A 110,626-nucleotide genomic window follows, 5' to 3' on the forward strand; every position below is an offset into this window, starting at 1 on the left:
GTTGCCGGGGAAGCCGACTAGGACGCAGGCATCCGCGCCGTGGCCCACGGTTGGTGCGCCTGCCCTACAATTGCGAGCGATTCCCGGTCAGGTATTACGTCGATGAAAATATCACCCGCGGCCGACGTCGCCGCGCCCCTCTGCGACGCCCTTGGTACCGAACACCGGCCAGCCATCGGTGAGGTGCGCATCGTGTCGCTCGTGCCTTCGCTGACCGAACTGGTGTGCGCGCTCGGGCTCGCCGATCGTCTGGTGGGGCGCACGGGCTTCTGCGTGCATCCGCGCGCCCTCCTGAAACCCATCCCCAAGGTCGGCGGCACGAAGGACGTGAAGATGGACGTCGTGCGCGCGCTCGCGCCGACCCATCTGATCGTCAATATCGACGAGAACCGGCGTGAAATGGTCGAGGAACTGGCCGCCTTCGTGCCGAACGTGATCGTTACCCATCCCTGCGCGCCGGCGGACAATCTCGAGCTGTATCGCCTGTTCGGCGGCGTGTTCCACTGCGCAGGCCGGGCCGAACGGCTTGCGGCGGACCTGGAGGCGGCGCTGGCGCAGGCGCAGGCGGTCGCACGGGAGCTGCCGCGCGAGGACGTCCTGTACCTCATCTGGCGCGAGCCGTGGATGAGCGTCGCGCGCGACACCTACATCTCGGCGACGCTCGCGGCCGTGGGGTGGGACACGCTGCCCGCCGATGCGGGCGCGCGCTATCCGGAGATCGACTGGCAGGCGCCGTGGATGGCCGGTGTCGCGCGCGTGTTCCTGTCGAGCGAACCCTACCGCTTCCGCGAGCGGCATCTCGCCGAAGTCGCAGCGCTGTCGGGGCGGCCGGCAGCGATGATCGACGGCGAGATGGCGTCCTGGTACGGCAGCCGCGCGGCCGCGGGCCTGCGCTACCTGGCGGCATTGCGCCGCGCCCTGGCCGAAGCGACCTGAGGCTCGCCGCCGCGTGGAACCTCAGGCGCCGGACTCGGTGCGCAGCGCGGCGTCCAGCGCCTCGGGCGTCATGATCGCGAACAGCGGCCGCACCAGCCGGTGGCGGTTGAGCTTCAGCAGCAGCTTGTCGCGGCTGACGAGATGGCTCGCACTGCCGTCGCGCGCGGCTTCGAGGAATTTCTGGTCGTCGCGGTCGCCGCAGGCGGGCAGGGGAGGCGGGTCCCCGGCAGCGTCGGGCGCCGGTACCGCACTCGTGCGGCCGGTGTAGGTCGCGAGGATGGCCGCCTGACGCTCCGGAGGAATCGCGAACTGGCGATACGCGAGCACGCGCCGCAACTCCTCCAGCGTTGCCGCATTGGCCAACAGCACCGCGCGGTCGTGCTCGATCCACTGCCGCAGGTGCTGCAGCCGAGGATCCTCGAACGCCCACAGCGCCATCACGGTATTCGTGTCGAGCACGAGACGCAGGGGGGACGGGGCGGGCGAGGGGGAATGGAGGGCGGCGGGCATCGCTGGGGTCGAAAGGCGGGTTGGCGGGGGGGCGTAAAGGGGGGGGCGGTAAACGACAGCGAGGGGGCCGGGCCCCCTCGCGTTCATTGACGCCGGATACGGCTCAGACGGGAATCAGGCGGCCTGTTTCGCGTCGAGACGGATCTTGACGTAGGAGCCCGGCGCGTCTTCCAGTACCTTCAGCTTGCCCTTGGCCGGATCGCGCACGTCGACCTGCTCCGAGTCGTGCGCGGTGACCCAAGCCTGCCAGTCGGTCCACCACGAGCCCTGCTGGTGCTCGGCGCCCTCGAACCACTTGTCGGCGGTGTCGGCAAGCTTCGCGGCCGGGTTCAGCCAGTAGCCGTACTTGTTCGCGACGGGCGGATTGACGATGCCGGCGATGTGGCCCGAGCCGCCCAGCACGAAGCGCACGGGGCCGCCGAAGTGGGTGGCGCCGGCGTAGGTGCTCTTCCACGGCGCGATATGGTCTTCCAGCGTCGAGATGAAGTAGCAGGGAACCTTGATTTTGCCGAGGTCGATCGGCACGCCGTCGATCTCGATGCCGCCGGCCTGGACCAGGCGGTTTTCCATGTACAGCGCGCGCAGGTAGAAACTGTGCATCTTCGCCGGCATGCGCGTCGAGTCGGAGTTCCAGTAGAGCAGGTCGAACGGGAACGGATCTTTGCCCATCAGGTAGTTATTCACGACGAAGGACCAGATCAGGTCGTTGGCGCGCATCATGTTGAAGGTGCCCGCCATCTCCGCGCCTTCGAGGTAGCCGCGCTCGAACATCTTCTTCTCGAGGCTGGACACCTGCTGCTCGTCGATGAACACGCCCAGTTCGCCCGGCTCGGTGAAGTCGGTCATGGTCGTGAAGAAGGTCGCCGCGGCGATGCGCTTCTGCTTCTTGCCCGCAAGGTAGGCGAGCGTGGTCGCCAGCAGCGTGCCGCCCAGGCAGTAGCCGCAGGCATTCACTTCCTTCTCGCCGGTCTGCTTCTCGATCGCATCGAGAGCCGCGATGATGCCTTCGAGCACGTAGGACTCGAAAGTCTTCTCGGACTGGCGCTCATCCGGGTTCACCCACGAGATCACGAACACCGTGTGGCCCTGGTCCAAGCACCACTTCACGTACGAGTTCTTCTCGCGCAGGTCGAGGATGTAGAACTTGTTGATCCACGGCGGCACGATCAGCAGCGGCCGCTTGTACGCCTTCTGCGTCGTCGGCGTGTACTGGATCAGCTGCATCATGTCGGTCTGGAACACGACCTTGCCCGGCGTCGTGCCGACGTTCTTGCCCAGCTCGAAGGCGCTGGTGTCGGTCATGCGCACGCGCAGCTGGCCGCCGCCGTCTTCCATGTCGCGCAGCAGGTTGTTCAGGCCCTTGATCAGGTTCTGCCCGTTGTTCTTGACCGTCTCGCGGAACACTTCCGGGTTGGTCAGCGCGAAGTTCGACGGCGACAGTGCGTCGATGTACTGGCGCGTGTAGAAATTGACCTTTTTCTGCGTCTGCTCGTCGAGGCCGTCTACGCAGCACACGGTGTCATGCACGTGGCGCGCGGCGATCAGGTAGGACTGCTTGATGAAGTCGAACAGGAAGTGCTCTTCCCACTGCTCGTCCTTGAAGCGCTTGTCGGACTTTTCCGGCTCGGCGATCGGCGCGCCGTGCATGCCCATCACGCGCAGCATCGAGTGCTGCCACAGCGAGAAGTAGTCCCACACCAGGTTCATCTGCGACTGCGCCAGCTTGTACGGGTTGGCCAGCAGCTTGGCCATCATGTCCATGAAGGCCTGCGCGATGCCCAGCTCGTCGCTCGGGGTGCTGACGCCCCGCTTGAGTTGACGCTGGACGTGTTCGCTGATGAGGTGCGAGGCGCGCTGGGCGACCTCGGCATAGGTTTTCGCGACTTCCTTCGGGTCGGGCAGGTCGGCGAACACTGTCTCGGGGGTTGGTGCGGCCATCTCTTGTCGTGCTCCTGTCTTCATGCTGATTTTTCGAATCGGATGATGCCTGTCCGGTCGCTCACCTTGCGGACCTCGCCGCGCGCGACGAGGTAGTTGAGGTGCGCAATCGCCTCTCCCATGGCGAACATGACCTGATGGGTATCCAGCTCTCGGGGGAACAGCGTCGATAGCAGTTCCCCAGCGCTGTGGGGGGTCTTGATTTCGTCCAGTAGTGCATCGCAGCGTTCACGGTGGTGCACATTGAGTTGTTCGATGCGCGCACGGATACCGCGGAACGGATGCCCGTGTGATGGTAGCACGAGCGTATCGTCGGGCAAGTCCTTGAACCGGTTTAATGATTCGAGAAACCAGCCGAGCAGGTCGTCGTCCGGCGTGAGGGCGTAAACGCTGACGTTTGTCGAGATGCGCGGTAGCAGCATATCGCCCGAAATGAGCACTCCGAGCGACTCGCAATACAGGCTCGCATGCTCGGGGGAGTGGCCGTAGCCGACGATCACGCGCCAGTCGTGCGCACCGATGCGCAGCACGTCGCCGTCGAAGATGCGCTGGTAGGATGTCGGCAGCGCGGGGACGCCGTGGCGGTACGAGTTGCCGCGGTCGCGCAGCGCCCCTTGGCGCGCGGGGTCGAGGCCGTGGGCGGCGAAGTGGGCGACCATCTCGTCGACGGCGTTGCCCGCGATCTGGTTCCAGATCGTGTGGCCGTTGAGGAATTCGCCCTGCGTCATCTGCACCGGCGCGCCGTCGCGCTCGGCGAGCCAGCTCGCGAGGCCGAGGTGGTCGGGGTGGCTGTGGGTGACGACAATGCGCGACAGCGGGCGCCGGTCGCGGTCGAGGATGGCGTTCCAGCTGTCGCGTACCGGGTCGATGCCGAAGCCGGTGTCGACGACGGCGAGCGCGTCGCCGTCGTCCAGCGCCCACAGGTTGATGTGGTTGAGCACGAAGGGCAGCGGCATGCGCACCCAGCCCACGCCGGGTGCGACCTGCTTCACTTCGCCCGCGCCGGGGGTGTGGTCGAAGGGGTACTGCAGTTCTCCGCTTGCCGTCATTGCACTGTCTCCGCTGGAGGGGGAGCAATCGAGCATTGCCCAAACCCCTGAATTCTGATTAACTTTTTCGCCCTGTCCGGGCTGGTGGGCTCGCAACGCGCCCGCTCCGGACTGGTTTTACTTCGATCGGTCGGCCAATGGCAAGCGAACAAACCTACACCATCACGGAACTCGCACGGGAATTCGACGTGACCCCGCGGGCGATCCGCTTCTACGAAGACCAGGGGCTGCTGAAGCCTTCGCGTGTCGGCCGTAGCCGCGTTTACACGAAATCCGACCGCACCCGCCTCAAGCTGACGCTGCGCGGTAAACGCCTGGGCCTGTCGCTCGCAGAGATCAAGGAGCTGATCGAGATGCACGGTGGCGTGCGCAACGCGGCGCCCCAGTTGCTGCGTTTTCTCGTCGTGCTCGCCGACCGGCGTGCCGCGCTCGAACAGCAGCGCGAGGACATCGAGGCCGTGCTGGGCGAGATCGATTCGCTGGAGCGGCAGTGCTCGGAACTGCTCGGCCACGAGACGTCCAGCGCCGCCGAAGAACGCGCGGAAGTCGTTCGCCGCATGCGCGCCGGGACTTGATTTTTTTGATGGTTAGTTTACGTTGACGTAAACGTAACTACAGCGGGAACGGCAGGGCGGGTGAAAGGACGCCCGAGGTCTGGGAGAGCATGAGGCTGGCGGGATGAGACTGCAGAAAAGCGCCGCCCGTGTGGCGCGGGGCCGGCCCGGACTGTGGCAGCATGGCGGGTTGGTGACGGGGCATGGCTCCGTCGTGCAACGATAATCCCGCGCGAGCCGGAAACGGCTTCCGTCTGCGACTGTTCCTGGGAGTGAGGATGGCAGCGAAGCTTCGTATATTGAGTGCTGACGACACCGTCGAACTGGATCACGTACGCCAGTTCTTCCGCAATTACGCGGCGTGGCTGGGTGTGGACCTGTGCTTCCAGGGCTTCGGCGACGAGATGGCCGCGCTGCCCGGAGCCTATGCGGCGCCCGAGGGGCGTCTGTTCTATGCCGAGAAGGACGGTCAGCCGGCCGGCTGCGTGGGCCTGCGTCCGACTACCGGCGGCATGTGCGAGATGAAGCGCCTGTACGTCGAGCCCGCACACCGTGGGCTGGGCATCGGCCGTGATCTCGTGCTCGCGGCGATCCGCAGCGCGAAGGACCTCGGCTACCGCCGCATCATGCTCGACACCATGCCGGCGATGCGCATCGCGCTGAAGCTGTACCGCGAGATGGGCTTCACGGAAGCGCCGGCCTACTACCCGACGCCGGTCGAGGGCGCGATCCTGCTTTCGCTGGACCTTGAGAACTGGTCCGAGGAAGAGGTCGCGAACGAGAACCTGTTCCACCTGTTCGACTACAACCGCGCCTGGGCGCAGCAGATGCGCCAGGTGGATGCGGAGTTCTTCGAGAAGCTGTCCAAGCTGCAGTCGCCCGAGTACCTGTGGATCGGCTGCTCGGACTCGCGCGTGCCGGCGAACCAGATCATCGGCCTGCTGCCGGGCGAGGTCTTCGTGCATCGCAACGTCGCGAACGTCGTCGTGCATACCGACCTCAACTGCCTGTCGGTGATCCAGTTCGCCGTCGACGTGCTGAAGGTCAAGCACATCATGGTCGTCGGCCACTACGGCTGTGGCGGTGTGAAATCGGCCCTGATGAGCGAGCGCATCGGGCTGGTCGACTTGTGGCTGCGCCATGTGCAAGACGTGCATGTGAAGCACCAGAAGTCCGTCGACGCGCTTGCGCCCGAACTCGCCCACGACCGCCTGTGCGAGCTGAACGCGCTGGAGCAGGTCGTGAACGTATGTCAGACGGTGGTGGTGCAGGACGCATGGCGCCGCGGCCAGCCGCTGACGGTGCATGCATGGATCTATGGATTGAAGGACGGACTGGTGCGCGACCTGGGGCTCAACGTGCGCCGTCCGGAAGACCTGATGCCGCGCTATGTCGCGGCGCTCGAATCACTGGCCTGAGAGCCGGAAAACCAAGACGCTTTATCAAGGAGAGAAGCATGAGCGATCCCGTCGTTATCGTTTCCGCCGCCCGCACGCCGCTGGGCGGCTTCCAGGGCGAACTGTCCGGCCTGACCGGCCCGCAGCTGGGCGCTGTCGCGATCAAGGCCGCTGTCGAGCGCGCCGGGATCGCTGCCGAGCAGGTGCAGGAAGTGCTGATGGGCTGCGTGCTGCCGGCCGGCGTCGGCCCAGGCGCCGGCCCGTCAGGCCGCGCTCGGCGCCGGCCTGCCGCTGTCGGCCGGCTGCACGACGGTGAGCAAGGTGTGCGGTTCGGGCATGAAGGCGACGATGCTCGCGCACGACCTGCTCGTGGCTGGCACCAACGACGTGATGGTCGCGGGCGGCATGGAGTCGATGTCGAACGCCCCCTACATGTTGCCGAAGGCACGCAGCGGCTACCGCCTCGGCCACGGCCAGCTCGTCGACCACATGTTCTACGACGGCCTCGAGGACAGCTACAAGAAAGAAACCAAGGGCCGCCTGATGGGCACCTTCGCCGAGGATTGTGCGAGCCACTTCAGCTTCACGCGCGCCGCCCAGGACGAGTTCGCGATCGCCTCGACGACGCGTGCGCAGGCAGCGATCAAGGACGGCAGCTTCGCGTGGGAAGTCGCGCCGGTGACGGTGTCGGGCCGCAAGGGTGACGTCGTCGTCGACAAGGACGAGCAGCCGCCGAAGGCGCAGATCGACAAGATCGCCGGCCTGAAGCCCGCATTCAGCAAGGACGGCACGGTCACCGCCGCGAACTCCAGCTCGATCTCGGACGGTGCCGCGGCACTGGTGATGATGCGCCGCTCGACCGCCGACAAGCTGGGCCTGAAGCCGCTCGCGACCATCGTCGGCCATGCGACGCACGCGCAGGAACCGGCGTGGTTCACGACCGCCCCGGTCGGCGCGATGCAGAAAGTGCTGGCCAAGGCCGGCTGGACGAAGGATCAGGTCGACCTGTGGGAGATCAACGAAGCCTTTGCGGTCGTCACGATGGCGGCGATGAAGGAGCTCGACCTGCCGCACGACAAGGTGAACGTGCATGGCGGCGCCTGCGCGCTGGGGCATCCGATCGGCGCTTCGGGCGCGCGCATCCTCGTCACGCTGCTCGGCGCGCTGAAGAAGTACGGCAAGAAGCGCGGCGTCGCCAGCCTGTGTATCGGCGGCGGCGAAGCGACGGCGGTTGCGGTGGAGCTCGCATAAATGATCCTCACGCAAGAACAGGAAATGATCCGTGACTCCCTGCGCGCCTTCGCGCAGGAGCGCCTGGCCCCCTTCGCCGCCGAATGGGACCGCAACCACACCTTCCCGCGCGCGGCGCTCAAGGAACTCGCCGAGCTCGGCGCGCTGGGCATGGTCGTGCCCGAGCAGTGGGGCGGCGCGGGCATGGACTACGTGAGTCTCGTACTCGCGCTGGAAGAGATCGCCGCCGGCGACGGCGCGACCTCGACCATCGTCAGTGTGCAGAACTCGCTCGCCTGCGGCATCCCGAACCGCTACGGCTCGGATGCGCAGAAGGAAGAGTGGCTGAAGCCGCTCGCGCGCGGCGAGAAGCTGGGCTGCTTCTGCCTGACCGAGCCGCACGTGGGCTCGGACGCGTCGGCACTGAAGACCACCGCTGTTCGTGATGGTGACGCCTGGGTCATCAACGGCGTGAAGCAGTTCATCACGACCGGCCGCGAGGCCGACGTCGCGATCGTGTTCGCGGTGACCGACAAGACGGCCGGCAAGAAGGGCATCTCGTGCTTCCTCGTGCCGACGAACACGCCGGGCTACATCGTCGCGCGCATCGAGGAGAAGATGGGCCAGAAGGCCTCCGACACCGCGCAGATTCTCTTCGAGAACTGCCGCGTGCCGGCCGACGCGCTGCTCGGCGCCGAAGGCGAAGGCTACAAGATCGCGCTGTCCAACCTCGAAGCGGGCCGCATCGGCATCGCTGCGCAGTGCCTGGGCATGGCGCGCGCGGCGCTGGAAGCGGCGGTGAAGTACGCGCACGAGCGCGAGACTTTCGGCAAGCCGATTTTCGAGCACCAGGCGGTGAACTTCCGTCTCGCGGACATGGCGACGCAACTCGAAGCCGCACGCCAGCTCGTGTGGCACGCCGCAACGCTGAAGGACGCCGGCCGGCCGTGCCTTAAGGAAGCCTCGATGGCGAAGCTCTTCGCTTCCGAGATGGCCGAGAAGGTGTGCTCGGACGCGATCCAGATCCACGGCGGCTACGGCTACGTCAGCGACTTCCCGGTCGAGCGCATCTACCGCGACGTGCGGGTGTGCCAGATCTACGAAGGCGCGAGCGACATCCAGCGTCTCGTGATCGGCCGTTCGCTGGCGCTCTGATCGCTCAATCGTTTTACGGTCCTGCGGGAGCAGTCGCGGCGGGCATCTCCCTGCAGCCTCCCTCTCGATCTCTGCCGTGTTCCGCAGGACTTCTTTATCGCGGCAAGGGGCCGCCAGAGCCCCACGCCTTGAAAACTGAATCAGGAGACAAGATTGACATACGAAACCCTCGAAATCGCGCTCGAACAGGGTGTCGCGACAATCTGGATGAACCGTCCGGACGTCCATAACGCCTTCAACGCACAACTCATCGCCGACATTACGGCGGCCTGCCGCCAGCTCGACGCCGACGACGCGGTGCGTGTCGTCGTGCTCGCCGGGCGCGGCAAGAGCTTCTCGGCCGGCGCCGACCTCAACTGGATGAAGGCTGCGGGCGAGGCGAGCGTCGAGGCGAATCTCGCCGACGCACGCAAGCTCGCCGGCATGCTGCGCACGCTGTCCGAAATGCGCAAACCCACGATCGCGCGCGTGCAGGGCGCGGCGCTGGGCGGCGGCATGGGGCTCGCGTCCGCGTGTGACATCTGTGTCGCGTCCGACAAGGCCGTGTTCGCGACCTCCGAAGTCAAGTTCGGCATCATCCCGTCGGCGATCAGCCCCTACGTGATCCGCGCGATCGGTGAGCGCCAGTCCTACCGCTACTTCCAGTCGGCCGAGCGCATCTCGGCGCAGCGTGCCGGCGAGATCGGCCTCGCGCACGAGGTCGTCGCAGCCGACGAACTGGACGCGAAGGTGAGTGAAGTCGTCCTCGCGCTGCTGCAGGGCGGCCCGAAATCGCAGGCTGCGGCGAAGGACCTGATCCGCGCGGTCGCGAACCGCCCGGTTTCGGACGAGGTGGTCGAGGACACCGCGCAACGCATCGCCGGCCTGCGCGCGACGCCCGAGGCGAAGGAGGGGCTGGACGCCTTCCTGTCGAAGCGCCCCGCAGCCTGGGTTCCGGCGCCATAAGCTCAGGACGGGAGAAGATCATGCAACTGCCGCAAAAAGTGCGCATCGTCGACGTCGGTCCGCGCGACGGGCTGCAGAACGAGAAGCAGACCGTGTCGACCGAAACCAAGGTCGAACTCATCGCGCGTCTCGCCGACGCCGGCCTGACCGCGATCGAGGCGACCTCCTTCGTGTCGCCGAAATGGGTGCCGCAGATGGGCGACAACGCCGAGGTGATGGCGCGCATCGCCCGCCGGCCGGGCGTCGCCTACCCGGTGCTGACGCCGAACCTCAAAGGTTTTGAAGCGGCGCTCGCAGCCGGCGCCGAGGAAGTCGCGGTGTTCGGCGCGGCGTCCGAGTCCTTCAGCCAGAAGAACATCAACTGCTCGATCGCCGAATCGCTGGAGCGCTTCCTCCCGGTCACCGAGGCGGCGCACGCCGCGGGCGTGAAAGTGCGTGGCTACGTGTCCTGCGTCGCGGGCTGCCCCTACGAGGGGCCGGTCGCGCCGGAGAAGGTCGCCGAGGTGGCCGAAACGCTGATCGCGATGGGTTGCTATGAAGTGTCGCTGGGCGACACGATCGGCAGCGGCAATCCCGCGAACATCTCGCGCATGCTCGAAGCGGTGATCAAGCGCGTGCCGGTCGAGCGTCTCGCCGGCCATTATCACGACACCTACGGCATGGCCGCGGCGAACATCTACGCGTCGCTGCAGATGGGCGTGTCGGTGTACGACGCCTCCGTCGGCGGCCTGGGCGGCTGCCCGTATGCGGCCGGTGCGTCGGGCAACGTCGCGACCGAGGATGTCGTGTGGCTGCTGAACGGGCTGGGCATAGCCACCGGCATCGATGTGGAGCGCCTGGTCGACATCGCCGCTTGGATCAGCGGGGTGCTCGGCCGCGAGCCGGCCTCGCGCGTGGCCCGTGCGGTGCTCGCGAAGCGGGCGAAGGCGGCCTGTTCGGGCTGACTTCGTGCTGCAACAATGAACTCGATCGGGCTGCGGCGGACCAAATACCACAACAAGCCGCACCCGATACCTACAACACCCCCGACCCCGACATGAGCATCGCATCCCCCTGCATCAACATCTGTCGCATGAGTGCGACGACCGGCCTGTGCGAAGGCTGTTTCCGCAGCCTCGACGAGATCGCGCGCTGGAGCCGCAGCGAGGACGCCGACAAGCTGCGCGTCCTCGAACTCGTCGCCCAGCGCCGCGCCGCCTCCGGTACCGCGCCACGCCTTGCGTCGACGGAGGGCGCATGAGCGAGGCGCTGTGCGTCGGCGTGTGCATGATCGACTGGGACTCCGGCGTGTGTCTCGGTTGCGGGCGCACGCCCGAGGAAATCAACGGTGTGCCAGTGCCGCCGGCCCCGGCCGAACCGCCGAAGCCCGCGCCGCTACCCGACAACGTCGCCGCGCAGGTCGGCGAAGGCTCCGAATGAGCGTCGCAGCCACCTTGCCCGACACGATCCGCGTGCTCGAACGCGGCTGGCTGTCGGCCAACAACGTCGTGCTGTTCGATGGCGGCGACGCGACGGTCGTCGATAGCGGCTACGTCAGCCACGGCGCGCAGACCGTCGCGCTGTTGCGCGAGGTGCTGGCGGGGCGGCGGCTCTCGGATCTCGTCAACACGCATTCGCACTCCGACCACATCGGAGGGAATGCCTTGGTGCAGCGCACCTTCGGCTGCGCGATCACGGTGCCCGCGGGCATGTTGCCGACGGTTGCCGCCTGGGACGAGGACGCGCTGCTGCTGACCACTGCGGCGCAGTCGGGTGAACGCTTCCATGCCGACCGCGCGCTGCACCCCGGCGACACGCTGGAGATGGGCGAGCTCGTATGGCGGGCGATCGCCGCGCCCGGCCACGACATGGATGCGCTGGTGTTCCACAACCTGGATCGACGCATCCTGATCTCGGGCGACGCGTTGTGGCGCGACGGCTTCGGCATCCTGTTCGCCGAGGTGCTGGGCCTGGGCGACGGCATCGGCGCCGCGCGGCGCACACTGGAATCGATCGCGCGCCTACCGGTGGACATCGTGATCCCCGGCCACGGCGCACCCTTCGTCGAATTCGACGACGCGCTCGCGCGCGCCTTCGCCCGCCTGCGCGCCTTCGAGGAGGACGGCTCGCGCATGGCGCGCAATGCGATCCGCGCCTGCATGACCTTCTCGCTGCTCGACGTGCGCAGCATGGCGATCGACGCGCTGCCGCAGCATCTCGCCAGCGTGCCGCTGTACCGCGAGGCCAATGCGCGTTTCCTCGGCCTGACGCCCGAGGCGCTGGCGGACTGGCTGGTCGGCGAACTCACGCGGGCCGGGGTCGTCCGGCGCGAAGGCGAGCTGCTGGTCGCCGCCTGATCCGACTTTAGTCATAGTTGTCATCGTCCCGCGCTGGCCGTGGAGCCTCGCTTTGGCGATAATCGACGCTCCACGCGGAGTTTCGGGTCATGCAGATCGTTCTGATTAGTGGCTTGTCGGGTTCGGGCAAGAGCGTCGCGCTCAAGGTGCTCGAAGACGCCGGCTATTACGCCGTCGACAACCTCCCGGCGAGCCTGCTGGCCAAGCTCGCGGCCGAACTGCGGCGATTGGGCTACGAGCGCGTCGCGGTCGCCGTCGATGTGCGCTCCGGCGTCAACATCGAGGCGCTGCCGCAGAAGGTCGAGCATCTGCGCAAGACGGTCGGCGACCTGCGCGTGATCTTCCTCGAAGCGCGCGACGACACGCTGATCGCGCGCTTCTCCGAGACACGCCGCAGGCATCCGTTGGCGAGCGACGAGGTCTCGCTCGAGGAGGCGATCCAGAAGGAGCGCGACGCGCTCGAATCGATCGCCGCGCTCGGCCACCGCATCGACACCAGCGACCTGCAGGCCAACACGCTGCGCGCGTGGATCAAGGACTTCATGCAGATCGAGGCGACGGCCGGGCTCACGCTGATGTTCCAGTCCTTCGGCTTCAAGTACGGCATTCCGCTCGACGCCGATCTCGTGTTCGACGTGCGCTGCCTGCCGAACCCGCATTACGACCCGCTGCTGCGCCCCTTCACCGGCAAGGACCAGCCGGTGATCGACTTCCTCGAGAACCTGCCGGAGGTCGACCAGATGTACGAGGACATCCGCCGCTTCATCGCGACCTGGCTGCCGAGCTATGCGCGCGACAACCGCAGCTACCTCACCGTCGCGATCGGCTGCACCGGCGGTCAGCACCGTTCGGTGTACCTTGCCGAGAAGCTGGGGCAGCATTTCGCCGGATCGGTCCGCGTACTGGTCCGCCACCGTTCGGCCGCCCGCCGCCAGGTCGACCACGGGGCGCGGCCGGCGGACCAGTGAAAGCGCGTCTGGCCGAATGGATCGTCCTGCTGCGGCCGGGCGACTGGCTGGTGCTCGCCGGCGCGCTTGCGCTGTGCGTCCTGTCGGCGCTGACGCTGTGGCGCGGCGGGGCGCCGGACAAGGCGGTCGTGCGCGCCGGCGGCAAGGTGTTCGCCGAAGTGGGGCTTGCGCGCGCGCAGGTCGTCGAAGTGCCCGGCCCGCTGGGCGTCACGCGCATCGAGATCGAGCCGGGCCGCGCGCGCGTCGCATCCGATCCCGGTCCGCGCCAGTACTGCGTGCGTCAGGGCTGGCTCACGCGCTCGGGTGCGGTGGCGATCTGCGCCCCCAATCAGGTGTCCCTGAGCCTCGCTGGCGGTGCCGCGGACTATGATTCCCTCAACTATTGAGATCGTGCCGACCCCGGACGACCAGCGCATCGCGCGGCTGGCCGCTGCCGCGATCGTGCTGACCGTCGCCGAGGCTGCGATTCCCTTGCCGCTTCCCGGCGTGAAACCGGGGCTGGCGAACATCGTCACGCTGATCGTGCTCGCGCGCTGGGGCTGGCGCGACGCCGTGTGGGTCGCGCTGCTGCGCGTGTTCGCCGGCAGCCTGCTGCTCGGCCAGCTGTTCGCGCCGGGCTTCTTCCTCAGCCTCTCGGGCTCGCTCGCCAGCCTCGCCACGCTCGGTCTCGCGATGCACCTGCCGCGACGCTGGTTCGGTCCCGTGAGCCTCAGCGTGTTTGCCGCCTTCGCGCACATCGGCGGCCAGCTCGTGCTCGCGCGACTGTGGCTCGTGCCGCATGACGGCGTGTTCTATCTCGTGCCGGTCTTCGCCCTCGCCGCGACGGTGTTCGGCCTGGTCAACGGACTGGTGGCCGCGAAGCTGATGCAGGGTCGGGTCTCGAGGAAGATTTGATCGCGGCATAAAAAATAATAATATGCTGATACTTATCGAGAGAGGAGAGATGACGTGAGCGAACAAGCGATCAGCCGTTTTCCGGTCCCCGAACTGAAGGATCTGCCCGTCGACATCCGCGAGAAGATCCTCGCGGTGCAGGAGAAGGCGGGCTTCGTGCCCAACGTCTTCCTCACGCTCGCCCACCGTCCGGATGAGTTCCGCGCCTTCTTCGCCTACCACGACGCGCTGATGGAGAAGAACGAGGGGCTGACCAAGGCGGAGCGCGAGATGATCGTCGTTGCGACCTCGGGCGCGAACGAGTGCCTCTACTGCGTCGTCGCGCACGGCGCGATCCTGCGCATCCGCGCGAAGAACCCGCGCGTCGCCGACCAGGTCGCGACCAACTACCGCAAGGCGGAGATCACGCCGCGCCAGCGCGCGATGCTGGATTTCGCGATGACGGTCGCCCTCGACGCTGCAACTGTCGACGAGGCCGACTTCGCTGTCCTGCGCGAACACGGCTTCAGCGAGGGCGACATCTGGGACATCGGCGCGATCGCCGCCTTCTTCGCGATGAGCAACCGCCTCGCGAACCTCTCCAGCATGCGGCCGAACGACGAGTTCTACCTGATGGGGCGCCTGCCCAAGGTCTGAGGCTGTCCGGACAGGCGCCCCATCAGCGCTGCTCCGGCATGACGAGGATGCGCCCCGCGCGCCGCCGCCCGCTGGGCACGCCGGCGAAGCCCTCGCCGCCATGTGCGTGGCAGATCGCGCACGCGAGCGCGTCCGCCGCGTCCGGGCCGGGGCTGCCGTCGAGCGCGAGCAGGCGCTGCACCATGTGCTGCACCTGCTCCTTGTTCGCCTTGCCGTAGCCGACCACCGCCTGCTTGACCTGCAATGCCGTGTATTCGTGCACCGGCAGGTCGCACGCCACGGCGCCGCAGATCACCGCGCCGCGCGCCTGCCCGAGCAGCAGCGTGGATTGCGGGTTCACGTTCACGAACACCTTCTCGACCGCGGCCTGATCCGGGGTATAGGTCGCGACGACTTCGCGCACGCCGTCGAGCAGCGTCTTCAGTCGCCCGGGCAACTCGCCGTCGCGCGTCCTGATGCAGCCGCTCGCGACGTAGCGCAGCTGGCTGCCGAGCTTGTCGATGACGCCGAAGCCCGTGATGCGCAGCCCGGGGTCGAGGCCCAGGATGCGGGTGGCGACGATGCGCGATGCGGAGATTTCCTTCATCCGCACATTCTACGGGATGGCCGCGACTCTCCATTGCGCCGACTTCGTCGTGCAATTCCTTACATGACGATCGGATTGACCGCATCCGATGCCGGTACGATACTCGCACCCCGCTGCCATTCACCGCATTGCGATAACAAACAGGAGACCCCCAATGATCAGACCCTCACTGCTCGGCATCGCCGTCGCGGCGGCATTCAGCGCGAGCGCGACCGCTGCCGATTTCAGCAACACGTATTTCTTTGGCGACAGTCTGAGCGATGCCGGCAGCTTTTCGGCCTTCGTGCCGCCCGGCACCGGCCGCTTCACGACCAATCCGGGCCCGGTGTGGAGCGAGAATCTCGCCGCCGCGCTCGGCACCGACGCCACCCCGGCCGTGGCCGGCGGCACCAACTACGCGATGGGCGGCGCGCGCGTGACGTCCCTGCCGGGATATCCCGACGCCGATCCGACCCGCTTCGCCACGCCGATCCAGAGCCAGATCGCCACCTACCTCGCGTCCACCGGCGGCCGGGCCGACCCGGGTGCGCTGTACTCGGTGTGGGGCGGCGCCAACGATCTGTTCCTCGCGCTCGATACCTCCACCAACCCGCTCGGCGACATCGTCACGGCCGCATCCGATCAGGTCGCGGCGATCGGCACGCTAAAGGCCGCGGGTGCGCGTTACATCCTCGTGTCGACGCTGCCCGACGTCGGCGCAACCCCTTTCGGCGCCTCCGTCGGTCCCGCCAATGCCGCTGGCATCACAGCGCTGTCGAGCGCCTATAACCAGGTGCTGTATGGCGGTCTGGCCGCAGCCCGGATCCAGGTCATCCCGCTCGACACCTTTTCCCTGTTGCGCGAAGTAGGGGCCGATCCGGCCCGCTACGGCTTCGCGAACGCGACGGTGCCAGCATGTGGTGCAACGCCCTCCTTGCTGTGCACGGCCGCCGACTTTGTTGTGCCCGGTGCCGACCAGAGCTTCCTGTTCGCCGATGGCGTGCATCCGACGACCGCCGGCCATCGTGTGATCGCCGACTACGCACTGGGCGTGCTGCGCGCGCCGGGTGCGGTATCGCTGCTGGCCGAGTCGCCGCTCTACACCCGCGAAGCCCTGTTCTCCACCGTGCAGGACCAACTCGCGCTCGGGGCCTGGGCGCGCGGGCAAAGCGGCCGCAACCTGTGGGCCAGCCTCGGCGGCGGACGCCTCAAATACTCGTCGAGCGAAGCGACGCCCGGCGCCAGCGGCAATCCCTACGACCTCGCGGTGGGCGTCGACGCTTGGCTCACGCCTGCGCTCAGCGTCGGCGCGGCGGTCGGCCTGGCGACGCTGGATGCGGACTTCTCCGCCGACGCCGGCGACTACGAACAGCGCGAGCAGACCGTCGCACTGTATGCCGGCTATCGTAGCGGGCCCTTGCATGCGACGGCGGTCGGCGCCTTCGGCAGCATCGACTACGACACCCGGCGCGACGTCACCCTCGGCGCGGCGCAGCGCACGATGAAGGGCTCCACCTCCGGCTCCAACCTCTCGCTGGGCGTGCTCGCCGGCTACGACTTCAGTGCGGGCGCGCTGCGCCACGGCCCTACGCTTGGCGTGCATCTGCAGCAGGTCGAGGTCGACGGTTTCACCGAGAAGGGGCAGTCGTCGACGACGATGTCCTTCCGCAGCCAGGATCGCGATTCGCTGCTCGGCAGCATCGGCTACCAGGCGAGCTGGGACCTCGGGCGCTACCTGCCGTACGCGCGCGTCGCCCTCAACCATGACTTCGAGGACGACGACCGTACGGTGCGCGCGAACCTCGCCAGCCTGCCGGCCAACGGCTTCGCGCTCGCTGCCTTCGCCCCCGAACGCACGTGGGGCACGGCCGTGGTGGGCGTCGGCGCGAAGTTCTCGCCGACGCTGAGCGGCAACCTCGCGCTGTCGACCCGCGTCGCGCAGGACGACGTGCGCACCTATGCGCTGCAGGCCGGGCTCAGTCTCGGCTTCTGACGCTTCTCCGGCGGCGGGCGACGCTCACATGCCCGTCGCCGCGAACCATGACCCGGTCGGACTCGTCACGAAGATGATCGGCGCGATGCACGGTTCCGGCAGACCGACATTGGTTTCGATGTAGGAGTCGCCTGTCGGCGTGGCGGGGAAGGGGGCGGTCATCACGTTGATCGTCGACGGATTGCCCGCCGCATCCTTGCTCATGCAGCTGACGATTGCGCGGAAGGTGGCGGCCGGATTGAGGCCCGTTTCGGTGAGCACGAGGCCGGTGACGCGGATCTCCAGCTTGCCGTCGAACCTGAGTTCCCCTTCCGCCGTGCTGATCGACCATGGCCGGCCCCCACCGCCGACTCCACGGATCGGATTGGTGGTGCCCGTATAGGGCGCTGCCACCCCCACCATTGAATCGAACTCGAGGATCTTGTCCTGCGGCCCCGCGGCCATCGCCGCAGCGCTCATGAGTCCGCTTGCGGCCAGCGCGCAGATGCCCGTCAGTGCGAGTCGTTTCATTTTCGTCTCCTGGTTGGGATTACGCCGTCAGGCGACGTTCGTCTGTCGGCACGTAGTCAACGCGACTCGTACGCGCAATATTCCACCGTCGGGAGCATTGGCCGAAAGTACCGCCGATTTGACCAAACCCATGATTGCGCTATGGCTAATGCGCTAGACTTCTGTCATGGGCGGCGCGGCCGTCCCGTCCCGTTTCCGGATTGAAGCCACGGGAGGCTGGAAGCGGGGAAGGCTATGCACCGGAATACGCAAAACAAGGGGAAATGCATGAAGAACGGATCGAAATTCGCCCTCGGGGCCGCGCTGATCGCGGGCGCGGGCTTTCTCGGAACGGCCGACGTGTTCGCGGACGTGCAGTCGGCCCGCGTGGTGGCCGCCGAGGAAGCGCGGATGAAAAGCGACTTCGCGAGCAAGCTCGAAAGCACCAGGGAGCTCAACAAGGCGCTCAAGCGTGTTGGCGAGCAGCGCAAGGTGGACAATTCGCGTGTCGTGCAGGACAACGAAGCGAAGATCAAGCAGGCCGAAGCCGCTGCGGCCGAGGGCAAGCTCCTCGATGCACGCCTGCTGCTCGAAGACGCCTACCTCGGCGCCAAGCTGTCCATCGCCGAGCTCGTGAAGCCCGCGGCTGCGGCTGCCAAGCCTGCCGCACCGGCGGCGGCGGCGGACCCGCGCGAGCTGAAGGAGTACGCGGCGCGCAAGGAATCCACCAAGGCGCTGCGCGACGCGCTGGCGCGCATCGCGGAGGAAAAGAGCGACGACAAGGCGCGGAGCGAGGTGAAGCTCGTCGACAAGCTGATGGCGGACGCCGATGCCGAGGTCGCCGACAACGCGCGCCGCGGCCGTGCGATCCTCGACCACGCCTATCTGCGCACCAAGGTCCAGATCGAGCGCCTGCGCGGCGGCGAGACGCTGGTGCGTACGCTGCAGTTCGACAGCAAGGGCGACGAATACCGTTACGAGCAGGATCGCAACGAGACCTACCGCATGCTGATCCCGATGCTGGTGCCGAACGGCAGTGCCCGCGAGGCGCAGCTCAAGGGAACGCTCGACCGCGCCACGAAGCTGCGCGCCGATGCCGACGCCCAGGCGAAGCGCAACGAACTCGACAATGCACTGAAGACGATCGACGAATCGACCGCGGAGTACCAGAAGGCGATCCGCAACGCCGGCGTGTTGCTGCCCGGCTGACGCAGACCGGGGGTGGCAGGCGCCAGCCCCGCGCGGCAAAAAAATCGGCCCGCCAGCAGATGCTGGCGGGCCGATTTGCTTCCTGCTGCCGAAGGCGGCGCGCTTACGCGCGAGCGGGCACTGCCCGCTGGGGCATCTCGGCCGCCTCTTCCACCCGGGCGACCGCCGGGCGCACGTCCATGTGCGCGTCCTGCAGGTCGAGTACGGCTTCGGGGTCGTTGGCCTCCTCGATCGTCTCGTTGTTGAGGTGGCTGTTGAGCACCTTCATGTCGACGTCCTTGCACCACTTCGCGACGACCACGGTCGCCACGCTGTTGCCGATCAGGTTGGTCAGCGCACGCGCTTCCGACATGAAGCGGTCGATGCCGAGGATCAGCGCCAGGCCCGCCACCGGCACGCCGCCCACGGCGGACAATGTCGCCGCGAGCACGATGAAGCCGCTGCCGGTGATGCCGGCCGCGCCCTTCGAGGTCAGGAGCAGCACCGCCAGCAGCGTGAGCTGCTGAGTCAGGTCGAGGGGCGTGTTCGTCGCCTGGGCGATGAAGACTGCAGCCATCGTGAGATAGATCGATGTGCCGTCGAGGTTGAATGAGTAGCCGGTGGGGATCACCAGGCCGACCGTCGACTTCTTGCAGCCGAGGTTTTCCATCTTCGCCATGATGCGCGGCAGCGCCGACTCGGACGACGAGGTGCCGAGCACGATCAGTAGCTCTTCCTTGATGTACACGATCAGCTTAACGACCGAGAAGCCGTGGATGCGGGCGATCAGGCCGAGCACGCCGAAGATGAAGACCAGGCAGGTGGCGTAGAAGGTGCCCATCAGCATGCCGAGTTGCGCCAGCGCGCCGACACCGTGCTTGCCGATCGTGAAGGCCATCGCGCCGAACGCGCCGATCGGGGCAACCTTCATGATGTAGCCGACGATGCCGAACAGCACGTGGGAGAACTTCTCGATGAAATCGAACACGAGCGTGCCGCGGCCGCCGAACTTGTGCAGCGCGAAGCCGAACATCACCGCGAACAGCAGCACCTGCAGGATCTCGCCCTTCGCGAAGGCGTCGACGATCGTGGTGGGGATGATCGCGAGCAGGAATTGCACCGTCGACTGCATCTTGCTCGGATCGGTGTAGGCAGCGATCGCCTTCGTGTCGAGCGTCGAGACGTCGATGTTCATGCCTGCCCCGGGCTGCACGACGTTGACGATCACGAGGCCGATCACCAGCGCGATCGTGCTGACGACTTCGAAATACAGCAGCGCGAGGCCGCCGGTCTTGCCGACCTTCTTCATGTCCTCCATGCCGGCGATGCCGACGACGACGGTGCAGAAGATGATCGGAGCGATGATCATCTTGATCAGTTTGATGAAGCCGTCACCCAGCGGCTTCATCGCGGCGCCCGTCTCGGGATAGAAATGCCCGAGCAGGATGCCGATGACGATGGCGACGATCACCTGGAAATACAGCGACGTATAAAACGGTTTCTTGGCCAAACCCATCTCCTCGGTTATTTACTGCGTGGCCGCGATTATTTCGACCGAGGGCGATCATGTGCAGTGTGAACTTCCGCATTGTGGATATCACCTAGGCGGCGCAGGGGCGTGCGGCCGAAGGCGAATGCGCGAGAAACGTGGCGCGGGTCGGAGGCCTCAGGCCTTGCGTGCGAGCCATACCCCCAGCACGGCGACGACCATGCCGGCGAGCGCGAGGCCGGAGAGGGTCTCGCCGAACAGCAGCCAGGCCATCAGCGCCGTCGTCGGCGGCGTCAGGTAGAACAGGCTGGCCACGTTCACCGCGCTGCCGCTGCGGATCAGCAGGTTGAGCAGGCTGATCGCGCCGAGCGAGAGCACGAGCACGAGCCACAGCAGGGCGAAGACGAATTGCCCGCTCCAGTCGACGTGCATCGTTTCGGTTCCGCTCGCGAGGAGGCTGGTGACGATGAGACTGGGGATGAACTGCACGACCGAACCGGTGCGCAGGTCGAAGCTCGGGCAGAAACGCTTCTGGTACAGCGTGCCGACGGTGATGCCGGCCAGCGCCGCAAGGGCCGGCGCAAGCTTCCAGCCCAGCTCCGCCGCCGAGACGCCCACCGCGACTTTATTGCTCACCACCAGCGTGACGCCGACGAAGCCCAGCACGAGCCCGCCCCATTGGCGTCGCGTGACCCGCTCGCCCAGCAGCCAGCCGGCCCCAAGGGCGGTCAGCAGCGGCTGCATCCCGACCACCAGGGCGGACACCCCTGCGGGCAGGCCGCGGTCGATCGACATGAACACCCCGCCGAGATAGGTCGCCTGCACCAGCAGGCCGGCCACCCCGATGTGCATGACCTGGCGCCAGTCGCGCGGCCACGGAGCGCGCATGGCGAACGCCAGTGCGCCCATCAGCGTGATGACCAGCACGTAGCGGGTGCTCAGGAAGGTCAGCGGCTGGGCGAAAGGCAGGCCGAATTTTGCCCCGATGAAGCCGGTGCTCCACAGCAGGACGAAGAGGAGGGGGGCTGCGGCGGTCAGGCGGGGATGGAGGAAGGCCATGGCGTGTCGGGAGCGTGCGTGTGCGGGCCCGGCAGGGCGAAAGTCGCCCATCTTACCTGCACGTTGATGCGTGCGCGTCGTCGCTGAATCGCCGTCCGATGAATTTTCTCGCATGTCGGGCGTTTCGAGACCATGTCCGCATTGTAGGCATGTGGGGTGGGAGTTACACTGGATTGCAACAACGTCATAGTTCGATTGGTGACGTTGGTATATAAGAAGAATATTGTGGTTTCCGCGCCCGAAAGGCGGGTCGATTTCCTTTCGGTCGCAGGAGCCGGTCTTCCGGAGCCCGCGGCATTGCCGGGCCCGCCGAAAGGGGGAAAGCGTCATGGATGCCTGGAAGGCAGACGTCGCCATCGTCGGTGCAGGCGGAGCCGGCCTGCGGGCCGCGATCGCAGTCGCCGAGTCCGACCCGTCGCTGAAGATCGCGCTGGTCTCCAAGGTCTACCCGATGCGCAGCCACACGGTGGCGGCCGAGGGCGGATCGGCCGGCGTCGTGCAGGCTCACGACAGCCTAGAGCACCACTTCCACGACACCGTCGCCGGGGGCGACTGGCTGTGCGAGCAGGACGTGGTCGAGGACTTCGTCGCGCGCTGCACCGAGGAGATGGTGCAGCTCGAGCACTGGGGCTGTCCGTGGAGCCGCAAGGCCGACGGCCATATCAACGTGCGCGCCTTCGGCGGCATGAAGATCGAACGCACGTGGTTCGCCGCCGACAAGACCGGCTTCCACATGTTGCACACCCTGTTCCAGACCTCGATCAAGTACCCGTCGATCCGGCGCTTCGACGAGCATTTCTGCCTCGACCTGGTCGTCGAGGACGGCCGCGTGCAGGGCGTCGTGGTCGTCGACATCGCCTCGCGCCGCTTCACGCTGATCCAGGCCAATGCGGTGATCCTCGCCACCGGCGGTGCCGGGCGCGTGTTCCGCGAGAACACCAACGGCGGCATCGTCACCGGCGACGGCATGGCGCTCGCCTACCGCCACGGCGTGCCGCTGCGCGACATGGAGTTCGTCCAGTACCACCCCACCTGCATGCCCGGCACCGGCCTGTTGTTCACCGAGGCCTGTCGCGGCGAGGGCGGCTTCCTGCTGAACCGGGACGGCTACCGCTACCTGCAGGACTACGGCCTCGGGCCGGCCGAGCCGACGCCGCGCAACAAGGCGATGGAACTGGGGCCCCGCGACCGCCTGAGTCAGGCCTTCTGGTACGAGCAGAAGAATGGCCGCACGATAGACGGCCCGCACGGGCCGGTCGTGCACCTCGACCTGCGCCATCTCGGCGAAGCCAAACTGCGCGAGCGCCTGCCGCAGATCTACGAGCTCGCCGAGGAGTTCCTCGGCGTCGATCCGGCGCAGACGCCGATCCCGGTGCGGCCCGCGGTGCATTACACGATGGGCGGCATCCTCGTCGATGGGCGGTGTGCCGCGCCGCTGCCCGGCCTGTACGCGGCCGGCGAATGTTCGAGCGTGGGCATCCACGGCGCCAACCGCCTCGGCTCCAATTCGCTTGCGGAACTGTGCGTGTTCGGCAAGACGGCCGGCGTCGCGGCCGCCGCCTTCGCGCAGTCGATGGCGCACGGTCCCGCAGACGTGCTGCTGAAACAGGCCGCGGCGTCGCAGCAGCGCGCGCTCGACCTCGTGACCAACACATCCGGCACAGAGCGCATCGCCACTCTGCGCAAGGAGATGGCGCAGAGCATGGAGGACGGGTGCGGCATCTACCGCGAGGCGCGCAGCATGCAGGCGACCTGTGACAAGCTCGCCGAACTGCGCGAGCGCTATCGCAAGGTCAGGGTCGAGGACACGTCGAGCGTGTGGAACACCGAATGGCTGCTCGCGATCGAGCTCGGCTATCAGCTCGAAGTCGCACAGGCGATGGCGTGGTCCGCCCTCGAGCGCCGCGAGTCGCGCGGCGCGCATCAGCGTCTCGATGGCTATGGCGAGCGCGACGACGTCAATTTCCTCAGGCATTCGCTGGCGTTTCACACCGGCGCCGACGCGCCGCGCATCGGCTACGGCGACGTGAAGATCACCCGCTCTGCGCCGGGTACGCGCGCCTACGGCGCCGCCGGCGAGAAGGCCGAGAAGGCGGAACAGGAGCGGGCCGCACAGCCCGGTCCGGCAGGGGAGGCGCACCGTGGCTGATACGAGCGATACCGGCAAGCGCATCCGCATCGAAGTCCTGCGCTATCGCCCCGAGCAGGACGAGCAGCCCTTCCTGCAAGGCTACGACGTGCCCTTCACCGACGACATGTCGGTGCTGCAGGGCCTGCAGTACATCAAGGACTGGCTCGACGGCACGCTGAGCTTCCGCTGGTCGTGCCGCATGGCGATCTGCGGCAGCTGCGGGATGATGATAGATGGCGAGCCTCGCCTCGCGTGCAAGACCTTCCTGCGCGATTTTCCTGCCGGCAGCGTGCGCGTCGAGGCGCTCGCGCACTTCCCGATCGAGCGCGACCTCGTGATCCGGATGGACGATTTCCTCGCCAAGCTCGAAAGCATCAAGCCCTACATCATCCCGAAGGAAGCGCGAAGCCTCGCGCAAGGCGAGTACCTGCAGACGCCCGCCCAGCTCGATGTGTACGAGCAGTTCAGTTCCTGCATCAACTGCCTGCTGTGCTACGCCGCGTGTCCCCAGTACGGTTTGAATCCGGACTTCGTGGGGCCGGGCATCATGGCCCTGCTGCACCGCTACAACGCTGATTCGCGCGACGGCGGCGCAGCAGCGCGCATGGAAGTGGCCGGATCGGAAGCGGGGGTCTTCAACTGCACCGCGGTCGGCTACTGCTCCGAGGTGTGTCCGAAGCACGTCGATCCCGCCAACGCGGTCAACCAGAACAAGACGCGCGCGGCAGGGGACTATTTCCTGAGATTCATCACCCCGAAGGGAGGCGCGAAATGAGCACGTCCGATCCGCGCCGTCCCTACGTGCGCCCAATGGCCGGCTGGTGGCGCCGCAATCCCTTCTTCGTCGAATACATGGTGCATGAGGCGACCGCACTCTTCGTCGCAGCCTATGCCCTCGTGCTGCTGGTCGGGCTGCTGCGGCTCGCGCAGGGCGAAGCGGCATGGAACGGGTGGCTGGAGGCGCTGCGCAGCCCCGTGGCGCTCGTATTCCACGTCGCGCTGCTGGCCGCCTTCGCGTACCACTGCTGGACCTGGTTCCGCATCATGCCCAAGACCATGCCGCCCCTCGTCATCCGCGGCAAGCGCGTCGCCCCGGGCGTGATCACGGCCTGCGGCGTGGCAGCGACGGTGGTCTGCAGTCTCGTCGTGTTGATCGCGGCGTGGGGGGCGACGCGATGAAACCAATCACCAGACGCTCCAACGCGCCCGTCTTCTGGGGGCTTTTTGGTGCCGGCGGCATGCTTGCCGCGCTCTTCGGCCCGGTGCTCGTGTTCATCACCGGGATCGCGGTGCCGCTGGGCGTCATCCTTCCCACGGACGCGATGAGCTGGGCGCACATGCAGGCCTTCGCGCAGCATTGGGCAGGCAAGGGTCTGCTGTTCGTCGTGGTCGCGCTGTTCATGTGGCACGCCATGCACCGCATCCTCCACAGCCTGCACGACCTGGGTGTGCATGCGGGCACGGCGATGAAATTTGCATGCTACGGCCTTGCTCTGCTTGTAACCATGATTACGGCGTGGATATTGGTGGCAGTAGGATTCTGAATGGAACCTCCAATAAGAGAGGCTTGGTGCCGGTTTTCGCACTGCGCGGGCCGCATCCCGCTATTACATTGGATCCAATTCATCGGGTCTTCTTGTCATCTTGACAATCAGGGGAACACAAAATGAAAAAAACGGCATTGTTCGTGAGCCTGGCGCTTCTGGGCATCGGTGCGGCGCAGGCCGCCGACCCGGCAAAGATCAACTGGGGCAAGGTTCCTGCGGTGACCGTGCCGCTGTTCTTTCCCGGCCAGTCGTCCTACGAATGGCTGCGCAGTGACGCGCACGAAGGGGCCGTCAAGGAGGTCGTGCGCGGCGATTCCTGTACCTCGTGTCACGACGAGGAAGACGCCGAGAAGGACATCGGCGAGGAGATCGTCAAGGGCGGCCGCCTCGAGCCCCGCCCGGTCAAGGGCAAGTCCGGCTACAAGGCCCTGAAGGTGCAGGCCGCGTACGACGCGAAGAACGCCTACCTGCGATTCCAGTGGAAGACCGACAATGCCTATCCCGGCGCGGAGCACCAGTACCTGCGTTTCGACGGCAAGGAATGGAAGGTGTTCGGCTACCCGAAGCTCGACAAGCCGGTGCAGGACGGCCAGGAAATGGGCATCTATGAAGACCGCATGTCGGTCATGATCGACGACGGCAAGGTGCCGGGTTTCGCGAACCAGGGCTGCTGGCTCACCTGCCACGACGGCCAGCGCGACATGGCGAAGCAGTTCACCAAGGACGAGGTCGCCAATAACGCGTTGCTGCAGGCGATCAAGAAGCGCGACGTGCGCAAGTACCTGCCCGACACGCGCACCGACCCGTCCGACTGGAAGACCGGCAAGAGTGTCGAGGACATCGCCAAGATCAAGGCAGCCGGCGGCTTCGTCGACCTGATCCAGTGGCGTGCGCATCGCAGCAATCCGGTCGGCATGACCGACGACGGCTACGTGCTGGAATTCCGCCTCAGCGATTCGGGTAAGGAAATGTTCGGCGGCAACGCGGATGCGAAGACGCATCAGCCGAAGTTCATGTGGGACGCCAGCAAGGTCGGCTACAAGTCGATCACCGTCGACCAGCTGCACAAGGGCGACCACTTCCTCATCCGTGAGCAGAACGCCGTGCCCTTCGATCCGAACGCCGGCTGGAAGGAAGGCGACATGATCCCGGACTACGTCGTCAGCCGCGCCGACGCCAAGGGGTCGGCCGCCGACAATAACGCCATCTCGAGCTGGAAGGACGGCGTGTGGACGGTGGTCATGGTCCGTCCGCTCGGTCTCGCCAATGACGACGACAAAGCCCTGAAGGCCGGAGGTGTATACAATGTCGGCTTCGCCGTGCATGATGACAACATCACCACGCGCGGCCACCAGGTGTCCTTCGTCAAGACGATCGGTTTCGGGGCGAAGGCCGACATCAAGGCCGTGAAGCTGCCGTAAGGCGGCCCCGGGCGCGGGGCCGGCAAGTCCGGAGTCCGCGTCGCCCGCTATACAACGCCGCGCTCGTCGCGGCGTTTTCATGGACCCTTGCGGAAGCTCGACCATGCGACTGAAACGTTTCGATCTACGCGCGGCCGCGGCCGCCATTCTGGTTTGTCTGTTCGGCGGTGTTGCCGGAACATCGCTGGCTGCACCGCCCGGGCTCGACAACGAAAAATGCCTGAGCTGTCATGCTGCCGGCAAGACCGCGATCGAGGTGCCCGGCGCCGACGGCGAATCCCGCGAACTCCATGCTGTGCCGGCCGAGGCGTTCGCGGGCGGCGCGCACGCGAAGATGGACTGTGTAGCGTGTCACACCGAGATCAGCGACAACGCCGAGACGGACAATGCCCACCGCAGGGATCCGGCGCAGAAGGTGAAGGATTGCGCGTCCTGCCACGAAGAGTTGTGGGAGCGTGCCAAGCAGGACGGGACGGCGAAGGACAGGCCGCGCTTGGGCGTGGTCTCCGACAACATCGTCGCGTACAAGGAGTCCTTCCACGCACGCAAGAACGCCGACGACCCCACGCGGCCGAACGCGAGCTGTGACGAATGTCACAGCAGCCATAGTTTCAATGTCCCGCCCAAGGACTCGCCGCAGTATGCCGAGTGGCGCCTGGGGGTGCCCGAGACCTGCGGCAAGAGCTGCCACGAGGAATCGCTCGAAACTTTCACCGAATCGATCCACGGCGAGGCGATCTTCGAGAAGAAGGACGCCAAAGCCGCCGTGTGCAGCGACTGCCACAGCGCCCACGCCGTCGGTAACACCTCGCTCGCCCCGTTCAAGCTTGCGGTGACCGCCGAATGCGGAAACTGCCACGAGGAAAACTTCAAGTCCTACAAGGCGACCTACCACGGCCAGGTCAACACGCTGGGCTACGCCTACACGGCCAAGTGCTTCGACTGTCACGGCAGCCACGACGTGCTGGCGGTGAAGAACCCGGACTCCAAAGTGCATCCGGACAAGCGGATGAAGACCTGCAAGGAATGCCACAACGGCAAGAAGGACCTGCCCGAGGCGCCGCCGGGCTTCGCCAGCTACCAGCCGCATGGCCACGCGGGCGACTTCGAGCGCTACCCGCAGATGTGGCTCGCGAACCAGCTGATGGTGCAGCTGCTGGTCGGCACCTTCGGCTTCTTCTGGCTGCACACGCTGCTATGGTTCTGGCGCGAACTGCGCGACCGCCAGCAGGGCAAGGTGCGCCCGCACGTGCGCGCCGACGCACCGGGCCTGGCCGGCGACAGGCATGCGGGCAGGCACTTCCGCCGTTTCAGCGCGACCTGGCGCGCCGCGCACCTCACCTTCGCGCTAAGCCTGATGATCCTGACGCTGACGGGCATCCCGCTCTTCTATCCGGACGCTCCTTGGGCCGTGCCGCTCATGCAGGCGTTGGGCGGACCGCAGATCGCCGGGCTGATCCACCGCGTCAATGCGGTGATCTTCGCGGCCGTGTTCTTCTGGCATCTCGCCTACGTCGCGGTGAAGCTCGCGCGCAATTGGAAGGAATTCCGCATCTTCGGGCCCACCTCGCTGGTGCCGGGGCTGCAGGACGGCAAGGACTTCCTCGCGATGCTGAAGTGGTTCTTCGGCAAGGGTGAGCGCCCCGTGTTCGACCGCTGGACCTACTGGGAGAAGTTCGACTACTGGGCGCCGTTCTGGGGGGTGACCATCATCGGCGTGAGCGGACTGATGATGTGGGCGTCGACCATCACCGCCACCTACCTGCCGGGCTGGGTGTTTAACGTCGCGGCGATCTTCCACAGCGAGGAAGCCTTCCTGGCGGTGGTGTTCCTGTTCACCGTGCATTTCTTCAACAACCACTTCCGTCCGGACAAGTTCCCGCTGGAAGTCGTGATGTTCACGGGCTCGATGCCGGTCGAGGAGTACCGCCGCGAGCACGCGCTGGAGTACGAGCGCCTGCTGAAGAGTGGGGAACTGGAGAAGTACATCGTGGATGAGCCCTCGCGTCCGATGGCGCTGGGGTCGAAGATCCTTGGCTTCACGCTGATCGCCGCCGGCCTGACGCTGCTGACGCTGGTTGCTATCGGTTTCTTCGGCTCGCACTGACGCCAGCCGGGGGCCGTAAAGAACAGGGCCGGATGTCCGGCCCTGTTCGTTCTGATGCGTCGCGGTGGCGCGTGTTGCGTTGCCGCCAGCCGTGGGGCTTATTCCTCGTCGATCACCGCCGAGGTATAGACGTTCTGCACGTCGTCGAGCGCGTCGAGCGCGTCGAGCAGCTTCTGCATGCGCGCCGCCTCGTCGCCTTCGAGTTCGGTTTCGTTCAGCGGCTTCATCGTGACTTCGCCGAATTCGGCCTTGAAGCCGGCTTTCTCGAGCGCGTCCTTCACGGTGGAGAACTCGTACGGCGCCGTGACGACTTCGATCGAGCCGTCGTCGTTGGGGATGACGTCCTCGGCGCCGGCCTCGAGCGCGGCTTCCATCAGCGCGTCCTCGTTCGTGCCCGGGGCGAACATCAACTGGCCGCAGTGCTTGAACTGGAACGCGACGCAGCCGTCGGTGCCCATGTTGCCGCCGTACTTGGAGAAGGCGTGGCGCACGTCGGCGACGGTGCGGGTCTTGTTGTCGGTGAGGCAGTCGACCATCACCGCGGCGCCGGCGATGCCGTAGCCTTCGTAGCGCGCTTCCTCGTAGCTCACGCCGTCGAGTTCGCCGGTGCCGCGCTTGATCGCGCGGTCGATGTTCTCGCCTGGCATATTCTGCGTCTTCGCGTTATCGACGGCGAGGCGCAGGCGCGGGTTGAAGTTCGGGTCGCCCCCGCCCATGCGCGCAGCGACGGTGATTTCCTTGATCAGCTTGGTGAAGACCTTGCCCCGCTTCGCGTCCTGACGGCCCTTGCGGTGCTGGATGTTGGCCCATTTGGAATGACCAGCCATAAAAAACCTCGAATCCTGCCGGGTGGCGTTGAAAGAACAGAACCGCGCGCATTATACAGGGGTGCCGCACCCATCTTCACGGCGGCGATCTGTCCCGAAGCCCGCCGGCTCTGGTAGATTCCTGTCATTATTTTTTGACTGCGCATGCCGCAATGCCGGCTTGACGCGAATGGGAGAGACGATGCGGCGCTGGGTCTTGCTGGGCGCGGTACTCGCGCAGTTGTGCGCGGGCGGAGGGGCACATGCCCAGGAGCGGACGAGCTACCACGGCTGCACCGACGCCGACGGCCGTACCGTGGCCGCAGTGAGCGATTCCGCGCTCGATCGCGTGGTCGCGAGCCGTGCGGGGGGCGCGCCCGAGATCCGTTACAACGAGGCGGTCCTGCCGCACCTGACGCCGGAATCGCGCCTGTTCCTGTTCGCACACGAATGCGCCCGCCACAACCTCGGCCTGCCGGTCGAGGGCGCACGCACGGCGGCCGATGCGCGGCGCGCGGACTGCCACGGGCTGGAGTCGCTGCAGCGTTCGGGGCTGCTCGATGCGGCGCGCATCGACGCGCTCGAGCGCGACCTGCAGTTTTCCGCCGACGAGTGGGAGCGCATCCCGGGTCCGCCGCGGACCTTCGCGCTGCGCGCCTGCACCGCAGAAAGCGCGGCTCCGCGCCTGCTCACGCGGCCGACGCCGGCGCAGCCCGAATGGAACGCTTGCGTGCGCGGCTGCGGCGAGCGGCTGCGTTCATGCACACCGAAGACTGCCGCGTGCGACGACGCCTACGAGCGCTGCGTGGCCTTGTGCGATTTCCGCTCGCCGCCGTGACGGCCGCCTGCCGCGCCGCTGCTACACTGCATCCGACATAAACGAACGAGAGAGGCATCCCGACATGGCCGAGCCGCTGCTGATTGCAAAGACCGCCCACAAGGACATCACCCTGCTGCCCCGCCTCGCCAACCGCCACGGGCTGATCACCGGCGCGACCGGCACCGGCAAGACCGTGACGCTGCAGAAGATGGCCGAGGCCTTCGCGTCGATCGGCGTGCCGGTGTTCATGGCCGACGTGAAGGGCGACCTGTCGGGCGCCGGCGCGGCCGGTGTCGCGTCCGACAAGCTCATGCAGCGCCTCGCCGCACTGGGCATCACCGAATACACGCCGCGCGCCAACCCGGTAGTGTTCTGGGACGTCTTCGGCGAACTGGGCCATCCCGTGCGCGCGACGATCTCCGACATGGGGCCGCTCCTCCTCGCCCGCCTGCTGAACCTCAACGAGACGCAGGCCGGCGTGCTGCAGCTGGTGTTCAAGATTGCCGACGACAACGGCCTGCTGCTCCTCGACCTGAAAGACCTGCGGGCGATGATCCAGTACGTGGGCGACAACGCCAAGTCGTTCACGACCGAGTACGGCAACGTCTCGGCCGCGTCGATCGGCGCGATCCAGCGCGGCCTGCTCGCGCTCCAGCAGGAAGGCGGCGACAGCTTCTTCGGCGAGCCGATGCTGGACCTCGCCGATCTGATCCAGACCGACAACGAGGGCCGCGGCGTGATCAACATCCTCGCCGCGGAAAAGCTCTACCACTCGCCCAAGCTGTATTCGACCTTCCTGCTGTGGATGCTGGCGGAGCTGTTCGAACAACTCCCCGAAGTCGGCGACCTGGACAAGCCCAAGCTGGTGTTCTTCTTCGACGAGGCGCACCTGCTGTTCAACGAGGCGCCCAAGGCGCTGGTCGAGAAGGTTGAGCAGGTCGTGCGCTTGATCCGCTCGAAGGGTGTCGGCGTGTATTTCGTGACGCAGAACCCGCTCGACGTGCCCGAGACAGTGCTCGGCCAGCTCGGCAACCGCGTGCAGCACGCGCTGCGCGCCTTCACGCCGCGCGACCAGAAGGCGGTGAAGACTGCGGCCGAGACGATGCGCGCGAACCCGGCCTTCGACGCGGCGACCGCGATCACCGAACTGGGCGTGGGCGAGGCGCTGGTGTCCTTCCTCGACGACAAGGGCCGCCCCGAGGTCGTCGAGCGCGCCTTCGTGATCGCGCCCGCGTCGCGCCTCGGCCCGATGACGGCGGACGAGCGCAAGGCCGCGATCGAGGGCTCGGTGTTGTACGGCCACTACGAGAAGTTGCTCGATCGCGAGTCGGCCTACGAGATGCTGCGCGCGCAGGCGGGAGGCGCCTCGGCCGGTGCTTCCGGCGGTGCTTCTGCCGGTGCGCCCGCGGGGCAGGGGGCTGGCGCGGCGCAGGACGGCGGCGGCGCCCTGGGCGGCATGGGCAACATCCTGTTCGGTACAACCGGGCCGCGCGGCGGCAAGCGCGAGGGGCTGGTCGAGATCGCCGCGAAGACCGTCGTGCGCACGATCGGCAGTTCGGTCGGGCGCGAGATCGTGCGCGGGCTGCTCGGTTCGCTGCTGGGCGGCCGCCGCCGATGAGGCGCCGAAACTGACCGGATGAGCCTCGCCTCGAATCGCACCGGGCTGCTGTTTGCGACGCTCGGTGCGATCGGATTCTCGTTCAAGGCGATCTTCGTCAAGCTCGCGTACCGTTACGGCGTGGACGCTGAGACTCTGCTCGCGCTGCGCATGGGGCTGTCGCTGCCGTTCTTCGTCGTGATGGGGCTGGTCGCCGACGCGCGCGCGGTGCACCGCATGGACGGGCGCGACTGGCTGTGGATGTTCGCGCTGGGCTTTTCCGGCTACTACCTGTCGAGCTACCTCGACTTCCTCGGCCTGCGGTATATCACCGCCTCGCTCGAGCGCCTGATTCTGTTCCTGTATCCGACGCTCGTGATCGTCCTGTCGGCGCTCTTCCTCGCAAAGCCGATCGGCCGGCGCACGCTGGCGGCGCTGGCGCTGTGTTACTGCGGCATCGGCCTTGCGGTGGGGCACGATCTGCACGTCGCCGGCGAGGCAGGCGATGTCGTGCTGGGCGGCGCATTGGTGTTCGCCAGCGCGCTGTCCTACGCGTTGTATCTCATGGGTAACGGCCAGGTCGTCGGCCGGCTCGGCGCAATGCGCGTGACGGCCTTCGCGACGAGCATCGCCTGCGTGCTCTGCATCGGCCAGTTCTTCGTGCTGCGTCCGGTTTCCGCGCTCGATCTGCCGTGGCAGGTGTATGCGCTGGGCGCCGCGATGGCGCTGCTGTCCACGGTCGCGCCGGTGTGGCTCGTGTCGGAGGCGATCCGCCGTCTGGGCGCCGGGCCAGTGTCGCTGATGGGCACGCTGGGCCCGGTCGTGACGATCTTCCTCGGCTGGTTGCTGCTCGACGAGGCCCTCGGCATCTTCCAGCTGGGCGGGGCCGTGCTTGTGATCGCCGGCGTGCTGGTGATGGCGCGGCGCTGACGGCAGGTTCGAGGCAACTCGCAGCCAACAGGGGCGGTCCAACCGGATGCCAACATTCGCGCGAGGTTCCGCCATGACGCCAGAATCCGTCGAGTCACTGATCGCCGAGATCGAAGCCGAGGATCACATCGATTTCGGCGACCTCGCCATCGGCGAGCGCGAGGCGCGCAGCCTGATGGCGCGCCATTTCTGCGATATCGACCACAAGCTGGCCGAACACGGCATGGGCGCCGAGGAGCGACTGGAGGTCATGGCCGCGATCGCGGCGCACACGATGGTCGAGAATCTGGTGCTGCATCTGGGACGCCTGCGCGGCGCGGCGGCGAAGGCGGACTTCCGCACATGGATGCGCCGTCACGGCATGGGGTGAGCGGCCGTCCGACGGTCAGGCCAGGAGCTGCGGGAGGGCGATCGCACCACCCCATAGCAGCAGCGCGACACCCAGCGGCGCGCTGAGGCGGCGACCCCAGCTGAGGTTCTTCTCGATCGCCATCACGGCGCCGAGCGCGAGCATCCAGCCGATGCTGCCGGTGCCGAGCGCGAACATCAGCAGCATCAGCGCCCAGCAGCAGCCGACGCAGAACAGGCCGTGATGTGCGCCGATCGCCAGCGACTGGAGTGCGGGGCTGCCGCCGCGCCAATGCTGGATGACGAAACCGACCGGCGCACGACAACGCTCGAGGCAGCGGTGCTTGAGGTCCGAAAACTGAAAGGCGCCGGCGAGCAGCAGCGGCGCGGCGCCGAATACCCACGGGTTGGCCTGCAGCCAGGCGAGGTGTTCGAAGGCCTCGTGCAGGCCGAAATCGAAGAGATGCATCGCGGCGCCGGCGACGAGCCAAACGCCCAGGTAGCTGGCGATCACGAGGGCGAGCAGGCGGCGGCGGTCGTCGCGCAGCGCGGTCATGCGGCGGAAGGCGTCGAGCAGCGGTAGCGTCGTCGGTAGCATCATCGCGATCGTCATCAGCAGCCAGCCGCCGACGTACAGGGCCGACTGCGCCAGCACCGCATCGACCGTCGCGGCGTGCGCGAGGCCGCCGAGTTCGGCATGGTTGAGGTAGCGGCCGTAGGGCGAACGCTCCCACAGCCACAAGGCAACCCACGCTGCGAGCGCCAGCGCTCCCAGCGCGACGGCGAACGTGTCGCGCCGGGAGATCGCGCGCAACGGAGCTTGCGCCGCGGCCATGGACTCTGTCAGGTGGGTGGTTACGGGGGGCTAGGCCTGGAAGCAGAACGCGCCCTGCACCGAGTTGTAGCCGCTCAGGTTGACGTTGATGCCGAGCGGCTCCGATTGCGCGCGGTAGAGCGGCGCGCGGCCGATGTAGGCGGGCGAGCCGGGGATCGTCGAAAAGATCGTGTCGCTCATCACGGTCGGGCGCTGATCGGGCCCGCGCGCGCATTCGAGATCGGCTGCGACGGTGTTGCCGATGCGCAGCCGTCCGGAGCCTTCCTTGACGTCGAACTCGATCCCGACGCGTTCCACCCCGACCACCTCCCCGACCAGTTGTGCCAGGTCAGCGACCGGTCCGCCGAGCTTGCCGGTGAACACCGACAGCAGCGCTTCTTCCTGAGCCGGGCTGGCGCGCTCGTCGACGAAGGCGAGGGCGCGCCAGTTGCCCTTCAGCACGTTGCCGGGAATGTGCGCCAGCATGCCAAAGGTGAGCCCCGACACGTCGGTGCCGTCAACCTCGCCGTTGTCGATGTGCCACGCGAGCGTGCCGTCGCAGGTGCCGCCATCGGGATCGTCGCCGATCCAGCACGGACAGATCGCCTTGCAGGTGCAGACTTCCAGCAGTCGTCCTTCGATCCGGTAGGCCATGGTTGTTCTCCTCGTTGCTGATTGGCCAGGGGGCGGTCGGGGGCAAGCGGACGCGTCAATCGGAAAGCCGAGCCGCGAAGGGTGCAGATGCCGCCCTGTCGGGGTAAGTGAGATTGCGTCTCACTCTACATATATAGTCGTAGCTGACGCCCCGTCAATGACATCCGGCCGCCTCGCCGGGGCGCTTTTGTGCTTTGCCCGGAGCGCTCCGGCGGGCGGATACCGGAATGTGTATAAGAAAATCGATTTAGACTAAATGGCATACGTTTCTTGCCGATATTTCGACTGGAAGGGATCTCCTGCGCCGGCCCGGCGCCGGGTTCCTGATGAATGATGCGTTGGGAGAGGAAAAATGGGATGGTTTGGCAGCGGTGCCGAGCTCGCGGCCTTGAGGCAGGAGCTCGCAGCGAGCAAGGAGGCGCTGGAACGGGAGCGCGCGCGTTCGGCCGGGCTCGAGGAGCAGCTTGCGCGTCAGCGCAGCGAGTTGGAGGCGGCGGCGCTGCGCACGGAGACGCTCGACGCGCTGTTCGGAAACCTGAAAACCTACGGCGAGTCGCTGGTTTCGGTGCAGGGCACGTTCAGCCTGCTGGCCGACGGGCTCAAGCAGCAGCGTGATGTCGCCCAGCGCTCGACGCAGTCGGCGAGCGACAGCGCAGCGGCCATCGAGCGCATCTCGACGAGCCTCGACGGCCTGGCGGAGGAAACGCGCGGCACGGTCCATTCCGTGCATCAGCTCAATCAGCGTGCGGGACAGATCGACGGGATCGTGCGCCTGATCCGCGAGATCGCGGACCAGACCAACCTGCTCGCGCTCAATGCGGCCATCGAGGCCGCCCGCGCAGGCGAGCAGGGGCGCGGCTTCGCGGTGGTGGCCGACGAGGTGCGCAAGCTTGCAGAGCGTACCGCGGCGGCGACGAACGAAATTTCGGAGCTGGTCGGCGCCATCCAGGGCGAGACGGGGCAAACGCAGGCGATGATCCAGACGCTCGCCGGCAAAGCCTCGGAAGCGGCCGAAGACGGGCGCAGCGCGCGTGGGAGCATGACCGAACTGTTCGGGCTGTCGCGCGAGATGGGAGACATGATGGAAGGGGCCGCGGTGCGCAGCTTCGTCGAACTGGCCAAGCTCGACCACCTGATCTTCAAGATGGAGGTCTACAAGGCCGCGTCGGGCAATTCTGCCAAGCGCCCGGAAGAGTTCTCCAGCCATCACAAGTGCAGGCTCGGGCAGTGGTATTACGAGGGACCGGGCAAGCACTTTGCATCATTGCCGGGCTATCGCCGGCTGGAGACGCCGCACGCGCGCGTGCATGAGAGCGGTCGGCGCGGCCTCGAACGGCTGCTGTCGGGCGACAGTCAGTCCGGGCTGCAGGACATCGCGGCGATGGAGGCCGCGAGCATGGAAGTGCTGGACTGCCTGCAGGACATCGCGAACGCTGTAGGCACACGCTCGAGCTGAGGCTCTCCGCGCGAACACGGGCACCCCCGCCCAAGCAGGGGTGCCCGTCGTTTCAGACGAGTTTGAGGCGCTCGCAGATGGCCGTCGTGAGGCTGGCCTGGTTCATGCTGTAGAAGTGCAGGCCGGGGGCGCCGTTCGCGAGCAGGCGCTCGCACAGCGCAGTCACCGCGTCGAGGCCGAAGGCGCGGATCGATTCCGTGTCGTCGCCGTAGGACTCGAATTTCCGCCGCATCCAGCGTGGGATCTCGGCGCCGCACGCGTCGGAAAAACGCGCGAGCTTGTGGAAGCTCACGATCGGCATGATCCCGGGCACGATGGGCGTGTCCAGACCCATTGCGCGCACCGCATCGACGTAGTGCAGGTAGGCCTCCGCGTTGTAGAAATACTGCGTGATCGCGGAGTCCGCGCCGGCCTCGACCTTGCGCTTGAAGGCCAGCAGATCGTCCTGCGGGCTCCGTGCCTGCGGGTGCCATTCCGGATAGGCCGCGACCTCGATGCGGAAGCGGTCGCCGGTCTCGGCACGGATGAATTCCACCAGCTCGTTCGCGTAGCGGAACTCGCCGGGGTCGCCCACGCCGGAAGGCAGGTCGCCGCGCAGCGCGACGATGCGGCGGATGCCCGCGGCCGTGTAGTCGGCGAGGATCTCGCGGATGCCGGCGCGCGTCGAACCGATGCACGACAGGTGCGGTGCGGCCTCGAAGCCCTGCGCGGCGATCTCCTTGACCGTCGAGAAGGTGCGCTCGCGCGTCGAACCGCCTGCGCCGTAGGTCACCGAGAAGAAGGCGGGCTTCAGGCGCGCGAGCTTGTCGCGCGTCGCGCGCAGCTTGTCGTCGCCCTCGGGTGTCTGGGGCGGGAAGAACTCGATCGAAACTTCAGGTTTGGCCATGGCTCGCTCCGATCAGTAGCGGTAGTGGGTGGCCTTGTACGGGCCCTGCTTGGACACGCCGATGTAGGCGGCCTGCGCGTCGGTGAGCTCGGTGAGCTGCGCGTTGAGCTTCTTCAGCTGCAGGCGCGCGACCTTCTCGTCGAGGTGCTTGGGCAGCGTGTAGACACCGACCGGGTAATCCGCTGTGCGCGTGTACAGCTCGATCTGCGCGATCGTCTGGTTCGCGAACGAGCTCGACATCACGTAGGAGGGGTGGCCGGTGGCACACCCGAGGTTCACGAGGCGGCCCTTGGCGAGCAGGATGATGCGCTTGCCGTCCGGGAAGATCACATGGTCGACCTGCGGCTTGATCTCTTCCCACTGGTACTTCTCGATCGAGGCGACGTCGATCTCGTTGTCGAAGTGGCCGATGTTGCACACAATGGCCTGGTCCTTCATCTTCGCCATGTGGTCGTGCGTGATCACGTGGTAGTTGCCGGTGGCGGTCACGAAGATGTCGGCGTGTTCGACGGCGTAGTCCATCGTCACGACGCGGTAGCCTTCCATCGCGGCCTGCAGCGCGCAGATCGGGTCGATCTCGGTGACCCACACCTGCGCGGAGAGCGCACGCAGCGCCTGCGCCGAGCCCTTGCCGACGTCGCCGTAGCCGGCGACCACCGCGACCTTGCCCGCGATCATGACGTCGGTCGCGCGCTTGATGCCGTCGACGAGCGACTCGCGGCAGCCGTACAGGTTGTCGAACTTGGACTTGGTCACCGAATCGTTGACGTTGATCGCCGGGAATTTCAGTTCGCCGCGCTCGTGCATCTGGTACAGGCGATGCACGCCGGTCGTGGTCTCCTCGGTGACGCCCTTCACCTGCGCGAGCCGGGTCGAGTACCAGGTCGGATTCTGCGCGAGCTTGGCCCTGATCGCGGCGAAGAGGATGGTCTCCTCTTCCGAACCGGGCTTCGCCAGCACCGAGAGATCCTTCTCGGCGCGCGCCCCGAGGTGCAGCAGCAGCGTCGCGTCGCCGCCGTCGTCGAGGATCATGTTCGAATAGACTTTTTCACCCTGGTCGCCGTCATTCCATTCGAAGATGCGGTGGGTGTAGTCCCAGTAGTCGGCGAGCGATTCGCCCTTCACGGCGAACACGGGGATGCCTTCGGCCGCGATCGCCGCGGCTGCGTGATCCTGCGTCGAGAAGATGTTGCACGAGGCCCAGCGCACCTCGGCGCCGAGCGCCGTCAGCGTCTCGATCAGCACCGCGGTCTGGATCGTCATGTGCAGCGAGCCGGTGATGCGCGCGCCCTTCAGCGGCTGCGCGGCGGCGAATTCCTCGCGGATCGCCATCAGGCCGGGCATCTCGGTCTCCGCGATGCGGATTTCCTTGCGGCCCCAGTCGGCGAGCTTGAGGTCGGCGACGACGTAATCGGTGAAGGTATCAGCCACAGTGTTCATGTGAACTCCTGAACGTGTGGCCGGGAAGGGGTGTTGCGGGTGGGCTCACCTCGTCACCCCGTGCCCGGCACGGGTTAAGGTGAGCGCAGTTCCGGAAGCCGAGCCTGGGACGAAAGTCTCGCAGCGCTCCTCGGCAAGCCGGGATTATAGCGTAGGTGTCGCCGGATGCCGCAAGGCGCCGGCGGCAACGCGGATCAGCTGCCCTGCAGCGAGTCGATCAGGCCGAAGAGGCGCTTGTAGAAGTCCGGGTCGGAAATCGTTTCCTCGCCGACCTTGACCAGCGCCTCCTTGTCGGCGGTCCACGGCAGGGAGATCGAGCCGATGCCCGCGACGCCGACGCCGGCGCTGGTCGCGGCAGACTTCAGCTCGTAGCGCGTCTGCAGCGCGTTCGCGTAGATCGCGGTGCCGACGTTGCTCGGCAGGCACACCAGAGTGATATTGAGCGTCATCCCGTAGTCGGTTTTCGGCAGGAAGAACTTCTCGCCGCGGATGCGCGTCGCGTTCGATGCATCGACCTGGTAGCCCTGGCTCAATAGCGCGCGCTTGCCGACCTCGCAGGCCGCATCGGGGTCGCGCGTGCTCCACGTGACGAAGGGCGATTCGGCGGCGAAGGTCTCGCTGCGATAGGCGGGAGCCGGCGCCGACGCGCAGCCGGCGAGCATCAGCCCGGACAGCAACAGCACATGGGCGCGACGCGCGAGATGCAACATGGGGGTAAATCCGGAGTGGAGGTGCAAGACCGGATATTAGAACATCCGTTGGCGTTGCGGTTCAGGGCTCCGGTCTTGCCGAGGCTTTGCGCTCGGCCGTCGGTCGCGAGTGACCGCACGCGTCGTATCGATCCTCGTCCGCACGCAGGCGACGTTTTCCGTGGTGCCGCGCAGATGTAAAGAATTTTTTGAAATTTTTTAGTTGCAATGTGGGCTAAAGCAGTCCACAGTGCGCAGCAGCGATTTTCAAGTAGCACAGTTGTTGTTTGGTCCGGTATCTGCTGTATTGCGGCATTCCTCACCTCTTCACCCTGCCGTCTTGACATTCGCCCTCGCCTTAGGGCAATTCAATTTATTTTCAGGAAGTTCAAGACATGGCAAATGGTACCGTGAAGTGGTTCAACGACTCGAAGGGCTTCGGCTTCATCACCCCGGAAAATGGCGGCGACGACCTCTTCGCCCATTTCTCCGCGATTCAGGGTAACGGCTTCAAGACCCTGGCCGAAGGTCAGCGCGTCACTTTCGACATCACGACCGGCCCGAAGGGTCAGCAGGCGTCGAACATCCGCGCGGCTGACTAAGTCCGCGCCGGCGCGGCAGCAGTGCCGCGCCTCCGGTCCCTGGCGGGACCGGTAACCGGAATCCGTTCCGGAACGCATCCCCGAAAGGCCTGGCACAAGCCCGGCCTTTTCTTTTTTCGCCTTTCCCAGGAGAAAACGTCATCGCCAAGGAAGAACTGATCGAAATGGGTGGAGTGGTGGTCGAAGTGCTGCCTGATGCCCGATTCCGTGTGACACTGGACAATGGTCACAATCTCGTTGCGTACTCTGCCGGCAAGATGCGCAAGCACCACATCCGCATCCTCTGCGGAGACAAGGTTTCGCTGGAACTGTCGCCCTACGACCTGAGCAAGGGGCGCATCACCTTCCGCCACATCGAAGGCCGTGGTCCGGTGAGCCCGCAGCAGCGGCGCCGCCGCTGAGTTTCTTTCGCAATTCAGGGAACAATTCGACTAGGTCGGCTGTTTGATCAGGACGTGACTCGCGCTGGCGGGCACGACCACCGACACGGAGGATGTTCCATGAACAGACGATTTTCCACGCTGGCGGGTGTCCTGCTGTGCGCCGCGGCCTCTGCTTCCGCGGCTGATCCCGCCCCAAACGGCATTGCCCTGCCGGAAGGCTACCGCCAGTGGCAGGTGCTGTCGGTGCACCAGCGCTCCGACAACAACACGCTGCGCGCGGTACTCGGCAACGAGGCGGCCGCGAAAGCGGCGCGTGAGGGGCGAACCAACCCGTGGCCCGATGGCGCGATTCTCGGCAAGCTGGTGTGGAAGGCGGTGAAGCACGACCGCTGGGATACGGCGCTCGCGCCCGGCGATTTCGTCCATGCCGAATTCATGGTCAAGGACAGCGCGAAATACGCCGCGACCGGCGGCTGGGGTTTTGCGCGCTGGCTCGGCAAGGCACAAAAGCCCTACGGCGCGGACGCGAACTTCGTGCAGGAGTGCTTTGGCTGCCATCAGCCGGTGAAGGACAGGGACTTCGTGTTCACCAAGCCGGCGGAGCTGCCGTAAACGCGGCACGCACTGTGGCTTGACGCCCCCGGCGATGGGGCCGGGAGGCAGGGCGGAATCGTGTGACCCCGCCCCGTGCCTGCTTACAGCCCGGCGTCGGCGCGCAGCGCGGCGGCCTTGTCGGTGTTCTCCCACGTGAATTCCGGCTCGTCGCGGCCGAAGTGGCCATAGGCCGCGGTCTTGCTGTAGATCGGGCGCAGCAGGTTCAGCTCCTGGATGATCGCCTTCGGGCGCAGGTCGAAGTGACGCTGCACCAGTTCGACGATCTTCTCGTCGGCGACCTTGCCCGTGCCGAAGGTCTCGATCATCATCGACACCGGCTTCGCGACACCGATCGCGTAGGCGACTTGTACCTCGCAGCGGTCGGCGAGGCCGGCCGCGACGATGTTCTTCGCGACCCAGCGGCCGGCATAGGCAGCCGAGCGGTCGACCTTCGACGGATCCTTGCCCGAGAACGCGCCGCCGCCGTGGTGGGCCGCGCCGCCGTATGTATCGACGATGATCTTGCGCCCGGTGAGACCGCAGTCGCCGTGCGGGCCGCCGATGACGAAGCGGCCGGTCGGGTTGATCAGGTAGCGCACCTCGCCCCGCATCAGTTCCTTCGGCAGCACCGGCTTGATGATCTCCTCGATGACGGCCTCGGCGATCTGTGCGTGCGAGACCTCCGGGCTGTGCTGCGTCGACACCACGACGGTGTCGATCGCGACCGGCTTGCCGTCGACGTACTTCACCGTCAGCTGGCTCTTTGCGTCCGGGCGCAGCCAGGGCAGGCGTCCGTCCTTGCGCAGCTCGGCCTGGCGCTGCATGACGCGGTGCGCGTAGTAGATCGGCAGCGGCATCAGGCTGGGCGTCTCGTTGCAGGCGTAGCCGAACATCAGGCCCTGGTCGCCGGCGCCCTGGTCGAGATCGAGGCCTTCGCCTTCATTCACGCCCTGCGCGATGTCCGCGGACTGGCGGTTGATCGCGGCGAGCACCGCGCAGCTCTTGTAGTCGAAGCCGATGTCCGAGTTGTCGTAGCCGATGCGGCGGATGACTTCCTGCGCGATTTCGCGGTAGTTCGGGTGCGCGCTGGTGGTGATCTCGCCCGAGATCACGACGAGGCCGGTGGACACCAGCGTCTCGCAGGCGACGCGCGCCTTCGGGTCTTCGGCGAGGATCGCGTCGAGGACGCCGTCGGAGACCTGGTCGGCGACCTTGTCCGGATGGCCTTCCGAGACCGATTCCGAGGTGAAGAGGAATTCCCTGCTCATGCACTGCTCCTGAAAACAAAAATCCCCAGAGATTTCCGGCGTCGTGGCCGGCTCCGGGGATTTCGTCGAGCAGGCGACGCTTTAGCAGTATTTGTTTGCCTCGACCGCTCAGGTACGTTCGGGCGCCGCCCTGCAAGTTGTCGTATTAACTCGGCGGCTAGGGGATAATTATAGTCTTTGGACCCGGCCGGTCAATCGCGGACTTCCTGCCCGCGATCCGGCCCTTTGCCCGTGATCGTCAATCTACTCTTCCGGATTCTTGCGCGACTGCCGCTCGCATGGCTGCACCGCCTCGGCGGCTGGGCCGGCTGGCTCGCGTGGCGCTTCTCGCCGTCCTACGCGCGCAGGCTCGAGGCCAATCTCTCGAACGCGGTCGGGCGCACCGATCCGGCGCTGCTGAAGGCGGCCATTGCCGAGGCCGGCCGTCAGGCGCTCGAATTGCCCTTCGTGTGGCTGCGTCCGCAGGACGAGGTGCTGGCGCGCGTCGTGCGCATCGAAGGTCGCGAGCTGATCGAGCGCGCACGCGCCGAGGGGGCTAGCGTTCTGTTCCTGACGCCGCATCTGGGCTGCTTCGAGATGTGCGCGCAGTACTGTTCCACGCACGGCCCGATCACGGTGCTGTTCCGCCCGCCGCGCAAGGCGGCGCTCGGTCCGCTGATGGAAGCGGGGCGCGCGCGCGGCGAGATCCGCGTCGCGCCGGCCGACGTGTCGGGCGTGCGGCGTCTCGTGAAGGCGCTGCGCAGCGGCGAGATGGTCGGCATGTTGCCCGACCAGGCGCCGGGGCAAGGCGAGGGCGTGTGGGCGCCCTTCTTCGGCAAGCCGGCGTGGACGATGACGCTCGCGGCGCGTCTGTCCGAGGTCAAGGGCGTGAAGGCGCTGATGATCTGGACCGAGCGCCTGCCGCGCGGCGAGGGCTACGTCGTGCGCGTTTCCGAGCCGGTCGAGCCGATCGCCGGCACGCTGGAGGAGCGCTGCGTCGCGATCAACCGCGAGATCGAGCGCCTGATCCTCGCCGGTCCGGCGCAGTACCTGTGGGGCTACAACCGCTACAAGCGTCCGTCGGGCGTGCCGGCGCCGGAGGGCGAACGATGATGGCGCGCATCGCGAGCTGGATCGCGGTCGCGCTCTTCTGGCTGCTGCACTGGTTGCCGCTGGGCGTGCAGGCGCGCATCGGCGCGGCGGTCGGCGAGCTGCTGTACCGCTTCGCGGGCCGGCGCCGCCATATCGTGAACGTGAACCTGCGCCTGTGCTTTCCGGCGATGGACGAGGCAGAGCGCGCGCGCATCGCGCGGGCGCACTTTCGCGCGCTGGGTCGCAGCATGCTCGAGCGCGGGCTGTTGTGGTGGGCGAGCGAGGCGCGCCTGAAGGGCCTGATCCGGCTCGAAGGGCGCGAGCACGTCGACGCCCTGATCGCCGCGGGGCGCCCGGTGCTGTTGCTGGCGCCGCACTTCCTCGGCCTCGATATGGGCGGCGCGCGCTTCGCGATGGAGTTCGACAGCGTGAGCGTCTACGCGCGCCAGAACAACCCGGTGTTCGATCGCTGGCTGTTCCACGGGCGCAGCCGCTTCGGCGACCAGCTGCTGCTGTCGCGCCAGGACGGCGTGCGCGGCACCGTGAAGGCGATGAAGGCGGGGCGGCCGTTCTATTACCTGCCGGACATGGACTACGGGCGCGAGGATTCGATCTTCGTACCCTTCTTCGGTGTGCCCGCGGCGACGATCACCGGCCTGTCGCGCCTGTCGCGCCTTGCGCGCGCGGCCGTCGTGCCCTGTGTGACCGAGATGCTGCCCGGCGGCGAGGGTTACGTGACGCGGCTGGGCGAGCCCTGGGCGGACTTCCCGACCGCGGACGTCGAGGCCGACACGCTGCGCATGAACCAGTGGATCGAGTCGGTCGTGCGCACGATGCCCGAGCAGTATTATTGGGTGCATCGGCGCTTCAAGACGCGTCCGCCAGGCGAAAAGCGCCCGTACTGAGCGGCGCGGCCGCGCTGGACTCCCCCCGGACGCTGCGCGAAAATCCCATAGTTCGGCTCGCGCCGATTCGAACCTTCTGAGCGGAACACTTTCCATGCATCTGCGCTTCGCCAAAATGCACGGCCTCGGTAACGATTTCGTCGTCATCGATGCCGTGCGCCAGCACGTCGAACTCACGCCCGAGCGCGTCCGCTTCCTCGCCGACCGCCATTTCGGCGTCGGCTGCGACCAGCTGCTGGTCGTCGAGCCGGCCGGGCAGGCGGACGTGGATTTCCGCTATCGCATCTTCAACGCCGACGGCGGCGAGGTCGAGCAGTGCGGCAATGGCGCGCGCTGCTTCGTGCGTTTCGTGCATGAGCAGGGGCTCACCGCGAAGCGCGAGATCCGCGTCGAGACGAAATCCGGCGTGATCGCGCCGCGCCTCGCGGACAGCGGCCTCGTCACCGTCGACATGGGCGTGCCGGTATTCGAGCCGGCGCGCGTGCCGTTCGTGTCGGATTCGGACGCCGTCGTGCAGTCGCTCGATGTCGCCGGCACGCCGGTCGCGATCACCGCCGTGTCGATGGGCAACCCGCACGCGGTGCAGGTCGTTGCCGACATCGATGCCGCGCCGGTGGCTGAGCAGGGCCCGTCGATCGAGAACCACGTGCGCTTCCCCGCCCGTGTCAACGCCGGCTTCATGCAGGTGGTGGATGAGCACCGCATCCGCCTGCGCGTATACGAGCGCGGCGCCGGCGAAACGCTCGCCTGCGGCACGGGCGCGTGCGCGGCGGTGGTTGCGGGCATCCGGCGCGAGCTGCTGGTGTCGCCGGTGCGCGTGGAGACGCGCGGCGGCGAACTGGAGATCGAATGGGCGGGCGTCGGTGCGCCGGTGCTGATGACCGGTCCGGCCGTGACGGTATTTGCAGGCGAGATCGAACTCGCATGATCGAGCCGGGCGGTGCCGTGCAATCCACGCGCCCGCCCGGTTGCCAATGAACACGCGCGGACGCGAACCGTCCGCAGGGAGTGGTCTTTCCATGAATGCAGCCGACGTCGCACGATATCTCAAGGAACATCCGGACTTCCTCGCCGAGCACGGCGACCTTTTCACCCTGCTGACGGTGCCGCATCCGCACGGCGGACAGGCGATCTCGCTCGCCGAGCGCCAGCTGCACGCGTTGCGCGACAAGATCCGGCTCCTCGAAGGCAAGCTCGCCGAGCTGATCCGCTTCGGCGAGGAGAACGACGAGATCGGCGAGAAAGTGCATCGCCTCACGCTCGCGCTGCTCGAGGCCGAGGACTACGAAACCCTGCGTCACGCGCTGTTCGAGAACCTGCGCGACGACTTCGCGGTGCCCAACATCGTGCTGCGCATCTGGAACTCGGTGCTGACCCGCGAGGGCGATGACTTCGCTCCGGTCAGCGAGGCGGTACGCTTCTTCGCCGGCGACATGCGCCATCCCCTCTGCGGCGCGCCGGCCAATCTCGAAGTGCTCGAATGGTTTGGCGACGCCTCGGCGCACGTGCGGTCGGTCGCGTTGATCCCGCTGCGCCGCGACGCGCAGACTTTCGGCCTGCTCGCCCTCGGCAGCCAGGAGAGCGAGCGCTTCTACCCCGAGATGGGCACGCTCTACGTCTCGCGCATCGGCGACATCGTCGCTTCGGCGCTGCGCCGGCAGTTGGGCTGAGGATGACCGGCCGCGACGATCCGGCCGTTGTCGCGGAGCCGTCGCCCGAGTGGCTGGCGGCCTATCTCGGCTATCTCGCGACCCAGCGGCGTGCCGCCGCGCTGACGCTGGAGAACTATCGTCGCGATCTCGAACGCCTGCATCGGCTTGCCGACGGACGTGCTCCGCAGGCCCTGTCTTCCCACGACATCCGCCGCTTTGTCGCGCGCATGCACGGCGAAGGGCTGGGCGGGCGTTCGATCGCGCGCGCGCTGTCGGCCTGGCGCGGGCTGTTCCGCTGGTTCATACGTCAGCGCGGGGAGATCGGCGTGAATCCCGCCGATGGGGTGCGCCCGCCCAGATCGCCGCAGCCGCTGCCGAAGGCCCTTTCGCCCGACCAGGCGCAGGCGCTGCTCGACGCCGAGACCGGGGACGGACTGGAGGTGCGCGATCATGCGATGTTCGAGCTGCTGTATTCGTCCGGGCTGCGGCTCGCGGAACTGGCGGCGCTCGACGTCGGACCCGCACTCGATCTCGCCGAACGCATGGTCACCGTGCGGGGAAAGCGTAACAAGATGCGTTCCGTGCCGGTCGGCACGCAGGCCGTCGCCGCCCTCGCGGCGTGGCTCGCGCAGCGCGACGATCTGGCCCGGAACGGCGAGCCTGCGCTCTTCGTCACGCGCAGCGGCACGCGCATGAGTTCGGGAGCGATACGCTCGCGCCTGGCGCGCTGGGCGCAGATGCGCGGACTCGGCGTGCATGTGCATCCGCACATGCTGCGCCACAGTTTTGCGAGCCATGTACTGCAGTCGAGCGGCGATCTCCGGGCGGTGCAGGAATTGCTCGGCCATGCGAGCATCCGCAGCACGCAGGTCTATACCCATCTTGACTTTCAGCATCTCGCAAAAGTCTATGATGCCGCGCATCCGCGCGCGCGTCGCCGTTGACTCGCCTCTCGTCGGAAATATTTGGTTAAAAATTCCGGGTTGTGAAATCCTGCCCAAACCGGGTAGCGAAAATCCCGGTCGCGGGGCGGGTCTGCGCTATGCTCAAAGCAAGAAGACCCCCAATAAAACCACGTCGTTCCCCCCGACAAGTCTGCCTTACGCCCCCAGTTGCGGGCGTTGGGAGAAAGGCAGCCATGGACCGTCCTACAAAGAATCCTGAGGCCAACAGCCCCAATGCCGGAGAGCGCGGCTATGCGGTGGCAGAGGGCTCCTGTCCCTCACCCCTGCGTACCGCAGCGATCCTGCTGGCCCGTTACCAGATACGCAGCCTGAGGCGCCTGTTCGAAGAATTCGAGCGCGACATCCTCTTGCCGCTGCTGCTCGGCGAAATCGCCTTGCATAACATCGGCGCACTTGAAAACAGCGGCGAGGCGAATGTGAGCATCGATGGCGACAGGTTTGCCGCCGTCATGCGCCCGTGCAACGCCTATTCGATCGCCGCGGCAACCGGCCTGCCGCGCGAGACGGTGCGGCGCAAGATCGTGCGCCTCGTCGAGCTCGGCTGGATCACGCGTCGCGGCAACGGACACCTGTTCCTGACCGCGCGTGCGATCGAACATTTCGGCAAGCTTCTGGGCTCGCGCGACCTACCGGAATTGCTCGACACCGCCGACCGCATCCGCAAGCGCATGCAGGACTGAAGCCCGGTCCCGGTGGCGCCGTCGATGGTTCGCTAGCGACGCGCGGCGCGTGGCTATACACTCACGCGCCTGAATCCTTCCGCGGTCTGCGCCATGTCCAAGCTCGTACTCAATCCCGGCAAGGAGCGTTCGCTCCTGCGCCGCCACCCGTGGGTGTTCGCCGGTTCCGTGGCCCGCCTGGAGGGCCGCGCGCGGCCCGGCGATACCGTGGAGGTCGTCGCGGACGACGGCCGCCCGCTCGGCCGTGCCGCGTGGTCGCCCGAGTCGCAGATCCGCGCGCGCATGTGGACCTTCGCGCCGGACGTCTCGATCGACCACGTCTTCTTCAAGCGTCGCGTCGCCGAGTCCGTCGCCCGCCGCGCGACCCATCCGCTGCTCGCGAACGAGAGCGGTGTGCGCCTGATCCACGGCGAGTCCGACGGCCTGCCGGGCGTGATCGCGGATCGCTTCGGCGACGTGGTCGTCGTGCAGCTCACCAGCGCCGGCGCCGAGAAATGGCGCGACGCGATCGTCGCCGGGCTGGTGCAGGCGACCGGCTGCAAGGCGGTGTATGAGCGTTCCGACTCCGACGTGCGCAAGCTCGAAGGGCTGGGGCCGAAGACCGGCTGCGTGTACGGCGAGTTGCCTCAGGAGGCGCTGACCATCGTCGAGAACGGCGTGCGCATGGAGGTCGACGTCGTCGCCGGGCACAAGACCGGTTTCTACCTCGACCAGCGCGACAACCGCCGCCTCACCGGACTGCTCGCGGCGGGACGCAGCGTGCTGAACTGCTTCTGCTATACCGGCGGCTTCTCGCTGCAGGCGCTCGCGGGCGGCGCGACGTCGGTGCTGTCGATCGATTCGTCGGGGCCGGCGCTGGAGGTCGCGCGCCGCAACATCGCTTTCAACCCGCAGCTGGACGGGGGCCGCGCGGAGTGGATGGAGGCCGACGTGTTCGCCGCGCTGCGCGCGCTGAAGGCCGAGGGGCGGACTTTCGATCTCATCGTGCTCGATCCGCCCAAGTTCGCGCCCTCGGCCGCGCATGCCGATCGTGCGGCGCGCGCGTACAAGGACATCAACCTCTTCGGCTTCCGCCTGCTCAACCCGGGCGGCATCCTGATGACTTACTCGTGCTCGGGGGGTATCGGGCTGGAGCTCTTCCAGAAGATTGTCGCCGGCGCGGCGAGCGACGCCGGTGCCGATGCGCGCATCCTGCACCGGCTGTCCGCTGCGGCTGACCACCCGATCGGGCTTGCGGTGCCGGAAGGGGAGTATCTGAAGGGGCTGGCGGTTCAGGTCGGCTGACCGGCGGCTCGCGTAGGGCGGAAAAGCGCAGCGCCTTCCGCCGTATGGCGGCCGTGCATGTCCGACGCGCGGTTCATGCGGCGGATAACGCCTTCGGCTCATCCGCCCTACGTCGGATCGGCGCTGCTGCCCGGCGTGCGCCAGTCCGGGTTCGGCCCGCGTTCGCCGAGGCTGAATGCTGCGCTGAGGAGGCCCAGCGCAATCAGGATCAGCAGGAAGTAGCGGACCTGCCACCCGCGCGTCGCCGCGCCGCGAACACCGCGGGCCGCGCGCGCGATGACCATCGCCCCGAGTCCGGCGATGGTCAGCAGGCCCGCGCCCAGCAGTTGCGCCGATAACCCGCCAAGGAACACGCCCTGTGAGGGGTCGAGGCGGTCGGGCCAGAAGAAGGCCGGCCCCCGCAGCAGCCAGGCGCCGCCGAGCAGGCACAGCGTCATCGTGAAGGCAATGAAGGTGCGCACCGCCCGCCTTCAGGCGCCGAACAGCTCGCCGTCGCGCGACGGGCGAGCGAGCCCGAAGTGTGCCCAGATGGCCGCGGTGGCGATGCGCCCGCGCGGCGTGCGCTGCAGGTAGCCCTGCTGGATCAGGTAGGGTTCGAGCACGTCTTCGATGGTGTCGGACGACTCCCCGATCGCGGCGGCGAGGTTGTCGAGGCCGACCGGGCCGCCGGCGAACTTCTCCAGCATCGCGCCGAGCAGCTTGCGGTCCATCAGGTCCAGACCGAGGTGGTCAACGTCGAGCATGCGCAGTGCCGCATCCGCGACTTTCGCCGTGATGTCGCCGTCCGCCTTCACTTGTGCGTAGTCGCGCACGCGGCGCAGCAGGCGGTTGGCGATGCGCGGGGTGCCGCGCGAGCGGCGTGCGATCTCGAAGGCGCCGCTGTCGTCGATCGTCACGTCGAGCAGGTGCGCAGAGCGGCTGACGATGAAGGCGAGCTCCTCCGGCGTGTAGAACTCCAGTCGCGACACGATGCCGAAGCGGTCGCGCAGCGGGTTCGTCAGCATGCCCGCGCGCGTCGTCGCGCCGACCAGCGTGAAGGGCGGCAGGTCGAGCTTCACCGAGCGCGCGGCCGGGCCTTCGCCGATCATGATGTCGATCTGGAAGTCTTCCAGCGCGGGGTACAGGATCTCCTCGACGACCGGCGACAGGCGGTGGATCTCGTCGATGAAGAGCACGTCGTGCGGTTCGAGGTTCGTGAGCAGCGCGGCGAGGTCGCCAGCGCGCTCCAGCACCGGGCCGGAGGTTGAACGCAGATTCACGCCCATCTCGGCCGCAACGATATGCGCGAGCGTGGTCTTGCCCAGCCCCGGCGGGCCGAACAGCAGCACGTGGTCGAGCGCGTCGCCGCGCTGGCGCGCCGCGGCGATGAAGATCTCGAGCTGTTCGCGGATCTTCGCCTGGCCGACGTATTCGGCCAGCCGCTTCGGGCGCAGCGCGCGCTCGACGACATCTTCCTGGCGGTCGGTGGTCTGCGCGGAGATGATGCGCGGGGCGTGCAGCTTGTCGGTTTCGATCATGGCGGCAGTTTAGCGCAGCGCGAGCCGGCGCTTCAGGCCTTCGACAGGCTCTTGAGTGCCAGCCGGATGCCGTCGGAAACGCCGCTGTCCTCGGGCACCGTCTTCATCGCGCCGAGTGCTTCCTTCTCGTTGTATCCGAGCGCGAGCAGCGCATTGAGGATGTCGCTGCGGGCGTCCGGCGCTGCCGTGACGACCCCCGCCGAAACGGTCGCCTCGAGCGTCGGCAACGCTTTGCCGAGCTTGTCGCGCAGTTCCAGCAGCAGGCGCTCGGCGGTCTTCTTGCCAATGCCCGGGATTTTCACGAGGCGACCGGCTTCCTGCAGCGCGACCGCCTGCGCGAGGTCCGTCACCGACAGGCCCGACAGCACCGCCAGCGCGGTGCGTGCGCCGATGCCGGAGACCTTCAGCAGCTGGCGGAACGCCGCGCGCTCGTCGGCGCTGGCGAAGCCGTAGAGGAAGTGCCCGTCCTCGCGTACCGCGAGATGCGTGAACAGCGACACCGCCTGGCCGGTCGCGGGCAGGCCGTAGAAGGTGCTCATCGGCACGTCGATCTCGTAGCCGACGCCCTGCACATCGACGACGATCTGGGGTGGGTTTTTTTCCAGCAGGATGCCGGCGATGCGTCCGATCATGGTGGCGGGAGTCCGGGAGAGTTACAGCAGCACGATGTCGAACTGTTCCTGCGAGTAGCTCGCTTCCGGGTGCAGCGAGATTTTCTTGCCGATGAAGTCCGACAGCATCGCGAGCGATTGCGACTCCTCGTCGAGGAAGAGATCGATCACGTTGGGGGCCGCGAGCACGCGGAACTCGCGGGCGTTGAACTGGCGCGCCTCGCGCAGCAGCTCGCGCAGGATCTCGTAGCACGCGGTGCGAGCCGTCTTGACCTCGCCGCGACCGCCGCAGGTCGGGCAGGGCTCGCACAGCAGGTGGGCGAGCGATTCGCGCGTGCGCTTGCGGGTCATCTCGACGAGGCCCAGGGCGGTGAAGCCGTTCACCGTCATCTTGGTGTGGTCGCGCGCGAGCGCCTTGCGGAATTCGTCGAGCACCATGTCGCGGTGCTCGGGGTTTTCCATGTCGATGAAGTCGATGATGATGATGCCGCCGAGATTCCGCAGGCGCAGCTGGCGCGCGATGGTCTGCGCCGCTTCGAGGTTGGTCTTGAAGATCGTGTCGTCGAAGTTGCGCGCGCCGACGAAGCCGCCGGTGTTCACGTCCACGGTCGTCATCGCCTCGGTCTGGTCGATGATCAGGTAACCGCCGGATTTCAGGCTGACGCGCCGCGCGAGCGCCTTCTGGATTTCCTCCTCGATGCTGTGCAGGTCGAAGAGCGGTCGCTCGCCGCCGTAGTGCTCGAGCAGCGGCAGCACTTTGGGGCTGTATTCGGCGGCGAAGCTGGTGAGCTTCTGAAAGTTCTCGCGCGAGTCGACCAGGATGCGCGTGGTGTCGTCATTGACGAGGTCGCGCAGCACGCGCTGGCCGAGGCTCAGGTCCTCGTACAGCACGCTCGGCGGGAAGCGGCCGGTTGCGCTGTTGCGGATCTCGCCCCATAGCTTGCGCAGGTAGGCGATGTCGGCGGCGAGCTCCTCGTCCGAGGCCGATTCGGCCATGGTGCGCACGATGAAGCCGCCGGCCTCGTCCTCAGGCACCAGGCGCGTGAGCCGCTCGCGCAGCGCCTCGCGCTCGGCCTCGTCCTCGATGCGCTGCGAGATGCCGATGTGCTTTTCCTGGGGCAGGTAAACGAGCAGCCTGCCGGCGATGCTGATCTGCGTCGACAGGCGCGCGCCCTTGGTGCCGATCGGATCCTTCAGCACCTGCACGGTGAGGCTCTGGCCCTCGACGAGGATGCGTTCGATCGGCTTGCCGGTGTCGCCGTTGTGGCGGTCGCTCCAGATGTCCGCGACGTGCAGGAAGGCCGTGCGTTCGAGGCCGATGTCGATGAAGGCCGACTGCATGCCCGGCAGCACGCGCACGACCTTGCCGAGGTAGATGTTGCCGACGATGCCGCGGCTGGCGGTTCGCTCGACGTGCAGCTCCTGCACTACACCCTGTTCGACGATCGCTACGCGCGTCTCCTGCGGCGTGAAGTTGATGAGGAATTCGATGCTCATGGAATGACTGCCAATGGGAAATGCGCAAGCGCAGACGTGAGGCACCGATTGCGCATTGCCCATCGAGGGCGCGGCCCGGCAAACCCCGGGCAGGGACCTGCCGAGCTTACAGGGGATAGCCGAAGGCGTCGAGGAGCTGTGCGGTCTCGAACAGCGGCAGGCCCATGATCCCGGTGTAGCTGCCGCGGATCTCCTCGATGAAGACGGCGGCGCGCCCCTGGATGCCGTAGGCGCCGGCCTTGTCCATCGGCTCCCCGGTCGCGACGTAGTGGCGGATCTCGTTGTCGGTGAGGGCGCGGAAGCGGACTTCGCTGGTGCTGATGCAGCTGCGCGTGCGCGTGCCGTCGCTGATCGCCACCGCGGTCAGCACGCGATGCGTGCGTCCCGAAAGGCGGCGCAGGATCGCAGCGGCATCGACCGCGTCAGCCGGCTTGCCGATGATTTCGCCGTCGAGCTCCAGCGTCGTGTCAGCCGACAGCACCGGGTGCTGCGGCAGCGTGCGCCATTGCAGACGCCGGTATCCGGCCTGGGCCTTGGTGAGCGCGACGCGCTCGACGTAGTGTTCGACGTTCTCGTCCGGCAGCGGCGTCTCGTCGACGTCGGCGTCCGCGCCACGCTCCGTGCCGCGGAACACCAGCAGGTCGAAATGCACGCCGATCTGGCGCAGGAGCTCGCGCCGGCGTGGGCTGCGCGACGCGAGATAGATTCGGGCTTGGAGGTTGCTCATGGCTGTCGGGGGGTCGGGTGCGGGATGCCGGCGGTTATTGGGCGGATTCTACCCTCCTTGCGGCGCGGCGACCCGTGCATACGCGTGCGGCAGCTTCGATTTCAGACGAGGCGGTCCGTTCGCCCTGTCCGCCCGTCATCGTTGTCATTGCATTTAGTTGATACAATTCCCCGGTCATCTAATGCCCGCGTGCTGGCGGTCGACGTCGTCGATGCACGCAGGCAGATCCGCCATCGTCAAATCGGGCCGGCGCCGTTGCGTCGCCCGCTTACCCTGGAGCAAGTCCGCATGCGCATGTCCATTATCACTCTCGTCGCCGGGGCAATCCTTTCCGCTTCGTTCACGGCAGGCGCCGCCGAGCCGGTCGCCGATGCCGCCGCAATCGTGAAGGCCGCCAACTGGGACGCGATGGAAACGATCACGGTCGAACTCACCGAGCACAGCTTCACGCCGCAGGACCTCAAGCTCAAGGCCGGCCAGCCGTACCGTCTGGTGATCAAGAACGTGGGCCAGAAGGATCACTATTACACCGCGACGGAGTTCTTCAAATCGGTCGCGTGGCGCAAGGTGCAGACGCCCAAGCCGAATGGCGGCGAGATCAAGGCGCCGTACTTCACGGCCGTCGAGGCCTACAAGAACGGCGGCGCGGTCGAGCTGTTCTTCGTCACCGTGAACAAGGGCGAGTTCGACGTCATCTGCACGATCGAGGACCACAAGGATCAGGGCATGTACGGCAAGATCGTCGTCGAATAAGTCCGCCTCCACTACCCAGCCGAGCCGCCCGATGAAGTTCCTTGCCTCGCTCCTCTTGCTGCTGCCGTTTGCGGCACAGGCCCAGACCCCCACGCCGCAGGTCATTGCGGTGGCGAACCTCGCCGCGCCCCCGAAGGTCGATGGCGAACTGGGCGAATGGGGCGGTAGCGGCTGGGTCAAGGTGCCGGTCAAACCGGCGCTGGAACGCGAGGAGCGCGCGAAGTACGGCCTCGATCCGGCCGGCGAGCGTAATGTGGCCGGCAGCCTCACGGTCGAGCTGAAGGCAGGCGTCGCGGCGGGACGCTTCTATCTTGCCGTGCGCTATCCCGACGATGCCGCCGACACCGTGCACAAGGAATGGAGCTGGCGCGGCGACAAGTACCAGCGCGAGAATCAGCTCGAGGACATGTTCGCGGTGCGCTTCCACCTTGCCGGTGATTTCGACCGGACGATGCTGTCGACCAAGGATTACAAGGTCGACGTCTGGCTGTGGTCGGCTGCGCGGACCAATGCGAACGGCATCGCCGAGGACATGACGCACCACGTCACCACGAAGTTGCAGGAATCGGCCGCCGAGTACCAGGTGAAGGACGGCCCGGTGATCTACATCTCGAAGCGTCGCGACGAGGGCGTCGCGCCCTACGAGATGCTGCCGCGCCCGAAGGAAAACAAGGGCGACCGCCTGCCGTCGTTCGCCGCTGCGAACGCCTCGGGCAGCGTCGCGGACGTCGCCGCCAAGGGTGTGTGGAAGGCCGGGCGCTGGAATCTCGAATTCGCCCGCGCCCTCGACTCCGGCCATGCGGACGACGTCGCACTCAAGCCCGGCGCCCGGATCACCGGGCAGATCGCCGTGTTCAACAAGGCCAGTGCCGAGCACAAGAGCGTGTCCGAGCCGCTGGTGTTTGATTTCGGCGCGGTGAAATGAGCGTGCGGCATGCCCTGGCCGGCGCCTTGCGGGCGACGCTGCTCGCTTTCGTGCTAGCGTTCGGCGCGGGGGGCGCATGGGCCGAGGACGAGCCGGCTGTGCGCATGCATCCGGCGCTCGCCGGCATCGACTGGACGGAAGTGAGCGAAGTCGAGGTCGCGCTCAAGGACCACAGCTACGAGCCCGACGAGATCCGCCTCAAGGTCGGCCAGCCGTACAAGCTGGTGCTGCGCAACGTCGGCGCGGTGGCGCACGACATGGTTGGCGGTTCGCTCTTCGACGAAAAGGTGATCGCGCTGCGCATGGTGAATTCCAGCGTCGGGCGCGTCATCGCCGACTACGTGAATTCCGTCTACGTGCGCTCGCACAACAACATCGAGCTCTGGCTCGTGCCGCTCAAGCCGGGCGAGTATTCCTTCTTCTGCAGCCTGCCGGGGCATCGCGAGGACGGCATGGAAGGTATCGTCCGCATCGTCCCGTAGGCTACCGCTCACTCCCGGTGGTAGGGGTGGTTCTTCAGCACCGTCCAGGCGCGATACAGGGCTTCGGCGAGCAGCGGGCGTACCAGCGCATGCGGAAGCGTGAGGCTCGACAGGCGGATACGCTCGTGCGCGCTCGACTTCAGGGCGGGTGACAGGCCATCGGGGCCGCCGACGATCAGCGCGACGTCGGCTCCGTCCGCTTGCCAGGCTTCCAGTCGGCGCGACAGCTCGACGGTCGTGAGGTCGCTGCCGCGTTCGTCGAGGATCACGCGGCGACAGCGCGGCGGCAGGGCCGCATCGATGCGCGTCGCCTCGGCCGTCATCATCGCTTCGACGGTCTTGCCGGTGGTGCGCGGTTCGGCCTTCACCTCGACGAGTTGCAGCGGCAGCTCGCGCGGCATGCGGCGCGCGAATTCGTCGAAGCCGGCCTCGACCCACGCGGGCATGCGCGTGCCGACCGCGACGATCAACAGTTTCATGGATGTGTGTGCAGGCGGTGCGGCCGACCCGGGGCCGGCCGCAGGGGGCGTGTCACTGCGCCGCGACGCCTGCCGCCGCGCGCCCGCGCCGCAGGGTCGAGGGGGTGGCCCACAGTTCCTCGAGGTTGTAGTAGCTGCGGATCGCCGGCTGCATGATGTGCACGACGATGTCGCCGAGGTCGACGAGCACCCATTCCCCGGTTTCCTCGCCCTCCACGCTGACGACCGGGGCGCCGGCTTCGCGGACCTTTTCCTGCACGTTGCGCGCCAGCGCCCGCGTCTGGCGGTTGGAGTCGCCGGTGGCGATGACGATGCGGTCGAACAGCGAGGTCAGTCGGGTGGTGTCGATGACTTCGATGTCCTTGGCCTTGATGTCTTCGAGGGCGGCGACGACGGTTTTTTCGAGTGTGCGGGTGTCCATCAGGTTCTGCGGTAAAGGTGGTGCAGCCCAATATAGTCGAGAACGGAGTCGGGCAGCAAATAGCGGGCGCTGTGCCCGCCGTGGATGAGGTCGCGGATCAGCGACGCGGAGATCGCCAGCGGCGTCATGTCGAAGGGAACGACCCGTCCGGCAGGGGTCCGGTGCAGGACGGCGGGGTCCGTGTCGATGCGACCCGCGCACGCCGCGTCGAGTTCCGGCGACAGCGTGCCGGGCCAGCGCCGGCCATGCGGGGCAAAACCTGGGCGGTTGGCGACCGCGATGTGGGCAAGGCCGAAGAGCTCCTGCCAGCGGTACCAGCCCGGCAGGCCGTTGAAGGCGTCGGCGCCGAGGATCAGTACCAGCGGGCGCTGTGCGCCGTGAAGTGCGCGCAGGCGCTCCAGCGTCAGCACCGTGTAGCTCTTGCTCGGCGCGAACACCTCGCCGTCGTCGACGGCGAGGCCGGGGTTGCCGGCGCTCGCCAGCCGCACCATCGCCAGGCGGTCGGTGGCGGGGGACTGGGGCACATCGCGGTGCGGCGGCTGGCCGGCGGGGATCAGGGCGACCTGCGCGAGCCCGAGCGCCTCGCGGGCCTCCTCGGCGAGGCGCAGGTGGCCGAAATGGATCGGGTCGAAGGTGCCGCCAAGCACCCCCAGTGCGCCGGCGTCAGGCTTGCTCGGGGACATTGTCGGGTTCGCCGAAGATGTCGCGCGCGTTGGCGTAGAAGCTGGCGAAGATGATGGGGATCAGCAGCAGCGGCAGCGGCACCGAGAGCAGCGTCGCGAGCGTCGGCGAAACCATGCCGACGATGCCGAGCACGATGCCCGGCAGGATGGCGCCGAACAGCGCCAGCGCGATCGAGTAGGCGAGAAAGGGACGCCAGTTGCGCAGGCACGCGAAGAAGCTGAAGAACATTGCCTTGGGGGCCGATACCTTCCACCAGCCCGCGAGCAGGGGGGCGAACCAGTAGGCCATCATCACCGGCGTCGACAGCGAGATCGCGATCAGCAGCGCCATAGTGAAGCCGGTGCTGGTCGCGATCTCGGGCTCGAGCTTGCCGCCACTCGTCATGATCCCGAACAGGGTGCCACCGTCGGCGACGGCGGTGAGCGCCAGCACCAGCAGGCTGCCGGCAAGATAGAGGCCGCCGATCGCGACCAGCGCGGGGAGATTCTGCTGGAAGCCGGAGAACAGCACGTCCGGCCCGGCCTTACGGCCGGCGTCGATGGCCCGGCAGGTGTTGAGCACGCCCAGCGACAGGACGGGCATCAGCAGCGATGCGAGGACCTGCCCGATGAACGGAGCGACGCTGACGAGGATCAGCAGCAGCAGGTAGCCGAAGGACGCGAAGGTGAGCAGCGCGGGGTTGCGCCGCCACAGTTGCAGGCCTTCGCCAAGCCATGCGAAGCCGCGCTGGGCCGGAAGTTGTCGTGCTTGCATGCGCTTACTCGGCAGGGGCGTCGGTGGGGCCGGGCAGCGCGGGTGTCGGCTGCGGGGCGCGCGGAGCGAAGGTGTCCTGCCAGGCTGCGTACAGCGCGCCGGCCAGGACCGGGACGAGCACCAGGACGCCCAGCGCGAACGGCAGCATGGCGAACCAGGTCAGCAGGTAGATCACGAAGCCGAGGACGATGAAGCTGGCGAGATTGGAGATGCAGGCGCGCAGCGAGAGTTTCATCGCGTCGAGCGGCGAGACGTTCTGCAGCACGACCAGTGGCGGGGCAAACCACAGCGCCATCAACAGGAGGATCAGCAGAACGGGCCACAGCGCGGCCGACAGCAGGGCGACGCCATTGGCGAGACCGATGGTGCCGAGCAGGCCGACCAGCATGCCGGTCACTGCGGCGCTGCTGCCGACGAGGACCGCCACCAGCGCCGCGGCGAGTCCGCCGAGCACGTAGAAGAAACCGACCATCAGCAGGTTCCCCGAATGCCGGCGCGCGCCTTCGAACAGATGGCCGACACGCAGCGGCTGGCCCTGATGTTGCGCGTGCGCGCCGGTGACCATGCCGGCGACGAGCATCGGGAACACCAGCTGGAGGACCAGCGGGGCGAGCAGCGGGCCGAAGGTCGGGATGAAGCCCACCGCTGCGGCGAGCGCGAACAGCACGGCGATCAGCACCAGCGTCTGGAGGATCCAGATGCCGGGGTTGGCGATGAAGGTCTTCCAGCCCGCGGCGATCCATCGGAGCGTGTCCGCAGGGGTGACGTGGCCCGGCGGCGGGAGGGGGTGCCGGCGGTGCGATGCGGCGTGATCGGTCGTGTGCGGATCGTTCATCGTTCAGTGCGGCAGCGGTGGTGTTGCGGAGATGCGCAGGCGCAGGATGTCGCGGTATTCGGCGGGCGGCTTCACGAGCACCATCTCGCCCGCCTTGGGCAGGTGGAAATCCTCGGCTCGCGATAGCCAGAAGCGCAGCGCGGCGGCACGCAGCAGCGCCGGCCAGTTCGTGCGCTCGGCATCGGTGAAGGGGCGTTCGGCATGGTAGGCGGCGAGCAGGGCGGCGGTGCGCTGCGGGTCGAGTTCGCCGCCTGCGGTCGTGCACCAGTCGTTCACCGTCACGGCGACGTCGAAGAGTAGCGCGTCGTGGCCGGCGAAGTAGAAATCGATCACGCCGCCGATGTAGTCGCCGTCCCACAGCACGTTGTCGCGGAAGAGGTCGGCGTGGATCACGCCCTGCGGCAGGCTGGCATAGTCCACTGCGGCCTGGAAGGCGAGTTCCGCATCGAGCAGGGCTTGCTCGTCCGCGGGCAGGAAGGTGCGCACGCGCGCCGCTGCGGCCGTGCGCCACGCCGCGCCGCGCGGGTTGTCCTGGCGCCGGCCGTAGGACAGCCCGGCCAGATGCAGGCCTGCGAGCATCGCGCCGACGCGCTCGCAGTGCAGCGCCGTGGGGGCCATCTCGGACTTGCCCGACAGGCGCATCACCAGTGCGGCGGGGCGGTCGGAGAGCGTGCCGAGGTATTCGTTGTCGCGGTCGGCGATCGGCCCCGGCACCGGCAGGCCGTGGCGCGCGAGATGGGCCATGAGGTGCAGGAAGTAGGGCAGTTCGGCGCGCGGGATCGCCTCGAACAGCGTCAGCACGTAGCGGCCGAGCGTGGTGGTGACGAAGAAGTTGCTGTTCTGCACGCCGGCCGAGATGCCTTGCAGGTCGACGAGGCGGCCAATGGCATAACGGCCGAGCCAGCACGACAGCGTCTCGGGGGCGACAGCGGTGAAAACGGACATGGCAGGGAAGAGGGTGAGTCAGTGGCCAGCGGGCCGGGGTTGCATTACCAGGACTTGATCACCCACATCGGCACGGCCAGGGTCGGCAGCACGTCCTGCCGCGCCATCACGCCGTTGCCTTCGTTGTCGATCAGGTAGTAGGGCACGCCGTGCGGGGGCGTGACCTTGAGCATGTAGAGCTTGCCGCGGATGCGGTATTCCTGAACGGTGTCCTCGCCGCGCTTGACGATGCGGACTTCGGGATCCAGCGACGGATCGCTCGCCGGCATCGGCGGGGGTTCGGGGATCGGTTCGAGCTTCGGAGGCTGCTGGGCCGCAACCGGGGTTGCGAGGGCCATCAGCAGCACGATCAGGTTGCGGCGCATGGTGCTCTCCTTGGATGGCGCGGATTCTAGCAGGGACCCGCGCTGTGCGTCCGTCATTACAGGTTGAGCAGCAGTTCGTGTTCCTCGGGCAGCGGCAGGAAGCCGCGGTTTTCGTAGTGCTTGAAGATCGCCTCGACGACCTCCTCGGGCGTGTCGATGACCTGGATCAGTTCGAGGTCTTCGGGGTTGATCATGCGTTCGGCGACGAGGCGCTCGCGGAACCAGTCGATCATGCCTTTCCAGAACGGGCCGTGCACCAGAATGATCGGGATCTTGCGGCTCTTGCCGGTCTGGATCAGCGTCAGGGCTTCCATCAGCTCGTCCAGCGTGCCGAAGCCGCCCGGCATCACGACATAGGCCGAGGCGAAGCGCACGAACATGAACTTGCGCGCGAAGAAGTGCTGGAAGGTCTGCGAGATGTCCTGGTAGGGGTTGGAGCTCTGTTCCATCGGCAGCTGGATGTTGAGCCCGATCGACGGGCTCTTGCCGAAGTAGGCACCCTTGTTCGCCGCTTCCATGATGCCGGGGCCGCCGCCGGAGATCACCGCGAAGCCGGCGTCGGACAGCAGCCGGCTGATCTTTTCGGAGAGGATGTAGTACATGTGGTCGGGCGGGATGCGCGCGCTGCCGAAGATCGACACCGCGGGGCGGACGGAGTTGAGCCGTTCGGTCGCCTCGACGAACTCTGCCATAATTCCGAAGATCCGCCACGACTCGCGGGCGTTGAAGCGCTGCGTCGTGCTGCTCGGCGCGCTGGGAGGGACTTTCTCTTTCGCGGTCATGTTGTTCTCGTCTTGTCGTTCTGCCGGTCCGTGTGCCGGCTTCATCTGATTCCGGAATTCGCCCGGATCCCGCAAGGAAGTTTGTCCGATGCCCGTCCTGTTGCTCGTCGATGGTTCCAGCTATCTGTATCGCGCGTTTCACGCGCTGCCGGATCTGCGCAATTCGAAGGGCGAGCCGACAGGAGCGATTCGGGGTGTGTTGTCGATGCTACGTCGGCTCGAAAGCGACTACAAGGCCGAATTCCGCGCCTGTGTGTTCGACGCCAAGGGCAAGACCTTCCGCGACGACTGGTATCCGGAGTACAAGGCGCAGCGCCCGCCGATGCCCGACGACCTGCGCGCGCAGATCGAGCCGCTGCACGAGGCGGTGCAGGCCGAGGGCTGGCCGCTGCTGGCGGTGGAAGGGGTCGAGGCCGACGACGTGATCGGCACGCTGACGCGCCTGGCGCTCGAGCGCGGCTGGGAGGTGGTGATCTCGACCGGCGACAAGGACCTGACCCAGCTCGTGCGCCCCGGCGTGAAGTGGGTGAACACGATGAGCGAGGAGGTGCTCGACGAGGCGGGGGTGGAGGCGAAATTCGGCGTGCCGCCCGAGCGCATCATCGATTACCTCGCGCTGGTCGGCGACACCGTCGACAACGTGCCGGGCGTCGAGAAGTGCGGTCCGAAGACTGCGGTGAAGTGGCTCACGGAGTACGGCACGCTCGACAGCCTCGTCGCGAACGCTGACAAGGTCGGCGGCAAGGTCGGCGAGAACCTGAGGAAGCACCTCGACTTCCTGCCCTTGGGTAAAAAGCTGGTTACGGTCGCGACCGATGTCGCGCTGCCGGTCGCGCTCGACGACCTGCCGGCGCGCGAGGACGACAAGGCCGCCCTGCGCGCACTGTACGAGCGCTTCGAGTTCCGTGGCTGGCTGAAGGATTTGGACGGGCAGGGTGGCGGGGCGACGGCTCCCGCGGGCGGCGAAGCAGCCGCGGCCGCCGCGGCCGACGACCCACCCGTCGAGCCGGGTGCGCATCGCGGCGGCTACACGGCGATCCTCGACTGGGCGGCGTTCGACGCCTGGCTCGCGAAGCTGGATGCCGCTGCGCTCGTCGCCTTCGACACCGAAACCACCAGCCTGGATCCGATGGCGGCCCGCCTCGTCGGCATGTCCTTCGCGGTCGTCGCGGGCGAGGCGGCCTACCTGCCGCTGGCGCACCGCGGGCCTGACGTCCCGGCGCAGTTGCCGCTCGACGAGGTGCTCGCGCGCCTGCGGCCGTGGTTCGAGTCCGCGCAGCATGCAAAGGTCGGTCAGAACCTCAAGTACGACGCGCACGTACTGGCGAACCACTGCATCCGGCTGGCCGGCATCGCGCACGACACGCTGTTGCAGTCCTACGTGCTCGAGAGCGACAAGTCGCACGACATGGATTCGCTGGCGAAGCGCCACCTCGGCCTGACGACGATTCCCTACACCGACGTGTGCGGCAAGGGGGCGAAGCAGATCGGCTTCGACGAGGTCGCGCTCGACCGTGCGACCGAATACGCTGCCGAGGACGCCGATATCACATTGCGCCTGCATCAGGCACTTTGGCCGCAACTGGAGGCCGTGCCGGCGCTCGCGGCGCTGTACCGCGACATCGAACTGCCGGCGATGCAGGTGCTGCTGGAGATGGAGCGCACCGGCGTGCTGATCGACCCGTTTCTGCTCGCGCAACAGGGCGAGGAACTGGGGCGTCGCCTGATGGAGCTGGAGCGCGAGGCGCACCATCTGGCCGGCCAGCCCTTCAATCTCGCCTCACCGAAGCAACTGGGCGAGATCCTCTTCGGCAAGCTCGGCCTGCCGGTGGTGAAGAAGACCGCCACCGGCCAGCCCTCGACTGACGAGGAGGTGCTGCAGCAGCTCGCCGACGACTACCCGCTGCCCAAGCTGCTGCTCGAGCATCGCGGCTTTGCGAAGCTCAAGAGCACCTACGCCGACAAGCTGCCGCGCATGGTCAACCCCAAGACCGGGCGCGTGCATACGAGCTTCTCGCAGGCGGTCGCGGTCACCGGCCGGCTCGCGAGTTCGGACCCCAACCTGCAGAACATTCCGATCCGCACCGCCGAGGGACGGCGCATCCGCGCGGCCTTCATCGCACCGCGCGATCATGTGATCGTGTCGGCCGACTACTCGCAGATTGAGCTGCGCATCATGGCGCACCTGTCGGGCGACACGCGCCTGCTCGAAGCCTTTGCGCAGGGCGAGGACGTCCACCGCGCGACCGCAGCCGAGGTGTTCGGTGTGACGCCGGCCGAAGTCACGAGCGAGCAGCGCCGCTACGCCAAGGTGATCAACTTCGGCCTCATCTACGGCATGAGCGCGCACGGTCTGGCGATGAATCTGGGCATCGACCGCGCCGCGGCGCAGGGCTGGATCGACCGCTACTTCGCGCGTTACCCGGGGGTGGCCGCCTACATGGACCGCGTCAAGGCCGAGGCCAAGGAGCGCGGCTACGTCGAGACGGTGTTCGGCCGTCGCCTCTACCTGCCCGAGATCCGCGCCCAGCAAGTCGGTCGCCGTCAGGCCGCCGAGCGTGCGGCGATCAATGCGCCGATGCAGGGCACGGCGGCGGACCTGATCAAGAAGGCGATGATCGCCGTGCACGGCTGGCTCGCGTCCTCGGGGCTGAAGACGCGCCTGATCCTGCAGGTGCATGACGAACTGGTGCTGGAGGTGCCGCGCGACGAGCTCGAGCGCGTGCGCGCGGAACTTCCGGCGCAGATGTGCGGCGTAGCCGACTTGGCGGTGCCGTTGCTGGTTGAGGTCGGCGTCGGCGACAACTGGGACGAGGCCCACTGAGGGGGACGGCGACAGTCCCCCGTCGGCATCGAAAATCGCGGGGCGGGATGCGTTGCTCCCGCCCGCGTCCGCCAAGGTCGATCAGCGGCGATCGACCCAGAAATCCGCGTTGCGGATTCCCAGCTTCTCCGGGTCGAACACCGGATCCTTGCCTTCCTTCTTCTGCTGCTCGTAGTCGCGTAGCGCGACGAGCGCGGGCTTCTGCAGAATCAGGATCGCGATGATGTTGAGCCAAGCCATGACGCCCACGCCGATGTCACCGAGGTCCCACGCCGCGCCGGCGCTGCGCACAGAGCCGTAGGTCACCGCCGCCATCATCACGATGCGCAGCACGAACACCAGCCACGGGCGATGCACCTTGCGGTTGATGTAGGAGAGATTGGTCTCGGCCATGTAGTAGTACGCGACGATGGTCGTGAAGGCGAAGAACATCAGCGCCAGCGCGACGAAGCTCGCACCGAAGCCGGGCATGACCGACTCGACCGCGGCCTGCGTGTAGGCGGGGCCGGTTTCGACGCCCGGCAGGTGATCGAGGATCATCGACCCGTCCGGGTGCTTGACGTTGTACTTGCCGGTGGCGAGCAGCATGAACGCCGTCGCCGAGCACACCAGCAGCGTGTCGATATACACCGAGAAGGCCTGCACATAGCCCTGCTTGGCCGGATGCGACACTTCCGCTGCTGCCGCCGGGTGCGGTCCCGAACCCTGGCCCGCCTCGTTCGAATACACGCCGCGCTTCACGCCCCACTGCACCGCGAGGCCCAGCACCGCACCGAACCCGGCCTCGAAACCGAAGGCGCTTTTGAAGATCAGCGCAATCATCGCCGGTACTTGATCGATGTGCAGGAACACGATCACCAGCGCCATCAGGATGTAGGCGAGCGCCATGAAGGGCACGACGAACTCGGCGAAGTGCGCAATGCGCTTGACGCCGCCGAAGATGATGAAGCCCAGCGTGATCACCATGAGCGCCGCGCTGACCGCGGGATCGATACCCCACGCATTCTGCACGCCCGAAGCGATGCTGTTGGCCTGCACGCCGGGCAGCAGCAGGCCCATCGCGATCGTCGTCGCGACGGCGAAGATCCAGGCGTACCACCTTTGTCCCATCGCCTTCTCGATGTAGTAGGCGGGACCGCCGCGGTACTGGCCCTTGTCGTCCTTTTCCTTGTAGATCTGCGCCAGCGTCGACTCGATGTAAGCGGTCGATGCACCGAGGAAGGCGGTCATCCACATCCAGAACACCGCGCCGGGCCCGCCGAAGGTGATCGCGGTGGCGACCCCGGCGATGTTGCCGGTGCCGACGCGGCCGGAAAGGGCCATCGCCAGTGCCTGGAACGAAGATACGCCGGCGTCGGAGCTCTTGCCTTCGAACATCAGGCGGATCATCTCGTTGAAGCCGCGCACCTGCATGAAGCGCGTGCGGATCGAGAAGTACAGGCCCACGCCCAGGCACAGATAGACGAGTGCGGGGCTCCAGACGTAGCCGTTGATGGTTGAAATGAGTGCATCCATTGATTCGTCTCCTTGTGGGATGCGATTTCCTGGTTTTGTGGCGGCGCTGCGTCGTGCCCCGGGGATCGTGGGGCGGGCAGCATCGGCTTGGGTAGGCCACGCCAGGTGGAAATCGCGCGGCGCGATGATACGCGAGGTGTTACAGATCCGGGCTGCACTCGTGTCAGCGGTGGGCTCCGGGAGGGTATACTTCAAAGATTTTTCGCCATGCCTGCGCCGAAGAGTTTTCGAGTCTCGGCGCTATGACTTTTGAGGCTTCACCCTTGGCTCTGACCATTCTCGGCCTGTCCGGCGCCCTGACGCACGACCCCTCCGCAGCCCTGTACATCGATGGCACGCTCGTCGCGGCGGCGGAAGAAGAGCGCTTCGTGCGCGACAAGCACGCCAAGAACCGCATGCCCTACGAGGCGGCGAAGTTCTGCCTCGAGTTCGCCGGCATCAAGCCGCAGGACGTCGACGCCGTCGCGATCCCGTTCGCGCCGATCAGCATCACGGAGCCGGCGCGCTGGCACTATGCGAAGCGATACTGGTATGCCCCGGACCGCGGCCTCGACGCGATCCTGACGGGCAATCGCCGATACTACCGCTACAAGAAGCGCATCGAGTGGTGCCTCGCGCAGCTCGGCTTCGACCTGAAGAAGACCGAGATCGTGCCGGTGGAGCACCATCTCGCGCACGCGTCGAGCGCCTACCACTGCTCGGGCTTCCAGGAGAAGACCGCGATCCTCGGCATCGATGGCAAGGGCGAGTACGCGACGACCTTCTTCGGCTACGGCGAGAACGGCAAGATCCACAAGATCAAGGAGTTCTACGATCCCGATTCGCTCGGCGGCCTGTACGGCGCGATCACCGAGTACCTCGGCTTCGAAATGCTCGACGGCGAGTACAAGGTCATGGGCATGGCGCCCTACGGCGATCCGGACAAGTACGACTTCTCGCGCCTGGCGAAATTCGAGAACGGCGAACTGGTGATCGACACCGATTACGCCAACGTGATCGGCTTCCGCCGCTACAAGGAGAACGGCAAGGGCTACTACTTCTCGCCCAAGCTGATCGACTGGCTGGGGCCGAAGCGCGCCGGCGACATCGCCGACGAGCCCTACATCCACTACGCCGCGAGCATGCAGAAGCTGTTCGAGGATCTCGCGTTGCAGATGATCGACCACTACCTCGGCGACATCCTGCGCGACACCGGGCGGTTGGCCTTCGCCGGCGGCGGCGCGTTGAACGTCAAGCTCAACCAGAAGATCATCGCGCGACCGGATCTGCGCGAACTCTTCGTGCAGCCGGCCTCGGGCGACTCCGGGACAGCCGTGGGCGCGGCCTCCTACGTGTCGGTCGCGCGCGGCGTGCCGGTCGAGAAGATGGAACACGTCTATCTCGGGCCGCGCTACTCCAACGAGGATGTGATCGCCGCGTGCGCCAAGCATCCGGCGCAGCCGAAGTGGCAACAGATCTCCGACGTTCCCGCGCGCATCGCGCAAGTTCTGAAAGACGGCAATCCGGTGGCGTGGTTCCAGGGGCGCATGGAGTTCGGGCCGCGCGCGCTCGGTGGGCGCTCCATCCTCGGCTGCCCCAGCGCGGCGGGCGTCGCCGACCGCATCAACGAGCAGATCAAGTTCCGCGAGCGCTGGCGGCCGTTCTGCCCCAGCATGCTCGACACCGTCGGCCCGCAGATGCTGCAGACGGATCATCCGGCCCCCTTCATGACCTTCACCTTCGAAGTCGCGGAGGAGTGGAAGACGCGTGTGCCCGAGGTCGTGCACGAGGACGGCACTTCGCGCGCCCAAGTGCTCAAGCGCGAGTTCAACCCGCGTTACTACGACCTGATGAAGGAACTGGAGAAGCTCACCGGCAACGGCGTCGTGCTCAACACCTCGCTCAACCGCCGCGGCGAGCCCATGATCTGCTCGCCGACGGACGCGCTGAACATGTTCTTCGGCTCGGACCTGCAGTACCTGATCATGGAGGACGTGCTGGTCGTGAAGGAGGGCGCGGCCCTTGGCTGAACGCCGCATCCTGCAGTTCTGCCACTGCCACTACGGCCCGTTCGCTGATGTCGCGCGCCAGTACGCGGTCCTGTTCAAGGATTCGCCGTACAAGGTCACGACCGTCTATCTGACCGATCCGGCGAGCGACGAAGTCACCGCGCTGTCGGCGTCCGACGAGGTGATCTACCTCGACTACGACGGCGCCGACGTGCGCGGACTCAAGCTCGACGCGATGCGCCGCGTGCGCGAGATCATCGCCGGGCGCGACTTCGCGCTGATCCTCGCGCACCGCTTCAAGCCCATCCACATCTCGTGTTGGGGGACGAAGCTCCCGGTGATCGGCGTGCATCACGCCTTCGGTGACTACGAGCGCCTGACGCACAAGCTTTTTGCGCGCTGGTTCGGCAAGCGCCTCGGCCTGCTGGGGGTGTCCGATGCGATCCGCGACGACATCCGCCGCGGCGTGCCGTCATGGCCGGCCGACCGCATCGAGACGCTGCACAATCGCATCGACGTGGACGCCGTGCGTGCCGAAGTGCTGCCGCGCGAGGCGGCGCGCGAACTGCTCGGCCTGCCGCGCGATGCCTTCGTCGTCGGCAACGTCGGCCGGCTGCACCCGGACAAGGACCAGGCCACGCTGCTGCGCGGCTTCGCCCGCGCCCTGCCGGACCTTCCTGCCGAGGTGATCCTGACGATCCTCGGCAAGGGGCGGCTGGAAGCGTCGTTGCGGAAACTTGCCGGCGAACTGGGGATTGCCGAGCGGGTGCGTTTCCTCGGGCAGGTGCCGAATGCGCGCCGCGCTTTCTCTGCGTTCGACATGTTCGCACTGAGCTCCGACCACGAGCCCTTCGGCATGGTGCTGCTCGAGGCGATGGCCGCGCGCGTGCCGGTGATCGCGACCGATTGCGGCGGCGCGCCGGAAGTCGTAGGCGATGTGGGTACGCTTTTCCCGCTGGGCGACGCGGCGGCGCTCGCCCGCGGTCTCGTGGCCGGGGCGCGCATGCCCGCGGCGGAGCGCGAGGCGATTGTCGAACGCGGCATCGAGCGCCTGTACGCGCACTTCTCGGACGAGGCCGCGCGGCGCCGCTTCTTTGCGCTGCCGATGGTCAGGGCGGTGCTCGGCGAACCGGACTGGATGCGATGAGCGCGCAACAGCCGTCGATCTGCTTCCTGATTCCGTATTTCGGTCGCTGGCCGTTCTGGATGCCCTTTTTCGTCGCGAGCTGCCGCGCCAACCCGACCGTGGACTGGCTGCTCTTCTCCGACTGCGGGCCGATTCCCGACTGCCCGCCCAACGTGCGCGTCGTGGACACCTCCTACCAGGACTATTGCGCCCGCGTCGCGCGCGCGCTCGACATCCCCTTCGCGCCGAAGAATCCCTACAAGCTGTGCGACGTGAAGCCGGCCTTCGGCTACATCCACGAGGACGAGCTGCGGGGCTACGATTTCTGGGCTTTCGGTGACCTCGACCTCGTGTGGGGCGACCTGCGCGCGTATTTCACGGCCGAGCGGCTGGCGCGGAAGGATCTTTTCGCGACCCACGCGCGGCGCATCTCGGGACATTGCTGCCTGGTGAGGAATACGCGCGAAATGCGCGAGGCCTTCCGGCTGATGCGGGACTGGCAGCCGCGCATGACCGACCAGAAGCACCATGCGCTCGACGAAGGGGCATTCAGCCGGATCTTCATCCGCTACAAGAATCTTCCCGACCGGGTCGCGCATCTACCGCGCCTGCTCAACTCCTGGTATCGGCGCGCGGAATTCGTCGAGGCTTTCAGCACGCCCGACGCGAAGGTCGCGTGGGTCGACGGCGGTTTCGATTTTCCGCAGCGCTGGTTCTGGGACCGCGGCCGGCTGACCAACGATCGCGACGGAAACCGCGTCTTCCCCTACCTGCATTTCGTCGTGTGGAAGAAGCATGCCTGGAAGGATCTGGCGGCTGCGGATGCGGCCACGCTCGCAGCCCTGGCCGCCTCCGGCCGGTGGTCCGTCGATGCAGGTGGATTCCACCCGCTAGTCGAGGCCGCGGCATGAAGGTCCTGCTGTTGGTCCAGAAGGAGCAGCGCGTCATCCTCGACCGCCTCTACGACGGCATCGCCGCGCACACGGACTGCGACCTGCGCTGGCTCGGCCGCGAAGACCAGGCGAACCTGCGGCGCTATTTCCGGCGCAACGTCCGTGTCGAAGACTACGAGCGCATCGTGTTCTTCCTGCGCTTCAAGCAGGAGATCCGGCAGGTGCCGTTCATCCGCACCGTGCCGAACCTCGTGATCCTCGAGCATGACGCCTGCCAGAACTATTTCCCCGGCAAGTACCAGGGAAAGTTCAGCCGCCACTATGCGCAGCTGCCTTGGGCGCGCGTGATTTCGTCCGGCTTCACGGTTTCGCAGCGCTTGCGCGACGAAGGTGTCGACGCGGTGTTCGTGCCCAAGGGCTACGACCAGACGATGCTGCGCAATCTGGGCCTGGAGCGTGACATCGAACTCGCCTTCGTCGGCAGCACGAAGAGTTCCGTGTATACGGGGCGTCGCCGGATGCTCGACGAGATCGCCGCGCGGGAGCAGCTCCTGATCACCCGGACGGCTTCCGGCGACGAGTATCTGCGCACGCTGAACCGCATCCGCTTCTTCGTCGGTGCCGATGCCGGAATCGGCGAGTACATGATCAAGAATTTCGAGGCGATGGCCTGCGGTTGCGTGCTGTGCGCGAACGATCAGGGCGCCGGGGAAAACGCCGCGCTGGGGTTCCGTGACATGGAAAACGTCGTCCTGTATCGCGATGCGGCGGAACTGAGCGCGAAGCTCGCGGTGCTGCGCGAGGACGCGGGTCTCGCCGCGCGGATTGCCGCAGCCGGACAGGCGCTGGCCGAGCGCGAATACCGTTTCGACCGGCTGGGGGAAAAGATCGCACAGGCACTCGTGCCGCCCTTGCGCCCCAAGCCGCCCCTGGGGCCGATCGAGCGCTTCCGTCAGCTGCTCGGGTTCTGAGGCGTCGCGATGTGCTTATACAGCTGCAGGATGCGATCTGTCAGGTACGTGTTTCTGCGCGCCGCCCGGCAGAGTCAACTAGGTGAAGCTTCATGAGAAGGTATCTCTGGAAACTTGTTCCGAAGCAGGCGCGTGAATCCATCCTCAACCGTCTGTCGGTTGTCGATCGTTCCGCGATCGACAAGATTCTCTCGGACAGTGCCCGCCTGCCGGTCGATTTCGAGCGCCATTCGTGCATTTTCATCCATGTGCCGAAGTGCGCCGGGAGCAGCGTGAAGCGCGCCCTGTTTCCGGGAAGGACGCACGGGCATATGCCATTGTGGTTCTACGAAAGAAATTTCCCGGAGTTCTTCGAGAGCGCGTTCAAGTTCTGCTTCGTCAGGAATCCGCTCGACCGCGCGTATTCGGCCTACCACTATCTGCGCTCCAATCAGGATATCCAGCGCGATCAGGCGGCGCGCCGCATGGTGATGCGCTACGACACCTTTGACGGATTCGTGCAGAAGTGGCTGTGCGAGGAAACCGCCCGAATGCAGATGCACTTTGCCCCGCAGTGGCAGTTCTTGTGCGATTCGTTGGGCCAGTTGCGCATCGACTTCATTGGGCGGCAGGAGACGATGGCCGCGGATTTTCTGCGGGTATGCACAGTGCTTGGAGTTGACGCCAAATTGGATCAGACAAATGTCTCGCCCCCACAGTCGCAGGAGCCGACATTTCAGGCGCGTACGATAGACCGCATCCGTCGCGTGTACGAGCGCGACTACGAGTTGTTGGGTTACTGAGGCAAGCGGAACATGGCCATCAGACTGTACTGGTGTCGAGGCAAGGGACGGGATGAGCCCGGGCAGAGGAATTTTGGCGATTTCCTCTCGCCGCTGATCGTCGAGATGGCTGCGCGCAAGCCGGTCGAATATGCGCCCATCCACAAGGCCGACATGATGGCGATCGGCTCCATCATGAACCGCGAGCAGAAGGCGAAGCGCTTCCTCGTGCCGCGCCGCCTGCACGTCTGGGGAAGCGGCACGGACGCGCCGGAGCGGGTGTTTTCGGCGCGCCATTACTACCATGCCGTACGCGGCCGTCTCACGCGCGAACAGATAGAAGGGGGTGAAAGCCTTCAGGGGGTGGTGCTGGGGGATCCGGGGCTGCTCGCGGATCGCTGGTGGGAAGGCCGACCGAAGCCCGCGAAGCGCTTTACCCTCGGGTTCATTCCGCACTATGTCGATCAGACGGCCCCCATCGTCGAGCATGTCGGTGCGCTGCCCGGGGTGAAGGTCATCGATGTCTACTGGCCGGTCGAGGAGGTCCTCAAGGCGATCCAGGAGTGCCATTTGATCGTGTCGTCGAGCATGCATGGCCTGATCGTCTCGGACGCCTTCGGGGTTCCGAACCGGCGCATCGCGATCTCGCGCGGCATGATCTCCGACTACAAGTTTGCCGACTACTATTCGGCCTTCGGGATCGCGGAACCGGCCTGCCTCACTCCGGAGGAATTCCTCGCGAGCGGCACGAGCGGTTTCGAGACGCTGGTCGGGGAGTGCGAGCGCCCCGGCATCGAGGGTATCAAGGACAATCTGTTGGCGGTGTTTCCGTCGCTCTGAGGTCTTCTTGCTAAAGCTGGATTTGCGCGACGGCCGCGCAGCCTATTGGCTGGCATCCGTCATATTGTTCGTCTTCTGCGTATCGTTCTACACGCCGATATCCTCGAAGGCGTCGAACAACATCTTCTATATCGGCCTCGGATTTCCGGCGCTGGCATGGTGGCTGTCCCGGCCGCGCGCGGCGCTCGGCCTGTGCCGTGTCGCCCCCGCTTTCCTGGCGGCCTACGGTGCACTGACCGCGTGGTTGGTCATTGCGGATCCGGCATTTTTTATGGATACGCTCTACATCGCAGCCCTTTTCGTCTGTTGTGCGATGCTGGAGCGCCATGGCTCCGGCGTGGTGCGCGCGTACACGGGTTTTGCGCTGGTCAGTATCGCGCTCTTCGCATTCGCCACAGTGAAGTGGGCGCAACTCGCATGGTTGCACCATTATTGGCAGCGCATCACGCTATGGGGGCAGGGGCAGAATCCGGTGTATGCGGGACTGCTGATCAGCAGTTCACTCGTGTTCCTGTGGCTCTTTCATGTCGAGCCGCGCCTCCGGGAGCGGTCGCGTCCGGCCTATCTTGTCGCGCTGCTGGGGCTCGTCGCGCTGGGGGGGCTGTGCGCGGTCGTCTTTCAGGCGCGTTCGGCACTGGTGGGGTTCGCCGCCTTTCTGGTCGTCTTCCTTATCCAGCGGCGCCTCGTCGTCGTCGGCAGTCTGCTGGCGGTAGTCGCTGCCGCCCTGCTATGGGGCTTGGGAGTCGCTGATGCATTGCTCGATCGCGGGGGGAGCTATCGGTTCGAAATCTGGGTGGATGCGCTGCGCCGGCTCGGATCCGACTGCAGCGTATTCGTCGGTTGCGGCAAGGACGACTATCGCTTCCTCGGACAGTTCTTCCATGCCCATAGCGCCTACGTGTCGATACTGTACGAGGCGGGCGCGATTGGCCTGGCGCTCTTCCTCGCGATGGCCCTCGCGTTCTTCGTTGCTGCGTGGCGGAGCCGTTCTCGCTGGATGCTGGTCGCTCTCGTCGGTTGGGCCGGGGTGGCGACGACGACGCCGGGAGTAATCGTTTCGCCGCGCGCGCTGTGGGTGTTCTTCTGGATCCCGACGCTGATGGCGGTGCTCGAAAGCGGCCGTCCCGCGCTGGAAGCCTATTATCGGAAGCGCGGCCGCGTCACGGCGCGCGGTTGAGGTTGGGCATGCGGGTCATGTGCTCCGGCTCCAGATGGATGCCGGAAGCCGCGTTGTAGTGCGAGAGGAAGCGCAGTGCGCCGACTTCGTTGATGAGGCGCGTATCGGCCTTGTAGCGGAACACGTGGCGGAAATTGCGCACGCGCTTGTGGCGGCTGATCGGGGCGCGCTGCACGCTCATGTCGGAGACGTCGATCAGGCCGAACGCGCCGTCGGGCATGAGCAGGACGTTGCCCAGATGGAGGGAGCGGAAGTAAATGCCCTCGTCGTGGAGCTTGGCAATGAAGCCGGCGAGCCGCAGCAGCAGGGCCGAGCGCTCGTCCGTGCCCAGGCCGGGCAACAGGCTGCGGATGGTGTCGCCGGGCAAGGGCCAGTAGCGCACGGCGGTCTTGCGTTCGCTGTCGAGATCGTAGCTCTCGAGCACCTGCGGGCAGGGAATGCCGCGGGCGGCGAGGGCTTCGGCGTTGCGCCGGAAACAGTCGGCGGGCGGAAAGAACAGCGCCGAGGAGAGGAAGCGTTTGCGGCGGAAGAGCTTGAGGAAGGAGCCGTCGGTCAGGCGCAGGACCTTTTCGCCGCGCGGGTCGGCTTCGATGACCGTCGCGCCCTTGCGCAAGGCGGAAAAGGCTTCTCGGTTGAGTGGGGTCACTGGGCGCTGCCGCGAGAATCAAAGGTACAATTTTAACCCGCATGTTGCAGTGCAGGCCGGTTTTTGCGGCAGTGCACGAACCCCCTTTCCGGAAGCCCCAAAACTTGAAGCGCAATAAAGACACGCAGTCCGCTTCCAGCCTCAAGATCTATCTCCGTCTGCTGAGCTATGTCCGGCCCTATGTGCCTGCGTTCGCGCTCAGCATCGTCGGTTTCCTGATCTTCGCGTCCTCCCAGCCGATGCTGGCGGGCATCCTGAAGTACTTCGTGGACGGGCTCTCGAATCCCGAGGCGGCGCTGTTCGCCGGCGTGCCGCTGCTGGAGTCGCTGCCGCTGATGAAGGCGGTGCCGGTGCTGATCGTCGCGATCGCGGTGTGGCAGGGGCTCGGGTCCTATCTGGGCAACTACTTCCTCGCCAAGGTCTCGCTGGGCCTCGTGCAGGATCTGCGGCTGGCGCTGTTCGACAGCCTGCTGCGCCTGCCGAACCGCTATTTCGACGAAACCAACTCCGGGCACCTGATCTCGCGCATCACCTTCAACGTGACGATGGTGACCGGCGCGGCGACCGACGCGATCAAGGTGGTGATCCGCGAGGGACTGACGATCGTGTTCCTGTTCGGCTACCTGCTGTGGATGAACTGGAAGCTGACGCTGGTGATGCTCGCGATCCTGCCGGTGATCGGGGTGATGGTGACGAGCGCGAGCCGCAAGTTCCGCAAGCAGAGCAAGAAGATCCAGGCGGCGATGGGCGACGTGACGCACGTGGCGTCGGAGACGATCCATGGCTACCGCGTCGTGCGCAGCTTCGGCGGCGAGGCCTACGAGTCGCGGCGCTTCCGCGCGGCGAGCGAGGACAACACGCGCAAGCAGCTGAAGATGGTGAAGACCGGCGCGACCTACACGCCGATGCTGCAGCTGGTGAGCTACACGGCGATGTCGGTGCTGCTGTTCCTGGTGTTGTGGCTGCGCGGCGATTCGTCGGTGGGGGATCTGGTCGCCTACATCACCGCGGCCGGCCTGCTGCCGAAGCCGATCCGCCAGCTTTCCGAGGTGAGTTCGACGATCCAGAAAGGGGTCGCGGGGGCGGAGAGCATCTTCGAGCAGCTCGACACGCCGCCCGAGGAGGATCGCGGGACGGTCGAACGCGAGCGCGTCACCGGGCGGCTGGAGGTGCGCGACCTGAGCTTCTGCTATCCCGGCGTCGATCGCCTTGTGCTCGACGGCATCAGCTTCAGCGTCGAGCCGGGGCAGATGGTCGCGCTCGTCGGGCGTTCGGGCAGCGGCAAGTCGACCCTTGCGAATCTGATCCCGCGCTTCTACCTCCACGGGAGCGGGCAGATCCTGCTCGACGGCGTGGATGTCGAGGATTACACACTGAAGAACCTGCGCCGCCACATCGCGCTGGTGACGCAGCAGGTGACCCTGTTCAACGACACGGTGGCGAACAACATCGCCTACGGCGACCTCGCCGGTGCACCGCGCGAGGCGGTCGAGGCTGCCGCGCAGGCGGCCTTCGCGGCGGAGTTCATCGAGCGCCTGCCGCAGGGTTACGACACCGAGATCGGCGAGAACGGCGTGATGCTGTCGGGCGGCCAGCGCCAGCGCCTGGCGATTGCGCGCGCGCTCTTGAAGGACGCGCCGGTGCTGATCCTCGACGAGGCGACCTCGGCGCTCGACACCGAGTCCGAGCGCCATATCCAGGCCGCGCTCGACCGCGTGATGAGCGGGCGCACGACGATCGTGATCGCGCACCGGCTATCGACAATCGAGAAGGCCGACGTGATCATGGTGATGGAGCAGGGGCGCATCGTCGAGCGCGGCTCGCATCAGGAACTGCTCGCGCGCGACGGCGCGTATGCGCGGCTGCATGCGATGCAGTTCGCGGAGCAGGGGGCCGAGGGCTAGTCTTCCACGCCGTGTGACCATTAATTGGCACGGCGGAGCACCGCGCTGCGCCGCCGTAACGGCGAGGGGCGGGCTCTAAAGCGCTCGCAAGAAACCCATCCCCATCCTGTCCTTCCCCTTGAAGGGGAAGGTACCTGCTGACTGGCTCCTGCGGATCACTGCGCCGCGCGGCGGTTGTCGTACATCATGAAACGCGAGGTCTCGTGCAGGCCGCGGGCCAGTGCGGCCAGGCGCGCGAATTCTTCCGGGTGGGCGTCGGCGACGTTGTCGGTGGGCGTCTTCGACGCGAGGTCGTGCATCGTGGCCTTGCTGCCGTCGTGGTTCATCTGCACGAGGAAGTTGCGCGTGACGGCGCCGATCAGCGGGAAGGCGCCTTCGCGCAGGATCACGTGCACGGCGCGTTCGCCCTCGGGCGCGGGGAGTTGCACGTCGCGACCGAGCGCGCCGTTGCGGTATTCGACACCGAGCAGGCCGGCGACGGTCGGCAGCAGGTCGACGAGGCTGGCGGCTTCCTCGAACACGCGCGGCTTCAACAGCTTGGGCGCGTAGATCACCGCAGGGACATGCGTGCTTTCGAGGTTGAGCTGCTCGAAGGCGGGCGGCATGAAGGGCAGGCGGCTGATGCGGCCGTTGTGGTCGCCGAAGAGCACGAAGATGGTGTTGTCGAACCAGCCATCCCGCTTGGCGATCTCCATCAGGCGGCCGATGTTGTGGTCGAGCAGGCGCACCGCGTTGTACTGGCCGACGTCTTGGAAGCTCGCATCCTGCACTTCCTGCAGCGAGGGCTTGCGGATCTCGAAGCCCTCGTTGTCCGCGGGAATGGTGTAGGGGCGGTGGTTGCCGGCGGTCTGGAGGTAGGCGAAGAAGGGGCGCTTCTTCGCGTCGTCCTTCAGCAGCGCGCTGCTCTCGCGGAACAGGTTGAGGTCGGAGATGCCCCATACGTCGTCGTTGGGCGACTTCCACGCGCCTTCCTCGATCAGCTCGATGCCGTCGATGCTGCTCTGGATCAGCGCGTTCATGTTGGCCCAGCCGGCGCTGCCGCCGATCGCGTACACCTTGCGGTGTTCCGTCAGCGCGTTGACCACGGTGTGCTGGTTGCTGATGAAGGGGTTGCGCGTCGCGCTCTCGGCGCGGGCGGCGTCGGGGATGCCGGTGATGCTGGCCCACACGGTCTTCGCGGTGCCCGAGACGGGGACGTGGAAGTTGCGGAACAGCCAGCCTTCGCGCGCGATCCGGTCGAGGTTGGGGGTGGGGTCGAGCGGGTTGCCGAAGGTGCCGAGGCGGCTCGCGCCGAGCGATTCGAGCATCACGAAGACGACGTTGGGCGCGCGCTGGACCTGCAGGCGGTGCGGCTGCGGGCCGATCTGGCGCGTCACCGTGAGTTTCTCGGGGTCGGGTTCGGTGACGCCGAGGTAGCGGACCATCATCTCGTAGTGCTTGGCGACCTGCGCGCGGTCGAAGGTTTCCTGCGGCGTGCGGATCGTGTCGTAGATGAAGATCACCGGGTTGAGGCCCAGCGCGCCGACTGCCGAGTTGCCGGACACGAAGGCGTCGCTCCAGCGCAGCGGCACGGGGTTCGACGGGTTGATGCTGGTGAGGCGCCCGATCAGGCCCAGCAGGGTCAGGATCGTCAGCGCGATGGCGGCGACCGCGGCACGCGAGAGCGTCGGCGTCACGCGCGCGGGCCGGTCGAGCAGGTGGCGTTCGAGGCGGATCGCGGCCCACAGCACCAGTACGGAGGCCGCGAGCCAGCCGGCGGTGATCTTCAGCACCGGGTAGCTTTGCCACAGCATGCCGGCGGAGATGTCCGTGTTGCCGAGGAAGCGCAGGATCGTCGAGTTGATGCGCAGGCCGAGGTAGTCGTAGTGGCCGAAGTCGAGCACGTAGATGAGCAGGACGAGGAGGATCGCGAGGCCCAGGTAGAGCCGCGACAGGCCGCGCACGAGTCCGCAGCGCACGAGGTTGGCGCGCGGCAGGAAGGCGAGCAGGGCGATCGGCAGCATCACGAGGATCGCGAGGCGCAGGTCGAAGCGCAGGCCGATGCCGACGGCCTCGACGATGCGTTCGCTGGCGATGCCGCCCATCGCATCGAAATCGGCGAAGCCGATCAGGAAGGCGCCGCGCAGCAGCGCGAAGACGGCGAAGAACAGGGCCGTGCCGCCGAGCAGGTAGCGCACGCGGCGGGAGTGGAGCCAATCGGTCAGGAGCATGGGTGTTCGGGTATCAAAGAGCGCTCAGGGGCGGCCGGGCAGCATCGCGTCGAGCCAGCGATGCAGCGGCGAATCCGCGGGCCAGTTGCGCAGGAAGCGCGCGCGATCGCGGCGCCAGGCGCGGTGGAAGCCAGCGATTGTAGCGTGCTGATGGGCCGCATCAAGGTCGATCAGCAAGGACTTGTTACCGTCCCACAGCAGGTTGGTGGCCTTCAAATCGCCATGGCTTATGCGCTCCCGATACAGGGTGTCGAAGAGCGTCTTGAGCGATGCGGCTTCCGCGGGCGCGGGTGCCGCGTCGGGCTCGAGATGCGCGCGCATGTCGGGGCCACCGCAATATTCGGTGACGAGCCACGCGCGGGCGCGCAGGGGGCCCCAGCGTTCCTCGATCAGCGCGAGCGGTTTCGGCGTCGGGATGCCGAAAAGCGCGAGGCGATGTCCCTCGCGCCACGAGTGCCAGGCGCGCGTCGGGCGCCACGCGCGCGAGATCGCGTGGCCGAGGTGCTTGAGGTTGTAGCGCTTGATGACGAGCTGGCGGCCGCCGAGCTCGACGCGCGCGACGGTGCAGGTGTTGCCGCGCTTGAGCGAATGGCCGGACTCTATCCAGCGGTCGGGGTCGGCGAGCAGCGGCGCGAGCGCGTCGGCCTCGCCGCGCACGACCGCCTCGAAGCGGTGCAGGCTGCGGCGCACGCGGAACAGCGTGCAGTCGCGGCCGGTCTTGGCGAGGTAGTCGCGCAGGCGCCAGGCGCGCTCGTGGCGCAGCGCGCGGGCGAGCACGGCGTCGTCGAGGGGGGGGGCGCCGCCGTCGCGGTAGGCGTCGAGGAGCGGTGCCAGCGCGCCGTCCCAGGTGCGCGGCAGCTGCGCGATCAGCATTGCGAGGTCGCGCGCGGCGGGTTTGGAGGCGAGCGGTGCGGTGGCGGTCGTGACGGCGTCACCGTCGATCAGGTAGAGGCGCCCGGCGCGCACCAGGAAATTGCCGAAGTGCAGGTCGTCGTGGCGAGGCCGGCGCGGTGCAGGCGTCCGAGCAGCGTGAAGGCGGGGGCGAGCAGCGCAAGCGCGGCGGCGTCGCCGGGGGGGCGCTCGGCGAGCGGGCGCCAGTGCTCGAGGAGCGTCGTCGCGTCGTCGAGGAACTCGGTGGCCAGCAGGTGGCCGCCATCGGGGAGTGAGGTCGCGCCGACCAGGGCGGGGGTCGGGATGCCGGCTGCGGCGAGCGCGGCTATGCCTTGCCGTTCGCGTTCGGCGCGGCGGGCGCTGTCCTTGTCGACGAACAGTTTCGCGAGCACGCGGCGGTCGTCGAGCAGGCTGTCGCCGACGACGCGCTTGCCGGGCAGCACGCGCAAGAGGCGCGTCATGACGAGTGTGCGGCCGTCGGCGAGCGCGACGCTGAAGGGCACGGCGGGGGTGCGTCCGGCGCTGCGCAATGCGGCTGCGTCCGCGAGCGGGGCCGCGGCGGGCACGCGCTCGGGCGGAAGTTTCGGCAGGAGCGGCTCGGTCATCGGCGGGCGGCCTTGCGGTGGCGGCGCTGCAGGACGCTGCGCGCGAGGCGCGTGGCGGCGTCGTCGAGGGCGTCGCGGCCGAGGTAGCGCAGCAGGAAGCGCAGGCGCTCGGTAGCGGCGGGCCCCTTGGTGTGGCGGTTCAGCGCGTCGAGGTCGCGCGCACGGTCGCGGGCACCGAGGAACAGTGGGCGGGTCTTTTCGAGGTCGATCAGGCGGGCGCTGGCGCGGGGGCCGTCGACGCGCACGAAGACGTGCTTGGGGTACAGGCAGTTGTGCAGGTGGCCGGCGCCGTGCAGCGTGCGCGCGAGGCCCGCCACGGCGTCGATGATCGCGCGCCGTGTCGCGCGCGGCAGCGCCGGCCAGTCGGCGAGCCAGCGGTCGAGCGGCTTGTGGTCGTCGAGCGCGCGCGTGACGAGCAGCGCGCAGACCTTGCCGGCGATGCGGCGCTGGCCGAAGAACACGGCTTCGAGCGCGGGCACGTCGTCGTGCTGGTAGCGGCGGATGTTGCGGAATTCGCGCGCGAAGGTGGCTTCGCCGAGCGGGTGGCGCAGGCTGCGGCTGAGGTGGTCGATCTGGCGCTTGAGGTAGAACGCCTGCACGGCACCGTTGTCGTCGGCGAGTTCCAGCCGGCTCACGCTGCTCCAGCCGCCGCGGCCGGTGTTGGGTGTATCCACGGTGTCGAGTTCGAGTGCCCACAGCGTGGCGAAGCGGTCGAGGCCGTGCTGTGCGAACAGCGCGCGGGCGGAGTCGGCGAGGTAGTCGTCGCGCACCTTACTCACGTCCTTCAAAAAACGCGGTGATGCGCCGGATGCGGCGCTTGTCGGCCGCGTCGAGGCGGCGCTTGCCGGCGTAGTCGAGGTAGAAGCGCAGGCGCTGCGTGCGCGTGAGATGGTACTTCGCGACCTTGTCGAGGCAGGCGAGGTCCTTGACGATGCGGTAGGCGAGCAGGGGGCCGCGCCAGAACGTGCCGCCGGGGCAGTCGATGAGGTAGAGGCGGGGGGCGTGGCCTGTCGCGTTTTCCTTGCCTTCCCCGCCTTCATCGACGAGCAGGTTGCGCCACTTCAGGTCGTTGTGCGCGAAGCGGTGCGCGTGCAGCGTGCGCGTGATGTCCGCTAGCTGCCGCGACACGTCGGCGACCCAGCGGCGGTCCTTCAGGCGCGGATCATGGGTGAGCGCGAGCTTGGCGAGATCGGTCGTGCGCGGCAGCTCGGCGGTGATCATCGCGCCGCGCGCGAAGGCGCCCAGGCGGCGCTCCATGCCCCAGGCGACGACGGTCGCCGTCGGGATGCCCCAGGCGGCGAAGTGGCGCAGGTTCTGCCATTCGGCCTTCACGCGCGGTCGCCCCAGCCAGCGTCGCAGGTGCTTGCCGGCGCCATGGTAGCGCTTGACGTAGTAGTGGCGGTCGGCGACTTCGACCTTCAGCACTTCGCTGAGCGGATCGCGCGCGACGCGCTGGCCCGTGAGTGCGAACACCGCGTCGAGCGAGCCGAAGGCGGTGCGCAGCGCGGCTTCATTGCCGGTTGCGCGCAGGTAGTCGGCGTTCAGCTTCCAGGCGCTCATCGTTGTAGCGCCGGCCGGTGGGCGAACTTGCGCTCGTAGCGGCGTTTGAGGCGGGCGGCCTCGCGTTCGAGGTGCGCCAGGAGGCGCGCTTCGCGCTTGAGCGTGTCGCGCAGCGGGCCGGGGAAGTAGTCGCGCAGGAAGCGCAGCTTGTCGCGCCGCGTGAGGCCGATGTCGAGCGCGGAGAAGTACAGCGCCGCGAGGTCCTTGTCGCGCCAGCGCCGCGGCGTGCGTTCGCGCAGCTGCGCGCGGTGCAGGTCGATCACCGACAGGTGCAGCTGGCCGGGGCGGGCGGCGGGTCGAGATCGAGCAGGAAGTGGACCAGGTAGAAGTCGCGGTGATTGATGCCGGCTTCGTGCATGCCGCGCGCGATGCGGGTGACTTCCTTGAGCAGCGCGCGCTTGAGGGCGACCGGTGGCGGCTTGTCGGCCCAGTCGCGCGTGAAGGCGTCGAGGTCGGTCGTCGGTTCCAGCGCCTCGGTGATGAGGAAGGATTCGCGCCGCGCCGGGCCGTTCCCGCGGTCGCCGAAGGCCACTGCCGTCATCGTGCCAAGCTCGTGCGCGTGGAAGGCCTGGATCGCGCGCCATTCGTTCTCGGCGCCGAGCACGGGCAGGCGCCCGCGCACGAGGTTCTCGAGGATCTCGCCCCAGCCGATGCCGCGGTGCAGCTTGGCGTAGTAGCCGCGGCCGTCGATCTCGAAGCGGAAGGTACGCCGGCCTTCGAGCTCGCGCACGACGGTGCCGGTGAGCGCGGCGGCGGCCTCGAAAGGGTCGCGGCCCGCCCACAGCGTGGCGAAGGGTTCGGCGAGGAAAACCGTGCTCATCTGTGCTGGCCGAGGATTACGTCGGCAGCTCGCTCGGGCAGGCTGTAGAGGTCGTGGCTGTCGGCATACGCGAGTGCGTTGCTTTGCCAGCGCGCGCGCGCCGCGGCGTCGCCGAGCATCTGTGCGAGGGCAGTGTTCATCGCGGCCTGGTCGAAGGGTTCCGCGATGACGCGCCCGGCGTCGGCTTCTTCGATGTAGTGCGCGTAGCCGCAGGCGCCGCTCACCAGCGCCGGCAGGCCCGCGACGAGGGCTTCGAGCAGCACCGTGCCGGTGTTTTCGTGGCGCGCCGGGTGGGTGAACAGGTCGGCGCCGAGCAGGAAGCGCGGCACGTCGCTGCGCCCTCCGGGCAGCGACACGCGCCCGGCAATGCCCAGCGTGTGCGCCTGGTCCAGGAAAGGCTTGGGATCGTCGGCACCGAGCGCGATCAGGTGCGTGCGGTGCTTGAGCGGCTCGGGCAGCGCGCCGATTGCCGCGAGCGTGCGATCCAGGCCCTTGCGCGGGAAGTCGGAGCCGATCTGCACGACCAGCAGGTCGTCGTCGGCGAGGCGGAACTCGCGCCGGAACGCGGCACGGATCCCGGCGGCGTTCGCCGGGGCGCGGCGGTCGGGGGCGATGCCCGGCGGCAGCGGGTGGAAGCGGCGCAGCGGCGTGCCGTAGTACTGCGCGAACAGGGCCTGTTGCGCGGGCGAGATGGTCAGGATCTCGGTATGCACCTCGGGCGCGAACACCGCGCGCTCGTAGGCCGAGAAGTGGCGGTAGCGCGGGCTGTAGCGGTAGAGGGGCTTCCTCAGGCGGCGCGCCTTGTCCTCGTAGCACGGGTCGGCGGCGTAATACACGTCGAGGCTCGGCATCTTGTTGAAGCCGACGACGCGGTCGGCGGGGCGGCGCCGCAGGTCGGCCTGCACCCAGTCGGTAAATTTCGCGTAGCGGCCGTGGTTGGTGAAGGCCTTCACCGGCACACGCACGAGTTCGAAGCCCGGCGGGACCTCGCCCTGCCATTCCAGCGCATACACGCGGATGTCGTGGCCGCGCGCCTGGCAGGTCAGCGCGATGCGCAGGAAGTCGCGCTGCAGGCCGCCGAAGGGGAAGTACTTGTACAGGCAGAAAGCGAGCTGCATCAGCGGGCCTTGCGGTCGAAAACAGGGCGCAGCACGGCGGCGCTGCCGTCGTCCGGCTCCGGCGCGGGGCACGCAGGCTCCGCGCACGGGACGCCGTCGGCGATTACGGACTGCAGCGCGCGCCACACGCGCTCCGGCGCGAGGCGCGTGAAGCACAGCGGCTGCTCGGTGGCGAGGTCGAAGCGGGATCGCTCCTCATCGGTCGGCTCGTGCGCGCAGCGGCGCTGAAGGCAGGGCGCGCAGGCCATGTTCGACGCGAAATGGAACTGGTTATGCCCCCAGGCGCCGGTGAAGCCGGGGTTGGTCGGCCCGAACAGCGACAGCGTCGGCACGTCGAAAGCCGCCGCGAGATGACCAAGGCCGGTATCGACGGCGACACAGGCGCGCGCGCCGGCGAGCTGCGCGGCGATGCCGGCGAGCTTGAGACGCGGCAGTACGGTGACGTTGGCGAGGCCGGCAGCGAGGCGTTCGGCGCGTGCGCGCTCCTCGTCATTGCCCCAGGGCAGGCGCACGGCCCAGCCGCCGTCGCGGGCGAGTTCGAGGAGCCGCCGCCAATAGACTTCGGGCCAGTGCTTGGTCGTCCAGGTGGTGCCGTGCAGGAACAGCAGGTAGTCGCCTTCGTCGCGCCCCGGCGGGAGCACGCGGCGGCGGTCGAGGCCGTATTCGCCCGGCCCCTCGGGCAGCGGGTAGCCGAGTGCGCGGGCAAAGAGCTCGCGCACGCGTTCGACTGCGTGGCGGCCGACCGGCACGGCGTGGGTATGAGTGTAGAAGCGCGTCGCGAACGGCTCGCGCGCCGAGTTGCGGTCCAGCCCGTGCACCGGCCGGCTGGCGTAGCGCGTCAGGAAGGCGCTCTTGATCAGCCCCTGCGCATCGATCGTTGCGTCGTAGCGGACCTGTTTCAGGCGACGGGTGAAGCGTCGCCATTCGCCGCTGCGCAGCGCCGCGAAGGGCGACTTGCGCCAGCGCCGTACGGCCACCGGGATCACGTCATCGACCGCCGGATGCCACGACGGGATCTCGGCGAAGGCTTCCTCGACGACCCAGTCGAAGCGGATGCCGGGGATCGCGCGCGCGGCATCGGTCAGCGCCGGCAAAGTGTGGATGACGTCGCCGAGCGACGAGGTCTTGACGACCAGTACGCGCATCAGGCGGCTCCGCAGGTGTCCTGCTGCGCCGTCACGCCCAGCGTCGCCAGCGACGCGAGCACGCTCGCCGGCGTGATCTCGTGCAGGCAGCGGGTGTGGCCGAGCGGGCACACCCGCTCGAAGCAGGGCGAGCATTCGAGGCGCAGGTAGCGGACCGCGACGCGGTCGGACAGCGGCGGCGTGTGGTCCGGGGTCGAGGAGCCGTACACGGCGACCAGCGGCCGGTCGAGCGCCGCGGCGACGTGCATCAGGCCGGAGTCGTTGGTCACCGCGGCGGCGCTCATCGCCAGCAGGTCGACGGCGTCGCCGAGCTGGGTGCGGCCGCACAGGTTATGCACGCCGTCCCCCGCCTTGGCGGCGATTTCCTGGCCTGCGGGTGCGTCCTTGGCCGAGCCGAGCACCCACACCTGGTAACCGCGCTCGACGAGCTCGGCGGCGAGGGCGCCGTAATGCGCGAGCGGCCACTGCTTGGCGGGGCCGTATTCGGCGCCGGGCATGAAGGCGATCGCCGGGCGGTCGGGATCGAGGCCCAGTTCGGCACGCAGGCGCGCCTGGCTGGCCGGGGCCGCGACCAGGCGCGGGCGCGGGAAGGGGTGCGGCAGGGGTTTGCCGGCGGGGCGGCCGAGCGCGACGAAGCGCTGCACGGTCATCGGCAGCGCGGCCTTGTCGAGGCGGCGCATGTCGTTGATGAGCCCGTAGCGCATCTCGCCGCGGAAGGCGGTGCGTTGCGGGATGCGGGCGAAGAAGGGCGCGAGCGCGGATTTCAGCGAACCGGGGAGCACGATCGCCTGGTCGTAGCGCCGCTTCGCGAGCTCACGCCCGAGCCGCCAGCGTTCCTTCAGGCCGAGCTGCCCGTGGCCGAGCGGCATCGCGATACCGCCGCGCACCTCGGGCATGCGCTCCAGGATGGCCAGCGACCAGCCCGGCGCGAGGACGTCGATCTCGCACGGACCTTCGGCCTTCAGGGTCATGAAGAGGCTCTGCGCCATCACCATGTCCCCGACCCACGAGGGGCCGACCACCAGGATCTGCCGCGGCTCGGTCATCCGCGGTTCTGCGCCAGCCAGTCCATGTACTTCGGTACGCCGAGCTCCACCGGCATGAATTCGCCCGCGTAGCCGGCGGCGCGCAGCGCATCCATGTCGGCCTGCGTGTAGCTCTGGTAACGGCCCTTGAGGTGCTCGGGGAAGGCGACGTAGTCGATGCCGCCGCCCCCGCCGCCAGCTTTGTGCCACCTGATCGCGGCGTGTGCGACTTCGTTGAAGCTCTGCGCGCGCCCGGTGCCCACGTTGAAGATGCCCGACACCTGCGGGTTGTCGAGCAGCCACAGGTTCACAGCGACGACGTCGTCGACGTGGATGAAGTCGCGCCGCTGCTCGCCCGGGCCATAGCCGTCCGAGCCTTCGAAGAGGCGCAGGCGACCGCTTTCATCGAGCTGGCTCTTGAAGTGTTGAGCGACGCTCGCCATGCTGCCCTTGTGCTGCTCGCGCGGGCCATACACGTTGAAGTAGCGCAGGCCGGCGACCTGGCTCCTGATGTTCGGCAGGAGCGGGCGCAGGTGGCAGTCGAAGAGGAACTTCGAGTACGCGTACATGTTGAGCGGGCGCTCGAACTCGCGCGCCTCGCGGAAGATCGGGCCCATGCCGTAGACCGAGGCCGAGGACGCGTAAAGGAAGGGAATCCCGCGTTCGACGCACCAGCCGAACAGCGCTTTGGTGTATTCGTAGTTCACCGCCATCACGAAGCGGCCGTCCCATTCGGTGGTCGAGGAGCAGGCGCCCTCGTGGAACACCGCCTCGACGCGGCCGAAGTCCTCGCCGCTTTGGATGCGGCGCAGGAAGTCGTCCTTGTCCGCGTAGTCGCGGATGTGCGCGTCGGCGAGGTTCAGGCACTTGCGCCCGTCGGTGAGGTCGTCGACGACCAGGATGTCGGTGATGCCGCGCGCGTTGAGGCCGTGCACGATGTTGCTGCCGATGAAGCCGGCGCCGCCGGTGACGATGTACATGCGGTACTCCTTGATCAGTGCGTGCTGGCGAGGGCCTCGCCGAGTTCCTCGCGGCTGACGGTCGCGGTGCCGAGCTTACCGACGACGACGCCGGCCGCGACGTTCGCGAGCGCCGTCGCGTCGGGCAGCGACAGGCCGCACGCGAGTCCCGCGCCGAGCACCGCGACGACGGTGTCGCCGGCGCCGGTGACGTCGAACACGTCGCGCGCACGGGTGGGCAGGTCGAGCGGGGGGTGTCCCTTCTGCAGCAGCGTCATGCCGCGTTCGGAGCGCGTGACGAGCAGCGCCTCGAGGTCGAGCGCGTCACGCAGCGCCTCGCCGCGCTGGCGCAGCGTGGCGTCGTCGACACAGTGCCCTACGACCGCTTCGAATTCGGAAAGGTTCGGGGTGATCACGGTCGCGCCGCAATAGCGGCCGAAGTCCGTGCCCTTGGGATCGACGACGACCGGCACCTTGTGTTCGCGCGCGACGCGGATCAGGCTGCCGACCTGCGCGAGCGTGCCCTTGCCGTAGTCCGACAGCACCACTGCGCCGCTCGCGCCGACCGCGTCCTCGAAGGCCTGCTCGATGCCGGCGCTTTCCAGCACGGCGAAGCTGTCCTCGAAGTCGAGCCGGATGAGCTGCTGGTGGCGGCTGATGATGCGCAGTTTGGTGATCGTCGGGTGCTGCGGCGCTTCGAGCAGGCGGCACGCGACGCCACCCGATTCGAGCCGATCGCGCAGCAGGCGCGCGGCTTCGTCGCGGCCCACGAGGCCCACGAGCTCGGCGCCGGCGCCCAGCGAGGCGGCGTTGAGCGCGACGTTGCCGGCGCCGCCGGCGCGGTACTCGTCCCCCTCGACTTTCACGATCGGCACCGGCGCCTCGGGCGAGATGCGGGTTGTCGAGCCGTGCCAGTAGCGGTCGAGCATCACGTCGCCGACGACGAGCACGCGACCGGCAGAGAAATCGGGCAGGGGAGGCAGCATGGACGGGGAGGGGGGCAGCGCGTTGAAAAGTCTGCAATTATCCCACGAACGGGTGGATTCGCGACGAGTTGGCGTCGGAATCGCCGCGGCCCGTAGGGCGGGAGGAGCGCAGCGCATCCCGCCATTCCGAGCGCTGGCGCCTGTTCGGACGCCGCGTGGCGGGATACGCCTTCGGCTCCTCCCGCCCTACGAAAGGCGTTACCGTCAGCGATTGAACCACTTCAGCACGACGCCCCATTCCTCGACGTCGAGGCGCGTAGTGTGGCCACAGGCGAAATCGAGGCCGAGCCAGCGTTCGGCAGGAAGCCCCAGCAGGTGGCCGGCGATCGCGCGCAGCGGGCCGCCGTGGGCGACCACCACGACCGGGTCGGCGGGCGGGGTGGCGAGGAGGGCGTCGAGCCACTGCAGCACGCGCGCGCTCATGTCGTGCGCCGATTCGCCGCCGGGGGCGCGAAAGCCCATCGGGTCGGTGGCCCAGGTGTCGATCGCCGGGCCGAGTTCGGCGTACGGGCGCAGCTCCCATTCGCCGAAGTTCATCTCCTTGAGGCGATCGTCGATAGTGGGCGCGCCGAGTTCGACTGCGAGCAGGCGTGCGCGCGCCAGCGGGCTCGCGTGCAGTACGAAGCGTTCGGGCAGGATCGGACGCAGGCGCGCGGCGACGGTGCTGGCCGACTCTGCGATTCCCACATCCGACTGCCCGTAGCACACGCCCGGCGGCACGTCCGGCCGCGGGTGGCGGATCAGGTGAAGTTCCACGTCGCGAGGATGCCCAGGTAGATCGCCAGTTCGGTCGCCTGCTGCACGGCACCGAGGCAGTCGCCGGTGTAGCCGCCGAGGCGGCGCAAGAGGTAGCGGCCGGCCCACAGGGTCACCGCAGCGACGGCGATCAGTGCCGCGGCGGCTTCGCCGGGTTGCAGCAGCGCGAGCGGCAGGATGCCGAAAGCGGATGCAATCGTGAGTTCGGTGCCGGTGAGCCGGCGCGCGAGCGGCTTCGCCTTCGCCGTTTCGTCCTCGCGCACGTATTCGAGGGTGTGGATCAGGCTGGTCGAGGCGAGCCGCGACAGGGGATGGGCGACGAGCAGCGCGATGGCGACCGCGGCGTCGCCCGCACTGGCCAGTTCGATCAGTGCGGCCGCCTTCGCCAGCAGCATCAGCACGAGGCCCACCGTGCCGTAGCTACCGATGCGCGAGTCCTTCATGATTGTCAGCACCTGGGACTTGTCCCAGCCGCCGCCCAGACCGTCGCAGGCGTCGGCCCAGCCGTCCTCGTGGAAGGCGCCGGTCGCGCGTATCGTCACCGCCATCGACAGCAGCACGGCGACGCTCGGCGGCAGGATCTGCGCGAGCGCGAGCCAGCTCGCCGCGCCGATCGCGCCGACCACCCAGCCGACGAGCGGGAAGTAGCGCGCGGCGTGGTTCAGGCGCTCGGGCGACCACGGCACCCACGCGGGCACCGGCAGGCGCGTGAAGAAGCCGAGCGCGGTGAAGAAGAGTTCGAGCTGGTAGCGCATCGTGCGGGCGCCGCTTAGCGGCCCCTCAGTTGCCTTTCTCGCTGACGCTGGCCGAATCGAAGCTCGCCATCTCGTTGAGAAAGTTCGCCGCCGCCTGCACGAGCGGGAAGGCGAGCGCGGCGCCGGTGCCTTCGCCCAGGCGCAGGTCCAGTTCCATCAGCGGCTCGACGCCGAAGTGCTTCAGCTGTGCGGTGTGGCCGGGTTCCTTCGAGCGGTGGGCGAACACGCAATAGTCGAGGATCTCGGGGGCGATCGCGTGGGCGACGAGCAGCGCGGAGGTGACGATGAAGCCGTCGATCAGCAGCGTCATGCGCTTTTCGGCCGCACCGAGCATGGCGCCGGCCATCACGGCGATCTCGAAGCCGCCGTACTCGGCGAGCGCCGCGCGCGGATCGGTCGGGCGGCCGCCGCGGGCGAGCGCCTGGCCGAGCAGTTCGCGCTTGCGCACGAGGCCGGCGTCGTCGAGGCCGGTGCCGCGTCCCGTCACGGTGAAGAGATCGGCGCCGCCCCCCGTTGCTCCCCTCGCCGACGAGGCAGTGCGTCAGCAGCGAGGCCGCCGCGGTGTTGCCGATGCCCATCTCGCCGAAGCCGACCACGTTGCAGCCGTTCGCGGCCAGCGCGTGCGCGAGCTCGCGTCCGCGGGCGAGCGCCGCGTCGGTCTGCTCGGCGCGCATCGCCGGTTCTTCCAGATAGTTCGCGGTGCCCGGCCCGAGCTTCGCATTGACGAGCCCCGGGCGTTGGCCGAATTCGTGATTCACGCCGCAGTCGATGACGGTGAGCCCCAGGCCCAACTGACGGCTGAAGACGTTGATCGCTGCGCCGCCGGCGAGGAAATTCTCGACCATCTGCCAGGTGACGTCCTGTGGGAAGGCGGAAATGCCCGCGCGTGCCGCGCCGTGGTCGCCGGCGAAGACCATCATGTGGGGCTGGCGGAGCTCGGGGCTGAGCGTCTGCTGGATCAGGCCGAGCTGCAGCGCCAGCGGCTCCAGGCGGCCGAGGGCGCCCTGCGGCTTGGTCTTGTTGTCGATGCGGTGCTGGAGGTCGGCCGCGAGCGCGCGGTCGGGCGCGCAGATCTGGAATGTCATGATTGCAGTATGCATGTGCCCTGAAAGGGCTGCGATCTTAGCACGCAGCCTGTGCCGCGGTAGCACGCAGCCTGTGCCGCGGTAGCACGCGGCCCGCGCCGCGAGCCTCACGCCTGGGCGATGCTGCGGGCGCTGCCGTGCTGGCGGTTGAGGCGCTTGCCTTCCTTGGCGCGGCGCATGAGCTTGCTCGCCTGCTTGAGCAGGCTGACCGCATTGGAGCCTTCGTTGCCCGAAATTGCGCTGCCCATCGAGACGTCGAGCATGAAAGTCTGGCCGTCGACCTGGATCGCCTCGCCGGCAACCGCGGTGACGGCGTTCGCGACGCGCTGCAGGTCGTCCATGTCGAACACTTCCTCGAGCACGATCACGAACTGGTCGTTCTCGGGGCGTGCGACCGTGTCCTGTTCGCGCACGATGGTGCGCAGCCGCTGCGCGACGGCTTTGAGGATCTCGTCGCCGACGTCCTGTCCGTAGCTGTCGTTGATCGAGCTGAATTCGTCGAGGTCGAGCATCACGACGCCGATGCGGGTGTTGTGGCGCTTGGCGCGGATGATGCCCTGGTCGATGCGGTCGGTGAGCAGCAGCTGGTTCGCCAGGCCGGTGAGCGGATCGTGATGCGCCATCTCCTGGAAGCGCTGCTCGCTTTCCTGCAGGCGATGGGTGAGGGATTCGATCTCCTGGCTGCGCTGCGCCATGCCCTGGGTGAGGAACTGTTCGGATGCCTGCAGGGACTCGATCGAGTGCTCCAGGCTGGCGATGTCGTCCGCGTGCCGGGCGGCGCGTTCGCGCCAGTTCGAGCCGGTGCGTTCGGCGAGTGCGAGCGACATCGTCAGCACGCCGAACGCCCATGCGAGCTGGATCGCGTGGATCGGGAGCCCCTCCGGACGCAGCAGCGCCGTATGGGTGGCGAGGAACAGGAGCGCGCCGATGAGCATCGCGGTCCAGCCGGCGATGAGAAGCGTCGCGCCCGGCAGTTTCTGCTGGCGGCCGTGAACGGCGCATGCGGTCGCCAGCAGGGCGAAGGCCGGGCTGATGCCGGCGATCAGCGTGCCCGGGTAAGCGCCCGGCAGCACGAAGGCGCCGGCCAGCGCGAGGCCGAACAGTGCCGCAAAGACCTTGAGCGCAAGGTCGATTCGCGGCGACCGCGTGGCGGTGCGCAGGTATTCGCGGTTGAACAGGGCGGCGCACAGTCCGGCGAGAGCAAGGCCGATCGGTTCGGCGGTCGTGGTCCAGCCGCCGTCGGCCCCGTCGGGCGCAAAGCCGTGGAGCAGTCCGACCGCCAGCAGGCTGAGGCCCGCGCCGAACGCGAATCCCGCGTAAATGAGGTAATTGCGATCGCGGTTGGCGAGAAACTGCAGCAGGCTGTTGAGCAGCAGGGCTGCCGTGAAGCCGACGTAGAAGACGGTGGCGATCAGGTTTGCGAGGATGTCACCCGTTCCGGCCGGCGTTCCTGCCTGCGCATAGGCCGAGAGCGGAAGCGTCAGCGAGATTGTCAGGGCGGGGCACAGGCGTGCGGCATCGAATGCCTTGCGGCGTTCATGTCTCGCGTCAGCTGCTTGCGCCACAAGGTTCATTACTGCCCTGCCGAAAAAATTTTGTCGCGGAACTGCAATTCTAGGAGGCAATCGCTGCCTGCGTACAAAAAATCCGACCCGTCATGGGCAGCGGCGTGTCGCGTTGTTGCGGTTTGCGCTCAGGCGCCGCCCTTGAGTGCGAGGGGCAGGCCTGCGGCGACGAAGGTGACGCGCTCGCAGGCGGCAGCCACCATCTGGTTGAGGCGACCCGCTTCGTCGCGGAAGAGGCGTCCGAGCGCAGTGTCGGGGACGAGGCCCAGGCCGACCTCGTTGGCGACGAGCAGGACCTCGCCGCGCAGCGTCGGCAGGGTTTTCAGCAGTGCCGCGCGCTCCGCGTGGAGCGCCGGCGGCAGTCCGGCCACGGCAGGCTCGGCCAGGTTGCAGGCGTCGGCCATCAGGTTGGACAGCCACAGCGTCAGGCAGTCGACGATCACGCAGCGTCCTTCGGTGGCTTCGCGCGCGAGCGTCGCGGCGAGCGCGACCGGCGTTTCGACGGTGCGCCAGCCGCTCGGGCGGTCGTCCTGATGGCGACGGATGCGGGCCTTCATCTCGTCGTCGAGGGCTTCCGCGGTGGCGATCACGGTGACGGGCAGGCCGCTGGCGACGGCGAGGGATTCGGCGTGGCTGCTCTTGCCGGAGCGCGCGCCGCCGAGGATGAAGTGTGCGGGCATGTCTTTGGAATTACGCGTTTTTTTGCGCTGCGCAAAATTGCGGAAAGCGCTATTATCCGCCCCGCGCCCGGTTTCGGGTGCGACGTGTAGCAGGTGCCCGACGGCGATTCCCGCCCGAGGGTTAAACGGGAAACAGGTGCGCGAACGGCTCCCGAAGCCGCCCTCCGCAATGCCTGTGCTGCCCCCGCAACGGTAAGTGGACGCAAAGCGCATCCAACCGCCACTGGACGAGAGTCCGGGAAGGCGATGCGCCCGGTACGGACTCCGCCACGGAGTGCCGACCAGCCCATGAGCCCGGATACCGGCCTGGACACGAGAAGGCGGAAGTGCCGCGGGGAGGCGGCGACGGGCGTGCATCGCAGCGGCTCAACGCGTATTTCCCCGGGCGGCGCTTCCATTGTGAAGATGACCAGTGGCGCGGGGACGCGATCGCTGGCGCAGGGAGATAACCCCAGATGAATATCCGCTTGTCCGCTACCGCCGTCGCGGTGGCCGCCGCATTGCCGTTTGCCTCCGGTGCACTGGCCGCCGAAGAAAAGACCGGTGACACCGTCGTCGTGACCGCGACGCGCATGCCGACCCCGATCAACGAGTTGCTCAGCGATCTGACTGTCATCGAACGCGAGGACATCGAGCTCGCCGGCCAGTCGACGCTGGCCGAGTTCCTTGCCGCGCAGGCGAGCGTGCAGTTCTCGCAGGCAGGCGGTCCGGGCACCACCACGGGCATCTATCTGCGCGGCGGGGCGGCGAGCCACACGCTGATCCTCATCGACGGCGTGCGCACGGGCTCGGCGACCCTTGGCGAGCCGATTCCGCAGAACATCCCGCTGTCCCAGATCGACAGGATCGAGATCCTGCGCGGCCCGGCGAGCGCGCTGTACGGCAGCGACGCGGTCGGCGGCGTGATCCAGGTCTTCACGCGTCGCGGCGAGGCGGGCGGACCACGCGTCGATGCCTTCGTCGGCGCAGGCAGCTATGGGCGCAGCGAGGCCACCGCCGGCGTTTCGGGCGGCGACCAGCGCTGGTCCTACAATCTCTCTGGCGGTTATGCGGAGTCCGAAGGCTACAGCGCACGCCGCAAGGCCGTCGCGGATCCGGACAAGGATGGCCACCGCAACACGAATTTTGCCGGCAGCCTGGCCTTCCGTCCCGCTGCGGGCCACGAAGTCGGAATGTCGGTACTGCACAGCGACCAGCGCGCCTGGTACGACAACCAGTTCTCGCCGCTGCCCGCGAACGTCCGCAGCGACAGCGTCGCTTCGACGCTCAGGCTGTACAGCCTGAACCGCATCACCGACATCTGGGACTCGTCGCTGACTTTCGGCCGTTCGATCGACGACGGTCGCGACCGTTTTTCCGAGTTCTCGCCCGAGGCGCACTTCACCACCGTGCAGGACCAGACGGTGTGGCAGAACACCTTCCGCCTGCCCATCGGCCGCGTGATGCTCGGCTACGAGTATCTCGAACAGCACGTCGATACCGGCCAGCCGATCGCGGTCGACAAGCGTTCGGTCGGCTCGGTGCTTGCCGGGTGGCAGGGCAGCTTCGGGCGCAACCGCCTGCAGGCCAACCTGCGCCATGACGACAATTCGCGCTTCGAGGACAAGACGACGGGCTCGCTCGCCTACGGCTACCAACTGAACGACCAGTGGCGCGTGCATGCGTCCTATGGCACTTCGTTCGCCGCGCCGACCTTCAACGACCTCTACTGGCCCGAGGACGTCTTCGTCTGCACGACGGCGATCTGCGGCTTCGACATGAGCTTCATCACCCGCGGCAACCGGGACGTCAAGCCGGAAGAGGGGCGTAGCCGCGAACTCGCGCTGCATTGGGAAGGTGCGCATGCCGCGGCGTCGGTGACCTACTTCAACAACAAGGTGCGCAACCTTATCGACTGGCAGTCGACGTTCCCGTCACCCGGTGTGTCGCTGCTGATGCCTTCGAACGTGGCCTCGGCGAAGCTCGAGGGCGTCAGCCTGAGCGGGCGTGCCGATGTCGGGGCGTGGAACGCTTCGGCGAACATCGATTTCCTGAAGGCGCGCGACGAGGACTCCGGCGACCATCTGCAGCGCCGCGCAGACCGCACGGCGACCTTCCGTCTGAGCCGCTCGATGGGGCAGCTGCTCGCCGGTGGCGAACTGGTCGCCAGCGGTGCCCGCTACAGCAGCAACGGCGAACGCGAGCGCCTCGGCGGCTACGGCATCGTGAATCTGTTCGCACGCTATGCGATCGATCGCGCGTGGTCGCTCGAAGGACGCGTCAATAATCTGTTCGACAAGAAGTACGAGCTGATCAAGGATTACAACACGCCGGGCGCAAACGTCTTCGTGGGCGTGCGTTACGCGCCGAAGTAAGGGACGCGCCGCCGGCCGTCCCGACCGGATGACGGGAGACTCATGCCAGGACGCACATCGTCGGGCTTTGTGATTGCAGGGCTGGTGCTTGCGGGCGCGTGCGCGCTGGCGTGGGCGCTTGCCGCCGGCGACCTGCCGATCGGCCTCGGCGAGGTCTTCGATGCGCTCTTCCGCGGCGCCGAGGGCATGGGCGCCGACGTCGTGCGCGAACTGCGCCTGCCGCGTGCGGTGGCGGTGTTCGTGTGCGGCGGGCTGCTGGCGCTGGCCGGCGCGCTGATGCAAGTGCTGCTGCGCAATCCGCTCGCCGATCCCTACGTGCTGGGCGTCTCGGGCGGGGCGGCGGTCGGGGCGCTGGCGGCGATGCTGGTCGGCGCGGCGTCCTGGGTCGTCGATGGCGCGGCCTTCGGCGGCGCACTGGCGGCCATGCTGGTGGTGTTCGGACTGGCGCATGGCGACGGTTCGTGGACGCAGACCCGCCTGCTGCTCACCGGCGTCATCGTCGCGGCCGGCTGCGGCGCGGCGGTGACGCTGATGCTGTCGCTGGCGACGGACACGCGCCTGCAGTCGATGCTGTTCTGGCTGATGGGTGACGCGAGCGGCGCGAGCCGGCCTTGGCCGGCACTGGCGGTGCTCGTCGCGGGGCTCGTCGTGGTGCTGCCGTTCGCGCGCGACCTCAACGTGCTCGCGCGCGGCGAGGCGACGGCGACGGCCCTGGGCGTGCGCGTGCAGCGGCTGCGCTACCTGCTGTGCGTGCTCGCCTCGCTGTTGACCGCGGCGGCGGTGACGCTGGTCGGCTCCGTCGGCTTCGTCGGCCTGATCGTGCCGCACGTCGTGCGCTTCGCCATCGGCAACGACCAGCGCCTGCTGCTGCCGGCGGCGTTGCTGGCCGGCGGCACGCTGCTGACCGTCGCCGACACCGCTGCGCGCACCGTGATGGCGCCCGTGCAGCTGCCGGTCGGCGTGCTGACCGCGCTGATCGGCGTGCCGGTGTTCCTCTTCCTGCTGTCGCGGAATCCGCGCTGAGATGGTGTGCCCCGTGCTCGCAACTCACGGAGGGCGTGATGGCTTCGACTGATTCTTCCCTTGTCCTGCTGGAAGCCGACGGCATTGCGTTGCAGGTCGGGGCGCGCTGGCTGTGCTGCGAATTCAGCCTGCGGCTGGCGGCGGGCGAATGCCTCGTGCTGCTCGGGCCCAACGGCGCCGGCAAGACCACGCTGCTGCACACGCTGGCCGGCCTGCGCGCGCCGACGGCGGGCAGCGTGCGCCTTGGCGGCCGCCCCTACGCGGACTGGGACAGCCTCGCCGCGGCGCGCTTCCGCGGGCTCCTCGCGCAGCAGCAGCCGGACCATTTCTCGGCCTCGGTGCTTCAGACCACGCTGATCGGCCGTCATCCGCATCTCGGCCGATGGGGCTGGGAGACTGCAGCCGATATCGCCATCGCGCAGGCGGCGCTGGCCGAAGTGGGGCTGGCGGAACTCGCGGGACGGGACATCCTCAGCCTGTCCGGCGGCGAGCGCCAGCGCGTGTCGATCGCGACGCTGCTGACGCAGGCCCCGCGGCTCTTCCTGCTCGATGAACCGACGAATCACCTCGACCTGCACTATCAGGTCGCCGTGCTGGAGCTCTTCGCACGCCTCAAGCACGCGGGGCGTGGCGTCGTGATGGTGCTGCACGACATCAACCTGGCGGCCCGCTTCGCCGACCACGTGATCCTGCTCGACGGCAAGGGCGGCGTGCTGGCCGGTACGCGCGAGGAAGTCCTGCAGGCGGATCACCTCAGCCGCGCCTTCGAGCACCCGATCCGCCGGCTCGACGTCGACGGGCGCACCCTTTTCATTCCCGACTAGAAAAAAGACATGGATACCCCCGATACGGACAGGAACGCCCGACACGCCGAGCGCATGCAGCGCAAGAAAGCGGTCGTGGACGAAAAGATCGCCGCGGCGCAGAACGAGCGCGGCGTGCTGCTGGTCAATACCGGCAACGGCAAGGGCAAATCGAGCGCCGCCTTCGGCGTCGTCGCGCGTGCGCTCGGCCACGGCATGAAGGTGGGCGTCATGCAGTTCATCAAAGGGCGCTCGGACACCGGCGAGGAAGCCTTCTTCCGCCGCCAGCCCGACGTCGTGTGGCATGTGATGGGCGAAGGCTTCACCTGGGACACGCAGGACCGCGCGCGCGACGTGGCGAGCGCGCAGGCGGCGTGGGAGCAGGCGCGGGCGCTGTTGCGCGATCCCGCGATCGGGCTGGTGGTGCTCGACGAGTTGAACATCGCGCTGAAGTACCGTTACCTTGAAGTGGAAACGGTGGTCGCCGACCTGCTTGCGCGACCCGCGCCGCAGCACGTGATCGTGACCGGCCGCGCGGCCCCGCCCGAACTGATCGAGGTCGCCGACACGGTGACCGACATGGGTCTCGTCAAGCATGCCTTCGCTGCGGGTGTGAAGGCGATGCCGGGTCTGGAGTACTGAGCCGCGGATACGAACGATCCCGGCGCTGGTGCGAAAATTAGCCCGGCAAGGAAATTTGAAGTCTGCACGGGGACCGTGTCCCTCCCCCTTCAAGGGGGGAGGTTAGGAGGGGGATGGGTTTCGGCAACGTGCGCATAACCCATCCCCACCCCAACCCTCCCCCTTGAAGGGGAGGGAGCGACCGTGCTGCGCTCAACCTGCATCACCTAAGTGTTTGCTGGGCTGATAACGACGAGAAATCCCCATGTCCCTTCCCGACCTCCCGAATCCCCGCCCCGGCCCCGCGCCGGGCCATGTCTACCTCGTCGGCGCCGGCCCCGGCGACCCCGAGCTGCTAACGCTGCGCGGCGCGCGCCTCGTCGCGGGCGCGGACGCGATCGTCTACGACAACCTCGTCAGCCCGGCGATCGTGGATCTCGCGCCGGCGTCGGCCGAACGCCATTACGTCGGCAAGAAGGCCGCCGACCACACGCTGCCGCAGGACGACATCAACCAGCTGCTGGTGCGCCTCGCGCAGGCGGGCAAGCGCGTCGTGCGCCTGAAGGGGGGAGACCCCTTCATCTTCGGGCGCGGCGGCGAGGAGATGGAAGTGCTCGTCGCGGCCGGCATCACCGTCGAGGTCGTGCCCGGCGTCACCGCCGCGGCGGGCATCGCTGCCTACGCCGGCATCCCGCTCACGCACCGCGACCATGCGCGGTCGGTGGTGTTCACGACCGGCTTCCTCAAGGATGGCGCGCTCGATCTCGATTGGCCGATGCTCGCGCGGCGCGGGCAGACGCTGGTCATCTACATGGGCATCTCGCGCCTGCCCGATATCTGCCGCGAACTCGTCGCGCACGGCCTGCCTGCGGAAACCCCGGCCGGCGTCGTCGAACGCGGCACGACGCAGGCGCAGCGCGTCGCCGTCGGTACGCTCGCGAACCTGCCGCAGGTAGTCGCGGACGAAGGCATCCGCCCGCCGGCACTGACCATCGTCGGCGATGTCGTCGGCCTGTATCCGAGGCTCGCGTGGTTCGCGCCGGACAGCGCGCCGTTCGCACATGCGCCGCATGCAGGCTGCTCCACGACGCATCGCAGCGAGGGCGACTCATGAGCGCGGTCGCACGTTGTCCCGCGCTGTTCGTCGCTGCACCCGCTTCGGGCCAGGGCAAGACCACGGTGACCGCCGCGCTCGCGCGCCTGCACGCGCGGCAGGGGCGGCGCGTGCGCGTGTTCAAGTGCGGGCCCGACTTTCTCGACCCGCAGATCCATGCAGTTGCGAGCGGCGCTCCGGTGTACAACCTCGACCTGGGCATGTGCGGCGAGGCCGACGCGGCGTGGCGCCTGTACGATGCCGCGCGCGAGGCCGACCTGATCCTCGTCGAAGGCGTGATGGGCCTCTACGACGGCACGCCCTCCGGCGCCGACATCGCGCGGCGCTTCGGCTTGCCCGTGATGGCGGTGATCGACGCGCGCGCAATGGCGCAGACCTTCGGCGCGGTGGCCTACGGGCTCGCGCATTACCAGCCGGGCCTGCCCTTCTCCGGCGTGCTCGCGAACCACGTCGGCAGCGCGCGCCATGCGGAGATGCTGCGCGCGGCCTTGCCCGCGGACATGCGCTGGTACGGTGCCTTGTCGCGCGATGCGCAGGCGGGGCTGCCGGAGCGTCACCTGGGCCTGCTGCAGGCGGCCGAGATCGCCGACCTGGAAACGCGGCTGGACCGCTTCGCCGACGGCATCGCAGCGACCGGCGCGGCCGATCTGCCGGAGCCGGTGGCGTTCCCCGCAGCGCTGCCGTCGCAACTGCCGCCGTTGCTGGTCGGGCGCACGATCGCGATCGCGCGCGATGCGGCCTACGGCTTCATCTACCCCGCAAACCTCGACACTTTGAACGGGCTCGGCGCGCGGCTCGAATTCTTTTCGCCGCTCGCCGGCGACGCGCTGCCCGACTGCGACGCCGTGTGGCTGCCCGGCGGCTATCCCGAGCTGCACGGCGAGGCGCTCGCGGCGAACCCGCATTTCTTCGCCGCACTGCGGGCGCACGCGGCGGCGGGCAAGCCGCTGCTCGCCGAGTGTGGCGGGATGATGAGCCTGTTCGAGACGGTCGTCGACAAGGCCGGGCAGGAGCATGCCTTCGCCGGCCTGCTGCCGGGGCGGGCGGTGATGCAGCAGCGGCTCGCGGCGCTCGGGATGCAGCTGGTCGAAACTCCGGAAGGGCGGCTAACCGGCCACACCTTCCATTATTCGAAGAGCGACACCCCGCTCGCGCCCCTCGTGCGTGCGCAGACGCCGGACGGGCGCGAGGGCGAGGCGATCTACCGCCAGGGGCGGCTCACGGCGTCCTACGTGCACTTTTACTTTCCGTCGAACCCGATGGCCGTGGCGGGTCTCTTCGCCTGACCACGGGCGGCGGCGCCCGCGCTCCCGTAGGGCGGGAGGAGCGCAGCGCATCCCGCCACGCGGCGTATCCCGCCAGTACCGAGCCTGGGCTGGCGGGATACGCCTTCGGCTCCTCCCGCCCTACGGGTCCGGAGGGGACCTGAGGGGAAATTCGTCGGCGTCAGGGGGCAGGGTGCGGAATTCCCGACGTTCGTGGCGAGAGGAGCGAACGGGTTAAACTTTGCCGATCATCGGGCCGCGCGAAGCGCGCCCGCCGGAGGAACCGCATGACCGAGCGCTGCGCCTGGGCGGGCACCGATCCGCTGTACATCCATTACCACGACACCGAATGGGGCGTGCCGACCGACGACGCGCGCACGCTGTTCGAATTCCTCGTTCTCGAAGGGGCGCAGGCGGGGCTGTCGTGGATCACCGTGCTGCGGAAGCGCGAGCGCTACCGTGCGGTGTTCGACGGCTTCGACCCCGAGCGCATCGTGCGCTACGACGACGCGAAGAAGGCGGAACTGCTCGCCGACGCCGGCATCATCCGCAATCGCGCGAAGATCGACGCGGCGATCCTTAATGCGCGCGCCTGGCTCGACCTGCGGGATGCGGGGACGGATCCCGTCGCCTGGCTGTGGAGCTTCGTCGACGGCGAGCCGGTGCAGAACGCGTTCTCCGCGCTCGGCGAGATCCCCGCGATGACGCCGCAGTCCGACGCGATGAGCAAGGCGTTGAAGGCGCGCGGCTTCAAATTCGTCGGCAGCACGATCTGCTACGCTCTGATGCAGGCGGCGGGCATGACCAACGACCATGTCGTCGCCTGTCCGCGCCACCGCGAAGTCGTGGAGATCGCCCGCTTGCGGAGTCGGGCTTGAGCGCGCCGCTGCGCCACGTGCCGCCGATGCACGCGCTGGCGGCCTTCGAGGCGGCCGCGCGCCTGGGCGGTTTCGCGCAGGCGGCCGAAGAGCTGTGCGTGACGCCGAGCGCCGTCAGCCACCGCATCCGGCAGCTCGAAACCCAGCTCGGCACGGCCCTGTTCGAGCGTGCGTCGGGCGGGGTGCGGCCGACCACAGCCGGGCGGCTGTACCTCGACAGCGTGCGCGCGGCTTTCGACGAGCTCGCACAGGCCGGCGCGGTGCTGCGGCCCGAACGCGAGCGCCTGCGCGTATCGCTGCCGCCGACCTTCGCGCGCCAGCTGCTGATGGCGCGTCTGCCCGAATACCTGCGCGCGCATCCCGAGGTGGAGGTGGAGGCGCACCTGTCGATCCCGCTGCAGGACGTCACCGCCGAGGCCGCGGACGTCGAGGTGCGCTGGGGCAGGGGCGACTACCCGGAGCGCGTCGTGCGCAAGCTCTTCGACGACACGATGGTGCCGCTCGCCGCGCCATCGTGGGTCGCCGCGCATGCGCCGGCCGGCATGGCAGATCTCGCCGGACTGGAATTGCTGCGCTCGCCGCTGCTGCCGTGGCGGCCGTGTTTCCTCGCGGCCGGCCTCGACTGGGGTGAGCCCGAGCGCGGCGCCGTGTTCAACGACCTCGGCATGCTGATGGAGATCGCGGCGGCCGGCCTGGGCGCGGCGGTGTGCACGCGGCGCCTGTCGGCGGCGTGGGTCGAGACGGGGCGGCTGGTGCCGCTCTTCGGCGTGTCCGCGCCGGCGCCCTTCACGTACTACGCGGTGACGACGCCGGCGCAGAGCAAGCGTGCGGTGGTGCAGGCATTCATCGACTGGCTCGCGGCCACGTTCGCCTAGTCAGACCGGACATGAACTTCCTCGCGCACGCCTGGCTCGCCGGCGAATCCCCTCCGGACCGCCTCGGCGGCCTGATGGGCGACTTCGTGAAAGGGGTGCTGCCGGCCGGCTTGCCGCCGGACATTGCCGAGGGCGTTCGCCTGCACCGCCAGATCGACGTCTTCGCCGAAACCCATCCGGCCTTCCAGCGCAGCCGCGCGCGCGTGTCGCCCGAGCGACGGCGCGTCGCCGGGGTGATGGTCGACATGTTCTACGACCACTTCCTCGCGCTGCACTGGGAGCATTTCCACGACGAGCCGCTCGAACGCTTCAGCGCGACGATGTACGCGTTGATGGACGCGCACGGCACGCTGCTGCCGCCGCGTCTGGCGGCGATCCTGCCGCGCATGCGCGAATCGGACTGGCTGGGGAGTTACCGCTCGGCGGACGTCATCGCGATGGCGCTCGACCGCATGGCGATGCGCCTGCGCCGCGCCAATCCGCTGACCGGCAGCGGCGCCGAACTGCTCGTCGACTACGCCGGTTTCGAGGCGGATTTCTTCGAGTTCATCGCGGCGGCCGAGGCGTTCGCGGCAAACAGCCGGGCCCTGCGCGGACCCGGCTAGGGGTGTTGCATTAACGCAACGGAATGACCAGCGGCGGGATGTCGACGCCGATCGTGATCGCGGGGTTGCGCGGATAGTAGCGCGGCTCGTAGACCGGGGCATAGACCGGCGCCGGGGCGTAGTAGCCGATCGGGCGCTCGTAGTAGCGGTATTCGCGCACCACGGGCCGACGCTCGATGAACCGTTCGCGGATCACAACGCGTTCGCGGTCGCGGTATTTCTTGTAGTGGCCGTGACGGTGACCATCGCCGCGCCACTCGCGATAGCCGTCGTCGCGCCAGTGGTCGCGGTCGGCATGGGCGGGCGTGGCAGCGATCAGGGCACCCCCGGCGATCATCGCGGCAAGCAGTTTGAGGGCTTTCGATTTCATGGTTCTTCTCCTGACTGACCGGACACCGTCACGCAACGCGTACCGTTGTCCCCATGCGCATTAAACGCGAGATCGACCGGAGAAGTTGTCGCCGAGTTGTAAGCGGATATGCATCACACGGCTTAGTCCGGGGGCATGCAGCCGGCCCCGGACCAAGCCGCCGGCCTCAGCCGACGATGATTACATGCACGCGCCGCGGGCCGTGCGCGCCGAGCTGGATGGTCTGCTCGACGTCGGCCGTGCGCGACGGGCCGGAGATGATGTTGGTCGCGCGCGGCATGCCTTCGGGGCGCGCGCGCAGCACTTCCCACGCCTCCTCGAAGTGGCCGACGATCGCGCCCGCGTCGAGCACGACGACGTGGTCGTCGGGCACGAAGTTGTGCGTGATCGGGCTCGCCGGGCCGGACGCCATCATCAGGCTGCCGGGCTCGGCGATGCCGGCGAGCGCCTGCGACACCGCCATCGTCTCGCTGATGCCGGCCGGGTCGTGATGCACCGCCAGACCGGCCGGCCAGGCGAGATCCTTCAGCGCGGCACCGACCGCCGCACGCGCGGGCAGGCCCTTTTCGATGCGATAGGCTTCGACCGCGGCCGGCACGTCGGCGCGGCTCGCGACGCGTGCGGTGGTGCCGGCGCGGCTCTCGAACTTACGGATGAAGCGCGCGACGAGCTCCTCGTCCTGCGCCGGGCGGGTGTGCTGCGGGCGGCGTGCGTCGAGTTCGGCGCGCCGCGTGTCGTCGAGCGGCCCGCGCCGCAGCGCGGAGCGGACGGAATTGAGGATCGCCTCGCGGGCGTTCGCTGCTGCAGTCATTTCTGGCCTCGCTTGCCTTGCCACAATTCAAGGAAGGTGCGTCCCGCCGGGGCCGGCAGGTCGCGCACGTCGGTCCAGCCGCTCGCGAGCGGCAGGCGGCGGATGCTGCCGTTCTTCGCGATCGCCGACAGGAAGCGCGCACCGACCTGTTCGAGCGCGTGATACAGCTTCGGCCGCGTCGCGACGTAGCGCCACACCTTCAGCGCGCGCCTCTGCATCACCGGCGTGATGTCCTGCTGATGCTGCATGTGGCGCAGCTCGCGCAGCAGATCCGGCAGCGGGATCTTCACCGGGCACACCGACGCGCAGCGCCCGTTCAGCGTGCACGCGTTGGGCAGGTCGTAGGCGTTGTCCAGCCCCTTGATCAGCGGCGTCAGCACCGAGCCCATCGGGCCGGGATAGACCCAGCCGTAGGCGTGGCCGCCGACCGCACCATACACGGGGCAGTGGTTCATGCATGCACCGCAGCGGATGCAGCGCAGCATGTCCTTGAAGCGCCCGCCGAGCATCTTCGAGCGGCCGTTGTCGACCAGCACCACGTGGTATTCCTCGGGGCCGTCGAGGTCGTCGGCGCGGCGCGGGCCGGTCGAGATCGTCGTGTAGGTCTCGGTCTCCTGGCCGGTCGCGCTGCGCGCCAAGAGGCGCAGGAACAGCGTCGCGTCGTCGAGCGTCGGCACGACGCGCTCGATGCCGGAGGTGACGATATGCACCTTCGCGAGCGTCTGCGTCAGGTCGCCGTTGCCCTCGTTCGTGACGATGATCGACGAGCCGGTCTCGGCGACGAGGAAATTGCCGCCGGTGATGCCGACGTCAGCGCGGAAGTACTTGTCGCGCAGCACCCTGCGCGCCTCATTGACGAGGTCGGCGACTTCGGTCTTGCGCGGCCCGCCGTGTGCGGCCTCGAAGAGGTCGGAAACCTGGTCCTTGGTCTTGTGCACGGCCGGCGCGATGATGTGCGAGGGGGGCTCGTGCGCGAGCTGGATGATGTATTCGCCGAGATCGGTCTCGACGACTTCCATGCCGTGCTCGATCAGCGCCTCGTTGAGGCCGATCTCCTCCGACACCATCGACTTGCCCTTGGTGACGGTCTTCGCGTCGACGCGCTTGCAGATGTCGAGGATGATCTTGCGCGCCTCCTCGGCGTCACGGGCCCAATGCACGTGGCCGCCGGCGGCCGTCACCGCCGCTTCGTAGCGCTCGAGGTAGTGATCGAGGTTGTCGAGGATGTGGTTCTTGGTGTTCTTGGCTTCCTCGCGCAGTTGTTCGAACTCGGGGAGTTCGGCGACCTGCTGGACGCGCTTGCCGACGAAGCCGCCGCGCGCCTTGCCCAGCGCCTGCTGCAGGCTCGCGTCGTGGATCGCGAAGACCGCGCGCTCCTTGAATTCCTTCGAACGGATTTCCATCAGTCGGACTCCTTCGCGGCCCCGGCGAGCCCCGGCCCGTCGGCGAGGCCGGCCAAGACTTCGGCGGTGTGGAAGACCTTCACCGGCGCGTTGATGCGCTTCAGCCGCCCGGCGATGTTCATCAGGCAGCCGAGGTCGCCGCCGATGACGGTGTCGGCGCCTGTGGCGAGAATGTTGCGCACCTTGTCTTCGACCATCTTCTCGGAGATCTCCGGGTACTTCACGCAGAAGGTGCCGCCGAAGCCGCAGCACACCTCGCTGTCTTCCATCTCCTTGAGCTTGAGGCCGTCGACCTCGCCCAGCAGGGTGCGCGGTTGGCCCTTGATGCCCAAGCCGCGCAGGCCGGAACAGGAGTCGTGGTAGGTCACGGTGCCGTCGTAGTGGGAATCGGATGCGGTCGCACCGAGCACGTCGGTGAGGAAGGACAGCAGCTCCCAAGCCTTCTCCGACAGCGCTTGCGCGCGCGGCAGCCACACGGGGTCGTCCTGGAACAGCACCGGATAGTCGTGGCGGATCGTCGCCATGCACGAGCCGGACGGACCGACGATGTAGTCGTAGTGCTCGAAGGTTTCGATCACCTGGCGGGCGAGCGCGCGCGCGGCGTCGTAATCGCCGCTGTTGTAGCCGGGCTGGCCGCAGCAGGTCTGGTTCGCGGGCACCTCGACGGTACAGCCGGCATCTTCGAGGAGTTTCACCGCCGAGAAGCCGACGTTCGGACGGAACACGTTCATCAGACAGGTGGCGAACAGTCCGACGCGCGGCCCGCGGGTGGGCGATTCGGTCATGAGGGAGGTCTCCGGTTCTTGTTCGGAATGTTGGTGGAACGAGGTGGAGCGATGTTAACAAGCTCCGCGGCGTCGCGCGGCGAGGGATTTTCAGCCCTGCGATGAGCCCGGTTCATGTCTTGGGCAGCATAGCAGCTGCCAACGCCGATTCGCGCGTGCTCAGGGTTTCCCCGCACCCCCGCGACGGCGTTGCGTGGCACACTGCGCGCCTTCGATCCGGGGAAGGAATCCATGCTGGCTGGTCTGCTCGCGGCGCTCGGCGCGGGGCTGTTGTGGGGGCTCGTGTTCGTCGTGCCGCTGATGCTCGGGGACTACCCCGGCATCGTGCTCGCGTTCGGCCGCTACATCGCCTTCGGCGTCCTCGCCCTCGGCCTCGCCTGGATGGACCGCGCGGCACTGGCAAAGCTCACGCGTGCCGACTGGATCGAGGCCGGCAAGCTCGCACTGATCGGCAACCTCGTCTATTACACGACGCTCGCCAGCGCGATCCAGCTCGCCGGCGCACCGGTGCCGACGCTGATGATCGGCACGCTGCCGGTCGTGATCGCGATCTGCGCGAACATTACCGAACGCCGTGCCGGCAATGCCGCCGATGTCGTCGCGTGGCGGCGCCTCGCGCTGCCGCTCGTGGTGATCCTTGCCGGCCTCGTGGTCGTGCAGCTCGATCCCTCCACTCATGCGGCTGACGCGGCCGGGCAGGGAGGCGAGGGTGCCCAAGGCGGACTGCGCTACGCGCTGGGTCTGCTGCTGGCCGCCGTCGCGGTTGCGTCGTGGACCTGGTATCCGATCCGCAACGGGCGCTGGCTGCGCGCGCGCGGGCCGGGCCTTGCGCGGCCGTGGGCGACCGCACAGGGGCTCGCGACGCTGCCGCTCGCGCTCATCGCCGCAGCCGGCTTCGCGCTGTGGCAGGGTGTCGCCGCGCCGGCGGACGCGTTCGACTGGCCGCTGGGGCCGCGCCCCGGGACCTTCGTCGGCCTGATGCTGCTCGTGGGTCTGGCCGCATCGTGGCTCGGTACGCTGCTGTGGAACCGCGCGAGCCATCTGCTGCCCCCGGCGTTCGCGGGCCAGCTCATCGTGTTCGAAACCCTGGCGGCGCTGCTCTATGCTTTCCTGTGGTACGGGCGTTGGCCGGGTCTCGGCGAGGCGGCAGGCATTGTGCTGCTGGTCGTGGGCGTGCTGCTGGGCGTGCGCGTGTTCCGGCCGGCGGCAAGCGGATCTTGAGGAGAAGAATGTGTTTGCGTTGATGGCGGCCGATCTCGTCGTGCTGGTGCACGCGCTCTTCATCGCCTTCGTGGTATTCGGCGGGCTGCTGACACTGCGTTGGCCGCGCGCAAAGTGGGTGCATCTGCCCGTCGCGGCGTACGGGGCGGCGATCGAACTGATCGGCTGGACCTGTCCGCTGACCCCGCTCGAGAATGCGCTGCGCCTCGCGGCGGGGGGCGTGGATTACCGCGGCGGTTTCATCGAGCACTACCTGATCCCGCTGATCTACCCGGCGGGGCTCACGCCGCAGGTCCAGCTCGTGCTCGGACTGCTGGTGCTGGCGGTCAACGTGCTCGTGTACGGCATCGTCGCCCTGCGTCGGCGGCGGCGCAGGGCGGGCGATTGACCGGCGCCCTCATGGGGCGCATTGGCTCAGCGGGGTTGGGAGTAGCTTGGGCCGAGCAGATGGTCGACCACGGCGCGTGCGATACGGGCAACGAGGCGTTTTGCGCCGTGCCAGCCGTCGGCCAGGATCTGACCCAGGGCTTCGTTGCGCAGACGCTGCGCTTCGCGGATCCGGCCTTGATAGAAGAGATAGTCGTTGTCCATTGTGCGGCTCCTTGACAGTGCAGCCCGTCGTGAGGGCATGGACGCGACTGTACGGAGGTTGTTGCGTCGCAACAAACGATCGTTCATCATGTGATGACTTAGAAAATCTCATCCGTATCACCGTCCCCGTATGGCCGTCCGCGCATGACCGCCCGTCTTCCCCCGCTCAACGCCCTGCGCGCCTTCGAGGTCGCTGCGCGGCACCTGAGCTTCAAGCTTGCCGCCGAGGAACTCTCGGTCACGCCGACCGCGATCAGCCACCAGATCCGCGGCCTCGAGCAGGATCTGGGCGTGCCCCTGTTCCGGCGCCTGATACGTGCGCTCGAACTCACGCCGGAAGGCGAGGCGATGCTGCCCAAACTGCGCGAAGCGATGAGCGCGATCGCCGAGTCGGTCGAGACGGTCCGCGCGATGCGGCCGCTGAGCCGGCTGTCGGTCGTCGCACCGCCGTCCTTCGCGTCGCGCTGGCTCGTTCCTCGGCTACAGCGCTTCGCCGAGCTGCACCCGCAGATCGAGCTGCATCTGGCGAGCGCGACCAAGGCGATCGACGGCCGCGACGCCGCAGGGCTGGGCATCGAGCCGCTCACGCAGCGCGTCGAGGGTGGCCAGTTGTGGATCCGCTTCGGCACGGGCGCCTATCCGGGCTATCGCAGCGAGATGCTGCTCGAACCCGAATACACCGCGGTGTGCAGCCCGGCGCTGCTGCGCGCGAAGATCCCGCTGCGCCAGCCGTCGGACCTGCGGCGCCACAGCCTGATCCACGACGACACGGTGCCCGACACGCGCGAGCGGCCGACCTGGGCCGAATGGCTGCAGGCCGCGGGCGTCACCTCGGTGCGCGCCGACGCCGGCCTGCACTTCAGCGACTCGGGCCTCGCCATCGCCGCCGCGCTCGACGGGCTGGGGGTCGCGCTGGTCTCCAAGCCGCTGGTCGCCGCGGAGGTCGCCGCCGGCCGCCTCGTCATGCCCTTCGGCATCAGCCTGCGGCGCCGCTTCGCCTACTACATCGTGACGCCGCAGGCGGTCGTCCCGCGGGCCACGGTCGCGGCCTTCCGCGAATGGCTGCTGGACGAGGCGCGCCGCGACGCGATCCGCCTCGCGGATGCACAGCCCGCGCCCGCCGATTGAACCGAACGGGGCGCCCAGGCGTCCGAGTACAATGCACGCGACAATGAATCCGGATTCTCCCCCCAACATCGCCGCGGGCGCCCGTCCGCCGGCACGCCCCGCGCCTTTCCTGCCGATGTCCCGCACCGAGATGAAGGCGCTCGGCTGGGACGCGTGCGACGTGATCCTCGTGACCGGGGACGCCTACATCGACCACCCCAGCTTCGGCATGGCCCTGATCGGGCGGATGCTCGAGGCGCAGGGCTTTCGCGTCGGCATCATCAGTCAGCCGGACTGGAAGAGCGCCGAGCCCTTCCGCGCCCTCGGCCGGCCGCGCCTGTTCTTCGGCATCACCGCCGGGAACATGGACTCGATGGTCAACCGCTACACCTCGGACCGCAAGATCCGCTCCGACGACGCCTACACGCCCGGCGCCGAAGCCGGCAAACGGCCCGATCGCGCGGTGACCGTCTACGCGCAACGCGCGCGCGAAGCCTTTCCCGACGCCAACGTCGTCATCGGCAGCATCGAAGCTTCGCTACGCCGCATCGCGCATTACGACTACTGGTCCGACAAGGTGCGCCGCTCGGTGCTGCCCGACTCCAAGGCGGACCTCCTGATCTTCGGCAATGCCGAGCGTGCGCTCGTCGCGCTGGCGCGCCGTCTCGATGCCGGCGAGCCGATCGAGGCGATCCGCGACTTGCGCGGCACCGCCTTCATGGTCAAGCCGGGCTGGCTGCCGGGCGAGGAGTGGGGCGAGATCGACTCGCTGACCCTCGACCGTCCCGGCCGCGTCGAGCCCCATCCCGACCCGTATGCGATGGAGCCGCAGCAGGCGTCCACGCCGGCCAGCGCGGACGGCGCCCAGGCGGTGCGCATCGTCCCCGCCGCGGAACGCGTCGCCGCGCGCCGCGCCGCCCGCGGCAAGATGGTGGTCCGCCTGCCGGCCTACGAGACCGTCAGCGCCGACCCGGTGATGTACGCCCACGCCTCGCGCATCTTCCATCTCGAATCCAACCCCGGCAACGCCCGCGCGCTGGTGCAGGCGCATGGAGAAGGGCCGGGCCGGCGCGACGTGTGGCTCAACCCGCCGCCGATCCCGCTCACCACGCCCGAGATGGACTTCGTCTTCGGCCTGCCCTACGCGCGCCGACCGCATCCCGCCTACGGCGACGCACGCATCCCGGCTTGGGACATGATCAAGTTCTCGATCAACATCATGCGCGGCTGCTTCGGCGGCTGCACCTTCTGCTCGATCACCGAGCACGAGGGGCGCATCATCCAGAGCCGTTCGGAAGCCTCGATCCTGCACGAGATCGAGGAGATCCGCGACAGGACGCCCGACTTCAAGGGCCACATCACCGACCTCGGCGGGCCCACCGCGAACATGTACCGCCTCGCGTGCAAGGACAAGAAGATCGAGACCTCGTGCCGACGCCTCTCGTGCGTCTATCCCGGCATCTGCGAGAACCTCGATACCGACCACGCCCCGCTGATCTCGCTGTACCGCAAGGCGCGCGCGATTCCCGGCGTCAAGCGCGTGACGATCGGCTCCGGCTTGCGCTACGACCTCGCGGTGCGCTCGCCCGAGTACGTGAAGGAACTCGTCACGCACCACGTCAGCGGGCTCCTCAAGATTGCCCCCGAGCATACCGAGGAAGGGCCGCTGTCGAAGATGATGAAGCCCGGCATCGGCACCTACGAGAAGTTCGCCGCGATGTTCGAGAAGTACTCGCAGGAGGCGGGCAAGAAGCAGCACCTCGTGCCTTACTTCATCGCCGCGCACCCCGGGACGACCGACGAGGACATGGTGAACCTCGCGCTGTGGCTGAAGAAGCAGGGTTTCAGGCCCGATCAGGTGCAGACTTTCCTGCCCACGCCGATGGCGATGGCGACGACGATGTACCACAGCCGCCGCAACCCCCTGCGCAAGGTGTCGGCCGACTCCGAGATCGTCGAGACCGCCCGCGCGGGCAAGGTCCGCAAGCTGCACAAGGCGCTGCTGCGCTGGCACGACCCGGAGAACTGGCCGCTGATCCGCGAGGCGCTGCAGCAGATGGGGCGCGCGGACCTCATCGGCAATAGCCCCAACTGCCTCGTGCCGCGCCACCAGCCGGGCGTACCGCTCGCTGCCAACGAGCGTTCCGCCGCATCCTCTGCGCGCGGACCGGCCAGGTCGCCCGCGAGCGGCCGTCCGCCCGGCGGCAAACCGGCGCCGGCAGGCAGCCGCAGCCCCCAGGCGGGGCGATCGCCGGTACGTTCCGGCCCGACCCCGACCGGCAAGCCCGCCCGCACGGGCAAGCGCCATGCGTAAGCCGACGGTGGACCTCACGCCCCGCGCGCCGGTCGCCGCGGCCCTCGGGCGACTTGACGCCGGCTGGCTGGAAGGGGCGCGGCGCTGCCCGTCGCCGAATTTCGATGTGCGTCCCGCCGACACCGAGGTGAAGTTGATCGTCGTGCACGCGATCAGCCTGCCGCCCGACGAGTTCGGCGGTCCGGGCGTCGAACAGCTGTTCACGAACGCCCTCGACCCCGCCGCGCACCCCTACTACGCGGCGATCGGCCATCTGCGCGTGTCGGCGCATTTCTTCATCCGTCGCGACGGCAGCCTGACACAGTTCGTACCCACGGACGCGCGCGCGTGGCACGCAGGCAGTTCATGCTGGCACGGACGCGAGCGCTGCAACGACTTCTCGATCGGCATCGAGCTCGAAGGCTGCGACACGCAAGCCTTCGAGTCGGCGCAGTACGCCTGCCTCGCCACGCTGCTGCGCGTGCTGTGTGCGAACTACCCCATCGAGGCGATCGCGGGCCACTCGGACATCGCTCCCGGGCGCAAGACCGACCCCGGTCCGTGCTTCGACTGGACGCATGTGCGGCTGACGCTAGGCCTGCCGAAGCTTGCCTGCGGACCGGTGTCCGAGCCGGTCTGAAGGCCTCGGGAAACCTCTGTTACATCTTTTGTGACAATTTTTTCACTCCGTCCGAACGCCCGGCTGTGCAAGACTTCGCACCCAGGAGGAGGGCGGAGGGACCTTCACAGGCGGCATGCCTGGTTGACCTAGCCCAATCAAATCAATAAAGTCGGGTTGTTGCTGCACTGCAGCAATGTAGTTTTCAATCGCAGTTTTCAATAATTGGCAGCGGGGTGGCGCGCGATTTCCAACGGAATCGGGTGTCCCGGGGCAGCGCCTGAGAGCGCATCCCGTCCCCGCCGGGCGTGCGGTCTGGTTGCGATCGCGCACCCGAACAACCACTGAAGAAGTGATCTTCCGACCGACAGGCGAAGTCTGCCTGGGCGTGCTGCAGGCGCCGCGGTCGGGGAGCATGTTCGCAGCAGGGAGGTACCGATGAATCAAGCAACTCGTCCTGGCGGCAGGCTTCACGGCGCGGCCGCGTTCTTTGTGCATTTCGTTCATGGCAGTCTGATACTCACCGCCTTCGCTCTCGTAGCGCTCGTCGGAGCGGGTTATCTGCTGAAGGATCCCGTCAGCTATGCCGATCTCGGCGGCGGGGTCTCAGAGGCTGCCGAAGCCGGCGACGCTGCGCAGGCCCCGGTCGCGCAAGCGCCCGTCGAAAAGCCGCGTCCCAAGTCCGTTGCGACCGTCGGAGGGCTGTCGACCGAGATGCGCGGCGTGCGCGATTTCGTCGCGCAGCGGTACAAGATTTCCACGCGCACGCTCGAACCGCTGCTTACGGCGGCCGAGCTCAGCGGCCGCAAGCTCGGCATCGATCCGCTGCTGATCGTTGCGGTGATGGCGATCGAATCGAGCTTCAACCCCTTCGCCGAAAGCAACATGGGCGCACAGGGGCTGATGCAGGTGATTCCGCGCTTCCA

General features: G+C 67.7%; 113 protein-coding genes, 3 pseudogenes and 2 riboswitches (1 of these 118 cut by a window edge). Of the genes and pseudogenes, 65 read left to right on the forward strand and 51 right to left on the reverse strand.

The features are described from left to right. Window positions 1–102 precede the first annotated feature (102 nt). On the forward strand, window positions 103–936 hold the full coding sequence (locus AzCIB_RS02085) for a helical backbone metal receptor (protein WP_050414372.1): 834 nt from the start codon (window positions 103–105) through the stop codon (window positions 934–936). 21 nt (window positions 937–957) lie between these two features. Here the strand turns inward: AzCIB_RS02085 and AzCIB_RS02090 are convergent, their stop codons facing one another. The 3 genes from AzCIB_RS02090 to AzCIB_RS02100 all read right to left on the reverse strand — a co-directional run bounded on the left by AzCIB_RS02090 (window position 958) and on the right by AzCIB_RS02100 (window position 4,433). Then, window positions 958–1,446: a PIN domain-containing protein gene (locus AzCIB_RS02090; RefSeq protein WP_050414373.1), complete on the reverse strand. Its 489-nt coding sequence runs from the start codon at window positions 1,444–1,446 to the stop codon at window positions 958–960. Between the two features lie 114 nt (window positions 1,447–1,560). Beyond that, the gene (locus tag AzCIB_RS02095) at window positions 1,561–3,384 is read right to left on the reverse strand and encodes a PHA/PHB synthase family protein (protein ID WP_050414374.1); all 1,824 of its coding nucleotides are present in this window, start codon (window positions 3,382–3,384) and stop codon (window positions 1,561–1,563) included. 20 nt (window positions 3,385–3,404) lie between these two features. Further along, window positions 3,405–4,433 carry an MBL fold metallo-hydrolase gene (locus AzCIB_RS02100; RefSeq protein ID WP_050414375.1) on the reverse strand — a complete coding sequence of 343 codons (1,029 nt, stop codon included), beginning with the start codon at window positions 4,431–4,433 and terminating at the stop codon, window positions 3,405–3,407. A gap of 137 nt (window positions 4,434–4,570) precedes the next feature. On the opposite strand from AzCIB_RS02100, the gene AzCIB_RS02105 reads away from it, so the two are divergent. From AzCIB_RS02105 to AzCIB_RS02165, 13 genes and pseudogenes are all read left to right on the forward strand, one after another. Next, entirely contained in the window at window positions 4,571–5,008 is a 438-nt protein-coding gene (locus AzCIB_RS02105; RefSeq protein WP_050414376.1) for a MerR family transcriptional regulator, read from the forward strand. Window positions 5,009–5,265: 257 nt separating this feature from the next. Then, entirely contained in the window at window positions 5,266–6,405 is a 1,140-nt protein-coding gene (gene can, locus AzCIB_RS02110; RefSeq protein ID WP_050414377.1) for a carbonate dehydratase, read from the forward strand. A 38-nt stretch (window positions 6,406–6,443) separates the two neighbouring features. After that, window positions 6,444–7,635 (forward strand): annotated as a pseudogene (locus tag AzCIB_RS02115) (acetyl-CoA C-acetyltransferase). Beyond that, complete coding sequence (locus AzCIB_RS02120) at window positions 7,636–8,769, forward strand: acyl-CoA dehydrogenase (protein WP_050414378.1); 1,134 nt, start codon at window positions 7,636–7,638, stop codon at window positions 8,767–8,769. A 153-nt stretch (window positions 8,770–8,922) separates the two neighbouring features. Further along, complete coding sequence (locus tag AzCIB_RS02125) at window positions 8,923–9,714, forward strand: enoyl-CoA hydratase/isomerase family protein (RefSeq protein WP_050414379.1); 792 nt, start codon at window positions 8,923–8,925, stop codon at window positions 9,712–9,714. 20 nt (window positions 9,715–9,734) lie between these two features. Continuing rightward, entirely contained in the window at window positions 9,735–10,658 is a 924-nt protein-coding gene (locus AzCIB_RS02130) for a hydroxymethylglutaryl-CoA lyase (RefSeq protein WP_050414380.1), read from the forward strand. Between the two features lie 92 nt (window positions 10,659–10,750). Then, window positions 10,751–10,954 (forward strand): DUF1289 domain-containing protein, encoded by a 204-nt coding sequence (locus AzCIB_RS02135; protein ID WP_050414381.1) that lies wholly within the window; start codon window positions 10,751–10,753, stop codon window positions 10,952–10,954. Next, on the forward strand, window positions 10,951–11,133 hold the full coding sequence (locus AzCIB_RS02140; RefSeq protein ID WP_050414382.1) for a DUF1289 domain-containing protein: 183 nt from the start codon (window positions 10,951–10,953) through the stop codon (window positions 11,131–11,133). Before AzCIB_RS02135 ends, AzCIB_RS02140 begins: the two co-directional genes overlap by 4 nt. Next, window positions 11,130–12,050, forward strand: coding sequence for an MBL fold metallo-hydrolase (locus AzCIB_RS02145; RefSeq protein ID WP_050414383.1), 921 nt, complete (start codon window positions 11,130–11,132; stop codon window positions 12,048–12,050). Before AzCIB_RS02140 ends, AzCIB_RS02145 begins: the two co-directional genes overlap by 4 nt. A gap of 89 nt (window positions 12,051–12,139) precedes the next feature. Beyond that, a complete protein-coding gene (gene rapZ, locus AzCIB_RS02150) occupies window positions 12,140–13,018 on the forward strand; it encodes an RNase adapter RapZ (RefSeq protein WP_050414384.1) in 879 nt (292 codons plus the stop codon). Further along, window positions 13,015–13,404: a NusG domain II-containing protein gene (locus AzCIB_RS02155; protein ID WP_050414385.1), complete on the forward strand. Its 390-nt coding sequence runs from the start codon at window positions 13,015–13,017 to the stop codon at window positions 13,402–13,404. Before rapZ ends, AzCIB_RS02155 begins: the two co-directional genes overlap by 4 nt. Next, entirely contained in the window at window positions 13,385–13,912 is a 528-nt protein-coding gene (locus AzCIB_RS02160) for a Gx transporter family protein (protein ID WP_198149603.1), read from the forward strand. The genes AzCIB_RS02155 and AzCIB_RS02160 overlap by 20 nt, the downstream gene beginning before the upstream one ends. A gap of 54 nt (window positions 13,913–13,966) precedes the next feature. Further along, window positions 13,967–14,548 (forward strand): peroxidase-related enzyme, encoded by a 582-nt coding sequence (locus AzCIB_RS02165; protein WP_050414386.1) that lies wholly within the window; start codon window positions 13,967–13,969, stop codon window positions 14,546–14,548. Window positions 14,549–14,570: 22 nt separating this feature from the next. On the opposite strand, the gene ruvC is transcribed toward AzCIB_RS02165, so the two are convergent. Further along, entirely contained in the window at window positions 14,571–15,134 is a 564-nt protein-coding gene (ruvC, locus tag AzCIB_RS02170; RefSeq protein ID WP_050414387.1) for a crossover junction endodeoxyribonuclease RuvC, read from the reverse strand. A 154-nt stretch (window positions 15,135–15,288) separates the two neighbouring features. Between ruvC and AzCIB_RS02175 the strand changes: the two genes are divergently transcribed. After that, window positions 15,289–17,106 (forward strand): autotransporter domain-containing esterase, encoded by a 1,818-nt coding sequence (locus AzCIB_RS02175; RefSeq protein ID WP_050414388.1) that lies wholly within the window; start codon window positions 15,289–15,291, stop codon window positions 17,104–17,106. 24 nt (window positions 17,107–17,130) lie between these two features. Here the strand turns inward: AzCIB_RS02175 and AzCIB_RS02180 are convergent, their stop codons facing one another. Further along, window positions 17,131–17,616, reverse strand: a complete 486-nt coding sequence (locus AzCIB_RS02180; RefSeq protein ID WP_050414389.1) for a hypothetical protein — start codon at window positions 17,614–17,616, stop codon at window positions 17,131–17,133. A 267-nt stretch (window positions 17,617–17,883) separates the two neighbouring features. Here AzCIB_RS02180 and AzCIB_RS02185 point away from each other — a divergent pair, with 267 nt between their 5' ends. Next, window positions 17,884–18,804, forward strand: coding sequence for a hypothetical protein (locus tag AzCIB_RS02185; RefSeq protein WP_050414390.1), 921 nt, complete (start codon window positions 17,884–17,886; stop codon window positions 18,802–18,804). A 103-nt stretch (window positions 18,805–18,907) separates the two neighbouring features. Here AzCIB_RS02185 and AzCIB_RS02190 read toward each other — a convergent pair whose 3' ends face one another. Together AzCIB_RS02190 and AzCIB_RS02195 are read right to left on the reverse strand one after the other, a co-directional pair. Continuing rightward, window positions 18,908–20,293: a dicarboxylate/amino acid:cation symporter gene (locus AzCIB_RS02190; protein ID WP_232299334.1), complete on the reverse strand. Its 1,386-nt coding sequence runs from the start codon at window positions 20,291–20,293 to the stop codon at window positions 18,908–18,910. Window positions 20,294–20,449: 156 nt separating this feature from the next. Beyond that, the gene (locus tag AzCIB_RS02195) at window positions 20,450–21,331 is read right to left on the reverse strand and encodes a DMT family transporter (RefSeq protein WP_050414392.1); all 882 of its coding nucleotides are present in this window, start codon (window positions 21,329–21,331) and stop codon (window positions 20,450–20,452) included. Window positions 21,332–21,659: 328 nt separating this feature from the next. On the opposite strand from AzCIB_RS02195, the gene frdA reads away from it, so the two are divergent. The 6 genes from frdA (at window position 21,660) to AzCIB_RS02225 (ending at window position 28,537) form a co-directional block, all read left to right on the forward strand. Next, window positions 21,660–23,480 carry a fumarate reductase (quinol) flavoprotein subunit gene (gene frdA, locus AzCIB_RS02200; protein ID WP_050414393.1) on the forward strand — a complete coding sequence of 607 codons (1,821 nt, stop codon included), beginning with the start codon at window positions 21,660–21,662 and terminating at the stop codon, window positions 23,478–23,480. Beyond that, complete coding sequence (locus AzCIB_RS02205; protein ID WP_050414394.1) at window positions 23,473–24,237, forward strand: succinate dehydrogenase/fumarate reductase iron-sulfur subunit; 765 nt, start codon at window positions 23,473–23,475, stop codon at window positions 24,235–24,237. The genes frdA and AzCIB_RS02205 overlap by 8 nt, the downstream gene beginning before the upstream one ends. Next, entirely contained in the window at window positions 24,234–24,641 is a 408-nt protein-coding gene (locus AzCIB_RS02210) for a fumarate reductase subunit C (RefSeq protein WP_050414395.1), read from the forward strand. The genes AzCIB_RS02205 and AzCIB_RS02210 overlap by 4 nt, the downstream gene beginning before the upstream one ends. Then, window positions 24,638–25,006, forward strand: coding sequence for a fumarate reductase subunit FrdD (frdD, locus tag AzCIB_RS02215; protein WP_050418164.1), 369 nt, complete (start codon window positions 24,638–24,640; stop codon window positions 25,004–25,006). Before AzCIB_RS02210 ends, frdD begins: the two co-directional genes overlap by 4 nt. 122 nt (window positions 25,007–25,128) lie before the next feature. Then, window positions 25,129–26,430 (forward strand): ethylbenzene dehydrogenase-related protein, encoded by a 1,302-nt coding sequence (locus tag AzCIB_RS02220; protein ID WP_050414397.1) that lies wholly within the window; start codon window positions 25,129–25,131, stop codon window positions 26,428–26,430. Window positions 26,431–26,533: 103 nt separating this feature from the next. Further along, on the forward strand, window positions 26,534–28,537 hold the full coding sequence (locus AzCIB_RS02225; protein ID WP_050414398.1) for a cytochrome c: 2,004 nt from the start codon (window positions 26,534–26,536) through the stop codon (window positions 28,535–28,537). A 98-nt stretch (window positions 28,538–28,635) separates the two neighbouring features. Here AzCIB_RS02225 and AzCIB_RS02230 read toward each other — a convergent pair whose 3' ends face one another. Next, window positions 28,636–29,364, reverse strand: a complete 729-nt coding sequence (locus tag AzCIB_RS02230; protein WP_050414399.1) for a YebC/PmpR family DNA-binding transcriptional regulator — start codon at window positions 29,362–29,364, stop codon at window positions 28,636–28,638. Window positions 29,365–29,545: 181 nt separating this feature from the next. On the opposite strand from AzCIB_RS02230, the gene AzCIB_RS02235 reads away from it, so the two are divergent. The 4 genes from AzCIB_RS02235 (at window position 29,546) to AzCIB_RS02250 (ending at window position 33,060) form a co-directional block, all read left to right on the forward strand. Further along, window positions 29,546–30,181, forward strand: a complete 636-nt coding sequence (locus AzCIB_RS02235; RefSeq protein WP_050414400.1) for a hypothetical protein — start codon at window positions 29,546–29,548, stop codon at window positions 30,179–30,181. Between the two features lie 64 nt (window positions 30,182–30,245). Continuing rightward, a complete protein-coding gene (locus tag AzCIB_RS02240) occupies window positions 30,246–31,781 on the forward strand; it encodes a helicase HerA-like domain-containing protein (RefSeq protein WP_050414401.1) in 1,536 nt (511 codons plus the stop codon). An 18-nt stretch (window positions 31,782–31,799) separates the two neighbouring features. Further along, on the forward strand, window positions 31,800–32,690 hold the full coding sequence (locus AzCIB_RS02245) for a DMT family transporter (protein ID WP_050414402.1): 891 nt from the start codon (window positions 31,800–31,802) through the stop codon (window positions 32,688–32,690). Between the two features lie 73 nt (window positions 32,691–32,763). Continuing rightward, a complete protein-coding gene (locus AzCIB_RS02250; protein ID WP_050414403.1) occupies window positions 32,764–33,060 on the forward strand; it encodes a hypothetical protein in 297 nt (98 codons plus the stop codon). Between the two features lie 15 nt (window positions 33,061–33,075). Here AzCIB_RS02250 and AzCIB_RS02255 read toward each other — a convergent pair whose 3' ends face one another. Continuing rightward, window positions 33,076–33,873 carry a DUF2182 domain-containing protein gene (locus AzCIB_RS02255; protein ID WP_083446850.1) on the reverse strand — a complete coding sequence of 266 codons (798 nt, stop codon included), beginning with the start codon at window positions 33,871–33,873 and terminating at the stop codon, window positions 33,076–33,078. A 30-nt stretch (window positions 33,874–33,903) separates the two neighbouring features. Continuing rightward, window positions 33,904–34,506: a DUF1326 domain-containing protein gene (locus tag AzCIB_RS02260; RefSeq protein WP_050414404.1), complete on the reverse strand. Its 603-nt coding sequence runs from the start codon at window positions 34,504–34,506 to the stop codon at window positions 33,904–33,906. Window positions 34,507–34,858: 352 nt separating this feature from the next. Between AzCIB_RS02260 and AzCIB_RS25050 the strand changes: the two are divergent. Together AzCIB_RS25050 and AzCIB_RS25055 are read left to right on the forward strand one after the other, a co-directional pair. Then, a pseudogene (locus tag AzCIB_RS25050) lies at window positions 34,859–35,539 on the forward strand (methyl-accepting chemotaxis protein); the annotation flags it as partial. A 48-nt stretch (window positions 35,540–35,587) separates the two neighbouring features. Next, entirely contained in the window at window positions 35,588–35,962 is a 375-nt protein-coding gene (locus AzCIB_RS25055; RefSeq protein ID WP_502685655.1) for a CZB domain-containing protein, read from the forward strand. Window positions 35,963–36,014: 52 nt separating this feature from the next. Here the strand turns inward: AzCIB_RS25055 and metF are convergent, their stop codons facing one another. From metF to AzCIB_RS02280, 3 genes are all read right to left on the reverse strand, one after another. After that, a complete protein-coding gene (metF, locus tag AzCIB_RS02270; protein WP_050414406.1) occupies window positions 36,015–36,848 on the reverse strand; it encodes a methylenetetrahydrofolate reductase [NAD(P)H] in 834 nt (277 codons plus the stop codon). A gap of 12 nt (window positions 36,849–36,860) precedes the next feature. Then, on the reverse strand, window positions 36,861–38,288 hold the full coding sequence (ahcY, locus tag AzCIB_RS02275; RefSeq protein WP_050414407.1) for an adenosylhomocysteinase: 1,428 nt from the start codon (window positions 38,286–38,288) through the stop codon (window positions 36,861–36,863). Window positions 38,289–38,362: 74 nt separating this feature from the next. Further along, window positions 38,363–38,426, reverse strand: a riboswitch (S-adenosyl-L-homocysteine riboswitch). 56 nt (window positions 38,427–38,482) lie between these two features. After that, window positions 38,483–38,998: a DUF2242 domain-containing protein gene (locus AzCIB_RS02280; RefSeq protein WP_050414408.1), complete on the reverse strand. Its 516-nt coding sequence runs from the start codon at window positions 38,996–38,998 to the stop codon at window positions 38,483–38,485. A gap of 374 nt (window positions 38,999–39,372) precedes the next feature. On the opposite strand from AzCIB_RS02280, the gene AzCIB_RS02285 reads away from it, so the two are divergent. The 3 genes from AzCIB_RS02285 (at window position 39,373) to AzCIB_RS02295 (ending at window position 40,574) form a co-directional block, all read left to right on the forward strand. Next, window positions 39,373–39,579, forward strand: a complete 207-nt coding sequence (locus AzCIB_RS02285; RefSeq protein WP_050414409.1) for a cold-shock protein — start codon at window positions 39,373–39,375, stop codon at window positions 39,577–39,579. A gap of 140 nt (window positions 39,580–39,719) precedes the next feature. Next, window positions 39,720–39,980 carry a translation initiation factor IF-1 gene (infA, locus tag AzCIB_RS02290; protein WP_050414410.1) on the forward strand — a complete coding sequence of 87 codons (261 nt, stop codon included), beginning with the start codon at window positions 39,720–39,722 and terminating at the stop codon, window positions 39,978–39,980. Window positions 39,981–40,079: 99 nt separating this feature from the next. Next, window positions 40,080–40,574 carry a cytochrome P460 family protein gene (locus tag AzCIB_RS02295; protein ID WP_050414411.1) on the forward strand — a complete coding sequence of 165 codons (495 nt, stop codon included), beginning with the start codon at window positions 40,080–40,082 and terminating at the stop codon, window positions 40,572–40,574. Between the two features lie 83 nt (window positions 40,575–40,657). On the opposite strand, the gene metK is transcribed toward AzCIB_RS02295, so the two are convergent. Then, window positions 40,658–41,824 (reverse strand): methionine adenosyltransferase, encoded by a 1,167-nt coding sequence (gene metK / locus AzCIB_RS02300; protein WP_050414412.1) that lies wholly within the window; start codon window positions 41,822–41,824, stop codon window positions 40,658–40,660. A 231-nt stretch (window positions 41,825–42,055) separates the two neighbouring features. Here metK and AzCIB_RS02305 point away from each other — a divergent pair, with 231 nt between their 5' ends. From AzCIB_RS02305 to AzCIB_RS02335, 7 genes are all read left to right on the forward strand, one after another. Continuing rightward, a complete protein-coding gene (locus tag AzCIB_RS02305) occupies window positions 42,056–42,916 on the forward strand; it encodes a lysophospholipid acyltransferase family protein (protein WP_050418166.1) in 861 nt (286 codons plus the stop codon). Then, entirely contained in the window at window positions 42,916–43,800 is an 885-nt protein-coding gene (locus tag AzCIB_RS02310) for a lysophospholipid acyltransferase family protein (protein ID WP_050418167.1), read from the forward strand. Before AzCIB_RS02305 ends, AzCIB_RS02310 begins: the two co-directional genes overlap by 1 nt. 94 nt (window positions 43,801–43,894) lie before the next feature. Further along, a complete protein-coding gene (dapF, locus tag AzCIB_RS02315) occupies window positions 43,895–44,728 on the forward strand; it encodes a diaminopimelate epimerase (RefSeq protein WP_050414413.1) in 834 nt (277 codons plus the stop codon). A 91-nt stretch (window positions 44,729–44,819) separates the two neighbouring features. Further along, complete coding sequence (locus AzCIB_RS02320) at window positions 44,820–45,470, forward strand: DUF484 family protein (protein WP_050414414.1); 651 nt, start codon at window positions 44,820–44,822, stop codon at window positions 45,468–45,470. Between the two features lie 2 nt (window positions 45,471–45,472). Next, a complete protein-coding gene (locus AzCIB_RS02325; protein ID WP_050414415.1) occupies window positions 45,473–46,396 on the forward strand; it encodes a tyrosine-type recombinase/integrase in 924 nt (307 codons plus the stop codon). 194 nt (window positions 46,397–46,590) lie between these two features. Next, window positions 46,591–47,097: an IclR family transcriptional regulator gene (locus tag AzCIB_RS02330; protein ID WP_198149604.1), complete on the forward strand. Its 507-nt coding sequence runs from the start codon at window positions 46,591–46,593 to the stop codon at window positions 47,095–47,097. A gap of 93 nt (window positions 47,098–47,190) precedes the next feature. After that, the gene (locus AzCIB_RS02335; protein WP_050414416.1) at window positions 47,191–48,381 is read left to right on the forward strand and encodes a class I SAM-dependent rRNA methyltransferase; all 1,191 of its coding nucleotides are present in this window, start codon (window positions 47,191–47,193) and stop codon (window positions 48,379–48,381) included. Between the two features lie 107 nt (window positions 48,382–48,488). Here the strand turns inward: AzCIB_RS02335 and AzCIB_RS02340 are convergent, their stop codons facing one another. The 5 genes from AzCIB_RS02340 to AzCIB_RS02360 form a co-directional block, all read right to left on the reverse strand. Continuing rightward, window positions 48,489–48,842 carry a hypothetical protein gene (locus AzCIB_RS02340; RefSeq protein WP_050414417.1) on the reverse strand — a complete coding sequence of 118 codons (354 nt, stop codon included), beginning with the start codon at window positions 48,840–48,842 and terminating at the stop codon, window positions 48,489–48,491. A gap of 9 nt (window positions 48,843–48,851) precedes the next feature. Further along, window positions 48,852–49,898, reverse strand: a complete 1,047-nt coding sequence (gene ruvB / locus AzCIB_RS02345; RefSeq protein ID WP_050414418.1) for a Holliday junction branch migration DNA helicase RuvB — start codon at window positions 49,896–49,898, stop codon at window positions 48,852–48,854. A 32-nt stretch (window positions 49,899–49,930) separates the two neighbouring features. Beyond that, entirely contained in the window at window positions 49,931–50,530 is a 600-nt protein-coding gene (gene ruvA / locus AzCIB_RS02350) for a Holliday junction branch migration protein RuvA (protein WP_050414419.1), read from the reverse strand. A gap of 21 nt (window positions 50,531–50,551) precedes the next feature. Further along, window positions 50,552–52,006: a ribonuclease G gene (gene rng, locus AzCIB_RS02355; protein ID WP_050414421.1), complete on the reverse strand. Its 1,455-nt coding sequence runs from the start codon at window positions 52,004–52,006 to the stop codon at window positions 50,552–50,554. Window positions 52,007–52,112: 106 nt separating this feature from the next. After that, a complete protein-coding gene (locus tag AzCIB_RS02360) occupies window positions 52,113–52,733 on the reverse strand; it encodes a Maf family protein (protein ID WP_050414422.1) in 621 nt (206 codons plus the stop codon). 288 nt (window positions 52,734–53,021) lie between these two features. On the opposite strand from AzCIB_RS02360, the gene AzCIB_RS02365 reads away from it, so the two are divergent. From AzCIB_RS02365 to AzCIB_RS02375, 3 genes are read left to right on the forward strand one after another with little or no spacing between them, the layout of a single operon-like run. Further along, entirely contained in the window at window positions 53,022–53,486 is a 465-nt protein-coding gene (locus tag AzCIB_RS02365; protein ID WP_050418169.1) for a cupredoxin domain-containing protein, read from the forward strand. Window positions 53,487–53,517: 31 nt separating this feature from the next. Then, window positions 53,518–54,411, forward strand: coding sequence for an ethylbenzene dehydrogenase-related protein (locus tag AzCIB_RS02370; protein WP_050414423.1), 894 nt, complete (start codon window positions 53,518–53,520; stop codon window positions 54,409–54,411). Continuing rightward, window positions 54,408–54,893 (forward strand): cupredoxin domain-containing protein, encoded by a 486-nt coding sequence (locus AzCIB_RS02375; protein ID WP_050414424.1) that lies wholly within the window; start codon window positions 54,408–54,410, stop codon window positions 54,891–54,893. Before AzCIB_RS02370 ends, AzCIB_RS02375 begins: the two co-directional genes overlap by 4 nt. Window positions 54,894–54,901: 8 nt before the next feature. On the opposite strand, the gene rlmH is transcribed toward AzCIB_RS02375, so the two are convergent. From rlmH to AzCIB_RS02415, 8 genes are read right to left on the reverse strand one after another with little or no spacing between them, the layout of a single operon-like run. Further along, window positions 54,902–55,372, reverse strand: coding sequence for a 23S rRNA (pseudouridine(1915)-N(3))-methyltransferase RlmH (rlmH, locus tag AzCIB_RS02380; protein ID WP_050414425.1), 471 nt, complete (start codon window positions 55,370–55,372; stop codon window positions 54,902–54,904). Window positions 55,373–55,424: 52 nt separating this feature from the next. Further along, window positions 55,425–55,793 (reverse strand): ribosome silencing factor, encoded by a 369-nt coding sequence (gene rsfS, locus AzCIB_RS02385; RefSeq protein ID WP_050414426.1) that lies wholly within the window; start codon window positions 55,791–55,793, stop codon window positions 55,425–55,427. Next, entirely contained in the window at window positions 55,793–56,476 is a 684-nt protein-coding gene (nadD, locus tag AzCIB_RS02390) for a nicotinate-nucleotide adenylyltransferase (protein ID WP_050414427.1), read from the reverse strand. The genes rsfS and nadD overlap by 1 nt, the downstream gene beginning before the upstream one ends. Next, on the reverse strand, window positions 56,457–57,230 hold the full coding sequence (locus tag AzCIB_RS02395; RefSeq protein WP_050414428.1) for a BPSS1780 family membrane protein: 774 nt from the start codon (window positions 57,228–57,230) through the stop codon (window positions 56,457–56,459). The genes nadD and AzCIB_RS02395 overlap by 20 nt, the downstream gene beginning before the upstream one ends. A 4-nt stretch (window positions 57,231–57,234) precedes the next feature. Then, the gene (locus AzCIB_RS02400; protein WP_050414429.1) at window positions 57,235–58,065 is read right to left on the reverse strand and encodes a BPSS1780 family membrane protein; all 831 of its coding nucleotides are present in this window, start codon (window positions 58,063–58,065) and stop codon (window positions 57,235–57,237) included. Between the two features lie 3 nt (window positions 58,066–58,068). Then, the gene (locus AzCIB_RS02405) at window positions 58,069–59,010 is read right to left on the reverse strand and encodes a homoserine kinase (protein ID WP_050414430.1); all 942 of its coding nucleotides are present in this window, start codon (window positions 59,008–59,010) and stop codon (window positions 58,069–58,071) included. A gap of 44 nt (window positions 59,011–59,054) precedes the next feature. After that, a complete protein-coding gene (locus tag AzCIB_RS02410; protein WP_050414431.1) occupies window positions 59,055–59,375 on the reverse strand; it encodes a DUF2782 domain-containing protein in 321 nt (106 codons plus the stop codon). Window positions 59,376–59,431: 56 nt separating this feature from the next. Further along, entirely contained in the window at window positions 59,432–60,157 is a 726-nt protein-coding gene (locus AzCIB_RS02415; RefSeq protein WP_050414432.1) for an LOG family protein, read from the reverse strand. 88 nt (window positions 60,158–60,245) lie between these two features. Between AzCIB_RS02415 and polA the strand changes: the two genes are divergently transcribed. Continuing rightward, window positions 60,246–62,981: a DNA polymerase I gene (polA, locus tag AzCIB_RS02420; protein WP_050414433.1), complete on the forward strand. Its 2,736-nt coding sequence runs from the start codon at window positions 60,246–60,248 to the stop codon at window positions 62,979–62,981. A gap of 81 nt (window positions 62,982–63,062) precedes the next feature. On the opposite strand, the gene AzCIB_RS02425 is transcribed toward polA, so the two are convergent. Further along, window positions 63,063–64,496: an alanine/glycine:cation symporter family protein gene (locus AzCIB_RS02425; protein ID WP_050414434.1), complete on the reverse strand. Its 1,434-nt coding sequence runs from the start codon at window positions 64,494–64,496 to the stop codon at window positions 63,063–63,065. 263 nt (window positions 64,497–64,759) lie between these two features. Here AzCIB_RS02425 and AzCIB_RS02430 point away from each other — a divergent pair, with 263 nt between their 5' ends. The 7 genes from AzCIB_RS02430 to AzCIB_RS02460 all read left to right on the forward strand — a co-directional run bounded on the left by AzCIB_RS02430 (window position 64,760) and on the right by AzCIB_RS02460 (window position 72,252). Then, complete coding sequence (locus AzCIB_RS02430; RefSeq protein WP_050414435.1) at window positions 64,760–66,505, forward strand: carbamoyltransferase family protein; 1,746 nt, start codon at window positions 64,760–64,762, stop codon at window positions 66,503–66,505. After that, entirely contained in the window at window positions 66,498–67,631 is a 1,134-nt protein-coding gene (locus AzCIB_RS02435) for a glycosyltransferase (RefSeq protein WP_050414436.1), read from the forward strand. The genes AzCIB_RS02430 and AzCIB_RS02435 overlap by 8 nt, the downstream gene beginning before the upstream one ends. Beyond that, entirely contained in the window at window positions 67,628–68,521 is an 894-nt protein-coding gene (locus AzCIB_RS02440; protein WP_050414437.1) for a DUF6625 family protein, read from the forward strand. The genes AzCIB_RS02435 and AzCIB_RS02440 overlap by 4 nt, the downstream gene beginning before the upstream one ends. Further along, a complete protein-coding gene (locus AzCIB_RS02445; RefSeq protein ID WP_050414438.1) occupies window positions 68,518–69,474 on the forward strand; it encodes a glycosyltransferase family protein in 957 nt (318 codons plus the stop codon). Before AzCIB_RS02440 ends, AzCIB_RS02445 begins: the two co-directional genes overlap by 4 nt. Window positions 69,475–69,566: 92 nt before the next feature. After that, window positions 69,567–70,256, forward strand: coding sequence for a sulfotransferase family 2 domain-containing protein (locus tag AzCIB_RS02450; RefSeq protein ID WP_050414439.1), 690 nt, complete (start codon window positions 69,567–69,569; stop codon window positions 70,254–70,256). 12 nt (window positions 70,257–70,268) lie between these two features. Continuing rightward, complete coding sequence (locus tag AzCIB_RS02455) at window positions 70,269–71,075, forward strand: polysaccharide pyruvyl transferase family protein (RefSeq protein WP_050414440.1); 807 nt, start codon at window positions 70,269–70,271, stop codon at window positions 71,073–71,075. Window positions 71,076–71,097: 22 nt separating this feature from the next. Then, window positions 71,098–72,252, forward strand: coding sequence for a hypothetical protein (locus AzCIB_RS02460; protein ID WP_232299336.1), 1,155 nt, complete (start codon window positions 71,098–71,100; stop codon window positions 72,250–72,252). On the opposite strand, the gene AzCIB_RS02465 is transcribed toward AzCIB_RS02460, so the two are convergent. Then, on the reverse strand, window positions 72,236–72,898 hold the full coding sequence (locus AzCIB_RS02465; protein WP_050414442.1) for a phosphotransferase: 663 nt from the start codon (window positions 72,896–72,898) through the stop codon (window positions 72,236–72,238). The two genes, AzCIB_RS02460 and AzCIB_RS02465, sit on opposite strands and share 17 nt — an antisense overlap. 104 nt (window positions 72,899–73,002) lie before the next feature. On the opposite strand from AzCIB_RS02465, the gene msbA reads away from it, so the two are divergent. Beyond that, a complete protein-coding gene (gene msbA / locus AzCIB_RS02470; protein ID WP_050414443.1) occupies window positions 73,003–74,802 on the forward strand; it encodes a lipid A export permease/ATP-binding protein MsbA in 1,800 nt (599 codons plus the stop codon). 155 nt (window positions 74,803–74,957) lie between these two features. Here msbA and AzCIB_RS02475 read toward each other — a convergent pair whose 3' ends face one another. From AzCIB_RS02475 to cobU, 17 genes and pseudogenes are all read right to left on the reverse strand, one after another. Further along, entirely contained in the window at window positions 74,958–77,012 is a 2,055-nt protein-coding gene (locus tag AzCIB_RS02475; protein ID WP_050414444.1) for an LTA synthase family protein, read from the reverse strand. Between the two features lie 24 nt (window positions 77,013–77,036). After that, window positions 77,037–77,978, reverse strand: a complete 942-nt coding sequence (locus tag AzCIB_RS24580) for a lipopolysaccharide kinase InaA family protein (RefSeq protein ID WP_232299337.1) — start codon at window positions 77,976–77,978, stop codon at window positions 77,037–77,039. Next, on the reverse strand, window positions 77,954–78,508 hold the full coding sequence (locus AzCIB_RS24585; RefSeq protein ID WP_232299338.1) for a hypothetical protein: 555 nt from the start codon (window positions 78,506–78,508) through the stop codon (window positions 77,954–77,956). The genes AzCIB_RS24580 and AzCIB_RS24585 overlap by 25 nt, the downstream gene beginning before the upstream one ends. Next, entirely contained in the window at window positions 78,505–79,287 is a 783-nt protein-coding gene (locus AzCIB_RS02485; RefSeq protein WP_198149605.1) for a lipopolysaccharide kinase InaA family protein, read from the reverse strand. The genes AzCIB_RS24585 and AzCIB_RS02485 overlap by 4 nt, the downstream gene beginning before the upstream one ends. Next, the gene (locus AzCIB_RS02490; protein WP_050414446.1) at window positions 79,280–80,068 is read right to left on the reverse strand and encodes a lipopolysaccharide kinase InaA family protein; all 789 of its coding nucleotides are present in this window, start codon (window positions 80,066–80,068) and stop codon (window positions 79,280–79,282) included. The genes AzCIB_RS02485 and AzCIB_RS02490 overlap by 8 nt, the downstream gene beginning before the upstream one ends. Further along, window positions 80,065–80,331, reverse strand: a complete 267-nt coding sequence (locus AzCIB_RS24825; protein ID WP_286130886.1) for a lipopolysaccharide kinase InaA family protein — start codon at window positions 80,329–80,331, stop codon at window positions 80,065–80,067. The genes AzCIB_RS02490 and AzCIB_RS24825 overlap by 4 nt, the downstream gene beginning before the upstream one ends. Further along, window positions 80,328–80,888, reverse strand: a complete 561-nt coding sequence (gene rfaP / locus AzCIB_RS02495) for a lipopolysaccharide core heptose(I) kinase RfaP (protein ID WP_286130887.1) — start codon at window positions 80,886–80,888, stop codon at window positions 80,328–80,330. The genes AzCIB_RS24825 and rfaP overlap by 4 nt, the downstream gene beginning before the upstream one ends. Further along, the gene (locus AzCIB_RS02500) at window positions 80,885–82,006 is read right to left on the reverse strand and encodes a glycosyltransferase family 4 protein (RefSeq protein ID WP_050414447.1); all 1,122 of its coding nucleotides are present in this window, start codon (window positions 82,004–82,006) and stop codon (window positions 80,885–80,887) included. The genes rfaP and AzCIB_RS02500 overlap by 4 nt, the downstream gene beginning before the upstream one ends. Further along, window positions 82,006–83,151 carry a lipopolysaccharide heptosyltransferase I gene (gene waaC, locus AzCIB_RS02505; RefSeq protein ID WP_050414448.1) on the reverse strand — a complete coding sequence of 382 codons (1,146 nt, stop codon included), beginning with the start codon at window positions 83,149–83,151 and terminating at the stop codon, window positions 82,006–82,008. The genes AzCIB_RS02500 and waaC overlap by 1 nt, the downstream gene beginning before the upstream one ends. Further along, window positions 83,151–84,197, reverse strand: a complete 1,047-nt coding sequence (gene waaF / locus AzCIB_RS02510) for a lipopolysaccharide heptosyltransferase II (protein WP_050414449.1) — start codon at window positions 84,195–84,197, stop codon at window positions 83,151–83,153. The genes waaC and waaF overlap by 1 nt, the downstream gene beginning before the upstream one ends. Further along, window positions 84,194–85,156 carry an ADP-glyceromanno-heptose 6-epimerase gene (gene rfaD, locus AzCIB_RS02515; RefSeq protein ID WP_050414450.1) on the reverse strand — a complete coding sequence of 321 codons (963 nt, stop codon included), beginning with the start codon at window positions 85,154–85,156 and terminating at the stop codon, window positions 84,194–84,196. The genes waaF and rfaD overlap by 4 nt, the downstream gene beginning before the upstream one ends. A gap of 14 nt (window positions 85,157–85,170) precedes the next feature. Beyond that, a complete protein-coding gene (gene rfaE1 / locus AzCIB_RS02520; protein WP_050414451.1) occupies window positions 85,171–86,121 on the reverse strand; it encodes a D-glycero-beta-D-manno-heptose-7-phosphate kinase in 951 nt (316 codons plus the stop codon). A 204-nt stretch (window positions 86,122–86,325) separates the two neighbouring features. Beyond that, entirely contained in the window at window positions 86,326–86,877 is a 552-nt protein-coding gene (gene cobC / locus AzCIB_RS02525; protein WP_050414452.1) for an alpha-ribazole phosphatase family protein, read from the reverse strand. After that, complete coding sequence (locus tag AzCIB_RS02530; RefSeq protein ID WP_050414453.1) at window positions 86,862–87,632, reverse strand: adenosylcobinamide-GDP ribazoletransferase; 771 nt, start codon at window positions 87,630–87,632, stop codon at window positions 86,862–86,864. Before AzCIB_RS02530 ends, cobC begins: the two co-directional genes overlap by 16 nt. 25 nt (window positions 87,633–87,657) lie before the next feature. Continuing rightward, window positions 87,658–88,717: pseudogene (cobT, locus tag AzCIB_RS02535) on the reverse strand (nicotinate-nucleotide--dimethylbenzimidazole phosphoribosyltransferase). A gap of 107 nt (window positions 88,718–88,824) precedes the next feature. Continuing rightward, on the reverse strand, window positions 88,825–90,291 hold the full coding sequence (locus AzCIB_RS02540) for a diguanylate cyclase (protein WP_050414454.1): 1,467 nt from the start codon (window positions 90,289–90,291) through the stop codon (window positions 88,825–88,827). A gap of 119 nt (window positions 90,292–90,410) precedes the next feature. Beyond that, window positions 90,411–90,962, reverse strand: coding sequence for a bifunctional adenosylcobinamide kinase/adenosylcobinamide-phosphate guanylyltransferase (cobU, locus tag AzCIB_RS02545; RefSeq protein ID WP_050414455.1), 552 nt, complete (start codon window positions 90,960–90,962; stop codon window positions 90,411–90,413). 90 nt (window positions 90,963–91,052) lie between these two features. After that, window positions 91,053–91,271: riboswitch (cobalamin riboswitch) on the forward strand. Between the two features lie 146 nt (window positions 91,272–91,417). Here cobU and AzCIB_RS02550 point away from each other — a divergent pair. From AzCIB_RS02550 to AzCIB_RS02590, 9 genes are all read left to right on the forward strand, one after another. Continuing rightward, window positions 91,418–93,316 (forward strand): TonB-dependent receptor domain-containing protein, encoded by a 1,899-nt coding sequence (locus tag AzCIB_RS02550; RefSeq protein ID WP_050414456.1) that lies wholly within the window; start codon window positions 91,418–91,420, stop codon window positions 93,314–93,316. A gap of 42 nt (window positions 93,317–93,358) precedes the next feature. Further along, a complete protein-coding gene (locus AzCIB_RS02555; protein ID WP_050414457.1) occupies window positions 93,359–94,339 on the forward strand; it encodes a FecCD family ABC transporter permease in 981 nt (326 codons plus the stop codon). Window positions 94,340–94,377: 38 nt separating this feature from the next. Beyond that, window positions 94,378–95,163, forward strand: a complete 786-nt coding sequence (locus AzCIB_RS02560) for an ABC transporter ATP-binding protein (RefSeq protein ID WP_050414458.1) — start codon at window positions 94,378–94,380, stop codon at window positions 95,161–95,163. A gap of 9 nt (window positions 95,164–95,172) precedes the next feature. Then, window positions 95,173–95,784, forward strand: a complete 612-nt coding sequence (gene cobO, locus AzCIB_RS02565; protein ID WP_050414459.1) for a cob(I)yrinic acid a,c-diamide adenosyltransferase — start codon at window positions 95,173–95,175, stop codon at window positions 95,782–95,784. 244 nt (window positions 95,785–96,028) lie between these two features. After that, window positions 96,029–96,877, forward strand: a complete 849-nt coding sequence (gene cobA, locus AzCIB_RS02570) for a uroporphyrinogen-III C-methyltransferase (protein WP_050414460.1) — start codon at window positions 96,029–96,031, stop codon at window positions 96,875–96,877. Continuing rightward, entirely contained in the window at window positions 96,874–98,163 is a 1,290-nt protein-coding gene (locus AzCIB_RS02575; RefSeq protein WP_050414461.1) for a cobyrinic acid a,c-diamide synthase CobB, read from the forward strand. Before cobA ends, AzCIB_RS02575 begins: the two co-directional genes overlap by 4 nt. Window positions 98,164–98,429: 266 nt before the next feature. After that, a complete protein-coding gene (locus tag AzCIB_RS02580) occupies window positions 98,430–99,020 on the forward strand; it encodes a DNA-3-methyladenine glycosylase I (RefSeq protein WP_050414462.1) in 591 nt (196 codons plus the stop codon). Next, window positions 99,017–99,895, forward strand: coding sequence for a LysR substrate-binding domain-containing protein (locus tag AzCIB_RS02585; RefSeq protein ID WP_232299339.1), 879 nt, complete (start codon window positions 99,017–99,019; stop codon window positions 99,893–99,895). Before AzCIB_RS02580 ends, AzCIB_RS02585 begins: the two co-directional genes overlap by 4 nt. 11 nt (window positions 99,896–99,906) lie before the next feature. Beyond that, a complete protein-coding gene (locus AzCIB_RS02590) occupies window positions 99,907–100,500 on the forward strand; it encodes an acyl carrier protein phosphodiesterase (RefSeq protein ID WP_050414463.1) in 594 nt (197 codons plus the stop codon). A 10-nt stretch (window positions 100,501–100,510) separates the two neighbouring features. Here AzCIB_RS02590 and AzCIB_RS02595 read toward each other — a convergent pair whose 3' ends face one another. From AzCIB_RS02595 to AzCIB_RS02610, 4 genes are all read right to left on the reverse strand, one after another. After that, entirely contained in the window at window positions 100,511–100,870 is a 360-nt protein-coding gene (locus tag AzCIB_RS02595) for a hypothetical protein (protein ID WP_050414464.1), read from the reverse strand. Window positions 100,871–101,036: 166 nt separating this feature from the next. After that, the gene (locus AzCIB_RS02600; RefSeq protein ID WP_050414465.1) at window positions 101,037–101,681 is read right to left on the reverse strand and encodes a LutC/YkgG family protein; all 645 of its coding nucleotides are present in this window, start codon (window positions 101,679–101,681) and stop codon (window positions 101,037–101,039) included. Then, window positions 101,678–103,084: a LutB/LldF family L-lactate oxidation iron-sulfur protein gene (locus AzCIB_RS02605; RefSeq protein ID WP_050414466.1), complete on the reverse strand. Its 1,407-nt coding sequence runs from the start codon at window positions 103,082–103,084 to the stop codon at window positions 101,678–101,680. The genes AzCIB_RS02600 and AzCIB_RS02605 overlap by 4 nt, the downstream gene beginning before the upstream one ends. Continuing rightward, window positions 103,084–103,869 carry a (Fe-S)-binding protein gene (locus tag AzCIB_RS02610; protein ID WP_050414467.1) on the reverse strand — a complete coding sequence of 262 codons (786 nt, stop codon included), beginning with the start codon at window positions 103,867–103,869 and terminating at the stop codon, window positions 103,084–103,086. The genes AzCIB_RS02605 and AzCIB_RS02610 overlap by 1 nt, the downstream gene beginning before the upstream one ends. A gap of 231 nt (window positions 103,870–104,100) precedes the next feature. Between AzCIB_RS02610 and AzCIB_RS02615 the strand changes: the two genes are divergently transcribed. After that, on the forward strand, window positions 104,101–105,090 hold the full coding sequence (locus AzCIB_RS02615; RefSeq protein ID WP_050418171.1) for an EamA family transporter: 990 nt from the start codon (window positions 104,101–104,103) through the stop codon (window positions 105,088–105,090). 10 nt (window positions 105,091–105,100) lie between these two features. After that, on the forward strand, window positions 105,101–105,478 hold the full coding sequence (locus AzCIB_RS02620) for a DUF2784 domain-containing protein (RefSeq protein WP_157058409.1): 378 nt from the start codon (window positions 105,101–105,103) through the stop codon (window positions 105,476–105,478). Between the two features lie 26 nt (window positions 105,479–105,504). On the opposite strand, the gene AzCIB_RS24385 is transcribed toward AzCIB_RS02620, so the two are convergent. Continuing rightward, entirely contained in the window at window positions 105,505–105,681 is a 177-nt protein-coding gene (locus AzCIB_RS24385; RefSeq protein WP_170879134.1) for a hypothetical protein, read from the reverse strand. Window positions 105,682–105,825: 144 nt separating this feature from the next. On the opposite strand from AzCIB_RS24385, the gene gcvA reads away from it, so the two are divergent. From gcvA to AzCIB_RS02640, 4 genes are all read left to right on the forward strand, one after another. Next, entirely contained in the window at window positions 105,826–106,809 is a 984-nt protein-coding gene (gene gcvA, locus AzCIB_RS02625; protein ID WP_050414469.1) for a transcriptional regulator GcvA, read from the forward strand. 43 nt (window positions 106,810–106,852) lie between these two features. After that, window positions 106,853–109,102, forward strand: a complete 2,250-nt coding sequence (locus tag AzCIB_RS02630; protein WP_083446852.1) for a YgiQ family radical SAM protein — start codon at window positions 106,853–106,855, stop codon at window positions 109,100–109,102. Continuing rightward, window positions 109,095–109,721 carry a 1,6-anhydro-N-acetylmuramyl-L-alanine amidase AmpD gene (gene ampD, locus AzCIB_RS02635; protein ID WP_083446853.1) on the forward strand — a complete coding sequence of 209 codons (627 nt, stop codon included), beginning with the start codon at window positions 109,095–109,097 and terminating at the stop codon, window positions 109,719–109,721. The genes AzCIB_RS02630 and ampD overlap by 8 nt, the downstream gene beginning before the upstream one ends. A gap of 417 nt (window positions 109,722–110,138) precedes the next feature. Further along, window positions 110,139–110,626 carry the 5' portion of a transglycosylase SLT domain-containing protein gene (locus AzCIB_RS02640; protein WP_050414470.1) on the forward strand. Its footprint extends 241 nt past the window's final position, so only the first 488 of its 729 coding nucleotides appear in the window; the start codon lies at window positions 110,139–110,141; the stop codon falls past the right edge of the window.

Origin of the sequence: Azoarcus sp. CIB, assembly GCF_001190925.1 — a bacterium.
Taxonomy (GTDB): domain Bacteria; phylum Pseudomonadota; class Gammaproteobacteria; order Burkholderiales; family Rhodocyclaceae; genus Aromatoleum.

Bases quoted from the DNA above. Each gene is read 5' to 3' on its own strand.
- rfaE1 (WP_050414451.1), bottom strand. From the start codon at position 86,121: ATGCTGCCTCCCCTGCCCGATTTCTCTGCCGGTCGCGTGCTCGTCGTC.
- AzCIB_RS02160 (WP_198149603.1), top strand. From the start codon at position 13,385: ATGATTCCCTCAACTATTGAGATCGTGCCGACCCCGGACGACCAGCGC.
- metK (WP_050414412.1), bottom strand. From the start codon at position 41,824: ATGAGCAGGGAATTCCTCTTCACCTCGGAATCGGTCTCGGAAGGCCAT.
- cobA (WP_050414460.1), top strand. From the start codon at position 96,029: ATGTCCCTTCCCGACCTCCCGAATCCCCGCCCCGGCCCCGCGCCGGGC.
- AzCIB_RS02250 (WP_050414403.1), top strand. From the start codon at position 32,764: ATGACGCCAGAATCCGTCGAGTCACTGATCGCCGAGATCGAAGCCGAG.
- AzCIB_RS02135 (WP_050414381.1), top strand. From the start codon at position 10,751: ATGAGCATCGCATCCCCCTGCATCAACATCTGTCGCATGAGTGCGACG.
- AzCIB_RS02105 (WP_050414376.1), top strand. From the start codon at position 4,571: ATGGCAAGCGAACAAACCTACACCATCACGGAACTCGCACGGGAATTC.
- nadD (WP_050414427.1), bottom strand. From the start codon at position 56,476: ATGTCCCCGAGCAAGCCTGACGCCGGCGCACTGGGGGTGCTTGGCGGC.
- AzCIB_RS02245 (WP_050414402.1), top strand. From the start codon at position 31,800: ATGAGCCTCGCCTCGAATCGCACCGGGCTGCTGTTTGCGACGCTCGGT.
- AzCIB_RS02180 (WP_050414389.1), bottom strand. From the start codon at position 17,616: ATGAAACGACTCGCACTGACGGGCATCTGCGCGCTGGCCGCAAGCGGA.
- AzCIB_RS02310 (WP_050418167.1), top strand. From the start codon at position 42,916: ATGGCGCGCATCGCGAGCTGGATCGCGGTCGCGCTCTTCTGGCTGCTG.
- AzCIB_RS02555 (WP_050414457.1), top strand. From the start codon at position 93,359: ATGCCAGGACGCACATCGTCGGGCTTTGTGATTGCAGGGCTGGTGCTT.
- AzCIB_RS02240 (WP_050414401.1), top strand. From the start codon at position 30,246: ATGGCCGAGCCGCTGCTGATTGCAAAGACCGCCCACAAGGACATCACC.
- AzCIB_RS02360 (WP_050414422.1), bottom strand. From the start codon at position 52,733: ATGAGCAACCTCCAAGCCCGAATCTATCTCGCGTCGCGCAGCCCACGC.
- ruvA (WP_050414419.1), bottom strand. From the start codon at position 50,530: ATGATCGGACGCATCGCCGGCATCCTGCTGGAAAAAAACCCACCCCAG.
- ruvC (WP_050414387.1), bottom strand. From the start codon at position 15,134: ATGAAGGAAATCTCCGCATCGCGCATCGTCGCCACCCGCATCCTGGGC.
- AzCIB_RS02440 (WP_050414437.1), top strand. From the start codon at position 67,628: ATGAGCGCGCAACAGCCGTCGATCTGCTTCCTGATTCCGTATTTCGGT.
- cobU (WP_050414455.1), bottom strand. From the start codon at position 90,962: ATGCCCGCACACTTCATCCTCGGCGGCGCGCGCTCCGGCAAGAGCAGC.
- AzCIB_RS02370 (WP_050414423.1), top strand. From the start codon at position 53,518: ATGAAGTTCCTTGCCTCGCTCCTCTTGCTGCTGCCGTTTGCGGCACAG.
- waaC (WP_050414448.1), bottom strand. From the start codon at position 83,151: ATGCGCGTACTGGTCGTCAAGACCTCGTCGCTCGGCGACGTCATCCAC.
- rlmH (WP_050414425.1), bottom strand. From the start codon at position 55,372: ATGAAACTGTTGATCGTCGCGGTCGGCACGCGCATGCCCGCGTGGGTC.
- AzCIB_RS02220 (WP_050414397.1), top strand. From the start codon at position 25,129: ATGAAAAAAACGGCATTGTTCGTGAGCCTGGCGCTTCTGGGCATCGGT.
- AzCIB_RS02455 (WP_050414440.1), top strand. From the start codon at position 70,269: ATGGCCATCAGACTGTACTGGTGTCGAGGCAAGGGACGGGATGAGCCC.
- AzCIB_RS02445 (WP_050414438.1), top strand. From the start codon at position 68,518: ATGAAGGTCCTGCTGTTGGTCCAGAAGGAGCAGCGCGTCATCCTCGAC.
- AzCIB_RS02330 (WP_198149604.1), top strand. From the start codon at position 46,591: ATGGACCGTCCTACAAAGAATCCTGAGGCCAACAGCCCCAATGCCGGA.
- AzCIB_RS25055 (WP_502685655.1), top strand. From the start codon at position 35,588: ATGGAAGGGGCCGCGGTGCGCAGCTTCGTCGAACTGGCCAAGCTCGAC.
- cobO (WP_050414459.1), top strand. From the start codon at position 95,173: ATGGATACCCCCGATACGGACAGGAACGCCCGACACGCCGAGCGCATG.
- dapF (WP_050414413.1), top strand. From the start codon at position 43,895: ATGCATCTGCGCTTCGCCAAAATGCACGGCCTCGGTAACGATTTCGTC.
- AzCIB_RS02225 (WP_050414398.1), top strand. From the start codon at position 26,534: ATGCGACTGAAACGTTTCGATCTACGCGCGGCCGCGGCCGCCATTCTG.
- AzCIB_RS02610 (WP_050414467.1), bottom strand. From the start codon at position 103,869: ATGACCGAATCGCCCACCCGCGGGCCGCGCGTCGGACTGTTCGCCACC.
- AzCIB_RS02475 (WP_050414444.1), bottom strand. From the start codon at position 77,012: ATGCTCCTGACCGATTGGCTCCACTCCCGCCGCGTGCGCTACCTGCTC.
- AzCIB_RS02375 (WP_050414424.1), top strand. From the start codon at position 54,408: ATGAGCGTGCGGCATGCCCTGGCCGGCGCCTTGCGGGCGACGCTGCTC.
- AzCIB_RS02540 (WP_050414454.1), bottom strand. From the start codon at position 90,291: ATGAACCTTGTGGCGCAAGCAGCTGACGCGAGACATGAACGCCGCAAG.
- AzCIB_RS02280 (WP_050414408.1), bottom strand. From the start codon at position 38,998: ATGTTGCATCTCGCGCGTCGCGCCCATGTGCTGTTGCTGTCCGGGCTG.
- polA (WP_050414433.1), top strand. From the start codon at position 60,246: ATGCCCGTCCTGTTGCTCGTCGATGGTTCCAGCTATCTGTATCGCGCG.
- AzCIB_RS02615 (WP_050418171.1), top strand. From the start codon at position 104,101: ATGCTGGCTGGTCTGCTCGCGGCGCTCGGCGCGGGGCTGTTGTGGGGG.
- AzCIB_RS02260 (WP_050414404.1), bottom strand. From the start codon at position 34,506: ATGGCCTACCGGATCGAAGGACGACTGCTGGAAGTCTGCACCTGCAAG.
- AzCIB_RS02450 (WP_050414439.1), top strand. From the start codon at position 69,567: ATGAGAAGGTATCTCTGGAAACTTGTTCCGAAGCAGGCGCGTGAATCC.
- AzCIB_RS02100 (WP_050414375.1), bottom strand. From the start codon at position 4,433: ATGACGGCAAGCGGAGAACTGCAGTACCCCTTCGACCACACCCCCGGC.
- AzCIB_RS02365 (WP_050418169.1), top strand. From the start codon at position 53,022: ATGCGCATGTCCATTATCACTCTCGTCGCCGGGGCAATCCTTTCCGCT.
- AzCIB_RS02085 (WP_050414372.1), top strand. From the start codon at position 103: ATGAAAATATCACCCGCGGCCGACGTCGCCGCGCCCCTCTGCGACGCC.
- ruvB (WP_050414418.1), bottom strand. From the start codon at position 49,898: ATGATCGAAACCGACAAGCTGCACGCCCCGCGCATCATCTCCGCGCAG.
- AzCIB_RS02630 (WP_083446852.1), top strand. From the start codon at position 106,853: ATGAATCCGGATTCTCCCCCCAACATCGCCGCGGGCGCCCGTCCGCCG.
- AzCIB_RS02410 (WP_050414431.1), bottom strand. From the start codon at position 59,375: ATGCGCCGCAACCTGATCGTGCTGCTGATGGCCCTCGCAACCCCGGTT.
- AzCIB_RS02140 (WP_050414382.1), top strand. From the start codon at position 10,951: ATGAGCGAGGCGCTGTGCGTCGGCGTGTGCATGATCGACTGGGACTCC.
- AzCIB_RS02295 (WP_050414411.1), top strand. From the start codon at position 40,080: ATGAACAGACGATTTTCCACGCTGGCGGGTGTCCTGCTGTGCGCCGCG.
- AzCIB_RS02320 (WP_050414414.1), top strand. From the start codon at position 44,820: ATGAATGCAGCCGACGTCGCACGATATCTCAAGGAACATCCGGACTTC.
- AzCIB_RS02425 (WP_050414434.1), bottom strand. From the start codon at position 64,496: ATGGATGCACTCATTTCAACCATCAACGGCTACGTCTGGAGCCCCGCA.
- AzCIB_RS02405 (WP_050414430.1), bottom strand. From the start codon at position 59,010: ATGTCCGTTTTCACCGCTGTCGCCCCCGAGACGCTGTCGTGCTGGCTC.
- AzCIB_RS02395 (WP_050414428.1), bottom strand. From the start codon at position 57,230: ATGCAAGCACGACAACTTCCGGCCCAGCGCGGCTTCGCATGGCTTGGC.
- AzCIB_RS02530 (WP_050414453.1), bottom strand. From the start codon at position 87,632: ATGCGCTACCAGCTCGAACTCTTCTTCACCGCGCTCGGCTTCTTCACG.
- rfaD (WP_050414450.1), bottom strand. From the start codon at position 85,156: ATGTACATCGTCACCGGCGGCGCCGGCTTCATCGGCAGCAACATCGTG.
- AzCIB_RS02335 (WP_050414416.1), top strand. From the start codon at position 47,191: ATGTCCAAGCTCGTACTCAATCCCGGCAAGGAGCGTTCGCTCCTGCGC.
- AzCIB_RS02595 (WP_050414464.1), bottom strand. From the start codon at position 100,870: ATGAAATCGAAAGCCCTCAAACTGCTTGCCGCGATGATCGCCGGGGGT.
- AzCIB_RS02285 (WP_050414409.1), top strand. From the start codon at position 39,373: ATGGCAAATGGTACCGTGAAGTGGTTCAACGACTCGAAGGGCTTCGGC.
- AzCIB_RS02090 (WP_050414373.1), bottom strand. From the start codon at position 1,446: ATGCCCGCCGCCCTCCATTCCCCCTCGCCCGCCCCGTCCCCCCTGCGT.
- AzCIB_RS02500 (WP_050414447.1), bottom strand. From the start codon at position 82,006: ATGCAGCTCGCTTTCTGCCTGTACAAGTACTTCCCCTTCGGCGGCCTG.
- AzCIB_RS02490 (WP_050414446.1), bottom strand. From the start codon at position 80,068: ATGAGCGCCTGGAAGCTGAACGCCGACTACCTGCGCGCAACCGGCAAT.
- AzCIB_RS02175 (WP_050414388.1), top strand. From the start codon at position 15,289: ATGATCAGACCCTCACTGCTCGGCATCGCCGTCGCGGCGGCATTCAGC.
- rfaP (WP_286130887.1), bottom strand. From the start codon at position 80,888: ATGAGCACGGTTTTCCTCGCCGAACCCTTCGCCACGCTGTGGGCGGGC.
- frdA (WP_050414393.1), top strand. From the start codon at position 21,660: ATGGATGCCTGGAAGGCAGACGTCGCCATCGTCGGTGCAGGCGGAGCC.
- AzCIB_RS02210 (WP_050414395.1), top strand. From the start codon at position 24,234: ATGAGCACGTCCGATCCGCGCCGTCCCTACGTGCGCCCAATGGCCGGC.
- frdD (WP_050418164.1), top strand. From the start codon at position 24,638: ATGAAACCAATCACCAGACGCTCCAACGCGCCCGTCTTCTGGGGGCTT.
- AzCIB_RS02550 (WP_050414456.1), top strand. From the start codon at position 91,418: ATGAATATCCGCTTGTCCGCTACCGCCGTCGCGGTGGCCGCCGCATTG.
- AzCIB_RS02235 (WP_050414400.1), top strand. From the start codon at position 29,546: ATGCGGCGCTGGGTCTTGCTGGGCGCGGTACTCGCGCAGTTGTGCGCG.
- can (WP_050414377.1), top strand. From the start codon at position 5,266: ATGGCAGCGAAGCTTCGTATATTGAGTGCTGACGACACCGTCGAACTG.
- AzCIB_RS02415 (WP_050414432.1), bottom strand. From the start codon at position 60,157: ATGACCGCGAAAGAGAAAGTCCCTCCCAGCGCGCCGAGCAGCACGACG.
- AzCIB_RS24385 (WP_170879134.1), bottom strand. From the start codon at position 105,681: ATGGACAACGACTATCTCTTCTATCAAGGCCGGATCCGCGAAGCGCAG.
- rsfS (WP_050414426.1), bottom strand. From the start codon at position 55,793: ATGGACACCCGCACACTCGAAAAAACCGTCGTCGCCGCCCTCGAAGAC.
- AzCIB_RS02400 (WP_050414429.1), bottom strand. From the start codon at position 58,065: ATGAACGATCCGCACACGACCGATCACGCCGCATCGCACCGCCGGCAC.
- AzCIB_RS02120 (WP_050414378.1), top strand. From the start codon at position 7,636: ATGATCCTCACGCAAGAACAGGAAATGATCCGTGACTCCCTGCGCGCC.
- gcvA (WP_050414469.1), top strand. From the start codon at position 105,826: ATGACCGCCCGTCTTCCCCCGCTCAACGCCCTGCGCGCCTTCGAGGTC.
- AzCIB_RS02575 (WP_050414461.1), top strand. From the start codon at position 96,874: ATGAGCGCGGTCGCACGTTGTCCCGCGCTGTTCGTCGCTGCACCCGCT.
- AzCIB_RS02130 (WP_050414380.1), top strand. From the start codon at position 9,735: ATGCAACTGCCGCAAAAAGTGCGCATCGTCGACGTCGGTCCGCGCGAC.
- rapZ (WP_050414384.1), top strand. From the start codon at position 12,140: ATGCAGATCGTTCTGATTAGTGGCTTGTCGGGTTCGGGCAAGAGCGTC.
- AzCIB_RS02560 (WP_050414458.1), top strand. From the start codon at position 94,378: ATGGCTTCGACTGATTCTTCCCTTGTCCTGCTGGAAGCCGACGGCATT.
- AzCIB_RS02590 (WP_050414463.1), top strand. From the start codon at position 99,907: ATGAACTTCCTCGCGCACGCCTGGCTCGCCGGCGAATCCCCTCCGGAC.
- ahcY (WP_050414407.1), bottom strand. From the start codon at position 38,288: ATGAACACTGTGGCTGATACCTTCACCGATTACGTCGTCGCCGACCTC.
- AzCIB_RS02185 (WP_050414390.1), top strand. From the start codon at position 17,884: ATGAAGAACGGATCGAAATTCGCCCTCGGGGCCGCGCTGATCGCGGGC.
- metF (WP_050414406.1), bottom strand. From the start codon at position 36,848: ATGGCCAAACCTGAAGTTTCGATCGAGTTCTTCCCGCCCCAGACACCC.
- AzCIB_RS02605 (WP_050414466.1), bottom strand. From the start codon at position 103,084: ATGGAAATCCGTTCGAAGGAATTCAAGGAGCGCGCGGTCTTCGCGATC.
- AzCIB_RS02230 (WP_050414399.1), bottom strand. From the start codon at position 29,364: ATGGCTGGTCATTCCAAATGGGCCAACATCCAGCACCGCAAGGGCCGT.
- AzCIB_RS02095 (WP_050414374.1), bottom strand. From the start codon at position 3,384: ATGGCCGCACCAACCCCCGAGACAGTGTTCGCCGACCTGCCCGACCCG.
- AzCIB_RS02145 (WP_050414383.1), top strand. From the start codon at position 11,130: ATGAGCGTCGCAGCCACCTTGCCCGACACGATCCGCGTGCTCGAACGC.
- AzCIB_RS02255 (WP_083446850.1), bottom strand. From the start codon at position 33,873: ATGGCCGCGGCGCAAGCTCCGTTGCGCGCGATCTCCCGGCGCGACACG.
- AzCIB_RS02195 (WP_050414392.1), bottom strand. From the start codon at position 21,331: ATGGCCTTCCTCCATCCCCGCCTGACCGCCGCAGCCCCCCTCCTCTTC.
- ampD (WP_083446853.1), top strand. From the start codon at position 109,095: ATGCGTAAGCCGACGGTGGACCTCACGCCCCGCGCGCCGGTCGCCGCG.
- AzCIB_RS02580 (WP_050414462.1), top strand. From the start codon at position 98,430: ATGACCGAGCGCTGCGCCTGGGCGGGCACCGATCCGCTGTACATCCAT.
- AzCIB_RS02600 (WP_050414465.1), bottom strand. From the start codon at position 101,681: ATGACTGCAGCAGCGAACGCCCGCGAGGCGATCCTCAATTCCGTCCGC.
- AzCIB_RS02325 (WP_050414415.1), top strand. From the start codon at position 45,473: ATGACCGGCCGCGACGATCCGGCCGTTGTCGCGGAGCCGTCGCCCGAG.
- waaF (WP_050414449.1), bottom strand. From the start codon at position 84,197: ATGACCGAGCCGCGGCAGATCCTGGTGGTCGGCCCCTCGTGGGTCGGG.
- rng (WP_050414421.1), bottom strand. From the start codon at position 52,006: ATGAGCATCGAATTCCTCATCAACTTCACGCCGCAGGAGACGCGCGTA.
- AzCIB_RS24585 (WP_232299338.1), bottom strand. From the start codon at position 78,508: ATGACCGAGCCGCTCCTGCCGAAACTTCCGCCCGAGCGCGTGCCCGCC.